This is a genomic window from Bacillus sp. V5-8f (assembly GCF_002863565.1).
Taxonomy (GTDB): Bacteria; Bacillota; Bacilli; order Bacillales; family DSM-1321; genus Peribacillus.
In genome coordinates, this window is record NZ_PGUW01000011.1 from 1 (window position 1) to 115,343 (window position 115,343).

General features: G+C 41.4%; 94 protein-coding genes, 3 rRNA genes, 4 pseudogenes and 6 riboswitches. Of the genes and pseudogenes, 75 read left to right on the forward strand and 26 right to left on the reverse strand.

Annotated features, from left to right (window positions below; translation table 11 throughout):
- The first annotated feature begins 90 nt into the window (after positions 1-90).
- The 3 genes from CUU64_RS13300 to rrf all read left to right on the forward strand — a co-directional run bounded on the left by CUU64_RS13300 (position 91) and on the right by rrf (position 5,128).
- A 16S ribosomal RNA gene (locus tag CUU64_RS13300) occupies positions 91-1,639 on the forward strand.
- A 186-nt stretch (positions 1,640-1,825) separates the two neighbouring features.
- A 23S ribosomal RNA gene (locus tag CUU64_RS13305) occupies positions 1,826-4,756 on the forward strand.
- 255 nt (positions 4,757-5,011) lie between these two features.
- A 5S ribosomal RNA gene (gene rrf, locus CUU64_RS13310) occupies positions 5,012-5,128 on the forward strand.
- The 16S, 23S and 5S rRNA genes sit together here, the layout of an rRNA operon.
- Before the next feature lie 254 nt (positions 5,129-5,382).
- On the opposite strand, the gene CUU64_RS13315 is transcribed toward rrf, so the two are convergent.
- Entirely contained in the window at positions 5,383-5,955 is a 573-nt protein-coding gene (locus CUU64_RS13315; RefSeq protein WP_101634112.1) for an MFS transporter, read from the reverse strand.
- A pseudogene (locus CUU64_RS13320) lies at positions 5,952-7,388 on the reverse strand (FAD-binding oxidoreductase). The gene CUU64_RS13315 and the pseudogene CUU64_RS13320 overlap by 4 nt, the downstream one beginning before the upstream one ends.
- Positions 7,389-7,611: 223 nt before the next feature.
- On the opposite strand from CUU64_RS13320, the gene CUU64_RS13325 reads away from it, so the two are divergent.
- The 13 genes from CUU64_RS13325 to purD all read left to right on the forward strand — a co-directional run bounded on the left by CUU64_RS13325 (position 7,612) and on the right by purD (position 21,028).
- Entirely contained in the window at positions 7,612-7,791 is a 180-nt protein-coding gene (locus CUU64_RS13325; protein ID WP_180954609.1) for an NETI motif-containing protein, read from the forward strand.
- 78 nt (positions 7,792-7,869) lie between these two features.
- A riboswitch (purine riboswitch) is annotated at positions 7,870-7,972 on the forward strand.
- A gap of 138 nt (positions 7,973-8,110) precedes the next feature.
- Positions 8,111-8,599, forward strand: coding sequence for a 5-(carboxyamino)imidazole ribonucleotide mutase (purE, locus tag CUU64_RS13330; RefSeq protein WP_101634113.1), 489 nt, complete (start codon positions 8,111-8,113; stop codon positions 8,597-8,599).
- Positions 8,583-9,743, forward strand: coding sequence for a 5-(carboxyamino)imidazole ribonucleotide synthase (gene purK / locus CUU64_RS13335; RefSeq protein WP_101634114.1), 1,161 nt, complete (start codon positions 8,583-8,585; stop codon positions 9,741-9,743). The genes purE and purK overlap by 17 nt, the downstream gene beginning before the upstream one ends.
- The gene (gene purB, locus CUU64_RS13340; protein WP_101634115.1) at positions 9,740-11,032 is read left to right on the forward strand and encodes an adenylosuccinate lyase; all 1,293 of its coding nucleotides are present in this window, start codon (positions 9,740-9,742) and stop codon (positions 11,030-11,032) included. Before purK ends, purB begins: the two co-directional genes overlap by 4 nt.
- Positions 11,033-11,253: 221 nt before the next feature.
- Entirely contained in the window at positions 11,254-11,973 is a 720-nt protein-coding gene (gene purC, locus CUU64_RS13345; RefSeq protein WP_101634116.1) for a phosphoribosylaminoimidazolesuccinocarboxamide synthase, read from the forward strand.
- Positions 11,966-12,220 (forward strand): phosphoribosylformylglycinamidine synthase subunit PurS, encoded by a 255-nt coding sequence (gene purS, locus CUU64_RS13350; RefSeq protein ID WP_101634117.1) that lies wholly within the window; start codon positions 11,966-11,968, stop codon positions 12,218-12,220. The genes purC and purS overlap by 8 nt, the downstream gene beginning before the upstream one ends.
- Positions 12,217-12,903: a phosphoribosylformylglycinamidine synthase subunit PurQ gene (gene purQ, locus CUU64_RS13355; protein WP_101634118.1), complete on the forward strand. Its 687-nt coding sequence runs from the start codon at positions 12,217-12,219 to the stop codon at positions 12,901-12,903. Before purS ends, purQ begins: the two co-directional genes overlap by 4 nt.
- Positions 12,887-15,109 carry a phosphoribosylformylglycinamidine synthase subunit PurL gene (purL, locus tag CUU64_RS13360; RefSeq protein WP_101634119.1) on the forward strand — a complete coding sequence of 741 codons (2,223 nt, stop codon included), beginning with the start codon at positions 12,887-12,889 and terminating at the stop codon, positions 15,107-15,109. The genes purQ and purL overlap by 17 nt, the downstream gene beginning before the upstream one ends.
- Positions 15,094-16,506, forward strand: a complete 1,413-nt coding sequence (gene purF / locus CUU64_RS13365) for an amidophosphoribosyltransferase (protein WP_101634120.1) — start codon at positions 15,094-15,096, stop codon at positions 16,504-16,506. Before purL ends, purF begins: the two co-directional genes overlap by 16 nt.
- Before the next feature lie 16 nt (positions 16,507-16,522).
- On the forward strand, positions 16,523-17,548 hold the full coding sequence (purM, locus tag CUU64_RS13370; RefSeq protein WP_101634121.1) for a phosphoribosylformylglycinamidine cyclo-ligase: 1,026 nt from the start codon (positions 16,523-16,525) through the stop codon (positions 17,546-17,548).
- A complete protein-coding gene (gene purN, locus CUU64_RS13375) occupies positions 17,548-18,135 on the forward strand; it encodes a phosphoribosylglycinamide formyltransferase (protein ID WP_101634122.1) in 588 nt (195 codons plus the stop codon). The genes purM and purN overlap by 1 nt, the downstream gene beginning before the upstream one ends.
- Before the next feature lie 3 nt (positions 18,136-18,138).
- On the forward strand, positions 18,139-19,674 hold the full coding sequence (gene purH / locus CUU64_RS13380) for a bifunctional phosphoribosylaminoimidazolecarboxamide formyltransferase/IMP cyclohydrolase (protein WP_101634123.1): 1,536 nt from the start codon (positions 18,139-18,141) through the stop codon (positions 19,672-19,674).
- A gap of 82 nt (positions 19,675-19,756) precedes the next feature.
- Positions 19,757-21,028, forward strand: coding sequence for a phosphoribosylamine--glycine ligase (purD, locus tag CUU64_RS13385; protein ID WP_101634124.1), 1,272 nt, complete (start codon positions 19,757-19,759; stop codon positions 21,026-21,028).
- 139 nt (positions 21,029-21,167) lie between these two features.
- Here the strand turns inward: purD and CUU64_RS13390 are convergent, their stop codons facing one another.
- Positions 21,168-21,482: a YgaP family membrane protein gene (locus CUU64_RS13390; protein ID WP_101634125.1), complete on the reverse strand. Its 315-nt coding sequence runs from the start codon at positions 21,480-21,482 to the stop codon at positions 21,168-21,170.
- 250 nt (positions 21,483-21,732) lie between these two features.
- On the opposite strand from CUU64_RS13390, the gene CUU64_RS13395 reads away from it, so the two are divergent.
- From CUU64_RS13395 to pruA, 8 genes are all read left to right on the forward strand, one after another.
- The gene (locus CUU64_RS13395; protein ID WP_101634126.1) at positions 21,733-23,475 is read left to right on the forward strand and encodes an adenine deaminase C-terminal domain-containing protein; all 1,743 of its coding nucleotides are present in this window, start codon (positions 21,733-21,735) and stop codon (positions 23,473-23,475) included.
- Between the two features lie 67 nt (positions 23,476-23,542).
- Complete coding sequence (locus CUU64_RS13400; RefSeq protein ID WP_101634127.1) at positions 23,543-24,586, forward strand: DUF3048 domain-containing protein; 1,044 nt, start codon at positions 23,543-23,545, stop codon at positions 24,584-24,586.
- A gap of 18 nt (positions 24,587-24,604) precedes the next feature.
- On the forward strand, positions 24,605-24,901 hold the full coding sequence (locus tag CUU64_RS13405) for a YerC/YecD family TrpR-related protein (RefSeq protein WP_101634128.1): 297 nt from the start codon (positions 24,605-24,607) through the stop codon (positions 24,899-24,901).
- Between the two features lie 166 nt (positions 24,902-25,067).
- Positions 25,068-25,751 (forward strand): heptaprenylglyceryl phosphate synthase, encoded by a 684-nt coding sequence (gene pcrB, locus CUU64_RS13410; RefSeq protein ID WP_101634129.1) that lies wholly within the window; start codon positions 25,068-25,070, stop codon positions 25,749-25,751.
- A gap of 243 nt (positions 25,752-25,994) precedes the next feature.
- On the forward strand, positions 25,995-28,217 hold the full coding sequence (gene pcrA, locus CUU64_RS13415) for a DNA helicase PcrA (RefSeq protein ID WP_101634130.1): 2,223 nt from the start codon (positions 25,995-25,997) through the stop codon (positions 28,215-28,217).
- 27 nt (positions 28,218-28,244) lie between these two features.
- Complete coding sequence (gene ligA / locus CUU64_RS13420) at positions 28,245-30,251, forward strand: NAD-dependent DNA ligase LigA (protein WP_101634131.1); 2,007 nt, start codon at positions 28,245-28,247, stop codon at positions 30,249-30,251.
- 12 nt (positions 30,252-30,263) lie between these two features.
- Entirely contained in the window at positions 30,264-31,430 is a 1,167-nt protein-coding gene (locus CUU64_RS13425) for a CamS family sex pheromone protein (RefSeq protein WP_101634132.1), read from the forward strand.
- A gap of 148 nt (positions 31,431-31,578) precedes the next feature.
- Positions 31,579-33,126: an L-glutamate gamma-semialdehyde dehydrogenase gene (gene pruA, locus CUU64_RS13430; protein WP_101634133.1), complete on the forward strand. Its 1,548-nt coding sequence runs from the start codon at positions 31,579-31,581 to the stop codon at positions 33,124-33,126.
- A gap of 341 nt (positions 33,127-33,467) precedes the next feature.
- On the opposite strand, the gene CUU64_RS13435 is transcribed toward pruA, so the two are convergent.
- Positions 33,468-33,974 carry a hypothetical protein gene (locus CUU64_RS13435; protein WP_101634134.1) on the reverse strand — a complete coding sequence of 169 codons (507 nt, stop codon included), beginning with the start codon at positions 33,972-33,974 and terminating at the stop codon, positions 33,468-33,470.
- A 444-nt stretch (positions 33,975-34,418) separates the two neighbouring features.
- Between CUU64_RS13435 and gatC the strand changes: the two genes are divergently transcribed.
- The 7 genes and pseudogenes from gatC to CUU64_RS13465 all read left to right on the forward strand — a co-directional run bounded on the left by gatC (position 34,419) and on the right by CUU64_RS13465 (position 40,450).
- A complete protein-coding gene (gene gatC / locus CUU64_RS13440; protein WP_101634135.1) occupies positions 34,419-34,709 on the forward strand; it encodes an Asp-tRNA(Asn)/Glu-tRNA(Gln) amidotransferase subunit GatC in 291 nt (96 codons plus the stop codon).
- Between the two features lie 12 nt (positions 34,710-34,721).
- Positions 34,722-36,179, forward strand: a complete 1,458-nt coding sequence (gene gatA, locus CUU64_RS13445; protein WP_101634136.1) for an Asp-tRNA(Asn)/Glu-tRNA(Gln) amidotransferase subunit GatA — start codon at positions 34,722-34,724, stop codon at positions 36,177-36,179.
- A gap of 12 nt (positions 36,180-36,191) precedes the next feature.
- Positions 36,192-37,622, forward strand: a complete 1,431-nt coding sequence (gatB, locus tag CUU64_RS13450; protein ID WP_101634137.1) for an Asp-tRNA(Asn)/Glu-tRNA(Gln) amidotransferase subunit GatB — start codon at positions 36,192-36,194, stop codon at positions 37,620-37,622.
- A 242-nt stretch (positions 37,623-37,864) separates the two neighbouring features.
- A riboswitch (cyclic di-GMP riboswitch) is annotated at positions 37,865-37,949 on the forward strand.
- Positions 37,950-38,133: 184 nt separating this feature from the next.
- The gene (locus CUU64_RS13455) at positions 38,134-39,006 is read left to right on the forward strand and encodes a methyl-accepting chemotaxis protein (RefSeq protein ID WP_180954601.1); all 873 of its coding nucleotides are present in this window, start codon (positions 38,134-38,136) and stop codon (positions 39,004-39,006) included.
- Positions 39,007-39,011: 5 nt separating this feature from the next.
- Positions 39,012-39,092 (forward strand): annotated as a pseudogene (locus tag CUU64_RS23145) (hypothetical protein); the annotation flags it as partial.
- 233 nt (positions 39,093-39,325) lie between these two features.
- Entirely contained in the window at positions 39,326-39,928 is a 603-nt protein-coding gene (locus CUU64_RS13460; RefSeq protein WP_101634139.1) for a hypothetical protein, read from the forward strand.
- A 120-nt stretch (positions 39,929-40,048) separates the two neighbouring features.
- The gene (locus tag CUU64_RS13465) at positions 40,049-40,450 is read left to right on the forward strand and encodes an RDD family protein (RefSeq protein ID WP_101634140.1); all 402 of its coding nucleotides are present in this window, start codon (positions 40,049-40,051) and stop codon (positions 40,448-40,450) included.
- Positions 40,451-40,598: 148 nt separating this feature from the next.
- Here the strand turns inward: CUU64_RS13465 and CUU64_RS13470 are convergent, their stop codons facing one another.
- The 3 genes from CUU64_RS13470 to CUU64_RS13480 all read right to left on the reverse strand — a co-directional run bounded on the left by CUU64_RS13470 (position 40,599) and on the right by CUU64_RS13480 (position 43,849).
- On the reverse strand, positions 40,599-41,462 hold the full coding sequence (locus CUU64_RS13470) for a carbohydrate ABC transporter permease (RefSeq protein WP_257985522.1): 864 nt from the start codon (positions 41,460-41,462) through the stop codon (positions 40,599-40,601).
- The gene (locus tag CUU64_RS13475) at positions 41,459-42,331 is read right to left on the reverse strand and encodes a carbohydrate ABC transporter permease (RefSeq protein ID WP_180954610.1); all 873 of its coding nucleotides are present in this window, start codon (positions 42,329-42,331) and stop codon (positions 41,459-41,461) included. Before CUU64_RS13475 ends, CUU64_RS13470 begins: the two co-directional genes overlap by 4 nt.
- A gap of 225 nt (positions 42,332-42,556) precedes the next feature.
- Entirely contained in the window at positions 42,557-43,849 is a 1,293-nt protein-coding gene (locus CUU64_RS13480) for an ABC transporter substrate-binding protein (protein ID WP_101634142.1), read from the reverse strand.
- A gap of 365 nt (positions 43,850-44,214) precedes the next feature.
- Here CUU64_RS13480 and CUU64_RS13485 point away from each other — a divergent pair, with 365 nt between their 5' ends.
- On the forward strand, positions 44,215-45,129 hold the full coding sequence (locus CUU64_RS13485; protein WP_101634143.1) for a diacylglycerol kinase: 915 nt from the start codon (positions 44,215-44,217) through the stop codon (positions 45,127-45,129).
- A gap of 452 nt (positions 45,130-45,581) precedes the next feature.
- Here the strand turns inward: CUU64_RS13485 and CUU64_RS13490 are convergent, their stop codons facing one another.
- Complete coding sequence (locus CUU64_RS13490) at positions 45,582-45,797, reverse strand: methionine aminopeptidase (protein ID WP_101634144.1); 216 nt, start codon at positions 45,795-45,797, stop codon at positions 45,582-45,584.
- A gap of 242 nt (positions 45,798-46,039) precedes the next feature.
- Here CUU64_RS13490 and rlmD point away from each other — a divergent pair, with 242 nt between their 5' ends.
- From rlmD to CUU64_RS22940, 15 genes are all read left to right on the forward strand, one after another.
- Positions 46,040-47,419 (forward strand): 23S rRNA (uracil(1939)-C(5))-methyltransferase RlmD, encoded by a 1,380-nt coding sequence (rlmD, locus tag CUU64_RS13495; protein WP_101634145.1) that lies wholly within the window; start codon positions 46,040-46,042, stop codon positions 47,417-47,419.
- A 408-nt stretch (positions 47,420-47,827) separates the two neighbouring features.
- Positions 47,828-48,841, forward strand: coding sequence for a tRNA dihydrouridine synthase (locus CUU64_RS13500; RefSeq protein ID WP_101634283.1), 1,014 nt, complete (start codon positions 47,828-47,830; stop codon positions 48,839-48,841).
- A 1,231-nt stretch (positions 48,842-50,072) separates the two neighbouring features.
- Positions 50,073-50,570 carry a YehS family protein gene (locus CUU64_RS13505; protein WP_101634146.1) on the forward strand — a complete coding sequence of 166 codons (498 nt, stop codon included), beginning with the start codon at positions 50,073-50,075 and terminating at the stop codon, positions 50,568-50,570.
- 29 nt (positions 50,571-50,599) lie between these two features.
- Positions 50,600-51,307, forward strand: coding sequence for a M48 family metallopeptidase (locus CUU64_RS13510; protein WP_101634147.1), 708 nt, complete (start codon positions 50,600-50,602; stop codon positions 51,305-51,307).
- Positions 51,308-51,639: 332 nt separating this feature from the next.
- Positions 51,640-52,599: an aldolase catalytic domain-containing protein gene (locus CUU64_RS13515; RefSeq protein WP_101634148.1), complete on the forward strand. Its 960-nt coding sequence runs from the start codon at positions 51,640-51,642 to the stop codon at positions 52,597-52,599.
- 735 nt (positions 52,600-53,334) lie between these two features.
- Positions 53,335-54,318, forward strand: a complete 984-nt coding sequence (locus tag CUU64_RS13520; RefSeq protein ID WP_101634149.1) for an NAD(P)H-quinone oxidoreductase — start codon at positions 53,335-53,337, stop codon at positions 54,316-54,318.
- 28 nt (positions 54,319-54,346) lie between these two features.
- Complete coding sequence (locus tag CUU64_RS13525; RefSeq protein ID WP_101634150.1) at positions 54,347-55,588, forward strand: ABC transporter substrate-binding protein; 1,242 nt, start codon at positions 54,347-54,349, stop codon at positions 55,586-55,588.
- A 29-nt stretch (positions 55,589-55,617) separates the two neighbouring features.
- Positions 55,618-56,475 carry a branched-chain amino acid ABC transporter permease gene (locus CUU64_RS13530; protein ID WP_101634151.1) on the forward strand — a complete coding sequence of 286 codons (858 nt, stop codon included), beginning with the start codon at positions 55,618-55,620 and terminating at the stop codon, positions 56,473-56,475.
- Positions 56,472-57,464 (forward strand): branched-chain amino acid ABC transporter permease, encoded by a 993-nt coding sequence (locus CUU64_RS13535; RefSeq protein ID WP_101634152.1) that lies wholly within the window; start codon positions 56,472-56,474, stop codon positions 57,462-57,464. Before CUU64_RS13530 ends, CUU64_RS13535 begins: the two co-directional genes overlap by 4 nt.
- Positions 57,403-58,137, forward strand: a complete 735-nt coding sequence (locus tag CUU64_RS13540) for an ABC transporter ATP-binding protein (RefSeq protein ID WP_101634153.1) — start codon at positions 57,403-57,405, stop codon at positions 58,135-58,137. The genes CUU64_RS13535 and CUU64_RS13540 overlap by 62 nt, the downstream gene beginning before the upstream one ends.
- Positions 58,121-58,822: an ABC transporter ATP-binding protein gene (locus CUU64_RS13545; RefSeq protein WP_101634154.1), complete on the forward strand. Its 702-nt coding sequence runs from the start codon at positions 58,121-58,123 to the stop codon at positions 58,820-58,822. The genes CUU64_RS13540 and CUU64_RS13545 overlap by 17 nt, the downstream gene beginning before the upstream one ends.
- A 189-nt stretch (positions 58,823-59,011) precedes the next feature.
- Positions 59,012-59,096, forward strand: a riboswitch (cyclic di-GMP riboswitch).
- A gap of 160 nt (positions 59,097-59,256) precedes the next feature.
- Entirely contained in the window at positions 59,257-61,233 is a 1,977-nt protein-coding gene (locus CUU64_RS13550) for a methyl-accepting chemotaxis protein (protein ID WP_101634155.1), read from the forward strand.
- A gap of 289 nt (positions 61,234-61,522) precedes the next feature.
- A complete protein-coding gene (locus tag CUU64_RS23150) occupies positions 61,523-61,654 on the forward strand; it encodes an SEC-C metal-binding domain-containing protein (protein WP_219621874.1) in 132 nt (43 codons plus the stop codon).
- A 516-nt stretch (positions 61,655-62,170) separates the two neighbouring features.
- A complete protein-coding gene (locus tag CUU64_RS13560; protein WP_101634156.1) occupies positions 62,171-64,837 on the forward strand; it encodes a putative bifunctional diguanylate cyclase/phosphodiesterase in 2,667 nt (888 codons plus the stop codon).
- Between the two features lie 173 nt (positions 64,838-65,010).
- Complete coding sequence (locus CUU64_RS22940; RefSeq protein WP_101634157.1) at positions 65,011-65,832, forward strand: methyl-accepting chemotaxis protein; 822 nt, start codon at positions 65,011-65,013, stop codon at positions 65,830-65,832.
- Between the two features lie 70 nt (positions 65,833-65,902).
- Here the strand turns inward: CUU64_RS22940 and ndk are convergent, their stop codons facing one another.
- From ndk to CUU64_RS13580, 3 genes are all read right to left on the reverse strand, one after another.
- Positions 65,903-66,367 carry a nucleoside-diphosphate kinase gene (gene ndk, locus CUU64_RS13570; RefSeq protein WP_101634158.1) on the reverse strand — a complete coding sequence of 155 codons (465 nt, stop codon included), beginning with the start codon at positions 66,365-66,367 and terminating at the stop codon, positions 65,903-65,905.
- Between the two features lie 508 nt (positions 66,368-66,875).
- On the reverse strand, positions 66,876-67,292 hold the full coding sequence (locus CUU64_RS13575) for a YndM family protein (protein ID WP_257985531.1): 417 nt from the start codon (positions 67,290-67,292) through the stop codon (positions 66,876-66,878).
- Between the two features lie 102 nt (positions 67,293-67,394).
- Positions 67,395-67,748: a KGG domain-containing protein gene (locus tag CUU64_RS13580; RefSeq protein WP_101634160.1), complete on the reverse strand. Its 354-nt coding sequence runs from the start codon at positions 67,746-67,748 to the stop codon at positions 67,395-67,397.
- Between the two features lie 465 nt (positions 67,749-68,213).
- On the opposite strand from CUU64_RS13580, the gene sstT reads away from it, so the two are divergent.
- The gene (sstT, locus tag CUU64_RS13585) at positions 68,214-69,452 is read left to right on the forward strand and encodes a serine/threonine transporter SstT (protein WP_101634161.1); all 1,239 of its coding nucleotides are present in this window, start codon (positions 68,214-68,216) and stop codon (positions 69,450-69,452) included.
- Positions 69,453-69,703: 251 nt separating this feature from the next.
- Here the strand turns inward: sstT and CUU64_RS13590 are convergent, their stop codons facing one another.
- Both CUU64_RS13590 and CUU64_RS22945 read right to left on the reverse strand, forming a co-directional pair.
- Positions 69,704-69,991 (reverse strand): CBS domain-containing protein, encoded by a 288-nt coding sequence (locus CUU64_RS13590; protein ID WP_308302378.1) that lies wholly within the window; start codon positions 69,989-69,991, stop codon positions 69,704-69,706.
- Positions 69,936-70,127, reverse strand: a complete 192-nt coding sequence (locus tag CUU64_RS22945; RefSeq protein ID WP_308302379.1) for a CBS domain-containing protein — start codon at positions 70,125-70,127, stop codon at positions 69,936-69,938. Before CUU64_RS22945 ends, CUU64_RS13590 begins: the two co-directional genes overlap by 56 nt.
- A 267-nt stretch (positions 70,128-70,394) precedes the next feature.
- On the opposite strand from CUU64_RS22945, the gene licT reads away from it, so the two are divergent.
- The 3 genes from licT to CUU64_RS13605 all read left to right on the forward strand — a co-directional run bounded on the left by licT (position 70,395) and on the right by CUU64_RS13605 (position 74,924).
- Positions 70,395-71,228, forward strand: coding sequence for a BglG family transcription antiterminator LicT (licT, locus tag CUU64_RS13595; RefSeq protein ID WP_101634162.1), 834 nt, complete (start codon positions 70,395-70,397; stop codon positions 71,226-71,228).
- A 325-nt stretch (positions 71,229-71,553) separates the two neighbouring features.
- A complete protein-coding gene (locus tag CUU64_RS13600; protein WP_101634284.1) occupies positions 71,554-73,422 on the forward strand; it encodes a beta-glucoside-specific PTS transporter subunit IIABC in 1,869 nt (622 codons plus the stop codon).
- A 59-nt stretch (positions 73,423-73,481) separates the two neighbouring features.
- Positions 73,482-74,924: a glycoside hydrolase family 1 protein gene (locus tag CUU64_RS13605; protein WP_101634163.1), complete on the forward strand. Its 1,443-nt coding sequence runs from the start codon at positions 73,482-73,484 to the stop codon at positions 74,922-74,924.
- A gap of 127 nt (positions 74,925-75,051) precedes the next feature.
- Here CUU64_RS13605 and CUU64_RS13610 read toward each other — a convergent pair whose 3' ends face one another.
- Positions 75,052-75,552: a hypothetical protein gene (locus CUU64_RS13610; protein WP_101634164.1), complete on the reverse strand. Its 501-nt coding sequence runs from the start codon at positions 75,550-75,552 to the stop codon at positions 75,052-75,054.
- A gap of 98 nt (positions 75,553-75,650) precedes the next feature.
- Between CUU64_RS13610 and CUU64_RS13615 the strand changes: the two genes are divergently transcribed.
- The 3 genes from CUU64_RS13615 to CUU64_RS13625 all read left to right on the forward strand — a co-directional run bounded on the left by CUU64_RS13615 (position 75,651) and on the right by CUU64_RS13625 (position 78,780).
- On the forward strand, positions 75,651-76,238 hold the full coding sequence (locus tag CUU64_RS13615) for a vWA domain-containing protein (protein WP_101634165.1): 588 nt from the start codon (positions 75,651-75,653) through the stop codon (positions 76,236-76,238).
- Between the two features lie 294 nt (positions 76,239-76,532).
- A complete protein-coding gene (locus CUU64_RS13620; RefSeq protein WP_101634166.1) occupies positions 76,533-76,958 on the forward strand; it encodes an ASCH domain-containing protein in 426 nt (141 codons plus the stop codon).
- A gap of 361 nt (positions 76,959-77,319) precedes the next feature.
- A complete protein-coding gene (locus tag CUU64_RS13625) occupies positions 77,320-78,780 on the forward strand; it encodes a protein adenylyltransferase SelO (protein ID WP_101634167.1) in 1,461 nt (486 codons plus the stop codon).
- A gap of 195 nt (positions 78,781-78,975) precedes the next feature.
- Here the strand turns inward: CUU64_RS13625 and CUU64_RS22365 are convergent, their stop codons facing one another.
- On the reverse strand, positions 78,976-80,289 hold the full coding sequence (locus tag CUU64_RS22365; RefSeq protein ID WP_219621875.1) for a RidA family protein: 1,314 nt from the start codon (positions 80,287-80,289) through the stop codon (positions 78,976-78,978).
- Between the two features lie 482 nt (positions 80,290-80,771).
- A riboswitch (cyclic di-GMP riboswitch) is annotated at positions 80,772-80,859 on the forward strand.
- Positions 80,860-81,181: 322 nt separating this feature from the next.
- Between CUU64_RS22365 and CUU64_RS23155 the strand changes: the two are divergent.
- From CUU64_RS23155 to CUU64_RS13645, 3 genes and pseudogenes are all read left to right on the forward strand, one after another.
- Positions 81,182-82,150, forward strand: a pseudogene (locus tag CUU64_RS23155) (cache domain-containing sensor histidine kinase); the annotation flags it as partial.
- Positions 82,145-83,092, forward strand: a complete 948-nt coding sequence (locus CUU64_RS23160) for a methyl-accepting chemotaxis protein (RefSeq protein WP_374702721.1) — start codon at positions 82,145-82,147, stop codon at positions 83,090-83,092. The pseudogene CUU64_RS23155 and the gene CUU64_RS23160, both read left to right, overlap by 6 nt.
- 649 nt (positions 83,093-83,741) lie before the next feature.
- Entirely contained in the window at positions 83,742-85,202 is a 1,461-nt protein-coding gene (locus CUU64_RS13645; RefSeq protein WP_101634169.1) for an aldehyde dehydrogenase family protein, read from the forward strand.
- 309 nt (positions 85,203-85,511) lie between these two features.
- Here the strand turns inward: CUU64_RS13645 and CUU64_RS13650 are convergent, their stop codons facing one another.
- From CUU64_RS13650 to CUU64_RS13670, 5 genes are read right to left on the reverse strand one after another with little or no spacing between them, the layout of a single operon-like run.
- A complete protein-coding gene (locus CUU64_RS13650; RefSeq protein ID WP_101634170.1) occupies positions 85,512-86,519 on the reverse strand; it encodes a ThiF family adenylyltransferase in 1,008 nt (335 codons plus the stop codon).
- A complete protein-coding gene (locus CUU64_RS13655) occupies positions 86,516-87,289 on the reverse strand; it encodes a thiazole synthase (RefSeq protein WP_180954602.1) in 774 nt (257 codons plus the stop codon). The genes CUU64_RS13650 and CUU64_RS13655 overlap by 4 nt, the downstream gene beginning before the upstream one ends.
- Positions 87,286-87,489: a sulfur carrier protein ThiS gene (thiS, locus tag CUU64_RS13660; RefSeq protein ID WP_101634172.1), complete on the reverse strand. Its 204-nt coding sequence runs from the start codon at positions 87,487-87,489 to the stop codon at positions 87,286-87,288. Before thiS ends, CUU64_RS13655 begins: the two co-directional genes overlap by 4 nt.
- 15 nt (positions 87,490-87,504) lie before the next feature.
- Entirely contained in the window at positions 87,505-88,614 is a 1,110-nt protein-coding gene (gene thiO, locus CUU64_RS13665; RefSeq protein WP_101634173.1) for a glycine oxidase ThiO, read from the reverse strand.
- Positions 88,598-89,218: a thiamine phosphate synthase gene (locus CUU64_RS13670; RefSeq protein WP_101634174.1), complete on the reverse strand. Its 621-nt coding sequence runs from the start codon at positions 89,216-89,218 to the stop codon at positions 88,598-88,600. Before CUU64_RS13670 ends, thiO begins: the two co-directional genes overlap by 17 nt.
- A gap of 113 nt (positions 89,219-89,331) precedes the next feature.
- Positions 89,332-89,441, reverse strand: a riboswitch (TPP riboswitch).
- A 150-nt stretch (positions 89,442-89,591) separates the two neighbouring features.
- On the opposite strand from CUU64_RS13670, the gene yccX reads away from it, so the two are divergent.
- The gene (gene yccX / locus CUU64_RS13675; protein WP_180954603.1) at positions 89,592-89,864 is read left to right on the forward strand and encodes an acylphosphatase; all 273 of its coding nucleotides are present in this window, start codon (positions 89,592-89,594) and stop codon (positions 89,862-89,864) included.
- A gap of 124 nt (positions 89,865-89,988) precedes the next feature.
- Here the strand turns inward: yccX and CUU64_RS13680 are convergent, their stop codons facing one another.
- From CUU64_RS13680 to CUU64_RS13690, 3 genes are all read right to left on the reverse strand, one after another.
- Positions 89,989-91,083 carry an acetyl-CoA C-acyltransferase gene (locus CUU64_RS13680; protein WP_101634175.1) on the reverse strand — a complete coding sequence of 365 codons (1,095 nt, stop codon included), beginning with the start codon at positions 91,081-91,083 and terminating at the stop codon, positions 89,989-89,991.
- Complete coding sequence (locus tag CUU64_RS13685) at positions 91,079-92,545, reverse strand: AMP-binding protein (protein WP_257985523.1); 1,467 nt, start codon at positions 92,543-92,545, stop codon at positions 91,079-91,081. Before CUU64_RS13685 ends, CUU64_RS13680 begins: the two co-directional genes overlap by 5 nt.
- A 188-nt stretch (positions 92,546-92,733) precedes the next feature.
- Complete coding sequence (locus CUU64_RS13690) at positions 92,734-93,297, reverse strand: biotin transporter BioY (RefSeq protein WP_101634177.1); 564 nt, start codon at positions 93,295-93,297, stop codon at positions 92,734-92,736.
- Positions 93,298-93,884: 587 nt separating this feature from the next.
- Between CUU64_RS13690 and CUU64_RS13700 the strand changes: the two genes are divergently transcribed.
- The 11 genes from CUU64_RS13700 to CUU64_RS13755 all read left to right on the forward strand — a co-directional run bounded on the left by CUU64_RS13700 (position 93,885) and on the right by CUU64_RS13755 (position 106,819).
- Positions 93,885-94,208, forward strand: a complete 324-nt coding sequence (locus CUU64_RS13700) for a thioredoxin family protein (protein ID WP_101634179.1) — start codon at positions 93,885-93,887, stop codon at positions 94,206-94,208.
- A gap of 134 nt (positions 94,209-94,342) precedes the next feature.
- The gene (locus CUU64_RS13705) at positions 94,343-95,008 is read left to right on the forward strand and encodes a haloacid dehalogenase type II (protein WP_101634180.1); all 666 of its coding nucleotides are present in this window, start codon (positions 94,343-94,345) and stop codon (positions 95,006-95,008) included.
- Positions 95,009-95,196: 188 nt separating this feature from the next.
- Positions 95,197-95,841, forward strand: coding sequence for a LytTR family DNA-binding domain-containing protein (locus CUU64_RS13710; protein WP_101634181.1), 645 nt, complete (start codon positions 95,197-95,199; stop codon positions 95,839-95,841).
- A gap of 135 nt (positions 95,842-95,976) precedes the next feature.
- On the forward strand, positions 95,977-97,497 hold the full coding sequence (gene scpC, locus CUU64_RS13715) for a succinyl-CoA:acetate CoA-transferase ScpC (protein ID WP_101634182.1): 1,521 nt from the start codon (positions 95,977-95,979) through the stop codon (positions 97,495-97,497).
- Positions 97,498-97,843: 346 nt separating this feature from the next.
- On the forward strand, positions 97,844-98,884 hold the full coding sequence (cobT, locus tag CUU64_RS13720; protein ID WP_101634287.1) for a nicotinate-nucleotide--dimethylbenzimidazole phosphoribosyltransferase: 1,041 nt from the start codon (positions 97,844-97,846) through the stop codon (positions 98,882-98,884).
- Positions 98,885-99,311: 427 nt separating this feature from the next.
- Positions 99,312-100,199 carry an SDR family NAD(P)-dependent oxidoreductase gene (locus CUU64_RS13730; RefSeq protein WP_101634183.1) on the forward strand — a complete coding sequence of 296 codons (888 nt, stop codon included), beginning with the start codon at positions 99,312-99,314 and terminating at the stop codon, positions 100,197-100,199.
- 286 nt (positions 100,200-100,485) lie between these two features.
- The gene (locus tag CUU64_RS13735) at positions 100,486-101,265 is read left to right on the forward strand and encodes an SDR family NAD(P)-dependent oxidoreductase (RefSeq protein ID WP_101634184.1); all 780 of its coding nucleotides are present in this window, start codon (positions 100,486-100,488) and stop codon (positions 101,263-101,265) included.
- A 1-nt stretch (position 101,266) separates the two neighbouring features.
- Entirely contained in the window at positions 101,267-102,253 is a 987-nt protein-coding gene (locus tag CUU64_RS13740; RefSeq protein ID WP_101634185.1) for an aldo/keto reductase, read from the forward strand.
- A gap of 644 nt (positions 102,254-102,897) precedes the next feature.
- Positions 102,898-103,833, forward strand: coding sequence for an acetamidase/formamidase family protein (locus CUU64_RS13745; protein WP_101634186.1), 936 nt, complete (start codon positions 102,898-102,900; stop codon positions 103,831-103,833).
- A 257-nt stretch (positions 103,834-104,090) separates the two neighbouring features.
- A complete protein-coding gene (locus CUU64_RS13750) occupies positions 104,091-104,858 on the forward strand; it encodes a WecB/TagA/CpsF family glycosyltransferase (RefSeq protein ID WP_101634187.1) in 768 nt (255 codons plus the stop codon).
- 500 nt (positions 104,859-105,358) lie between these two features.
- Positions 105,359-106,819, forward strand: coding sequence for a glycosyltransferase family 2 protein (locus tag CUU64_RS13755; RefSeq protein ID WP_257985524.1), 1,461 nt, complete (start codon positions 105,359-105,361; stop codon positions 106,817-106,819).
- Positions 106,820-106,877: 58 nt separating this feature from the next.
- Here the strand turns inward: CUU64_RS13755 and CUU64_RS13760 are convergent, their stop codons facing one another.
- On the reverse strand, positions 106,878-108,185 hold the full coding sequence (locus CUU64_RS13760; protein WP_101634188.1) for a cation:proton antiporter: 1,308 nt from the start codon (positions 108,183-108,185) through the stop codon (positions 106,878-106,880).
- 375 nt (positions 108,186-108,560) lie between these two features.
- Between CUU64_RS13760 and CUU64_RS13765 the strand changes: the two genes are divergently transcribed.
- From CUU64_RS13765 to crcB (CUU64_RS13780), 4 genes are all read left to right on the forward strand, one after another.
- A complete protein-coding gene (locus CUU64_RS13765) occupies positions 108,561-108,917 on the forward strand; it encodes a PepSY domain-containing protein (RefSeq protein WP_101634189.1) in 357 nt (118 codons plus the stop codon).
- A 33-nt stretch (positions 108,918-108,950) separates the two neighbouring features.
- Positions 108,951-109,334 (forward strand): DUF2680 domain-containing protein, encoded by a 384-nt coding sequence (locus CUU64_RS13770; RefSeq protein ID WP_101634190.1) that lies wholly within the window; start codon positions 108,951-108,953, stop codon positions 109,332-109,334.
- 111 nt (positions 109,335-109,445) lie between these two features.
- Positions 109,446-109,823 carry a fluoride efflux transporter CrcB gene (gene crcB, locus CUU64_RS13775; protein ID WP_101634191.1) on the forward strand — a complete coding sequence of 126 codons (378 nt, stop codon included), beginning with the start codon at positions 109,446-109,448 and terminating at the stop codon, positions 109,821-109,823.
- Entirely contained in the window at positions 109,824-110,198 is a 375-nt protein-coding gene (crcB, locus tag CUU64_RS13780) for a fluoride efflux transporter CrcB (RefSeq protein ID WP_101634192.1), read from the forward strand. It begins immediately after the preceding gene.
- A gap of 68 nt (positions 110,199-110,266) precedes the next feature.
- Here crcB (CUU64_RS13780) and CUU64_RS13785 read toward each other — a convergent pair whose 3' ends face one another.
- A complete protein-coding gene (locus CUU64_RS13785) occupies positions 110,267-110,671 on the reverse strand; it encodes a hypothetical protein (protein ID WP_101634193.1) in 405 nt (134 codons plus the stop codon).
- Between the two features lie 154 nt (positions 110,672-110,825).
- A riboswitch (cyclic di-GMP riboswitch) is annotated at positions 110,826-110,910 on the forward strand.
- A 282-nt stretch (positions 110,911-111,192) separates the two neighbouring features.
- Between CUU64_RS13785 and CUU64_RS23165 the strand changes: the two are divergent.
- A pseudogene (locus CUU64_RS23165) lies at positions 111,193-112,092 on the forward strand (cache domain-containing protein); the annotation flags it as partial.
- A 156-nt stretch (positions 112,093-112,248) separates the two neighbouring features.
- Entirely contained in the window at positions 112,249-113,034 is a 786-nt protein-coding gene (locus tag CUU64_RS23170) for a methyl-accepting chemotaxis protein (RefSeq protein ID WP_374702722.1), read from the forward strand.
- Positions 113,035-113,145: 111 nt separating this feature from the next.
- Here the strand turns inward: CUU64_RS23170 and CUU64_RS13795 are convergent, their stop codons facing one another.
- Positions 113,146-115,266, reverse strand: a complete 2,121-nt coding sequence (locus tag CUU64_RS13795) for a CDP-glycerol glycerophosphotransferase family protein (protein WP_101634195.1) — start codon at positions 115,264-115,266, stop codon at positions 113,146-113,148.
- Between the last annotated feature and the right edge of the window lie 77 nt (positions 115,267-115,343).

Below are 115,343 nucleotides of genomic sequence, written 5' to 3' on the forward strand. Positions count from 1 at the left end.
ATTGCTCTTTGAACACTGAACAAAACAAAGCGCCAACGTTTTTTTAATAGTGAGCAAACACTTTAAAAGCAAATGAGCTATGCAAACATTTCTTCGGAGAGTTTGATCCTGGCTCAGGACGAACGCTGGCGGCGTGCCTAATACATGCAAGTCGAGCGGATTTTCGGAAGCTTGCTTCCGAAAATTAGCGGCGGACGGGTGAGTAACACGTGGGCAACCTGCCTGTAAGACTGGGATAACTTCGGGAAACCGGAGCTAATACCGGATACATTCTTCCCTCGCATGAGGGAAGATGGAAAGACGGTTTTGCTGTCACTTACAGATGGGCCCGCGGCGCATTAGCTAGTTGGTGGGGTAATGGCCCACCAAGGCGACGATGCGTAGCCGACCTGAGAGGGTGATCGGCCACACTGGGACTGAGACACGGCCCAGACTCCTACGGGAGGCAGCAGTAGGGAATCTTCCGCAATGGACGAAAGTCTGACGGAGCAACGCCGCGTGAGCGAAGAAGGCCTTCGGGTCGTAAAGCTCTGTTGTCAGGGAAGAACAAGTACCATAGTAACTGATGGTACCTTGACGGTACCTGACCAGAAAGCCACGGCTAACTACGTGCCAGCAGCCGCGGTAATACGTAGGTGGCAAGCGTTGTCCGGAATTATTGGGCGTAAAGCGCGCGCAGGCGGTCCTTTAAGTCTGATGTGAAAGCCCACGGCTCAACCGTGGAGGGTCATTGGAAACTGGGGGACTTGAGTGCAGAAGAGGAGAGTGGAATTCCACGTGTAGCGGTGAAATGCGTAGAGATGTGGAGGAACACCAGTGGCGAAGGCGACTCTCTGGTCTGTAACTGACGCTGAGGCGCGAAAGCGTGGGGAGCGAACAGGATTAGATACCCTGGTAGTCCACGCCGTAAACGATGAGTGCTAAGTGTTAGAGGGTTTCCGCCCTTTAGTGCTGCAGCAAACGCATTAAGCACTCCGCCTGGGGAGTACGGCCGCAAGGCTGAAACTCAAAGGAATTGACGGGGGCCCGCACAAGCGGTGGAGCATGTGGTTTAATTCGAAGCAACGCGAAGAACCTTACCAGGTCTTGACATCCTCTGACAACTCTAGAGATAGAGCGTTCCCCTTCGGGGGACAGAGTGACAGGTGGTGCATGGTTGTCGTCAGCTCGTGTCGTGAGATGTTGGGTTAAGTCCCGCAACGAGCGCAACCCTTGATCTTAGTTGCCAGCATTCAGTTGGGCACTCTAAGGTGACTGCCGGTGACAAACCGGAGGAAGGTGGGGATGACGTCAAATCATCATGCCCCTTATGACCTGGGCTACACACGTGCTACAATGGATGGTACAAAGAGTTGCGAACCCGCGAGGGCAAGCTAATCTCATAAAGCCATTCTCAGTTCGGATTGCAGGCTGCAACTCGCCTGCATGAAGCCGGAATCGCTAGTAATCGCGGATCAGCATGCCGCGGTGAATACGTTCCCGGGCCTTGTACACACCGCCCGTCACACCACGAGAGTTTGTAACACCCGAAGTCGGTGAGGTAACCGCAAGGAGCCAGCCGCCTAAGGTGGGACAGATGATTGGGGTGAAGTCGTAACAAGGTAGCCGTATCGGAAGGTGCGGCTGGATCACCTCCTTTCTAAGGATATTACGAGAAGCGCTTTTGTTTTGTTCAGTTTTGAAAGAAGCAATTCTTTCAAACTTATACTGTAAATCATCACGCTGTGATGGTTATGGTACTTGTTCTTTGAAAACTGGATAACAGAAATAAGGCAAATTTTTGCGTCAATTTTCAAAACACCGAGTAAGATTTTTCTTAGTTTATGGTTAAGTTAGAAAGGGCGCACGGTGGATGCCTTGGCACTAGGAGCCGATGAAGGACGGGACTAACACCGATATGCTTCGGGGAGCTGTACGTAAGCTTTGATCCGAAGATTTCCGAATGGGGAAACCCACTGTTCGTAATGGAGCAGTACCTTTACCTGAATTCATAGGGTATTGGAGGCAGACCCGGGGAACTGAAACATCTAAGTACCCGGAGGAAGAGAAAGCAAACGCGATTTCCTGAGTAGCGGCGAGCGAAACGGAACATAGCCCAAACCAAGAGGCTTGCCTCTTGGGGTTGTAGGACACTCTACATGGAGTTACAAAGGAACGGGGTAGACGAAGAGATCTGGAAAGGTCCGTCGTAGAAGGTAATAACCCTGTAGTCGAAACTTCGTTCCCTCCTGAGTGGATCCTGAGTACGGCGGGACACGAGAAATCCCGTCGGAAGCAGGGAGGACCATCTCCCAAGGCTAAATACTCCCTAGTGACCGATAGTGAACCAGTACCGTGAGGGAAAGGTGAAAAGCACCCCGGAAGGGGAGTGAAACAGATCCTGAAACCGTGTGCCTACAAGTAGTCAGAGCCCGTTCATGGGTGATGGCGTGCCTTTTGTAGAATGAACCGGCGAGTTACGATTTCATGCAAGGTTAAGTTGATGAGACGGAGCCGCAGCGAAAGCGAGTCTGAACAGGGCGAATGAGTATGAGGTCGTAGACCCGAAACCAGGTGATCTACCCATGTCCAGGGTGAAGTTCAGGTAACACTGAATGGAGGCCCGAACCCACGCACGTTGAAAAGTGCGGGGATGAGGTGTGGGTAGCGGAGAAATTCCAATCGAACCTGGAGATAGCTGGTTCTCTCCGAAATAGCTTTAGGGCTAGCCTCATGATAAGAGTCTTGGAGGTAGAGCACTGATTGGACTAGGGGCCCCCATCGGGTTACCGAATTCAGTCAAACTCCGAATGCCAAAGACTTATTCATGGGAGTCAGACTGCGAGTGATAAGATCCGTAGTCAAAAGGGAAACAGCCCAGACCACCAGCTAAGGTCCCAAAGTATACGTTAAGTGGAAAAGGATGTGGAGTTGCTTAGACAACCAGGATGTTGGCTTAGAAGCAGCCACCATTTAAAGAGTGCGTAATAGCTCACTGGTCGAGTGACTCCGCGCCGAAAATGTACCGGGGCTAAACGTATCACCGAAGCTGTGGATTGACATCTTCGATGTCAGTGGTAGGAGAGCGTTCTAAGGGCATTGAAGCCAGACCGGAAGGACTGGTGGAGCGCTTAGAAGTGAGAATGCCGGTATGAGTAGCGAAAGAAGGGTGAGAATCCCTTCCACCGAATGCCTAAGGTTTCCTGAGGAAGGCTCGTCCGCTCAGGGTTAGTCGGGACCTAAGCCGAGGCCGAAAGGCGTAGGCGATGGACAACAGGTTGATATTCCTGTACCACCAGTAATCGTTTGAGCAATGGGGGGACGCAGGAGGATAGGGTAAGCGCGCTGTTGGATATGCGCGTCCAAGCAGTTAGGCTGGAAACGAGGCAAATCCCGTTTCCGTGAAGGCTGAGCTGTGATGGCGAGGGAAATATAGTACCGAAGTTCCTGATTCCACACTGCCAAGAAAAGCCTCTAGCGAGATGAATGGTGCCCGTACCGCAAACCGACACAGGTAGGCGAGGAGAGAATCCTAAGGTGTTCGAGAGAACTCTCGTTAAGGAACTCGGCAAAATGACCCCGTAACTTCGGGAGAAGGGGTGCTTTTTCGGGTGCAAGCCTGAGAAAGCCGCAGTGAATAGGCCCAGGCGACTGTTTAGCAAAAACACAGGTCTCTGCGAAGCCGCAAGGCGAAGTATAGGGGCTGACACCTGCCCGGTGCTGGAAGGTTAAGAGGAGAGGTTAGCGCAAGCGAAGCTTTGAATTGAAGCCCCAGTAAACGGCGGCCGTAACTATAACGGTCCTAAGGTAGCGAAATTCCTTGTCGGGTAAGTTCCGACCCGCACGAAAGGTGTAACGATCTGGGCACTGTCTCAACGAGAGACTCGGTGAAATTATAGTACCTGTGAAGATGCAGGTTACCCGCGACAGGACGGAAAGACCCCGTGGAGCTTTACTGTAGCCTGATATTGAATTTCGGTACAGCTTGTACAGGATAGGTAGGAGCCTTTGAAGCCGGAGCGCTAGCTTCGGTGGAGGCGTCGGTGGGATACTACCCTGGCTGTATTGAAATTCTAACCCGCGCCCCTGATCGGGGCGGGAGACAGTGTCAGGCGGACAGTTTGACTGGGGCGGTCGCCTCCTAAAGAGTAACGGAGGCGCCCAAAGGTTCCCTCAGAATGGTTGGAAATCATTCGTAGAGTGTAAAGGCACAAGGGAGCTTGACTGCGAGACCTACAAGTCGAGCAGGGACGAAAGTCGGGCTTAGTGATCCGGTGGTTCCGCATGGAAGGGCCATCGCTCAACGGATAAAAGCTACCCCGGGGATAACAGGCTTATCTCCCCCAAGAGTCCACATCGACGGGGAGGTTTGGCACCTCGATGTCGGCTCATCGCATCCTGGGGCTGTAGTCGGTCCCAAGGGTTGGGCTGTTCGCCCATTAAAGCGGTACGCGAGCTGGGTTCAGAACGTCGTGAGACAGTTCGGTCCCTATCCGTCGTGGGCGCAGGAAATTTGAGAGGAGCTGTCCTTAGTACGAGAGGACCGGGATGGACGCACCGCTGGTGTACCAGTTGTCTTGCCAAAGGCATCGCTGGGTAGCTATGTGCGGACGGGATAAGTGCTGAAAGCATCTAAGCATGAAGCCCCCCTCAAGATGAGATTTCCCATAGCGCAAGCTAGTAAGATCCCTGAAAGATGATCAGGTTGATAGGTCAGAGATGGAAGCGTGGTGACACGTGGAGTTGACTGATACTAATCGATCGAGGACTTAACCAATATTTCGGTTCGCAGGCTAAAGGCGTCACGTCCTGTGACAACGCCTGCATGACCCACATCCTGTGGGCCCGGCGACTGTTCAGCTTCGACAGACGTTGGAGAGCCGGCCATCAAAATCATGGTTTTCGATTTTTATGGACGGATCGAAACGGCCGAGAAGTTAGGAGCCGCAGCTAGACATCATTACATGTTTTGAAACATACACAATTGCTTATCTGTTATCCAGTTTTGAAGGAACAAGGTTCCTTTTATAAGTTTGGTGATGATGGCGAAGAGGCCACACCCGTTCCCATTCCGAACACGGAAGTTAAGCTCTTCAGCGCCGATGGTAGTTGGGGGCTCTCCCCCTGTGAGAGTAGGACGTCGCCAAGCAACACAGAAGACCAGCCGTGCAGGCTGGTCTTTTATATTTCCTGGCTTATTTAATTTTCTTGAACGAGGTACCTTGCTTGTAATCTAAACTGTTTAATTTGAGGTCTTGGTTTTTATATTAAAAAGATTCTAAATATAATGCATGTACTTCTTCTAAAACCAATGGAGACGCCTACAACCAATTTGGCGTTATTCAGGGAATTAAAAATTCTTGTCTTTAAGAACCCAATAAGCACGAATTATTTTACCAGTATTTAATTTCCAAAATTAATGTTTTCGCTGTCTGATGTTGACTTGATTCCTCTTTTTATAGAGACGATTCCGCTGGCCACATACAATAGAGAAGCAAGGTAAAAGATGCTGCCGATCGTGAGAAAATCAACCAAATAACCTGTAAGAATAATGGCAATGGCTGCTCCAATGGAAGTCCATACGTGATACTGCCCTATTTCTTTACCGGCGTTTTCTTTGGCCACATTCCTGGCAAGTGAAGCTTTTTCCGTATTTTTTTGGATGGCACCTAGAATTCCCATGATAATCTGCACAATATAAACCTGCCAGGCGTCCGTCATAAGGGGAAGAGCTAAAAGAATTATAGCCATTGACCAAGAGTAAAGGACAAATAGGAAGGTGTCGCCAACACGATCAGCGAACCTGCCTATCAAGGGGTAAAACAAGGCGGAAGACAAGGCAAATAGTCCGTATGCCCAGCCAAATTGGGAGTAGCTATTCCCTGCATTTTTCAGTAACAAAACATAAAAAGGAAAAGTCATGCTGCCTGCAAACGAAATGATACTCTGATAATAGATAAACTTCTGATAGGTCATCTCCCATACTCCTCATAAAATAAGTTAACGAACCGTTCATTGGGATCGTATTTATGTTTTTGCTGAAAGAATTCGCGAGAACCAGGATAAGCCTGTTCAAATTGGTTTTTTGTTGGAAAAGAATAATATGGTAAGTAATAACTTCCTCCATGCTTCAAAGTCAGATTCAACATTTCATTTATGACATTTTTGGTCCGCTTGATATCCTTGTCAGACGTACCCTGATTAATCAAAAACACCAGAGCAAACATATCCGTTTTTGAAAAGGACAAGGTAGCGTGATCGTTTTTTTTCATATACCTAACCGTAATATTTAATAAATTAAAATCTTCTTCATATTCAAGGATTCTTCGTAAGCCTTCAATATAACTTGGAAACTCATGAATAGGTACGAAATATTCTTGCAGAAGCTCCGTTTTTTCAGGATGAGCATATTCCATAAATTTGCTGTCTGACCTCATTACATTGTTTCTGGTTTCGTAGCTTCCGTCTATTGAGTGTATATATCTCTTTTGCTGTTCCCAGAAAAAATTTTTTCCCCAATCACTGTACCTTGATAATCCCATAAAAAATTTAGGCAAGGCTATGATTCTTTCTTCTTTTAATTCATTAAGCCTAGATTGCATCTTCTGGTCATTGGCTAATACATAATCCGTAACATACATTTCCCGCAAAAGTGTGTCTGGTGCAATGGAGATCCGGGCAAAGTGCATTTTAACCTGGTCGTTTGCATTCGCTTTTTCATTAAAGTAAGACAAGTACTCCTTATAATCCAAAGTGTCCGTCCTAATTTTATATAATTCATCATCCGTCAAATGAAGCGTGACGTCCAGTATGATTCCAAACAGGCCGTAGCCACCTATCACTAGAGGAAATAATTAGGCATTTTCCGTCCTGTTGACATTGATAATTTCTCCATTGGCGTTCAGGAGTCGAAAGGACTCTACTGTATCAATGAGTGCCCCATTGCGAATATCGCGGCCATGGACATTAACACTTAATGAACCACCGACCGTAAATATATTTTGAGATTGCATTACTTTGATAGCCAAACCATGAGGGTTTATTTTCCTTTGGATGTCATCCCAGGTAGCTCCGCTTTGGACCCTGATCGTTTTCCCTACTACGTCTAGCTCGAGTATTTTATTGTACTTTTTCATATCGACCATAATGGCATTAGGGTAATAAGTATGGCCACCCTGGCTATGCTGCATCCCGGCTATTGAGATTTTATCGCCTGTGGATTTTGCTTTCGTTACCAGATACTGAAGTTTTCCTTGTCCCCCAGCAGGGACGACATCCTTGATTTTGACCGGGAATAGGCGGCTTTTGTCAACAACCGTTGGATTTGTTGTCTGTGTTCTGTATAAACTTACGGAGCTTGCGAAAAGAATAAAATATACGAATAAAAGGATTGAGAACATTTTTTTCATAATGTAAGTCCTTTCATAGTTATCAAATAGAATTCGTTAATTGTGCAGATTCTACTAGTATAATCTTACAATTGTATTTTAAATTTTCAAACCTTTTCGGATAAATAGAGGAACATCTAAGACTATGCTTATAATAAAAATAGGATTGCCTGATAAACTGGAGCAATTTAAACAACCTTTTAAGGAAAGGGACGCGGTTATAGTGAGTAAGAAAAAAAAGGAAATGTTTGAAGTCACAGATGGAGAAAGCATAGATGAATGCCTTGACAGAATGAAAGAAGCAGGCTATCTTCCGATAAAAAGGATTGAAAAGCCCATTTTTGAGGAAAAGGTAAAGGATGGCAAAGTGGAATATGAGCCTGTACAAAGGAAAATAGTCTTTGAGGGCAAGTTAATAGAGTAAAACACGAACATTTATTTACTTTACCATGTCATTATTCGATATATGACTTGACAGTAGCAACTCTCCCTTGTAAGATGGGGGAGTGAAAAGAAATTCTCTCATATAATCCTCGGGGATACGGCCCGAAAGTTTCTACCCAATAACCGTAAATTATTGGACTATGAGAGAAAGTAGATACTTTATCTGGATATGTCTTTACTCGGATTATGATAGAAAAGACGATGGCTCCGGACAGACTACTTTCTCGAAATTAGAGAGCAGTCTGTCCGGTTTTTATTTTGAAATAGAAAAATAAATCAGTATGATGGAGGAGACCGAAATGAAACCGCAAGTTGGCGTCATAATGGGAAGTGTTTCCGATTGGGAAACGATGAAGTATGCTTGTGAAACGCTTGAGCAGCTTGAAATTCCTTATGAACAAAGGGTAGTATCAGCGCATAGGACACCTGATTTATTGTTTGAATATGCCGAAAGTGCGCGGGATAGAGGGATTAAGGTAATCATTGCCGGTGCAGGCGGGGCGGCCCACCTGCCTGGAATGACCGCTTCTAAAACAACACTCCCGGTAATCGGGGTACCGGTTCAAACAAAAGCGCTAAACGGAATGGATTCCTTATTATCCATCGTCCAAATGCCTGGCGGTGTTCCTGTGGCAACTGTTGCGATCGGCAAGGCTGGTTCAATCAATGCAGGCTTACTAGCCGCGCAAATTCTCGGATGTTCGGACAACTTGATTGCGGATAAGCTTGAGGCAATGCGAAATGAAACTAGAGAAAAGGTGTTAGCGAGCAGTGAGCAGCTTAAATAATCGAACAATCATACCTGGAGATACAATTGGAATTATAGGTGGAGGGCAGCTTGGAAGGATGATGGCGTTATCGGCAAAATCGCTTGGTTTCCGGGTCGCCGTGCTTGATCCAACACAAAATTGTCCATGCGGGCAGGTTTCAGATATCGAGATTAATGGGGCATATGATGATCTTGATGCTTTAAAGGAACTTGCGAGTGTCAGTGATGTGATTACCTTTGAATTTGAAAATATCAGTTCAGAGGCGCTGGAATGGCTGGAAGACCATGCGTATGTTCCGCAAGGCTCGGAATTGCTGAGGATCACCCAAGACAGGCTGCTGGAAAAGGCAGCAATTTCTATGACCGGGGCAACGGTTGCACCATATTTCGCCGTGAATAATCTGCATGACCTGTATAACGGGATTGAAAAGGTCGGATATCCCTGTGTATTAAAAACAGCACGTGGAGGCTACGACGGAAAAGGGCAGCAAGTGATACGTACAGAGAAAGATATTGAGCTTGCCAAAGATATCCTGATTAAAGGCAAATGTGTGCTGGAAGCCTGGATTCCCTTTGTGAAGGAAGTATCAGCTATAATCACCCGAAAGGCAAATGGGGAAAGCAGTTGTTTCCCTGTTGCTGAAAATGTCCATGTAAATAATATTTTAGATAAAAGCATTGTTCCGGGAAGGATAACGGAGAAAGCAGAGGCTGAGGCTGTAAAACAAGCGCAACTAATAGCTGAAGAGCTGGACCTGGTAGGTACACTTGCGGTGGAAATGTTCCTGACCGAAAAGGATGAAATTATTATTAATGAGCTTGCCCCAAGGCCGCACAATTCTGGGCATTATACAATCAATGCTTGTGAGACGTCCCAATTTGAACAGCATATCCGTGCGATATGCAACTGGCCTCTGGGGAATACCGAATTGTTAAAACCGGTGGTTATGGTAAACATTCTTGGTCAGCATTTAGAAGGCATCCTAACGAATCTGTCTAATTTTGCGGACTGGAAAATTCACCTTTATGGAAAAAAAGATGCTAAACGAGATCGGAAAATGGGTCATATTAATATTTTGCGCCCGACTATCGACATGGCATTAACTGAAATTAACGGCAGCGGTTTATGGAAGCCACAGGCCGAAACGGAGGATATTAAATGATTGAACGTTATACACGCCCGGAAATGGGAGCTATTTGGACAGAAGAAAATAGATTCAACGCCTGGCTTGAGGTCGAGATCCTCGCTTGTGAAGCATGGGCCGAGTTGGGTGCCATCCCAAAAGAAGACGTAAAGCTTCTCCGTGAGAATGCATCATTCAATATTGACCGGATCAAGGAAATAGAAGAAGAGACGCGCCATGATGTGGTTGCTTTCACTCGTGCGGTTTCTGAAACATTAGGTGAAGAGCGTAAATGGGTACATTATGGTTTGACTTCAACAGATGTAGTGGATACGGCTCTTTCCTATTTGTTAAAACAAGCGAATGACATTTTGGAGAAGGATCTTGAGAGATTTGTGGAAATCTTGAAAAATAAAGCGCAAGAGCATAAATATACCGTAATGATGGGTCGTACTCATGGTGTCCACGCAGAACCGACAACGTTTGGTTTAAAGCTAGCTCTCTGGTATGAAGAAATGAAACGGAACGTAGAACGTTTTGAAGAAGCCAGAAAGACGATCGAGTTCGGCAAGATATCAGGTGCTGTTGGTACGTATGCCAATATCGATCCATTCGTTGAGCAGTATGTCTGTGAGAAATTAGGAATAAAGGCTGCACCTATTTCAACACAAACTCTACAGCGAGACCGCCATGCCCACTATATGAGCACACTTGCATTAATCGCTACATCAATTGAAAAGTTTGCAACTGAAGTGCGTGGGCTCCAAAAGAGTGAAACACGTGAAGTAGAAGAATTTTTTGCAAAAGGCCAGAAGGGTTCCTCTGCGATGCCGCATAAAAGAAACCCGATTGGTTCGGAAAATATGACCGGAATCGCAAGGGTTATCCGCGGTTACATGATGACTGCGTATGAGAATGTAGCACTGTGGCATGAACGCGATATCTCTCACTCCTCCGCAGAAAGAATCATTCTGCCAGATGCTACGATCGCCCTGAATTATATGTTAAACCGTTTTGCAAATATCGTAAAAAACCTAACGGTATTCCCGGAGAATATGAAACGCAATATGGATCGCACACTTGGCTTGATTTATTCTCAACGCGTTTTACTAGCCTTGATAGAAAAAGGGCTTGTACGCGAGGAAGCGTATGATACCGTCCAGCCGAAAGCGATGGAGGCATGGGAGACCCAAGTACCTTTCAGGGAATTGCTTGAAAAGGACGAAAAAATCACAAGCCTGCTTTCAAAAGAAGAGCTGGATGATTGCTTCGATTACAATTACCATCTAAAAAATGTAGATTTGATTTTTGAGCGGTTAGGACTGTAACAAGAAAATTCTTTTAAGAACCTACCCGTACTGTGGAGAATGTCAAAGTTTACACAACCACAATAAGCTATTTTTCTACATCTTAGACGGTCTGGTGGGCTAATTGCTTTTAAATATTTCAGATTTTTATTGTTCTGCTGCCGATATGTAATCGGTAGCGGAATTCCTAGGTGCTTTAACGATACTAATGTCTTAATTTTCCGAATCCGGAGGGCTGATCGATGAAAAAGGGTGAAATGCTGTATGAAGGCAAGGCAAAACGAATTTTTGCAACAGATGACAATGGGTTGGTATGGGTCGAATATAAAGACTCTGCCACAGCCTTCAATGGCGAGAAGAAGGCAGAGATCTCAGGTAAGGGAATCTTAAATAATAAAATTACGAGTTTGTTATTTTCAAAGCTTCATAAGGAAAATATTGCTTCACACTTTGTCCAGCAGTTGTCGGATAGGGAGCAGCTCGTTAAAAAAGTAGACATTATTCCGCTTGAAGTGGTCGTGCGAAATACTGCTGCCGGCAGCCTTTCAAAAAGGCTTGGCATACCTGAAGGGACGCCTTTCAAGAAACCGCTGGTCGAATTTTATTATAAGGATGACGCATTGGGTGACCCTCTATTGACGGAAGACCATATAGAAACGTTAGCACTTGCCGAAAAAGATGAAGTGGAATTACTGAAAGAAAAGGCCTTGCAAATAAATAGCGTGTTAATTCCTTTTTTTAAGGAGCTGGGCATTCATTTAATCGATTTTAAATTAGAATTTGGAAAGACTGCGGAAAATGAAATTCTGCTGGCAGATGAAATTTCGCCGGATACATGCCGGCTTTGGGATATAGAGACCAATGAACGATTGGATAAAGATGTTTTCCGCCGCGACTTAGGAAACTTGACGGATGCATATGAAAAAATCTTAACGAAGCTGGGGGAAAATCTTCATGTATAAAGTCAAAGTATATATCACATTACGCGAGAGTGTTTTAGATCCACAGGGAACGGCTGTTCAGCAATCATTGCACAGTATGGCGTATAACGAAGTGAAGGACGTCCGGATTGGGAAATACCTGGAGCTTTCCCTGGAAAAAAGTGACCGCGATGTGAACCAGGTCGTTAAGGAAATGTGTGAAAAGCTGCTGGCAAATACCGTGATTGAGGACTATCGATATGAAGTCGAGGAGGTTATCGCTCAATGAAGTTTGCAGTGATCGTTTTCCCAGGCTCCAACTGCGACAGTGATATGTACCATGCGATTAAGGATGAACTCGGTGAGGAAGCAGAATTTGTCTGGCATACGGAAGGCAATCTTGATCAATATGATGGAATACTGCTTCCAGGGGGCTTTTCATATGGAGACTATCTTCGTTCTGGAGCGATTGCCCGTTTTTCAAAGGTCATGTCTGAAGTGGTAAAAGCGGCAGAAGCAGGAAAGCCTGTCCTTGGCGTATGCAACGGATTCCAAATTTTGCTCGAGGCAGGCCTGTTGCCTGGTGCGATGCGCAGAAACAAAGATTTGAAGTTTATCTGCCGTCCGCAAAAGCTCAAGGTGGAAAACAACCAAACACGTTTTACAAATGCATATGAAGAGGGAGAAGTCATTTCCGTACCAATTGCACATGGTGAAGGGAATTACTACTGCGATGAGCACACGCTTGAAGAATTAAAGCAAAATAACCAAATTATTTTTACTTACTACGGAGATAATCCAAACGGAAGCCTTAATGATATAGCTGGAATCACAAATAAAAGCGGCAATGTACTCGGAATGATGCCGCATCCTGAGCGGGCGGTCGATTCATTGCTTGGAAGCGCAGACGGGTTAAAACTATTTCAATCAATCGTAAAAAGCTGGAGGGAATCACATGTCGTTACTGCTTGAACCAACACCGGAATTAATCAAATCAGAACGCATCTATGCACAAATGGGATTATCCGATGAAGAATTTACGAAGGTTGAAGAAATTCTTGGAAGGCTTCCAAACTATACGGAAACAGGATTGTTTTCCGTTATGTGGTCTGAGCATTGTTCTTATAAAAACTCAAAGCCAGTGCTTAAAAAGTTTCCAGTAACCGGTGAAAGAGTATTGCAGGGGCCTGGCGAAGGGGCCGGAATTGTGGACATCGGTGATAACCAGGCCGTTGTTTTCAAGATTGAAAGCCATAACCATCCATCTGCCATCGAACCGTACCAAGGAGCTGCTACCGGAGTAGGCGGTATTATTCGCGATGTATTTTCAATGGGGGCCCGTCCTATAGCTCTATTAAACTCACTAAGGTTCGGCGAATTGGATAACGACCGTGTGAAATATTTGTTCAAAGAAGTAGTAGCCGGGATTGCAGGGTATGGAAACTGTATAGGGATTCCAACGGTCGGCGGCGAAATCCAATTCGATCCTTCCTACGCTGGAAATCCTCTTGTTAATGCGATGTGCGTTGGTTTAATTGATCACAAAGACATTAAAAAGGGACAAGCCCACGGAATCGGAAATACTGTCATGTACGTTGGTGCGAAGACGGGTCGTGACGGCATCCATGGAGCCACTTTTGCTTCCGAGGAGTTATCGGATGCGTCTGAGGAAAAGCGTCCGGCTGTTCAAGTTGGCGATCCTTTCATGGAAAAATTGCTGCTGGAAGCATGCCTTGAATTAATTCAAAACGATGCATTGGTCGGCATCCAGGATATGGGAGCTGCTGGATTAACAAGCTCTTCTGCGGAAATGGCAAGCAAGGCAGGTTCAGGAATTGAAATGAACCTGGATTTTATCCCGCAGCGTGAAACAGGCATGACGGCTTATGAAATGATGCTTTCAGAGTCTCAGGAACGTATGCTTATTGTTGTAAAAAAAGGCCGTGAACAAGAAATCGTGGACTTATTTTTCAAATATGGACTTGAAGCCGTTGCTGTCGGCAAGGTAACCGGTGATAAAAACCTGACCCTTTTCCATAAGGGAGAGGTAGTGGCGAAGGTTCCTGCAGACGCACTTGCGGAGGATGCGCCTGTATACCATAAGCCTTCCCGTGAACCACTTTATTATCAAGAATTCCAGCAAATTGAAAATAGCTCCTATAAATTGACAGACTATAAAGAAACATTAAAACAATTACTATCCCAGCCTACAATTTCTAGCAAGGAATGGGTGTACGACCAGTACGATTATATGGTTCAGACAAATACGGTTGTAATCCCGGGGTCGGATGCGGCTGTCGTCAGAATCAGGGATACCAATAAAGCTTTAGCCATGACAACGGACTGTAACTCTCGCTATTTATATCTGGATCCTGAAACGGGCGGAAAAATCGCTGTTGCAGAAGCAGCACGTAACATTGTCTGCTCTGGTGGTGAGCCGCTTGCAATTACAGACTGTCTGAATTTTGGAAACCCTGAAAAACCGGAAATTTTCTGGCAAATCGAGAAAGCAGCAGACGGAATGAGTGAAGCATGCCGAGAATTAAGCACGCCTGTAATCGGCGGAAATGTATCGCTTTATAATGAAACAAATGGTGTCGCAGTGTATCCTACGCCTGTCGTTGGAATGGTGGGGTTGATTGAGGATCTAAAACACGTAACCACACAGACTTTCAAAAATGCAGGCGATCTGATTTATGTAGTTGGCGAAACGCACATAGAATTCGCTGGCAGCGAGCTTCAAAAAATGATTGAAGGCAGAATATTTGGTAAAGCGCCTGCCATTGATTTAGAGGTAGAAAAGAGACGTCAGTCGGAAGTGTTGGCAGCAATCAAGGCTGGTTTGGTTGCATCTGCGCATGACCTTGCGGAGGGTGGCTTGGCTGTTGCTGTGTCGGAAGCTTTGTTTAGCAGTAACGGTCTTGGAGCCGACATTAAAGTAGCCGGAGATGAAGCAGCTGCACTATTCAGTGAAACACAATCCCGCTTTTTGATTTCCGTTAAACCGGAAAACCACTCAGCATTTGAAGCGATCATCTCTGATGCCACATTGATTGGTAAAGTGACAAACAGCCCTGTACTATCGGTTTTGACTGAAGAAAATCGTCAATTATTAGATGCGGATGTCAATGAATTATACAATGCTTGGAAAGGAGCCATCCCATGCTTGCTGAAATAAAAGGGCTTAATGAAGAGTGCGGAGTGTTTGGTGTTTGGGGGCATGCAGATGCAGCCCAGATTACGTATTATGGATTGCACAGCCTGCAGCACCGCGGCCAGGAAGGTGCCGGCATGGTTTTAAGCGATGGAAACAAACTGACAGGCGTAAAGGGAGAAGGGTTGGTCACAGAAGTATTTACAGCTAAGAAAATGGAGGGCTTATCCGGCGTATCTGCAATCGGGCATGTGCGATATGCCACAGCGGGAGGCGGCGGCTATGAAAATGTACAGCCGTTCCTCTTTAACTCTCAAAACGGAGGGCTTGCTCTTGCCCATAATGGGAACCTCGTAAATGCGAAGCAGCTGAAAGGCCAGCTTGAAGCTCAGGGCAGTATCTTTCAAACTACATCTGACACCGAGGTGCTTGCCCATCTTATTAAAAGAGGGGGCTTCTCTGACTTAAGGAATCGGGTAAAGAATGCGTTGAGCATGCTGAAGGGAGCTTATGCTTTCTTGATCATGACCGAAACCGAAATGATGGTTGCCGTTGATCCGCATGGCCTTCGCCCTCTTTCTTTAGGAAGGTTAGGAGAGGCTTATGTAGTGGCTTCAGAAACATGTGCACTTGATATAATTGGTGCGGAATTTATCAGGGATTTCGAGCCTGGTGAGTTAGTGATCTTTAATGACGAAGGAATTCATTCAGAACGGTTTGCGATGTCAAGCCAGCGTTCGATGTGTACGATGGAATATGTTTATTTTTCCCGCCCGGACAGCAATATTGACGGCATCAATGTTCATACCGCGAGAAAAAATCTAGGTAAGCAGCTGGCCATGGAAGCTTTAATCAAAGCAGACGTGGTTACAGGCGTTCCTGATTCAAGCATTTCAGTGGCAATCGGGTATGCGGAAGCATCCGGCATTCCCTACGAAATGGGTCTGATCAAAAATAGATATGTAGGCCGTACTTTTATACAGCCTTCACAGTCCCTTCGTGAGCAAGGAGTAAAAATGAAGCTGGCTCCAGTCAGAGGTGTAGTGGAAGGAAAACGAGTTGTAATGGTTGATGACTCCATTGTCCGCGGCACAACAAGCAAACGGATTGTCAGCATGCTGAAGGAAGCGGGAGCAAAAGAGGTACACGTATGCATCAGCTCTCCTCCGATTAAAAATCCTTGTTTCTATGGAATTGATACATCTTCAAAGGATGAATTGATTGCTTCCGAGAAATCAGTAGAGGAGATCAGGGAGCTAATTGGCGCTGATTCCCTTACTTTTTTGAGTGTTGAAGGGATGGTCGAGGGCATCGGCAGGCCGTTCGGCGGTGAAAGCCGCGGCCAATGCCTGGCTTGCTTTACAGGGAATTATCCGACAGAGATCTATGAACAGGCTGAATCAGATTTACAAAAATGCTGAACGTGGAGGAATCATAATGGCGAATGCATATAAACAAGCAGGGGTAGACATTGAGGCAGGCTATGAATCCGTTACCCGGATGAAAAAACACGTTCAGCGGACAATGCGTCCAGAGGTCCTTAGCGGGCTCGGCGGTTTTGGAGGAATGTTTGATTTATCGTCCCTCGGTTTAAAGGAGCCGGTATTGGTTTCAGGTACAGATGGTGTCGGAACAAAGCTTCTTTTAGCTATCATGCTTGATAAGCATGATACAATCGGAATTGACTGTGTGGCGATGTGTGTGAATGATATCGTAGTCCAGGGTGCCGCGCCAATTTATTTCTTGGATTATATCGCCTGCGGCAAGGCCCATCCTGAAAAAATAGAAAGCATTGTAAAAGGTGTAGCTACCGGTTGTGAGCAAGCCGGCGCTGCCTTAATTGGCGGTGAGACAGCTGAAATGCCTGGTATGTATGATTCCGATGAATATGATGTAGCTGGTTTTGCAGTGGGCGCGGTCGAAAAATCAAAGCTTGTCACGGGAAAAGACATTGTTCCGGGCGATATTGTGATTGGCCTCGCTTCAAGCGGAATTCACAGCAATGGCTATTCGCTCGTACGGAAGGTATTGCTCCAAGATTCAGGTATGTCCCTTGGTGAACAGGTTGAGGAGCTTGGTTGTACGCTAGGTGAAGAGTTGCTTAAGCCAACGAAGATTTACGTAAAGCCAATACTTTCAGCCTTGGAAAAATATAACCTAAAAGGAATGGCCCACATTACAGGAGGAGGTTTTATTGAAAACCTTCCGAGAATGATGCCTCAGAATACAGGAATAGAGATTGAACTGGACACATGGGATATCCCATCTATTTTTAGCTTGCTTGAGCAGAAGGGAAATCTTGTCCGTGAAGAGATGTTCAACATTTTCAATATGGGAATCGGTATGGCGATTGTTGTTAGCAAGGAAGACCAGGAAGAGGTACTAAACCACTTTTTAAGCTGTGGTGAAAAAGCAGCTGTGATCGGAAAAGTGACCGCAGAGGAAGGAGTGTCCTTCATCTAATGAAAAAAATCGCTGTTTTTGCTTCAGGAAATGGCAGTAATTTTCAAGCGATTGCGGATGCCGTCAGAGAAGGACGGCTGCATGCTGAAATCTGTCTTGTCGTGAGTGACAAGAAGGATGCCTATGTCCTTGAAAGGGCACAAACAGAACATATTGATACATTCAGCTTTTCACCGAAAGAGTTTAACGGGAAAGAAGATTTTGAAAAAGCCATATTACTCCATCTCCAAGAACGTGGAGTAGAGTTTATTGTTCTGGCTGGGTATATGCGTTTGATCGGGTCCACGCTTCTACGGGAATTTCCAAGCAGGATTGTCAATATCCATCCTTCCTTGCTCCCGGCATTCACAGGAAAGGATGCAATCGGCCAGGCATTTGAGGCAAAGGTGAATATGACTGGAGTTACGGTCCATTATGTAGATGAAGGGATGGACACCGGCCCGATTATTGCACAAGCATCCGTCCCGATTCATCAGTACGATACCAGAGAAGCGCTCCAGCAGCGGATACAGGCGTCAGAGCATATGTTGTATCCGACGGTCCTAGAAGAATTATTTAAAAAAGAGCACATACAAGTGGAGGGATAGAAAGTGTCTAAAAGAGCATTACTTAGTGTTTCCGATAAGACCGGTATTATCGAATTTGCAAAAGGATTGAAGGAAGCCGGTTTTGAAATCATATCTACCGGAGGCACAAAAAAAGCCTTAACAGAAAATGGCATTGAGGTGACCGGAATCAGCGAAGTAACCGGTTTTCCTGAAATCTTGGACGGACGCGTGAAGACTCTTCACCCTAATGTCCATGGGGCGCTTTTAGCCAGGCATGGAGATCCAGAACATCAAAGGCAGCTCCAAGAACACCAAATTACACCTATCCAGCTTGTCTGTGTAAACCTTTATCCGTTTCAGCAAACCATTGCGAAGCCTGAGGTTACACCTGAGGACGCCATTGAAAACATTGACATCGGCGGGCCGACTATGCTCCGTTCCTCCGCAAAAAACCATGAATACGTAACGGTTGTGGTTGATCCTTCTGATTATGATACAGTCCTGAAGGAATTGTTTGAACAAGGAGATGTCCAGCCTTCTACCAAAAGAAAGCTTGCGGCGAAGGTGTTCCGCCACACTGCTTCCTACGATGCTGTCATTTCCGAATATATGACTAAGCTTGCAGAAGAAGAAAATCCGGAAAGCTTGACAGTAACCTTTGAATTAAAACAAACGTTACGCTATGGGGAAAATCCTCACCAAAAAGCTTCATTCTATAAAAAGCCTCTTGGGTCATCATTCTCCATTGCCAATGCAGAACAGCTTCATGGTAAAGAACTTTCTTACAACAATATTAATGATGCCGACGCAGCGATTCAGATTGTAAAGGAATTCACGGAACCGGCAGCTGTTGCCGTTAAGCATATGAATCCGTGCGGAGTTGGGACAGGCCAGACGATCTCCGAAGCATTTAATAAAGCATATGAGGCAGATGAAACGTCTATCTTCGGAGGAATTGTTGCGTTGAACCGGGAAGTGGATAAAGAAACGGCAGAGAAACTGCACGGTATCTTCCTTGAGATTGTCATTGCTCCTGCGTTTACGAAAGAAGCATTTGAAATCCTTTCGGCTAAGAAAAACATTCGGTTATTGACAATCGATTTTGGCGGAAATCAAAAAACAGAGCGCAAATTAACCTCAATTGAGGGTGGTTTGCTTGTACAAGATATGGATACCTATGGATTTGATCAGGCAACTATTACTGTTCCTACTAAGCGTGAGCCTACAGAGAAGGAGTGGGAAGCGTTAAAGCTAGGCTGGAAGGTTGTCAAACATGTGAAATCAAACGCAATTGTAATAGCAAATGACAAAATGACACTTGGTGTAGGAGCAGGCCAGATGAACCGGGTCGGAGCTGCAAAAATTGCCCTGGAACAGGCTGGCGAGAAGGCTAAGGGAAGCGCCCTGGCTTCTGATGCGTTCTTCCCGATGGACGATACAGTCGAGGCTGCGGCAAAAGCAGGGATTACCACCATCATTCAGCCAGGCGGCTCTGTACGTGATGAGGACTCTATCAAAAAAGCAGATGAATACGGCATAGCTATGGTATTTACCGGTGTTCGCCACTTTAAGCATTAATATTTGGGAGACTTATATGTTGGGAAACCGGGTAAATAAAAGGAAATGTAAGAGTTCTTCTAAATCGGGATGAGGTGGAATCATGAATGTGTTAGTCGTTGGCCGGGGAGGCAGGGAGCATGCCATTGCCCGAAAGCTTGCAGAAAGCAATCGTGTTGAAAGAGTCTATGCAGCTCCCGGTAATCCGGGAATGGAGGATGTCGCTGAGATTGTAGACATCCAGGAAAGCAATCAAGAGGGACTGGTCGCATTTGCAAAAGAAAAGGATATCTCCCTTACCTTTATAGGGGCCGAGGTCCCGCTGTTAAATGGGTTGGCTGATGATTTTAAAAAGGCTGGGTTACGGGTTTTTGGACCAGAAAAGGCGGCGGCCGCTATTGAAGGCAGCAAATCCTTTGCAAAGGATTTAATGAAGAAATATGGGATTCCTACGGCAGCTTCCGAAACATTTACAGACTTCGAACAAGCGAAGGCATATGTGGAAGAACAGGGAGTGCCAATCGTCATTAAAGCCGATGGGCTAGCTGCGGGAAAAGGGGTAGTGGTAGCACAAACGATGGAAGATGCCTTAGAAGCCCTGCATGAAATGCTGATAGAGGCCAAATTTGGTGAAGCCTCGGCAAAAGTCGTTATAGAAGAGTTTTTGGATGGTGAAGAATTTTCTTTTATGGCTTTTGTTAACGGGGAAAAGGTATATCCAATGGTTATCGCTCAGGACCACAAGCGCGTTTTTGATGGGGATAAGGGTCCGAATACGGGGGGGATGGGCGCTTATTCTCCGGTTCCGCAAATCCCTGATGTCATTGTGGAAAAAGCGCTCGAAACAATCCTAAAACCGGCGGCAGCTGCACTTCTCGCTGAAGGCAGGCGTTTTACCGGAGTTTTATATGCAGGATTGATTGCCACACAGAACGGAACGAAGGTAATTGAGTTCAATGCCCGGTTTGGAGATCCGGAAACCCAGGTAGTACTGCCTCGTCTGAAAAGTGATTTTGTGGATGTCCTTGAGGCTGTACTGGAAGGCAAAGATTTTGAAATAAAGTGGGATGATCAACCCGTCCTAGGAGTGGTACTTGCAGCGGAAGGATATCCGGGAGAATATAAAAAGGGAACTCCGATTCACGGGTTGGAAGAACTTAGCCCTGAATTACATGTATATCATGCAGGCACCGTAAAGAACAGCGATGGCGAGTATGTCACAAACGGCGGCCGCGTTTTGTTATTGGCAGCACGAGGAACAGACCTACTAGCAGCGCAAGCGAATGTGTATAAAGAATTGAAGCACATTGGACAGGAAGGGTTGTTTTGGAGAAAAGATATTGGGCATAAAGCCATTCAATTTGATTTTTCGTGAAAATAACTGGGAAATGTATGAAGGCCGATGTCCAAATATGAGATACGTCCAGTGTAATATGAAACCGAATGTAACTATTCAATTCTAAAAATGGGAAACGCTTGGATCCAATAGATCCAAGCGTTTTTCCACCCTGTTATTATTCCTGCGGGCGCGCTCTAAATTGTTCGCGCTGGCGGGGTCTTTGACCACCGCGTTCATTCTCCTGGTTACTTCCACTCTGGCCGCCAACATAGTTCCCGTTCTGTTCCTGGCTTTTTTCATAAAGGGCTGTTAACGGACAATAACGGAGGATGCCCTCTCCAACTTTCATAGCACCCATAAGTGCTAGCAGAATGTAAGAATCCCTCCATGGCTTTTTCACAAGTTTAGCCGTTGACCATGACAATATTGTAAACCCGAAGGTAATCCTGATTAACGCATTTACTATTCCAATATTTTGTTTGGCTTTCATTTTTTTACTCCTTCATAAAGATTTAACAGAAAATTTAATAACTTTACTGTGTTAAAGTCAGGAAATATGATACTATAGAGAAAAACTAATCTACTTTCCAATTTTTTGGTTAAGTAAAGCGCTTACACTTTGTTCGATTAATGATTGGATGCTTTGTTCATAAGTCGGATCATTTGCTTCATGACTGCGTTTTTTGCTCAATGATTCGGACTTGATTTATGGGTAAACTTGTTGATTTGGAGGAATGTTCATGCTTGAACAACGATACAGATGGAAAAATAAGCATTTGCGTGAGCATATAGATGTTTTGGATGGCAAAAGGGCGCCATACATATTACTGAAAGATGCTGTGTATTTAAATCAGGTTCTAAGAAAATGGATGACAGCGAATATATGGATTTATGATGACCGGATTGTGTATGTTGGGGATAAGCTTCCTGAAAATCTTACGGATTGTGAAATAGTCGATTGTAAGGATCAGTTTTTGGTACCTGGTTACATTGAACCCCATTCGCATCCTTTCCAATTATATAATCCCCTTACGCTCTCCCGTTATGCATCTAATTTTGGGACTACCACATTGATCAATGATAATCTGGTGCTTTTTTTACAATTAGAAAAAAAGAAAGCGTTTTCTTTACTAGGGGAACTACGGAATATTCCAGCTACCATGTATTGGTGGTGCCGGTTTGATTCTCAGTCGGAAATTCAAAATGAGGAATTAATTTTTTCTCACGGTGAAGTGAAATCATGGCTTGAACATGATGCGGTCCTCCAGGGCGGAGAGCTAACAGGTTGGCCTAGACTATTGGCGGGGGATGACATGCTGCTTCACTGGATCCAGGAAGCAAAGCGGATGAGAAAACAAATTGAGGGGCATTTTCCAGGAGCCTCGGAAAAAACATTAGCAAAAATGACGCTATTCGGTGTTGATGCGGATCATGAAGCAATGACTGGTAAAGAGGTGATGAACCGCTTGATGCAGGGGTATACGGTGTCGCTGCGCCAATCTTCAATCCGGCCGGACCTGCCAAAGCTTCTCGATGAGATTCAGGAGCTAGGGATAGAGCATTTCGATAAGTTTCTTTTTACCACGGACGGCTCCCCTCCTGCTTTTTATGAAGAAGGCATGATCGACAGAATGATCAAAATGGCAATCGATAAGGGGATCCCTGTAATTGATGCTTATAATATGGCCACGATAAATGTAGCCCGGTATTACAACTTAGAATATCTTCATGGCAATATAGCAACAGGCAGGGTAGCCAATATTAACTTTTTGGAGGATGTAAAGAATCCGACACCTGTTTCTGTGCTGGCCAAAGGGAAATGGGTGAAGCGGGACGGTGTTGAAAGTACGGAATACGCGGAAATCAATTGGGACGCATATGGACTAGAGCCGTTGAAGCTTGATTTTGATATTGGACACGGGGATCTTGAGTTTTCCATGCCGTTTGGGATCGAAATGGTCAATGATGTCATTACGAAGCCATATTCCATTTCTTCCGATGTATCCTACGAAGAATTATCGTTTGACCATGATGAGTGTTTCTTTATGATGGTTGACGCAGCGGGAAAGTGGAGGGTCAACACAATCATAAAGGGCTTTGCGAATCAACTATGCGGCTTTGCAAGCTCCTATTCCAGTACAGGAGACATCATTCTTATCGGCAAGCGCAGAGAGGATATTATCGCAGCATTCAGAAGAATGAAGGAGATAGGCGGCGGCATTGTTATGACTGAATATGAAAATACTATATTTGAACTCCCGCTAACAATGAAAGGTATTATGACAAATGAGCCAATCAAGCAATTAATTGGGAAGGAAAAAGAGCTGAAGAGCCTTCTGCAGGAAAGAGGCTATCCTTTTTCGGATCCGGTATACAGTTTATTGTTCTTTTCATCTACCCATTTACCGTATATTCGTGTGACACCACAAGGAATGTATGATGTAATGAACAAAACTGTACTCTTTCCCACTATAATGCGTTAAAATATAAAAGAAAAACTAAAAAGAGAATTAAAAGGGGAAGCCTTTTTATAGGCTGAGAATGTAAATCATGAAACACAGCGTGATTACACTTATTTTAACAGCCAGTTTGCTGGCAGGAGGCTGCGGCAAAGAGGAATCAAAGCCGAATAATCCAGAGCCCGCCCAACCTACGCAAACTGCAAGGAAAGTAGTGGAGCAAGAAACGTTTTCTGATACATACCCATTTACAGGAATTGGCACAAATGACAGTCAGGGCAGGGCAATTGCCGTAATGGTGAATAATCATCCAAAAGCCCGTCCTCAATCTGGTCTGTCAAAAGCGGATATTGTTTATGAAATGCTTGCTGAATCTGAAGTCACAAGGTTTTTGGCTGTCTACCAGAGCGAAAAGCCGGAAAAAGTAGGTCCTGTCCGAAGTGCAAGGAAGTATTATATTGATTTGGCAAAAGGCCTCGGTGCCCTATATATTGCACATGGTTACAGTCCGGAAGCAAAGGTTATGCTGAGACAGGGATATGTAGACAATCTAAATGGCATTGCTTTTGATGGAACGCTATTTAAAAGGGAAACTTTCCGGAAAGCTCCCCATAACTCTTATATTTCTTTTGAAAACATTGAAAAGGGTGCGGCTAGTCAATCATACGATCTCGGCCTTCCACCGAAACCCATGATGTTTTTAACTGAAGAGCAGATGGAAGACTTGCAGGGAAGCCCGGCTTTCACCGCTAACATCCGGTATGGTTCAGATATTTTTAATGTGCAATACAAGTACGATCAAAAGTTGGCAAAATATCAACGCTTTTCAAATGGGGAACAAACTGTGGAATATGGGGACCAGACCCCGATATTGCTTGATAATATTTTTATCATTGAAGCACAGCACCGCGTGATTGACAATAGCGGAAGGCGCGAAATCGATATAAAAACGGGGGGAAAAGGCTATCTGCTTCAAAAAGGTAAACTAAATGAAGTAGAGTGGCAAAACAGAGATGGCGTTATCATCCCAGTGAAAAACGGTGTGGAGGTTGGATTAGCCCCGGGTAGAACCTGGGTAAATTTCGTGCCCTCCCAACCGGGGATTTCACAATCCGTTACAATCGAGACAAACTGAAAAAAGAGGAGAAATGCTATGCAAATTGATAAACTTCGAGGGAAAGAGCTTGACCAGCTTTTTCAGGCGATTTTGTCTTTACAAGATTTAGAGGAGTGCTACCGCTTTTTTGATGACTTGTGTACAGTGAATGAAATTCAATCACTGGCGCAGCGGCTGGAAGTTGCCCGCATGCTTCAAGAAGGGAAAACCTATCATAAAATCGAAACTGAAACTGGCGCCAGCACGGCAACCATTTCAAGGGTGAAAAGGTGCTTGAATTACGGGAACGATGCTTATACAATGGCTCTTGAAAGAATTAAAATAGATGAATAACAATGTGTATTTCCTGCTGTGGCTTTGATAGTCCCAGCTTTTTTGTTTTCCTGAAAAGATGTGAACAGAATAGGAGAGAGCCGATGACTGACTCTATTTTCTCTTTTTCTATTCGATTTCTGAAATGCTATAATGGTGTAATGGAAAGAGTGAATGGAGGATTATCATGTACGATTTTCATGAGTGGAGGCACGCTTTCAAGCTTGACCCCAATAAAGACATAACGGATTCAGCACTTGAAGCGGTTTGTGAGTCAGGAACAGATGCTATTATTATTGGCGGTTCGGACGGGATTACATTGGAAAATGTGCTCGACTTGATGGCACGAGTCCGCAGATACTCGGTTCCGTGTGTATTGGAAGTAACCTCGGTTGAAACAGTCTCACCGGGCTTTGATCTATATTTCATCCCGACGGTACTGAACAGCGCCGATCCGGATTGGATGATGAGGCTGCATCATCAGGCGGTAAAACAATACGGGGAAATCATGAATTGGGATGAAATTGTTGTAGAGGGTTATTGCATTTTGAATCCGGATTGCAAGGCTGCCAGACTTACTAAGGCAAATTTGGATTTGGATACAGATGATGTTATGGCATATGCAATGATGGCCGAAAAAATGTTCCACCTGCCGATTTTTTATATGGAATATAGCGGGACGTACGGTGATACCCGCATGGTAAAAACCGCAAAGAACAACTTATCCGAAACAGTACTCTTTTATGGCGGTGGTATCAAAACAGTGGAGCAGGCAAAAGAAATGGCTGAGATTGCTGATGTAATCGTGGTGGGAAATGCTGTATATGATGATTTGGCTATGGCTTTGAAAACCGTTTCAGCTGTAAAATAAAATTTTGGGATCCATTTAATCAATCGTTTGATTAAACAACAGAATTGATTATATTAGGAAGCTGTAAGAATTAATCAATCGTTTGATTAAACAACAGAATTGATTATATTAGGAAGCTGTAAGAATTAATCAATCATTTGATTAAATTAGAAATGATGCATATATAAAGTAGTAAAAAGTTACGTATTCCTATGAATAAATATAGTATAATAGAAACAAATGTTCGGAAAAGGCGGTGTTTTCATGCAGTATTTATCTGAGAAATTAGTAAACGGATTAAATGAGCAACAGCAAAAGGCAGTGAAAGCAACGGAAGGGCCGCTTTTAATCATGGCGGGGGCAGGAAGTGGAAAAACACGTGTGCTTACTCATCGCATTGCTTACTTAATGGTAGAAAAACAGATGGCACCCTGGAATATCCTTGCGATCACATTTACAAATAAAGCAGCGCGCGAAATGAAGGAAAGGATTCGAAGCCTACTTGGAGGAGCATCAGAAGAGATTTGGATTTCCACGTTCCATTCTATGTGCGTCCGGATATTGCGCCGGGATATCGACCGGATTGGTTATAGCCGCAATTTTTCGATACTTGATACAACCGACCAGCAATCGGTCATTAAGCAGATTCTAAAAGACAAAAATATGGACCCGAAAAAGTTTGATTACCGTGCTATTTTAGGTACCATATCAAGTGCGAAAAACGAGCTGATGACTGCGGAAGATTATGCGAAAACGGCTGGGGGCTTTTATGACCAGACTGTGGCCGAGGTTTATACGGAATATCAGAAACGGCTCCGGAAAAACCAAGCGCTTGATTTTGATGATCTGATCATGACAACGATCCAGTTGTTTCAAAGGGTCCCTGAAGTATTAGAGTACTATCAGCGCAAGTTCCAGTATATTCATGTGGATGAGTATCAGGATACCAACCGTGCCCAATATATGCTTGTGAAACAGCTCGCATCCCGGTTCAAGAACCTATGCGTTGTAGGCGATTCCGACCAGTCGATATACCGCTGGAGGGGCGCGGACATAGCCAATATCCTTTCTTTTGAGAAGGATTATCCAAACGCCACGGTCATCTTCCTTGAGCAAAACTACCGCTCCACAAAACGGATTCTGAAGGCAGCGAACGAAGTAATTGCCAACAACAGCAACCGGAAGCCGAAAAACCTTTGGACCGAGAACATGGAAGGCAACAAGATTAATTATTTGCGGGCAGACAATGAACAGGGAGAAGCCCAGTTTGTTGCAGGAAAGATAAATGAATTAACAAGGAGCGGCTCCCGCAAGTTCTCCGATGTTGCAATCCTGTATAGAACGAATGCCCAATCCCGTGTAATGGAAGAAGTACTCCTCAAGTCAAATATCCAATACAGCATCGTCGGAGGCATCAAGTTCTATGATAGGAAAGAAATTAAAGACATCCTTGCTTATCTTCGTTTGATCGCAAACCCTGATGATGACATTTCATTGCGGAGAGTCATTAACGTACCAAAACGGGGAGTTGGTTCAACATCACTTGATAAGATTGCTGATTACGCCTTAATGAACGATTTGTCCATGTTCCAGGCGCTGCAGGAAATCGAACAGGTTGGATTAAGCCCGAAGATTTTGAAAGCGGTCAGGGAATTTCGCGACTTAATCCATGGGTATACCCAGATGCAGGAATATCTATCGGTTACGGAGCTTGTTGAAGAAGTTCTCGGGAAATCAGGATACCGCCAGATGCTAGAAGCGGAAAAAACGCTTGAATCACAGAGCAGATTAGAAAATATTGATGAATTTCTATCTGTCACAAAGAGTTTTGAAGAGAAAAATGAAGATAAGTCGCTAGTCGCCTTCTTGACTGATCTTGCCTTGGTCGCGGATATCGACCAGCTTGACGAAACAGAAGAAGCGCAGGATACCGTCACATTGATGACACTTCATTCGGCAAAGGGACTCGAGTTCCCGATTGTCTTTTTGCTTGGCCTTGAAGAGGGGGTTTTCCCTCACAGCCGTTCACTAATGGATGAAGAGGAAATGGAAGAGGAACGACGCCTTGCGTATGTAGGGATCACTCGTGCGGAATCTGAACTTTACCTTACAAATGCCCAAATGCGTACGTTGTTCGGACGGACGAATATGAACCCGGTATCCCGTTTTATTACGGAAATCCCGGAAGACCTTCTTGAAGACCTCTTGCCTAAGAAAAAAACGCCTTCCTTTATGACACCATCAAGACCAGCCGGATCCGCCCAACGTTCTGCTTCATTTGGCCGTGCAGGTGCTGCTCCTGCTTCAACTGGAGGAGAAGAGATTGGCTGGCGCGTAGGTGACAAAGCCTCTCACAAAAAGTGGGGAATCGGAACAGTGGTCAGCGTAAAGGGTGAAGGTGAAGGAAAAGAATTGGATATTGCGTTTCCTAGCCCTACAGGTATCAAGCGGCTGCTCGCGAAATTTGCGCCGATTCAAAAGGTGTAGTACCAACTACAGGAAAGGATTAGACTTATGGACGTAAAAACGGCTGAAAAGCATGTAAAAGAATTGCAAAATCTCTTAAATCAATACAGCTATGAATATTACGTATTGGACAAGCCGTCCGTACCAGATGCTGAGTATGACAAGCTTCTGAGGGAGCTAATTGAATATGAGGAGCAATTTCCTGAGCTCCGATCCCCTGATTCTCCTACTCAAAGGGTAGGAGGCGCAGTCTTGGAAATGTTCGAAAAAGTAGAGCACCGTAGTCCGATGCTTAGTCTGGGGAATGCTTTCAATGAAGCAGATCTCCGTGATTTTGACAGGAGGGTGTGCCAGGCAGTTAGCGGTGATGTTTCCTATGTGTGTGAATTAAAAATTGACGGCCTTGCGGTAACACTAAGGTATGAAGATGGTTTCTTTGTTCAGGGGGCTACCCGCGGCGACGGAACAATCGGGGAAGACATCACGGAAAATTTAAAAACCATAAAGTCGATTCCATTAAGAATAAAAGAACCTATTTCCATCGAGGTACGCGGTGAAGCTTTTATGCCGAAAAGATCATTTGAAGCGCTGAATAGGGGAAAAGAGGAACGCGGTGAAGAGCCATTCGCCAATCCCCGGAATGCGGCAGCAGGTTCCTTGCGCCAGCTCGATCCGAAACTGGCGGCAAAAAGAAACCTGGATATTTTTCTGTACGCAATTGCGGATGTTGGGGAAACCGGGGTTATGTCCCACAATGAAGGACTGGACTTGTTGGACCGCATTGGGTTTAAAACAAACAAAGAACGAAAAAAATGCGCCAATATAGATGAAGTGATAGCATATGTGGAGGGGTGGGTAGAAAGGCGCCCAACTCTAGCGTATGATATTGACGGTATTGTTGTAAAGGTTGACTCCCTCGAGCAACAAAAGCAGCTGGGAACTACGGCAAAGAGTCCACGTTGGGCCATTGCATATAAGTTTCCTGCTGAAGAAGTCATTACTACATTGCGTGCAATTGAATTAAGCGTGGGCCGTACAGGTGTCGTGACTCCTACCGCCATTTTGGAACCGGTAAGGGTTGCGGGTACGACAGTCGGACGGGCTTCCCTCCACAATGAAGATTTAATCAGGGAAAAAGATATCAAAATAGGCGATCAGGTTGTCGTGAAAAAAGCAGGAGATATCATCCCGGAAGTGGTTAATGTGTTAGCCGAAAGACGGACAGGGGAAGAAGAGGAGTTCCATATGCCTACTCATTGTCCTGAATGCGGAAGCGATTTGGTCAGGCTGGAGGAAGAGGTGGCGCTCCGCTGCATTAATCCAAAATGCCCGGCGCAAATCCGTGAAGGGCTCATTCATTTTGTGTCCCGAAATGCAATGAACATTGAAGGCCTGGGCGAGAAAGTAATCAGCCAACTATTCAGTGAACACTTGATCAAGGATGTTGCCGATATTTATAAACTGACTTATGAGCAGTTAATTGGCCTCGAGCGCATGGGTGAAAAGTCAGTAAAAAACTTATTGCAGGCAATTGAAGCTTCTAAGTCCAACTCGTTGGAAAAACTGCTCTTTGGGCTAGGTATTCGCCATGTAGGTGCGAAGGCAGCCAAAACGCTGGCCCAAGAGTTCGAAACAATGGACAAATTAAGCAGTGCAACTTTTGAAGATCTTACAGCCATCAATGAAATTGGGGAAAAGATGGCGCACTCGGTAGTGACTTTTTTCGAAAGTGAAGAAGTAGGAGAATTGATCAGTGAGCTAAAGGCAGCGGGTGTAAATATGGGCTATAAAGGAGCAAGGCCCGTCAGTGAGCAAGATTCCGATTCATTTTTTGCTGGAAAAACAGTTGTTCTTACTGGTAAATTGGAGCAGTTGACACGCAATGAAGCCAAGGAAAAGCTTGAAGAATTAGGAGCTAATGTTACGGGCAGTGTATCCAAAAAAACAGACCTTGTCATTGCTGGAGAAGATGCAGGGTCAAAGCTCGCCAAAGCGCAAGATCTTGGCATCGAAGTATGGGATGAGGAGAGACTGGTCAGAGAATTAAAAAAATAAGAGGTGTAAGGCATGAAAAAAATCTCCTTGGTCGGACTAATGCTTGCGATGCTTCTTGGCGGGTGTGCCCCGCAATTTGAGAAGCAGCAAGAAGTGGTCCAGGAATCGGATAATTCAAAGGAGAAAGTCATCATTCCGAAGTATAATATATCGGATAAATATTACCGGACAATCCCGCAGTTTGAACCTTCGAAAGCACGTGGGCTCGTCGTTTCCAATTTAAACACGCGATATGATATTGAAGAGTTTGAAACCGGGCTTATGAGAATGGCCCAAACACAATTTGACCAGGACCATTATTTGTACCAGGAAGGCCAGTACTTAAACAAACGGACGGTTCAGCTGTGGCTCAACCGCAAATTCACACCGGAACAGCTAAAAGAAGAGGGCCTGTCACCGAAAGATAATATCGGCCTTAATCCGATGGATCCCGGAAAGGGCGATATCGATAAAAGGAATCAAGAGAACCCGATTTATTTAGCACACATTCTGGAACAAAATTACCTGATCAGAAATCAGAATGACAAACTGGAGCTTGGAGGAGTTGTCATCGGGCTTGCGCTAAACTCCGTCCACTACTATCAAAAAGAAGAATACGGCGCCACCTATAGTTCCAAAGTAAAGAACATGGAACAGGAGGGAAAGAAGATCGCCCAGGAAGTGCTAAAGAGATTGAGGAAAATGGACAAATTACATTCAGTGCCAATCACGATCGCACTTTTTGAGCAAAAAGAAAATTCTTCTGTCGTACCAGGGAATTTCATTTCCTATACGAATGTGGGCGAAGGAAGCAATGAGATTGGCAGATGGAAAGATATTAATGAAAAATATTATTTATTCCCTGCGGATGAGAAAACAAAAAATAAATTCCGCGCAGATGTAAATGCCTTTGAAAGCTTCAAACAGGATGTAGAGAAATATTTCCCTAACTTCAATGGTGTGATTGGGCGTGCTTTCTACGTGGATGATCAGCTGCAAGAGCTGGATATTAATATTCCGATACAATTCTATGGGAAATCAGAAGCGATAGGTTTTACCCAATATGTAACAGGTAAGGTGATGCAGCACTTCCAGGATTACATTTCGGTACAGGTATCGATTACTTCTGTGAATGGACAGGAAGCACTTATTGTTCGTAAATCTGGCGAAAAGGAACCATTTGTGCATATTTATAACTAATGACTGCCCGCTGGTAAAGCGGGTATTTTTATTTTTAAAATAATAACGATTTAATTTTTTGTAATATATTTATAAGTTTGAATACTCAGATTTTATCGGGTAAAATGGTAATGGGAGCACTCTATGTTATACATTGGAGGGGATTTACTTGGTACAGCCATACAAGCATGAACCATTTACTGATTTCTCTCGTGAGGCGAACAAAAACGATTATTTAAAGGGTCTTGAGACAGTTCAAGCTTATTTAGGCCAAGATTATGATTTAGTTATCGGTGGAGAGCGCATTTCAACTGAAGATAAGATCGTTTCTTATAATCCTGCCAATAAACATGAAGTCATTGGCCGCGTATCTAAAGCAGACCGCAAATTGGCAGAACAAGCAATGAAAGCAGCAGATCAAGCATTCCAGAAATGGAAAAAGGTAGAACCTGAAATAAGGGCAGATGTGCTATTCAAGGCAGCTGCAATCTTCCGGCGCCGTAAGCATGAATTCTCAGCCCTGTTAACAAAAGAAGCTGGGAAACCGTGGAATGAAGCAGATGCTGATACGGCGGAGGCGATTGACTTCCTGGAATTTTACGGGCGCCAAATGCTGAAATTAAAAGACGGAATCCCGGTCCAAAGCCGGGCAGATGAATATAACCGTTATGATTATATCCCACTTGGGGTAGGTATTATCATTTCTCCATGGAACTTCCCGTTTGCCATCATGGCAGGGACGGCTGTAGCGTCGATTGTAACGGGCAATGCAATCCTATTAAAACCGGCTTCCGCCACTCCTGTAGTTGCGGCCAAGTTTGTGGAAGTTATGGAGGAAGCGGGACTTCCAAAAGGTGTCCTTAATTATGTACCGGGAAGTGGAGCTGAAGTCGGAGATTATTTGGTTGATCATCCGAGAACTCGTTTTATATCTTTCACCGGTTCTCGCGATGTTGGTATACGGATTTTTGAACGCGCTTCTAAAGTAAATGAAGGGCAAATTTGGCTAAAGCGTGTGATTGCTGAAATGGGAGGAAAAGATACGATCGTTGTAGATAAAGAAGCCGATCTGGAACTCGCCGCCCAATCCATTGTGAAATCCGCTTTCGGATTCTCCGGTCAAAAATGTTCTGCATGTTCCCGTGCAGTTATCGTCGAAGAAGTATACGATCAGGTCCTAAGTCGTGCTGTGGAGCTGACGAAACAGCTTACCATTGGAAACCCAGAAGATCATTCGAACTTCATGGGTCCGGTCATCGACCAGAATGCATATAACAAAATAATCGAATACATTGAAATCGGCAAAAAGGAAGGCAGGCTAATGGCAGGCGGGGAAGGGGACGATTCTATGGGTTACTTCATAAAGCCGACCATCTTTGCAGACCTTGATCCGTATGCACGGCTGATGCAGGAAGAAATCTTCGGGCCGATCGTAGCCTTTTGTAGGGCAAAAGATTTTGACCATGCCCTTGAAATCGCAAACAACACAGAGTACGGTTTAACAGGCGCGGTTATTACCAATAATCGTATGAATATGGAGAAAGCCCGAACTGACTTCCATGTTGGAAACCTTTACTTTAACCGTGGCTGTACAGGTGCCATTGTCGGCTACCAGCCATTTGGCGGCTTCAATATGTCCGGTACAGATTCAAAAGCCGGAGGCCCGGATTATCTCGTGCTTCATATGCAAGGAAAGACTACTTCTGAAATGTACTAATATGTAAGACGGGCCTTCCCTTACTATGTCGGAAGGTTTTTTATATAAGAACGCGCGTCATTTTTTATTTCCCAGACAATATTTGCGGTTTTTCCCGATAATAACCGAGTGTCTAACAGAGTAATTCGACACAAGGCGAAAGATTTTTGAACAGGTAGTGGAGAATAAACCGATGGAAGAGTTATTTCATAATGAACAGGCAGCTATTAGATGAAATAGAAAACACAGAACATCAACAATCATGTTTACCTCGAACTATTGCAAAATAAACACCGCTTAACAAATACAAAAACACACTCCAGCCAGTAGATAGGGGGAGTGTGTTTTCTTTTGTAGGCATTTTATCGCCAATCTTTTCTCCAATTCTTTGTTACAGTATTTTCGTATGGATAACTTTTCTTTTGAACCTGCGTTAAGCTGCCTTTATTATAGTCAAATGCATAATCAGTAACATCCCATTTTCGTGCAGCATTATTATAAACAGCAGTTCGGAATTTGTTTTTACCTATATTCATTGGCCGAAGGGTATATCCAAAGGACTTGTAAAAATTAGACTCACTCATTTTTTTTAGTTTTCCGTTTTGAATATAGAATAAATCAACATTTTCCCAATTCGATGAACCAGTTTCTGCAACTGCGAATAAGTCTGGTTGACTTTTGTATTTAAAAGGAATGGTGTATATCATTCTCCTTGTTAAATTGTAAGTATAGTTTTTATATTGAAATCCAGTATAAATGACCATTGGTTTAGTCCCGGTTCTAAGCAAATTAAGGTGGTAATTCCCTTTATACAAAACATCTCCAGGGCTAACACCTGACCAAGCATCGGTCTGAGTTGCTTTTTTCATTGGTGCGAATCCCATTACACGGACTTGATAATTAGAACCGTTACGATCTTTTACATTGAATCCCCAGCTGCGTTCTGTAACTTGGACCGCTGCCTGGGTTTCCGAAGCACTAGTAAACAAAAGGAACAGGGCAATAAGACTGATGATGCTTTTAATAGTAATTTTACGAAAGCGATTCCTTTCTTTTGTTTTTCCGAAATTATACCAGTTGATTTTGGGTAAAACTACATGTTTTGGATAAACGTGAGGTGTTTATTCGAATCATGGAGTCCTAGTTGCTTCAACAGTCAAAAGTTTGTTATGATTTATATTATTGTTTTTTGACAATTTCCTGTATAATTGTAGTTGTGTTTGTTAAATTGAAATAGGTTGAATGACGGCTTACCGGTTCAGGAATTAAGCCGCTTTTTTAATAACTGCGCATATGCTTTGGAGGTGGAGAAAGTGTCACGTATTACTAAGGAGCAGGTTACGCATGCTGCCCATCTGGCACGGCTTGCAATAACTGAAGAAGAAACAGAATTGTTCACAAAACAGCTAGATCAAATCATTTCTTTTGCTGAGCAATTGAATGAACTTGATACAGAGAATGTCGAACCGACATCTCATGTCCTGGACATGAAGAATGTCATGAGAGAGGATATCCCGAACAAGGGGCTTCCGGTTGAAGAAGTGTTGAAAAACGCACCGGATAGCAAGGATGGACAAATCCGTGTTCCATCTATTTTGGATTAAGGAGGGGAAATCATGTCATTGTTTGAGCGTAAAGTTTCAGAGCTTCATGAGCTCTTACATAAAAAAGAAATATCCGTATCTGACCTCGTGAATGAATCGTACGAGCGGATTGGCCAGGTGGAAGACAAGGTAAAATCGTTTCTGACACTGAATGAAGAACAAGCTAGATTACAAGCAGAAGAGCTGGACGAAAAACTAGCAAAAGGTGAAGGGAAAGGCACCCTATTCGGAATGCCTATAGGCGTCAAGGATAACATTGTGACGAAAAACCTTCGTACAACCGCAGGCAGCAAGATTCTAGAAAATTTCGACCCAATTTATGATGCAACGGTTGTCCAAAAGCTTCAGCAGGCGGAGACTGTAACCGTCGGCAAGCTGAACATGGATGAATTTGCAATGGGTTCTTCCAATGAAAATTCTGCCTACCAGGCTACCCGTAACCCGTGGAATCTTGAGTATGTTCCAGGAGGTTCTTCAGGCGGTTCAGCTGCTTCTGTTGCAGCGGGCGAAGTTTTATTTTCCCTTGGTTCTGATACAGGAGGTTCGATTCGCCAGCCTGCAGCATATTGTGGTGTTGTCGGCCTTAAGCCTACTTACGGGCGCGTTTCCCGTTTTGGTTTGATTGCGTTTGCTTCATCACTTGATCAAATTGGACCAATCACGAATACAGTGGAAGATAATGCTTATCTGCTTGAAGCGATTTCAGGCATTGATCCTATGGATTCCACTTCGGCCAATGTGCAGGTGCCAAATTTTGTGAATTCCTTAACAGGGGATATCAAAGGTTTGAGAATTGCGGTGCCTAAAGAGTATCTTGGTGAAGGTGTAGGGGAAGAAGCGAGAAACTCTGTTCTTGAAGCATTAAAGGTCCTCGAAAAGCTTGGGGCAACATGGGAAGAAGTTTCATTGCCTCACTCTAAGTATGCCTTGGCTACTTATTATCTGCTTTCTTCGTCTGAAGCATCCGCAAACCTTTCCCGTTTTGACGGGGTTCGATATGGTTACCGTACCGACAATGCAGCGAATTTGATCGAGATGTACAAGCAGACCCGTGCAGAAGGCTTTGGAGATGAAGTAAAACGCCGGATCATGCTTGGTACCTTCTCATTAAGTTCAGGTTATTATGATGCTTATTATAAGAAAGCCCAAAAGGTCCGTACCCTTATCAAGAAAGACTTTGAAGACATCTTCCAAAAGTATGATGTCATTGTGGGCCCAACAACGCCGACTCCTGCTTTTAAGATTGGCGAAAAAACCAGTGACCCATTAACGATGTATGCAAACGATATTTTGACAATTCCGGTAAACCTTGCCGGTGTTCCGGGGATTTCAGTGCCATGCGGCTTCGCGAATGGACTTCCGCTTGGCTTGCAGATCATCGGAAAGCATTTTGACGAAAGCACAATTTACCGCACTGCCCATGCATTTGAGCAGGCGACTGACTTCCATAAACAAAGACCGCAGCTGTAAGGGGTGAAAATAATGAAATATGAAACGGTAATTGGACTTGAAGTTCACGTTGAGCTTAAAACAGATTCCAAAATATTCTCGGCCAGTCCGAACCATTTCGGGGCTGAACCGAACACAAATACGTCTGTAGTAGACCTTGGTTACCCAGGCGTGCTGCCTGTCTTAAACAAGAAAGTCGTGGACTATGCAATGAAAGCTGCAATGGCATTAAACTGTGAAGTTGCGACCGAAACGAAATTCGACCGAAAAAACTATTTTTACCCGGATAATCCAAAGGCTTACCAGATTTCTCAATTTGATAAACCAATCGGCGAGCATGGCTGGATTGAAATTGAGGTAAATGGAAATAAAAAGAAAATCGGGATAACGCGCATCCATATGGAAGAGGATGCCGGCAAGTTGACCCATACAGGGGACGGCTTCTCACTTTGTGATTACAATCGCCAGGGAACACCCCTGATTGAAATCGTATCTGAACCGGATATTTCTTCTCCAGATGAAGCGTATGCATACTTGGAGAAACTGAAGTCTATCATCCAGTACACGGGAGTTTCCGATTGTAAGATGGAAGAGGGCTCATTGAGATGTGACGCAAACATTTCGCTTCGTCCAGTGGGCCAAAAGGAATTCGGAACAAAGACAGAGCTAAAGAACCTAAACTCCTTTAACTTTGTCCGGAAAGGTTTGGAGTATGAAGAAAAGCGCCAGGAAGAGGTATTAAGCTCCGGAGGCGTAATTGAACAGGAAACACGCCGTTTTGAGGAGTCAACAGGCAAAACATTATTAATGCGTGTGAAAGAGGGTTCAGATGATTACCGTTATTTCCCTGAGCCTGATCTTTTAAACATTTATATTGATGAGGATTGGAAAGCGCGTATTCGTGAGGAAATTCCGGAGCTTCCGGATGCGAGGAAGCAGCGCTACGTTGAGGAGCTTGGCCTTCCTGCTTATGATGCCGCTGTTTTAACGGTAACGAAGGAAACGGCTGACTTCTTTGAATCGGTAGTTGCAAAAGAGGCCGATGTAAAACAGGCTTCCAACTGGATCATGGGTGAACTTTCCGGTTATTTAAATGCAGAAGGAAAAGAACTGCATGAGGTTGCGCTGACGCCTGAAGCATTGGCAGGGATGATCAAGCTGATTGAAAATGGCACGATTTCTTCCAAAATAGCCAAGCAAGTTTTTAAGGAACTGGTGGAAAACGGCGGGGATGCCGAAACCATCGTGAAAGAAAAAGGTCTGGTCCAAATTTCAGACGAAGGTGCGCTGAAGAAGATCGTCAGCGAAGCGCTAGACAACAACCCGCAATCCATTGAAGATTTTAAAGCTGGTAAACAGAAGGCAATCGGCTTCCTTGTGGGCCAGATCATGAAGGCTACAAAGGGACAAGCCAACCCGCAGCTTGTTAATAAAATTCTTCTTGAAGAGATACAAAAAAGGTAGGAAAACTCTCTTGTTGTAAGCTCTACAAGAGTGGGAAACAGGCGGTTAAACTGAATAAAATCATATTAGTGAACAAAAGGCTGGATCACATTAGTGGTCCAGCCTTTTGTTTATAAAAATACTACGGCTGTTTTAAAGTATGAATCATCAGAATCTATGAAGGTGCAATGGGTATTATGTCCTAATTTATGTCATGGAAAGATATTGAAATATTAGAACGAAAGAATTAACATTTTAGGTAACAAGTGAAAAGGCAAACTTATTGAAAGATAAGGACGCAAAGCTATGAGTCTAAGGATTTATTGCTATGACAGTCGGGCTGCCAAAAGGTACTTAAGAAATAGGGAATAAGTTTGTTATGAAAACTAAGTACGCCCAGCTTCTGGCGTTTTTTTTTTTGACGACGACCCGGGCAGAAAAGTCTATTTCTAACTCCTTATGTGCATTTTCCTGTATTTTTATGATATTTTGCTTACTAGCGTCAAACTATCAAAAGAACGGAGATTTTATAATGCAAAGTTTATTGAATGGCAAACATGATAGGAATCTACGTGAAGATTTACATCCTACTATTGCGGCTTTTATGATAGCTGCTCCACTTCTAAACGATTTGTTTCCCCAGGATCTAACCATAGGTGTCTCTGATACGGATAAATTGTTAGTGAGTGTAGGATCAAAAACAATTCCGCCTTTGAGCGATGGATATATCCTTCAAACAGGCGATGGAATGTATGAAGCTGTTCGTGATGGAGAAATGCAGAGTACAATTTTACCTAAGGAAGTCTTTGGTTTTCCTGTACAGGCTAATGCAATACCTTTATTTGATCAGGACGGAATTGCTATAGGAGCTGTAGGGGTTGCCAGTTCCCTGGAGCAATATAACAACTTATATGATATTGCATCGAAGTTATCCGTGGCAGTGGAACAGGTTACGGCAACTATACAGGAATTAGCTGGATCGGTGACTTCTTTTTCAGAAACGATGTATTTTATTTCCGAGCAATCCAATAGTGTGTTACAAAGTGTGCAGGAAATAGAAAAAGTAGCGAAAATGGTGAGGGAAGTCTCAGACCATAGCCAGATACTTGGCCTAAATGCATCAATAGAGGCTGCTAGGGCGGGTGATTATGGCAAAGGTTTCTCGGTTGTGGCACAGGAAATTCGTAAAATGGCTGGCAATTCCAAGGAACACACCGAAACAATCAGAAACACTGTTTCAAAAATTAATGGCCTTATCTCACAGCTGCATAAGTCCGTATCTAAGAGTAATGCAGAATCAGAAAGCCAGTCGGCTGCCCTTGAAGAACTAGCAGCCACCATGCAGGAAATTAATCATAATACGAACTCCCTGGCGGAGTATGCTGAACGGATTATTAAAAGTTAAGTATAGTAAATGCACATCCCAACTTGCCAATTGGCAGCAATAAAGCTAGTGGATTGGGACGGTTTGGAATCCCATGGATTGTTTAAGAATTTACGGTAACCAAGTGGGTTTCAATTCAGACCCATATAGGAAGTTTCCTTTTTAATTCCTCTTTGTTTTAGCGTTTAATCTAAACGGAGAAGTATAACTATCACTGAACATCAAAGGCTGTATCACTTTACTCGTGGTACAGCCTTTTGAAGTTGAACTAAATAGACCCCTAGGGTGTGTGTTATAATTTCTGAAAAAGGGAAATAAATCCGTAGGCAGGAGTGAGGCTGTGAAAATAAGGCTATTTCTATACTGTTTAATTGTGATTCTGGCAATCACCGGATGTGCACAGGATGAAACAAAGCCCAGTAGAAAAGAAAGCTCCGTCATAATTACGCCTTATAAGCTAGCTTCTAAGGAAGTAAAACTATTAAATTTAGTTTCTGCGAATGCTGGCAACATACTGATCTATGAGATTAACTCAAACAGCAACCGAATCTTTGAAGCAAAAGTGGAACATTACCAAAATGGAAAACTAAAACAGAGCTTGGTTTCCAATTCATTTGATTTATCAGCAGGAACATCTCGTATTTCTTTCGGAATCAAAGATCTAACTATGGAAAGCAAAACCTGGAGAGAGTTTTTTATAGCTGGTGATGGCTCCAGGGCGTCGGCAACTTTGGAAAAAGTACAGTCAAGCCAGGCCGCTTCATCCAAAGTATCCATTACGGAAGAAACGGAAGTACACAACAAATATAGAGTAGTTGGGGCATATATCGAAAATATCAATAAGCTGGAAACTAGAACTTCATCCCTGGAGGATAGTGCTTCTAGTAAAAGTCTGCTTCAGGATAATGAAAATGTTTATGTATTTTCATGCAGGATAAAATAATGAATCCTCTTCTACCGGGCAGAGAAATCTCATAATTCAGCAGAGTGATTTCGAGGAAAAATGGGACTGTAAGTATAATAAAATACAAATAATTATTTTTAGTGATTGGGAGGCGGAAATATGAGTAATCCAGTTGGATTTTGGAGACGATTGGCTGCCCTTATTTTGGATGCCATTATCATTGGTGTACCACTTTCCTTGATTAGTTATGTAATCACAGTGAATTGGGAGGAGAATGCCATTACAACCGGCGGGAATATTGTTTATTCATTAATCATTCCGGTTGTATGGTATGGATATACAGTGGGGAAGAGAATAATGGGTGTACGCATTGCTAAGGTAAGTGGAGAGAAACTAGGAATTGGATCCATGTTAATGCGTACGGTTGTTGCAGGACTTGTTTATGCGGTGACTTTAGGAATTGGGATTATTGCCAGTGCTTTTATGGTGGGGCTTCGGAAAGACAAAAGATCACTGCATGATCTGATTGCAGGTACTTATGTTACGTATGATAAGCCTTAAAGTTGAAGGAAATTAGAGAAACTTAATGCGAAAAAAAAGGGGACTTGAAATTACAGAGTTCCCCTTTTTAGTAAAGTGTGATTGTAATATTATGCAATTCTTCCGATTTAATAGAGATTTTTAATCTTCGGGTGTTGAAAACTCTAGTTTACCCCTTTGTACCAGATGAAATATTAGCTCCGTTCATAAAGAATTTCTGGAAAATAAAGAATACCAATATGGTTGGAAGCAGGATCGTCACGGACATGGCCATTAAATAATGCCATTGTACCTGGACGCTGCCTTTGAAAGTTTGCAATCCAAGCTGCAATGTATACAGATTTTCATCGTTCAGGTAGAGCAATGGTCCTAATAAGTCATTCCAAGCACCGTTGAAGGCGAAAATACCTACCGTAATAAGGGCGGGTTTCGTTAACGGCAGCATAATATGCCACCAAATCCTGAAATGGCTAGCTCCATCCATGATGGCTGCTTCACTGAATTCTTTCGGAATGGTCATCATGAATTGCCGAAGCAGGAATATGAAAAAGGCACTTCCCAAGAAAGACGGAACGATCAGGGGCAAATAAGTATTTACCCAGCCGAGCTTCGAGAAAAGCATATACTGCGGGACTAGTGTAACAAATCCCGGAATCAGCATCGTTGCGAGGATGATGACAAATAAAGTATCTCTTCCTTTGAATCGGATTTTGGCAAAGCCATAGGCAACGAAAGAATTCACTAATACGCTGCCGATTGTGACCACAACAGAAATAAATAGTGTGTTAAGGCCCCAGCGGGTAAACGGTCCAGTCTGCCAGGCCTCAATATAATTAGAAAACTGAAAGGTCTCGGGTATAAAAGCAGGAGGATGCTGAGCAATCTCCGCTGGTGTCTTCAAGGAAGTGGACACCATCCACCAGAGCGGCGTTAGGAGCATCAGGCTTCCGAGTATCAAGACAGCGAGTAAGATGGTATTCTTAACAGTTCGCCTGAATTTGATAGTTTGATAGAATTTTACATTGCTGTTCACTTGTTGTCCCCTCCATCGTAGTGGACCCATTTTTTGCTGAATTTAAGGTTAAATATAGTGAGAACCATGATGATTACGAATAAGAACCACGCCATTGATGAAGCATAGCCCATATCAAACGCTTCAAATGCCTTATTCCACATGTGGAGGTTAAAGAATAATAATGAGCCTCCTGGGCCGCCGTCACCATTTTGAGTCATGACATATGCTTCCTGGAATATCTGGAAGGAGGCAATGGTACTTGTAATGATGTCGAAGAAAATGATAGGTGTCAGCATAGGCAGGGTAATATGCCAGAACTTTTGGAAAGCGTTGGCGCCATCCAGGTCTGCAGCTTCATATAATTCATTGGATACACCCTGGAGCCTTGCCAAGTATAAGAGCATTCCGCCGCCGACACTCCAGAGCTTCATGATAATTAGAGCAGGCTTTGTCCACTGGGGATCAAACAGCCATGAAGGGCCCTGGATGCCGAACCAGGCAAGAATCGTGTTAATGAGGCCTGAAGTAGGGCTTAACAGCTGCATCCAAAGGAAATAAACGGCTACCCCAGATAGTACGGCCGGCAGATAGTAAATGGTACGGAATATTTTCATGCCGGGGATTTTCTGGTTTAAAAGTACCGCAATAAATACGGCTCCCGCTGTTGTTAACGGGACGGAAAATATGACAAAATAAAGGGTATTCCATAATGAAGTCCAGAATAAATCGTCCATTGTAAACATGCGTTTGTAGTTATCCAAACCAATGAAGTTCATTTGTGAGGTAATATTGTAATCTGTAAAACTAACATATAGGGAAAATAGCATAGGGCCGGCTGTTAAAAATATCAGGCCAAGAAGCCAGGGGGATATGAATAAATAACCCATCAGGTTTTCAGTGTTTCCTGCTCGCCTTTTTCTATTGCGTTCGGCTTTTGGAATGGAAACTACTGGCTCTCGTTCGATGCCCCTTTGTGGAGCATATGATTCGGGCATCGACATCGCATTGGATTGTTGCTCTTTTAATATAGTTTCACTCATCATAAAGCTCCTTTCGCTATAGAAAGAAGAGAAGCCAGATGACTTCCCTTTTTTCCAGGTAATTAGATAGCGTTATTTTTTTAGTTTCTTTACGTCCTTCTCCGCTTTAGCCAAAGCCTTTTCCGGAGTTGTTTTCCCCGTTATGGCAGCTTCTAGCTGCGGCTCTACACGTGTTGCATAGTCCGGATAATCAATTGGTGCCGGGTGGAAGCGTGTATCCTCAAGGTTTCGCAACGCTTGTTCATAAACTAGCTTCTCCTCACCAGTAAATTCTTTTGCAACACTTTCGGCGGCTTTTTTATTCGCTACGTTGTCATAATTCTTCTGTGCCCAGTATTTCTGTGCTTTTTCACTTGCTAAGTACTCGATGAATTTGGCTGCTTCTTTCGGATGTTTGGCCCCTTTAGGGATCTCCATTACAAAGCCGCCGCCTTCATTCCAATGTTTGCCGCCCTCTTTAAAGGCAGGGATGGGCGCAATGCCAATGTTCATATCTTTTCCGGAATCACGGATTTGTGTATAGAAGCTTGCAATGTCTGTCCAAATCGCTACTTTTTCAGAAATGAATGGGTTGGTCTGGCCGCTGCCAAACTCTGCTTCGAAAGCCTGTACATTCTTCGCGCCAAGACGATCGTGCCAATTGGCAACCCATTTTAGTGCTTCTACTTTATTCGGTGTGTTAATATACATTTTATTGCCTTCAAAGAAGCCTTTTCCGTCATCAGCATTTGCCATCCAGCTGCCGGCACCAAAGCTGCCCCATGTAGGATAGAAACCGATGCGCTCATACGTACTTCCTTTTTTAACGTCCAGTTTCTTCGCGTGCTCTTCTAGCTCTTTCCATGTCTTTGGCGGCTTTTCAGGATCCAGCCCGGCTTCCTTATAAGCATCTTTGTTATAGAATAAAACCCGAGTATCGGTAGTAAAAGGAACTCCATAGAACTTTCCTTTATATTGAACGGTATCCCAAAGGTTAGGATATAAGTCGTTTTTAATATCTTCGTTTATATACTGGGATAAGTCTTCCGATTGTCCATTCTTTGCACGGTGTGCCACTGTATTGATGTCATTCACAATCACATCGGCAGGATTGCCAGCTGCTACAGCTGCCGTATTCTTCGTCCAAATATCTCCCCATGGGACGAAAGTGTGTTTTACTTCAATCTTGTCCTGGGACTTATTAAAATCATCGACAATTTTTTCAATAACCGGCCTTCTTGTCTCTGAACCCCAGAATGTCTGGAAATCGACTACTACCTTTCCGTCTTTATTTGTTCCTTCAGCCTCGGTATTGTTTGAACAAGCTGATAAAACGAGGCTGCATAGTAGAAGAAGAATGATACCTAAATGAAATCCTTTTTTCATGCTGTCTTTTCCCCCATTTTTTGATATATAACTTGCGACCTCTCTTCTATACCCCGCCATCACATTGCAAAACCTGTAAAAAATTATCTAATTTTGACGAATGGTGCTGATTTAGGAACGGGTTTATAGGACTTCCTTAACAATTTCAACAGGCAATTGCCAAACATTCTTATATTTGATTTAGCGGCGGTGATAGAGGTAATATAGGAAGGAGCCAAAGTAGAACTACCTATGTATTTTACATAGAAACCCACTGAGGATCTGGACCTTGAGGATTTAGACCTGTTTCATTGCTTTTTGAAGCCTAAATCGGTAACATGAAAATTATGGAAATTATTTATTCTTACTAATAGGATGATGGGAAAATGAAAAGAGCAAGATTAATTTATAATCCGACATCGGGGCGGGAAGCGATAAAGAAGCATCTGCCTGAAGTGCTGGAAAAGCTGGAGATTGCCGGTTATGAAGCATCCTGCCATGCAACAACCGGGGAAGGTGATGCAACCCGGGCGGCACGGATCGCAATTGAACGGGGATACGATATTGTGATTGCCGCCGGTGGTGACGGGACCATTTATGAGGTTGTCAACGGTCTTGCGGATGCAGAGAAAAGGCCCAAGCTAGGCATTATCCCTGTTGGAACAACAAATGACTTTGCCAGGGCTATCCATGTACCGCGGTCTGTGGAAACGGCAATCGATATTATTGCAGCAGGCCATACAATGCCGATCGATATTGGAAAAATGAATGACAAATACTTTATAAACATTGCGGGCGGCGGACGCCTGACAGAATTAACATATGAAGTGCCAAGCAAGCTAAAAACAATGCTTGGGCAGCTTGCCTACTATTTAAAGGGAATGGAAATGCTGCCATCCATCAGGGCGACCGAAGTTTCCATCGAATATGACGGAAAGCTGTTTGAAGGGGAAATTATGCTATTTTTGGTTGCGAACACGAACTCTGTCGGGGGCTTTGAAAAATTGGCACCGGATGCTTCGCTGAATGACGGTATGTTCACCATGCTGATTCTGAAAAAAACAAACCTCGCCGATTTTATCCGGATTGCAGGTTTAGCAATCCGCGGCGAACATATAAATGACAGAAACGTCATTTATGAAAAAGCAAATAGAATTAAAGTAACGTCCAAGGAGAAAATGCAATTGAACCTAGATGGGGAATTTGGCGGTTTGGCCCCGGCGGAATTCGTGAACCAATACCGTCATTTTGACGTATTTGTCCCAGCAGGTGTTTTACCTGATGACCCAGCTAATCAATAAATATGCGGAAGATGTGGCGGACCAGCTCTTCTTTCAATTCAAAAACCTATCTCTAATTCCTGTAGAGATAGGTTTTACTCTTTTATACTATCTAGCCGAAAGTGATTTTATTAGATGGGAGCACATTTATTTTCCTGTCTGATTCCTATCGGTGCGTAAGGTGTGGTTATGATGTTTAATGATGGATTCCCCTGGAATGATCCCGTCTGTGGTGGTGTGGCCATCCTCAACTAAAGCTATGTCAAAGCCTAAGGATATTGCAGGCAGGGAAGTAGTGTCCACGCAGTATTCGGTTCTAGGTTTGCGCCATTTTCAAATAGAAGCGGGTATAATTCTGGTCCAAAACTAATGAATCTATATGGGTGGGTTACCAATTAAAAAAAGGACCAGGCTACCTTACAACTTGTATGGCGGCTCAGTCCTTTTATTTTACCAATGTAGGATTGTACATTTTATATTTCCGCATTCATTTCAGCCCAATCTGCAAATGTGCCCGTCCCGTTGCAGCCGGAACAGTCATAAACGTGAGAATAGTAATATTCATTTGGTGCATAGGCATTAAATCCTTTGCCGCGGCAATCAGGACACATCCCTTTTTCCTCCATATTGGAAACATGCTTGGCGTATCTGGCTGCGTTCCATGCTGAAATGGCACTGAATAATCCCATTCTACTCACCTCACCTATTTGTTAATATTTTGCATATAAATAGGATTTTTATACATCACATACAAGTGGTTTCCAGGATAAAACTTCTTCTTACTACTATTTATGAAAAAGGGCGGCATTTTGTGACTAAGCCCGGAAAGAATTTTTGCTATTTTGTTTCGATGGTGCGATATGTGATAAAATACTTTCAGTCTAAGTAGCGGAACGTCCTTCGGAGATTTTGATAGAAAAGGAAGTATAAGATGAAAAAAACAGCACCTGTTGCTAAAAATGAATGTATAGATGTTCTGTTTGAGGATTTGACCCATGACGGGGCTGGAGTGGCCAAGGTGGACGGATACCCCATCTTTGTTCCAAATGGCCTCCCTGGAGAAAAGGCTAAAATTAAAGTAATAAAAGCAGGTAAAGGGTACGGATTTGGCCGGCTGGTCCAGCTTTATGAGAGAAGTGAACACCGGATTGATATACCGGTAGAGGAAGCTCACAAATACGGAGGAACCCAGCTTCAGCACATCAGCTATGAAGGCCAGCTTCATTTTAAAGAAAAGCAAGTGCGTGAAGTACTTGCGCGTATTGGCAAGCTGGAGGATGTCAAATTCCATCCTATTATAGGTATGGAGGAACCTTGGCATTACCGGAATAAAGCTCAGGTGCCGGTAGGGGAGAAGGATGGCAAGCTGATAGCAGGCTTCTTTAAGCCACGCAGCCATGAAATCATTGATACAAATGAAAGCTTAATCCAACACCCTGCTGTCAATGAAGCTATTCAGACCGTTAAGGAAATCTGCAGCGAGTTAGGTATCCAGCCATATGATGAGGCAGCGCACAAAGGAGTGCTTCGCCATATCATGGCCCGCTACGGAAGAACAACCGGCGAGCTTATGGTTGTGCTTGTCACCCGAACAGCAGAGCTTCCACAGAAAAATAAAATCGTCGATGAAATTTTTTCCAGGCTGCCGCATATAAAATCCATTGTTCATAATATAAACTCAAAGCGGACGAATGTGATTGTAGGTGAAAAGACGAAAGTCCTGTGGGGAAATGAAGTGATTTATGATTATATTGGCGACATCAAATTTGCTATCTCCGCATTGTCTTTCTATCAGGTCAATCCGGATCAAACCAAGGTTTTGTATGATAAGGCATTGGAGTATGCTGGATTAACAGGTGAGGAATCAGTCATTGATGCTTATTGTGGGATTGGAACAATATCACTGTTTTTAGCTCAAAAAGCAAAACGGGTCTTTGGGGTCGAAGTCGTCCCAGAAGCCATCGAGGATGCCAGGAGGAATGCCGATTTGAACGGCATGGTGAATGCCGAATTTGCGGTGGGGGAGGCAGAGGCTGTAATTCCAGAGTGGTATAAGAAAGGGAATAAAGCTGACGTTCTGGTAGTGGATCCGCCACGGAAGGGTTGTGACGAGGCTTTGCTAAATACGATTATTGAAATGAAACCAAAAAAAGTTGTGTATGTATCATGTAATCCAGCCACACTGGCTCGAGATTTACGAATTCTTGAGGATGGCGGGTATAAAACTCTTGAAGTGCAGCCGGTAGATATGTTTCCGCAAACTACACATGTAGAAGTCGTGACGAATTTGGAATTGAAGATGTCTAATTAAAAAATGCTCTTGCTAGTTAAAATAGACAATTGCCAGTCTGACCCTGATTCGTTAAAAAATACTTTTGCGAATTCGGGGTCTTTTTCCTGTTAAACCCTTGTCAATCCAGTGTTCTTTCAATTTTTTTTTCAGTCTTTTTTAGCAAAACTTTATTTTAACTCGAACAGTGGAATACTGGTTAATGGGGTGGATTTTAGCAAGAGATATTTTGGTTGTACAGAGATTGTCAAGATAAAATAAACATTTCCGAGACAAACCCCGATTTCATGAAAATAAACATTTCCGATCAGTTTGATAAAAAGTTCTTAAGCATGGTATAAGTGTAAAAGAAGCAGGGGCATTTTGCTTTTTAATTTTGGGAGAAGGGTTTGGCCTCGTATCCCATAATGAGAGGATTTGAATTTGAATATGAAAGATAATTTTTGGCGTGATTTACCACGACCTTTTTTTATACTGGCACCAATGGAAGATGTGACGGATGTTGTTTTTCGCCATGTAGTGAGTGAAGCAGCCAGACCTGATGTGTTTTTTACAGAGTTTACAAACACGGAGAGTTATTGTCACCCAGAGGGGAACCAAAGTGTGCGCGGGCGTTTGACTTTTACAGAGGATGAGCAGCCAATTGTAGCCCATATATGGGGAGATAAGCCTGAATACTTTAGGCAAATGAGTATTGGTATGGCCGAACTTGGGTTTCGGGGTGTGGATATCAATATGGGCTGTCCTGTACCGAATGTAGCACAGCACGGGAAGGGGAGCGGCCTTATCCTTCGTCCGGATGTTGCGGCAGATTTAATACAAGCAGCAAAAGCAGGAGGATTGCCGGTAAGTGTAAAGACAAGGCTTGGCTACACGGAGATAGACGAATGGCACGATTGGCTGACACACATATTGGAACAAGACATTGCTAATCTTTCTATTCATCTGCGTACAAGAGAGGAAATGAGCAAAGTAGATGCTCATTGGGAACTAATCCCGGAGATTAAGAAGCTTCGTGACCAGGTAGCACCAGATACACTCTTGACGATCAATGGGGATATCCCTGACCGTCAAACTGGCTTAATGCTCGCTCATCAATACGGTATTGATGGGGTTATGATTGGGCGTGGTATTTTCAATAATCCATTTGCCTTTGAAAAGGAGCCGAAAGATCATAGCAGTAAGGAATTGCTTGATCTCTTAAGGCTGCATCTCGATCTTCATGATAAATATTCGCTGCGTTCGTTCAAGGCTCTGCATCGCTTTTTTAAGATCTATGTCAAAGGATTTCGAGGGGCAAGTGATTTAAGAAATCAATTAATGAGCACAGAGTCAACAGATGAAGTGCGTGTAATGCTCGATAACTTTGGGTCAATGAATCTTTATGGAATGGGGAACAGTAGAAGTGTCGCAATTCAAGGTAAAAGCGAAGTAGGCCGTTAAACTGGTGTGCCCGGCCCCCAAAGAGTTAGAGTTTATACAAAGCAGTTAATTGGCTGGTGTGATTTAAGACACCCTGGTAAAGGAACATTAATTACTACTGTGTATACTAATAACCGAATAATTGTTCAAACGCACGTTATTGCTTCTTTATTTTAGATGAATTATCAGCCTACAAGTAAAAAACACAGCAAAACTGGCGTCTTATATGAAATATTGCTAACGGACAGATGATACGGGTTCCTTTAGTTTTGTTGTAAAATCACCAACACCCCTTGTGTTGTCCATTACAGTCCACACACGTTGAGTGCGTCTCACAACTAATTTGAAAGGCAGGCAACTAGCCCTTATGGGGGTTGCCTTCTTATGTTTTTGAAACGGAATAACAAAGTTATTATGTTCTGGCCGGTTTCTTGGACCTTTCTCACCCTAATTATAAATATATCTTGTTATTACCAGCTGTATTATATTAATTTCGATTGGCGGTGACGGTCTTAGTCGCTACCGAAAAACTAAACCCCTTAAAATAAAAAGAGGACAACGAGAAAAACTGGCTAACTCAGAATAGGAGCGGGGCAGTTCTCTTCAACAAACACTGTGCTAAAATGGAATGAACCGGGAGGGTGGAAAACTACTCTTTAGTTTGTTAGAGGCGTCAGATTCGGAATTGTACATGAATCTTCGAGTAAAGGCGTTATACTAAAACCCAGAAGCATTAGGACCAAGCACATGAAAATACGATTTGTCACTATGATGAGACAATATATGTAAGTTAAGAATAGCAGGTTTGTATTCTTGTCTACGTTTAAATAAACATTTATGCTAACGGTGTAAACTCATCGGATGCATGTTTTTCATGCTTTTCAAGTCCGAAGTATTTCAGAACCAGCTTTCGAAAACGTAAAATAAAGAAGTTCTTCAATATCTGTACGCATAACATACTAAACTCAAGCAGATTTACATAGATGAACACCGCTACATCAAGCGTTATATTAATCGTCTACATATAGCAGTGGTTTTGTTGGGACTCCTTAGGTTTCTGTATGTATATAATATAAGCAGCAATACTTTAGCTTGTTTTGGCTGCTTTAATACTATAGGATGAGAAAAATAAAAGCATACTAAATCTGCGTATGACTATCCATTGATACTACAACACGGGAAAATGCAATGTTTTAATTATAAGCCCTGTTTCACCGATGAAAGGCACTAATTTATACATAGGAGGTTTATTGTGGATAATAACGATATATTAATTCGACTGAGATATGCTATGGAAATAAAAAATAAAGAAATGGCAGAAATATTTAAACTTGGAGGCGTGGATGTAACAGTACCAGAAGTAATAAAGATTCTCACAAAATCAGACGAGGATGAACCAGAAAGCATCGACCAAATAAAATGTAATAATAGTATGTTGGATTCATTTTTAAATGGTTTTATTATTTTTAAAAGAGGAAAACAAGAGCCTAAACCAGGACAGCCTGATACCCCAGAACCGTCTACTAAGAAAAGTGCGAATGTTAATAATCTCCTGTTAAAGAAAGTAAAAATAGCATTAGCATTAACTACTGATGATATGCTGGATATATTCGAACAAGCAGGACTCACGGTTTCAAAAGGAGAACTTGGCGCTTTACTAAGAAAAGAAGGGCATAAGAATTATAAAGAATGCGGAGATAAATACGCCAGGAATTTCTTAAAAGGGTTGGCTGTCAAATACAGAGGATAATGTATTAAAGAAGGCTTACAGGTGATCACATGATACATACCTACTCAGGTGAAACAATACGCTTTGAAATCAGGTACAAAAATCGAACATCTTTAGGAATTACGGTAGATAGTTATGGAAATATTGAGATCCAGGCTCCAAAAGGGACACCTGATGATAGAGTGGTGCAGGTAATAGAGGAAAAATGGGATCTTATTCAGCAAAAAATAAAAGAAATGAAAGATAGGATGCTTGGGCCACAGAAAAAGGTCTATGAGTATGGCGAGAGTTTTCTTTATTTAGGAAATACCTATCCAATAGAGATCTTTCAAGATATAAATATAACGCAAGAACATGTAATGTTTAAAGAAGAAAAGTTACATATATATGTAAAGCAGTATGACGCTGAAAAAATAAAACAAGCTTTAAAACGTTTTTATTACCAGCAGTGTAAAGCTTTAGTGGAAAAAAGCATATCCTCCTATCGAAGTCATTTCAAAACAAAACCACGTTCTGTTCATATCTCAGATAGCAAAACAGCCTGGGGAACCTGCGATTCAAAACGGCAGTTAACATTTAATTGGAGACTCGCAATGGCACCACGGGAGGTAATCGACTATGTAGTCGTTCACGAAATGTGCCATATGGTTCATCTTAATCACGACCGATCCTTCTGGCGCCTAGTTGGTAAAATAATGCCTAATTATAAGGAAAAAGAAAACTGGTTGACTTTATCAAGCTGGAAAATGACTGTTTAGCAGTTCCAAGCAAGCCAGGTACAAAACGCAACCAGAAAAAAATTAACAGTTGATCAGTGTGGGGAAGGGGAAGGAATAACTCACCAGCATTTTATATGTTGCCAAATAACTCTCTGGGCATGTGGAGTTTGTTTCTTCTAGACTGTTCCCCATAAAAAAAATCTTTTTCTCCCCTTACTAGTTTATCCTTAAAGAGTCCCACTTTACTTATATGCTCAGATTCTATATAGTAAAATCTATTTAAGTTTGACGTCTTTATATGTATCATGATATAAGCATAGATAAAACTATGTTTGAGTAAGTCAGCAGAATAACAAGGGGAGGTTACAAATATGGAACATCATAGCAAAATTTTAGACTGTACCATCCGTGATGGAGGTTTAGTAAACAATTGGGATTTCAGCGTCGAATTTGTTCAGGATTTGTATAATGGCCTAAGTGCGGCCGGCGTTGAATATATGGAGATTGGATACAAAAATTCTGCCAGGCTTCTGAACGTGTCTGAGCCCAATCCGTGGAGATTTCTGGATGATCATTTTTTGAAAGAAATTATTCCTGAGAAAAAGTTTACGAAGCTTTCTGCGTTGGTGGACATTGGAAGAGTAGATCCAGATGACATCCTTCCCCGTGAGCAAAGTGTCCTGGATATGATTCGGGTGGCATGCTATATCCGTGAAGTGGATAAAGGCTTGGAGCTTGTACAACTGTTCCATGATTTGGGTTATGAGACTTCACTCAACATTATGGCCTTATCCAGTGTTCCTGAACAGCAGCTTATTAAAGCTTTTGATATGGTGAAAAAAAGCCCTGTAGATGTTGTATATATCGTTGATTCATTTGGAAGCTTAGACCCAGCGGATATTGAACATCAAGTGAAGAAGTTTAAAGAGTTGATTCCTAATAAACAACTGGGGATCCATACGCATAACAATATGCAACTGGCATTCGCCAATACATTGGCTGCATATCAAAATGGGGTTACTTTCCTTGATTCATCTGTTTATGGCATGGGTCGTGCAGCGGGTAACTGTAACACAGAGCTTCTGGTTAGCTACATACAAAAACCGAGCTACGAGCTTAAGCCGGTTCTTGGAGTCATTGAAAAGCACATGCTAGAGATGCGCCAAAAGTGGGAGTGGGGCTATATTATCCCCTACATGATCTCTGGTGTCCTTAATGAACATCCGCGAGTGGCCATGGCATACCGAGACAGCGATGATCGGGATAATTTTGTAGATTTTTACGATAAGGTAACCACACCTGAAGCTCCTATCGCCCCAGCGTCAAAGTAGATTGGAAAAATAACTCAACTTTAGCTGGTGTATCAAAAGAAACTAGTATGTGAAATGAATATAGTTTACAGTATTTGATATTCGTTTTCGAAAAAGGTGAATTGTGAAACTCACCATACATCTGACAAGTACACATCCAGTTTGGATATGCGTAAGGTTGTTGTAATACATTCTTGTTATAATATTAGGTAAACAGCTGAGTGGCAAAGGTGCATTTTGACCACTCAGCTGTTTTTTTGTCTAGAAACATTCGAAATATTTTCTTAAAGTAACCGGAATAACTAAACGTAAATGTCATCAATCATTAGAATGCTACATGGCCCTTACTGATGCTGATTATTTCAAGTTATATGAAATTAAACTGTTTAATAACTTGTTCTAAGTTCTACTTTTAGCCCATAAATCTTAATTAGGAGGTGAACTATCATATATGATAAGTAGAAATTGGAATGAAAACGCTTAATTAAAGTAAAAAAACTTCTGTACCCTATGTTCAGTATTTCGATAAGGCTCCTAATTTATGATTCTCCTATTATCTGCTTCTACCTATTACTTACTTCCAGCAAAAGTTTTCAATTTTCTCTGAATTGTAGAATACCTATCTAGTTACGAGGGCATTATGCGTCGCCAAAATGCTAGTTACCTATCAAGCCATATGGCGGTGATAGCTTTGAAGTCCTCAATCTTCAAAAATTTGTACAGGTTTCAATTTTAAAAAATAAAAAAGGTGATCAAATGAAGGCAATCTTATATGAAGAATTCGGTGGTCCAGAAAAAATGTTTATTGGTGAATGTCCAGACCCGGTTCCTAAATCAAATGAACTTCTGGTTAGTGTTAAGGCCACAGCCCTAAATAGAGCGGATCTTCTCCAAATGCAGGGATTATACCCTCCTCCGCCGGGAACGACTGAGATTCTCGGGTTAGAAATGTCCGGAGTAATTGAGGAGCTAGGTTCAGAGGTCACTGATTGGAAGGTGGGAGACCGGATTTTTGCCCTGTTGCCAGGAGGAGGTTATGCCGAAAAAGTGACGATTTCGGCAGATTTGGCCATGCCGATTCCAGCAGGCATGAGTTTTGAACAAGCCGCTGCTATTGCGGAAGTTTTCCTGACAGCGTATTTGAATTTGTGTAAGTTAGGGGGCTTGAAGAAGGAACAGGTGGTGTTGATTCATGCCGGAGCTAGTGGTGTTGGTACGGCAGCGATTCAGCTCGTAAAACAGGCAGGTGCCAAATCCATTATCACTGTTCGGTCAAAAGAAAAAGTTGATTTCTGTATGTCACTCGGTGCTGATTTCGTCATTCAGGGAGAAGGAGACTTTGCCCCGAAGATACTGGAATGGACAGAGCAAAGAGGGGTCGATTTGATTCTTGACTGTATCGGTGCACCCTATTGGAGGGACAATCTCGCTTCTATCGCACTAGATGGGAAAATTATCGTGATTGGGGCCATGGGCGGTGGGGAAATCGATGCAGTACCACTGTGGGAATTGATTAAACGGAGAATCAGTGTTATCGGATCAAGCCTTCGTTCTCAGACACTGGAAGACAAGATTCAATTGAGCAAAGGTTTTGCAACAGAATGGCTGCCAAAATTTGAGACAGGGGAACTCAAGCCCGTTGTAGATCAAGTGTATGACTGGGGAGAAGTCACCCAGGCTCACAAATATCTTGCCAAAAACAAAAACACTGGCAAGGTAATCCTAAAGATTTCTCGTTAAGCAATGTAGATCAAAAGGGGGAAAAAGTATGTTCCTTAAAGCATGGAGATCTAAACTAACCTTCATCTTGGCCTTAACATTAATAACAAGTATTTTTCTGGCTGGCTGTAACGGGTCCTCGGAGTCTTCAGGTGAAAATGACAGCAATAAGCCTCTAAAGATGGGAGTCATCGGTGCTTTTCAGCTGGCGGCTGGAAAGGAAATTAAAGATGCGGCCAAAATGGCTATTGATGAAATTAATGCCGCTGGGGGTATAGATGGCCGTAAGATTGAGGCTGTTTATGGAGATACGAAAGCAAATCCTGAAGAAGGGCGTGCGGTTGTAGAACGTCTTTTATTTCAAGACAAAGTGGATGTGATTGTAGGGGAGCACAGAAGTGAAGTAGCACTTGCCGTTCAGCCCATCGTTATGGAAAACAAGAAGCTTTTTATGGTGACTGGTTCTGCTTCGCCTGTAGTGACAGACAATGTTGCCAAGGACTACGAAATGAACAAATATACATTCCGGCCTATGTTGAATTCCACGCAGTTGGGCGAAGGATTCATGAAGCAGTTTGATGAAATGGTCAAAAAAGAAGGTTTTAAGAAGCTAGCCTTAATTGCAGAAGTCGCGGTATGGGTTGATCCAATCGCTAAAGCTTTTGAAGAAAAATATAAAGATAATATTGTCCTGTTGGAGCGGCCGCCAACTGATACGGAAGATTTCTCGATTGAGTTGTCGAAATTGAAACAAAGCGGTGCTGAAGTTGCGATGACGTTATTCTCGGCCAACCAAGGTATCGCATTTGCAAGACAGTGGGCTGAGAGGCAAATTCCTGTTGAAATCACAGGTTACAATGTACAGGCGCAAAGCCCTGAATTCTGGCAACAAACCGAGGGAAAAGCTAATGGACTCCTGAGCTGGAAACATGGGGTGCGGGCTGAAATAACAGAAAAATCAATTCCATTCTGGGATAACTTCACAAAAATTTATAAAAGAGAGCCGGGTTCTTACACAGGAATTACTACCTATGATGGGGTCTATTTAGTTGCTGACGCTATCAAACAAGCCAAAACGCTTGATTCAGATAAGCTTGTCCAAACATTGGAAAATGGTACGTTCACAGGAGCTTCAGGGAAAATAAAGTTTAGTAAAGACCATGGATACACAATTGGAGAAGATTTTGTACCATTCACATATGTCCAGTGGCAGGATGGGAAGATGGTGAGTGTCTGGCCGGAAAGTCTGGCTACCGGGAAAGCGGTCAAACCAGCCTGGATCAACAAATAAAAAGGGGGACACAAGAGAAGGGGGATCACATGATTGCAGATATTATCGTGTTCGGTGCAATTTGGACTGCTATTTATTCGATGATTGCACTTGGATTTTCACTCATCTTTGGTGTGGCCAAGATATTAAATCTTGCCCATGGAGCACTTTTTATGTTTGCTTGCTACTCTTCTTACCTCCTTGCTACATCGGGTATTGGGATGTTTTGGGTAGCGATGGGATCAGTGTTGATCACGATTATTTTGGCTATTTTAAGCTATTGGATCCTGATCAAACCAATGCGTAATATGGAAACCCAGATATTGATTATCACATGGGCATTTGCAATGTTTATAGAACAGGTGATTGTGATTGGTTTTGGTCCGGAGCCTAGATTTGTGCCATCCATTTTCTCAGGAGGAATGAATGTAATCGGGGTACGTGTAACATATCAGCAAATGTTTGCGGTAGGTGTTACGATTGTCCTCTTGCTCCTCCTATGGTGGCTGTTAAGCAAGACGAATATGGGACGAATTATCCGGTCTGTTTCACAAGATCGTGAAATGGCATCAATGCTTGGGGTAAATGCTGAGCGAGTGTCCCTATTTGTTATTGGACTATCTTCAGCATTTGCTGCCATTGCAGGAATATTGGTCGCTCCATTCTTAACTGTTACGCCGGCAATGGGATGGTCTCCTATTCTGGTCGCATTTACGATTGTCGTTTTGGGAGGCCTTGGTAATGTCTGGGGTACGCTGCTGGGAGCGGTGATTGTAGCGTATGCAGAAATGATTACCTCTTACGCCATCACACCACAATTAAAGGATGCCGTAACGTTTTCTATTATGATTCTTGCATTGATATACCGGCCCAAGGGTTTGTTTTCGAAAGGGGTGAGTGAACGATGATAAAGAAAAATAAATATTCATTTGGATTAGTCATTGTCCTTACTCTTACCCTGGCCTTGCTGCCGTTTATAATCGATTCATTTTATGTCTTATCCATTCTCACCATGGCCAATCTTTATGCTGTGTTTGTAGTCAGCTGGGATATTGTTTCAGGCTATACCGGCAAGTTAAACCTAGGGCAAGCCTTATTCATAGGAATAGGTGCTTATTCAGTCGGCATTTTGCATGATTCGATGGGAATATTTCTGTCTTTGATGATCGGGGTCATTGCTGCTGTGGTTGCAAGCGTCATCATCGGTATTCCAAGCCTAAAGTTAAATGGACCCTTCTTTTCCTTAACCACCATGGTTTTACCGTTAATATTGCACCAACTGGCATATACATACAGGGATGTAAGCGGAGGCGAATTCGGGCTTAATGTAGCTGTTCCGTTAACACGCATGGAATTGTATTACGTAACGCTTGTGTTCATGCTGATTTCCGTTTTGGTGATCTTGTACATTTCGAGATCGAGAATCGGGAAAATCTTATTGGCAATAAAAGAAGACGAAGTGGCCTGTGCTGCAATTGGAAACAACGTTGAAAGGTATAAATTGTTTGCTTTTATCCTTAGCGGGATTATTTCCGGGCTGGGAGGAGGCTTGCTTTCCCTTTATTTGCGTCATGTCAGCCCCAACGTTTTCGATGTTTGGCAGTCGGCAACCATTCTGATTATGGGAGTAGTAGGCGGTATGGGAACCATTGTTGGTCCGTTAGTCTCAGCCTATGGGTTGACATTCTTATCGGAATGGCTTCGGGGGACCCAACAGTATCAAGATTTAATATACGCTGGTTTATTAATCGTTTTTCTCTTGCTATTGCCAAAAGGCATCGCTAGCCTGTGGTCTGTAATCAAGCAGAAAAAGGAAGCAAGGAGAGGGAAAGCTGATGAGTTTCTTTATGGTGGAGAAGTTAACGAAAATTTACGGAAAAGTAAAAGCGGTCAATGAGGTTTCCTTCTCTGTAGAACAAGGGCAATTTGTTGGAATTATCGGACCGAACGGAGCGGGTAAGACCACTCTGTTCCATTTGATTAGCGGGGTGCAGCGGCCTAGTTCGGGCTCCGTTTTTGTGAAAGGGAAGGATGTCACGGGAAAGGAGCCCCATCTCATTGTGAGGGAAGGATTGACTAGAACCTTCCAAGTGCCAAGGCCATTTCAGGAATTAACTGTGTATGACAATGTGGACATTGTAAGGCCATCAAAGGATAGCGGGGGAAATCGTTCAGAACGGATCGAAAGAATATTACAGGAGGTGGGATTATGGGGAAGCAAGCAGCAATTAGCAGGAAATCTGCCCCAGGGGGACTTAAGGCGTCTGGAAATGGCGCGTGCTCTTGCTACAAACCCGGACCTCCTCTTGCTAGATGAACCTTTTGCAGGATTAAACTCTGCCGAAATAGAAAGTTTATCGAAACTTCTTCTCCAAATGCATAAGGAAGGCATGACCATTATTATTATAGAACACAAATTAAAAGAATTGATGAAAATGGTTAAGAGGGTAATAGCGATAAATTTCGGTGAATTAATAGCGGATGATATCCCTCAAAATGTAGTCAAAAATGAAAGGGTGCTAAAGGCATATCTTGGTGATAGGAGTTGGAATTTTGCTTACAATCAATAATCTATCTGTAAGTTATGGCAAAGCACGGGTGATCAATCAGCTTGAGCTGCATATCCATCAGGGAGAAATGCTATCGGTTATTGGCCCCAATGGAGCTGGTAAAACAACTTTGCTTCGATGTATTAGTGGGTTAATCATGCCGAATGAGGGAGAAATAAAATTTGAAGGGAAGGCCATACACGGCTTGCCTGCCCATAAAATTGCACGTTTAGGTATTACTCATTGTCCGGAAGGCCGGCGCCTTTTTCCTGAAATGACGGTGCTGGAAAATCTGATGATGGGTGGATTAAATATCAAGAAACAACAAATTGGCGAACGATTGGAATATGTACATCAATTATTCCCGATTTTAAAAGCACGGGAATCCCAATATGCGGGAACGATGTCCGGAGGCCAGCAGCAAATGGTGGCAATCGGTAGAGCACTCATGACCTCTCCCAAGCTATTAATCCTTGATGAACCTTCGATTGGGCTTGCACCGCTTGTAGTTAGCGAAATATTTGAACAAATAAGGGTTATTAAAGAAAGTGGTGTTACGATTTTACTCGTAGAGCAAAATGTTGATGTTGCTCTAACGATTACAGATCGAATAGCTGTAATGGATAATGGGCGAATTTCTTTCATAGGCTCCCCCTCCAATTTACTTAACGATAATAGTCTAAGGGAGATTTACCTTGGGATTTAATATCAACATGCATGGGGATTGAGTAGGAGCAAAGAACTAAATTAAACAACTTCAAATATTATCCGATAAAGATTAGGTAAAAAGTAATATATTTATACAAAATCAGTGCGGCAGGTGATAAAACGTAAAGTCATTATAAAGTAATTGAATTCTTCAAGATGTGCTAAAAATTTAATACATTACTTTTTTCTTAAGAAATGGCAAACCTATCGAAAGGTAGGGACGCAAAGCCGCAGGCCTAAGACAGTATTGTTAGGGCAGCTGGGTTACCTAATAAGATGGCTTTATGTTCCATGAATCCACCTTTTTAGGGTGGATTTTTATTTTGTGGATTATGAAACGCAGAAAATGTTACTATAGGTCATTTTAGATAGTTTGTAAGATTTGGTGTTTGGTTTAAAGAAGCTATTTCAGAATATATGGAGAGTGGCGTCATGAGGTTAGTTGTTAAAAATACGTTAGTGATCAGTTTATTAATTACAATATCCATGATCAGTATTTCCGCATTTGGATATATGAAAGCAAAAGACTTTCTATATGAAAGATTTCAAGATCAAGCTTATAGCCAACTGGAATCGGTAAAAGCGAATATAGATATATGGATAAAAGGTAAACAAGAAACAATGGAATATATCGCTGAATCGGATGAATTAAAAACAAGCAATGTTAAAAAAGCAGATGCTTTGGGCATTGGAATAGCCAAAAGATTGGATAACCCAGATGCATTTGCCTTTATGAGTGCTGAAGGATTCTTATATTTGGGCGGGAATAAAATACCGGCTAGTCATTATGAACACTATAAAGGTGGTATGGAAAAACTAACAAAAGCCTATAATCCAGTTCCTTCGGCATCCCCAGGTTTAAACGGAGCACCAATCGTATTAGCCTCCTCTCCAGTATATGGTCATAATGGAGAGGTTGTCGGAGTTGCATCGAGCGGCAGCCAAATAGAAAGCCTAATCAATATCATCTCTAACATAAAATTAGGGAATAGCGGGTATGTTACCGTCTTTACGAGCGATGGCACGATTGTTGCAGGCCAAAATAAAGAGGATACTCTTAATAAGAAAATTTCAGATTATAAAAATAGTGATTTGGATCAATTAGTTGAGAAAAGTATCAATAGTAAAACAGGCGTAATCGAAACAAACTTTAATGGCGAAAACAGTCTAATTTTTTATAGTAAAGCAAAAGAAATGGATTGGGGCATTATGATTTCCGTTCCAACAAGCGAAGCTTTTGCTGATGCAAACTCCCTTTTAAATTATTTTATTATCATTACAGTCGCAGTTATTCTGCTAAGCGCAATTATTAGTTACGTCATCAATTTTAGATCCTTAAAACCGTTAAAAGAAGTTACGGATAAAATAGAAGAATTAGCAAACAACGAGGGTGATTTAACTCAAAGACTCAGCATCAATAGAAAAGATGAAGTCGGGAAATTAGCAGATAGCTTTAATTCTTTGCTTGATAGTTTGCAGGATTTAATCGGCGGGATTTTGCATAAAGGAGAGGTTGTTGCTGAACACACGTCTGTCCTATCACACCACGCTGATGAAATGGTGCAGCTATCCGGTGTCGTTACAAATAATGTTCAAATTGCAGCCGGAATCTCTACGGAACAAGAAATAGGAAACAAAAAGAATTTGGAATCAATGAATGGGATTACACAAAGTGTGTCAGAAATAAAAGATCATTCTTCATTGGTATCTGAGAAAACAAAGAATTCTTACCAAGTAGTGGAACAAGCGAATGAGGACGTTATTTCTTTGTTATCTCAAATGTCTGACATACAGGATTCGGTTCGTGGTTCATCCGAAATTGTAAAAAATTTAGGGAATCGTTCATCTGAAATTGGCAATATCGTTGAAATGATTACTAATATCGCAGCACAAACCAACTTACTGGCATTAAATGCTTCTATTGAAGCAGCAAGAGCTGGCGAACACGGAAAAGGATTTGCTGTTGTCGCTAATGAAGTGAAAAAGTTAGCAGAGGAATCTGCTCAATCAGCGCAACAAATTTCTAAACTTGTAAATGAGATACAAACAGAGACTGCTAATGCAGTTGTCGAGATGGAATCCGGAACAAGTAAGTTTGGAACTGGTATGGAAAGATTACAAGATGTCAATGGAAGCTTGCAACAGGTATACCATTCGTCAAACGAGTCGTCTAAGGAAGTAGATAAGATATTTATAGAAATAGAAAAACTGCTTTCTAAAGTAGAAGATGTGGAACAAGTCATCAAAGGTAACTCGGAGAAATCACTTGAATCAACAAGATACATCCGTGAAGTTGCAGCTTCTTCAGAAGAACAATTATCTTCTATCCAAGATATTACGGCTTCAATCGAACAAACTGCGAAGTTCGCTGAAGAAATGAGTGACTTATTGAAACGGTTTAAAATATAAGTGAATCACCTCCGTTTTTGTGTGTAAAAAGGGTAAACACTGCTAAATCTGAATATCTTCAACTACTAATTTAATTTTTAAAAAATCGTGAAGTCGGAAAAGAACCTTTGAAGAAGCGAAATGTAAAATAGTTACAAATATTAGGAGTTCACTAAGTTGGGCTCCTTTTGTTGTTCAAATCTTTATGAGGGAAGATCTCTTCCATGTCTTAATAAATGTGTGAGGTGCTGGTTCAGTAAGAGAATTCCTAAGTCTATGAAATTCTCAAGTAAGGAAACCCGTAATAGAATTGTCTGCGGCGCCAGCTCAGATTCTAAAATCAAATGTAATTGATTTTAACAGTAGAAAAACAATTGGCCGAAATGACCCTTTTCCTTGTGGAAGCGGTAAGAAATACAAAAAATGCTGCGGTCAAGCTTAAACCTCCATTGAATTATGATATAAAATCCAAAGTTGCTAAAAGGCTGATATTTGGCAATGTTGTTACTTTTAGCCTTAGAGTTCTCTCGGTATGATGTAACAATTAATTACAAAAATGGGTCAGAGCCCCTTTATTTTTAGAGAGAGTGGATTTTTGTGCGACGGGCAGCCTTATGGGGTGTTAAAATTTCCAAAGCCCTTCGTTCTTTTTCAAGACAGACACGCCACTGCGGTGAAACGACTGGGGGAGATAACGAAACAGAACTTCGCTATGGCCTAAGGATGAAATGACCTTATGGTCACGGTTCTAATAGTGATAAGACTTTTGAACTATTCCAATATATTCAAATTATTCACATTATGATATTATTAATGGTGCAAAGTTAATATCCTAATATAGGTGAGCGCGGAAATTTTGATTCTTTTGCGTTTCAAAATTGCCTTACGTTACTTTATATGAAATTGGTAATTTAGTAATAGAAGTTATGAAGTTACTTTTTTAGATAGGATGATAGAAATGGTTGGAATGAAAAGTCTATTCTTGCAATTTAATGGTAAAACATTTCTTTTTATCTCTATCTTGGGTCTAGTTCTTTTTTGTTCAAGTTTTAAATTAACTTTAGTTTATGGAATCACCTTCACTTTTACCAGTATTTTCATGTTTCTCATGCTTCGGCTATTCGGCCTTGCTCATTCCATTATAGCAGGAATGCTAGCTTTTCTTTTTGTACCCCACAATTTTACAAGTATATTTGGACATACGATTGTCCTATTAGAAATTATATTTGTTGAAGCGTTCTTCTATAGGGGCAGAAAGGCAAAGATGATCTTTGTTGATGCACTTTTTTGGTTGACTATTGGCTTGGCCTCCATATTTTACCTCAATCGCACTGCCTTATCCGAGAATGCTTTATATTTTGTCATGTCTAAAGATTTCTTCAATGGGCTTTTTAATGTCCTGATTGCAGATATGCTTTTAGCCTATTTTCCTTTTTACAAACTACTAGCTAAATTAAATAAAAATCACGTATCCATTCACCAATTTCTAACTCATGTAACGTTAATCTCAATTCTAATTCCTTTTTGCTTAAGTGTTCTGACAAATACAAGGAATTCACATGAATTTATTCATGATATAGAAAGGCAAGCTAAGAGTAATATCATTCAAATTGAACAAGAGCTGCTCCTATGGAATGCGGATGATCTTAGGAAGCTGTCTTTATACGGAAGCACTCAAATGGACAAATTAGATAAGGTTGTTCAGCAAAAAAAATCACGTGATTTTGATATTGTTATTTCGGGTTTTCACAACGATGTAATCGTTTCCACTTCAAACACGATTTCTGTAAAGGAAAAGTATGATTGGCAGCATACGTATGATATCAAAAAGGTTTCAAATAATGTTTATCGGGTGCTGCCAAAAGGACAAGATGACGGCTTGCCTATTATTAAATGGGAGGCAGGAAAATATGTTTATGTTAAACCTGTTGATCCTTTATCGCTTAATATAAACATTGAGTTTCCGATTGTTAAATACCAGGAGTACATATATCGTGATTTTTTGGATAAACTCGGTTATTCACTCGTATTTGCTTTAGGAACGGTACTTCTCATACTGGTTGTCAGTCGAATATTAATGAATAACTTAAAGCAATTGACGGTTGTAACGACAGGTTTGCCTCAGAAACTATTTCATCTAGAAACGGTAGAGTGGCCGCAAAGTAACGTAGCAGAATTGCGGTTGCTCACCCGAAATTTGATGAAGATGGCTGATAAGCTAAAAGAATTATTTCAAGAAAGCCATGAAATGAATGAACAGCTTAGGGACCGGACAAAAAAATTAAAAGAGTCAGAAGAACAGCTGCATCAATTAGCTTTTTATGATGTATTGACCGGATTGCCCAACCGCCTTCATTTCCAAACTTATGTGAAGCAGCTTATTACAAATAATGCGACGAAACATTTAGCGGTTATTTTTATTGATTTAAATCAGTTTAAGCGAATCAATGACACGTTAGGCCATGACGCCGGAGACACACTCCTTCAGTTGACGGCGAGTAAACTGCGTTCCTTACAGAATAGCGAAAGAGAGGTTTTTCGGCTTGGCGGGGATGAATTTGTTGTTGTCCATTGTGTGGAAGGCCAAGAAGAAGTCTCCGAAACACTAGAAAGAATCCTTAAAGAATTTTCAACATGCTTTTCGATTCAAGGACAAACGCTATATATTACCGCCAGTATAGGAATCAGCATGTATCCGGAGGATGGAACGGACTTGGATACTCTGGTAAAGTGCGCGGACTCAGCGATGTATCTTTCAAAGGAAAAAGGCGGAAATGTCCCGCAATTTTTTGATGAATCCATGAGAGACAGATTCCAAGAACGCCTATTGATTGAAAATGCATTACGCCAAGCGGTTGAGAAAGGTGATTTTGAGCTATTTTATCAACCGAAGACTAGAGCTGGGATGGTAACAAGCATGGAAGCGTTGATGCGTTGGCATGACCCGGTTTTGGGGTTTGTTTCTCCATCCACCTTCATTCCGATTGCAGAGGAAATTGGATTGATCCTGCAGATTGATGAGTGGGCACTCATGGAGGCTTGTAAACAAAACAAGGAATGGCATGATCAAGGCTTAGCACAAATTCCGGTGTCTGCAAATTTATCCGCCAAGCACTTTCAACAGGATTATTTGGTTTCAATGATAAAGAAGACTTTGGATGAATCGGGGATGGACCCCAAATTTTTAAAATTAGAGATCACGGAGAGTGTTTTTATTAAAGATGCCAAGCATGTGGCGGAAGTCATCTATAAGCTGAAAAGTTTAGATGTCCACATTTCGATCGATGACTTTGGAAAGGGATATTCGTCCTTATACCAACTATTGCATCTTCCAATTGACGAAATTAAGATTGACCGCCAATTTATTGAGGGAATTGATCAGGATGTAAAAAAAGCATTATTAGTTTCATCCGTTCTTGATATTGCCCATGGACTTGATTTAAATGTAGTAGCGGAAGGAGTAGAAACAGAGAAAGAAAGAGATCTACTGGTACAAATGGGATGCGATGAGCTTCAGGGTTATTTGTTTAGTCCTCCCATCAGTAAAATAAAGATGGCAGAATTCTTATGTGTGGACGAAAGTTTAGCAATGAGTAGTAGCACGAAGATTGAAACAGCACAATAATAACTTAGTTGTAATATAGTGGTAATATGAGGTAGAATAGTACTATGAAAACGGTGGTTAAATAGGACTGTATCGTACTGAGTATTTCATTTTACTAAATATATTTGTACATTGGACATTGCTTAGTATGATAGGGATAAGTTTTATAGAGTTTATAATTATGGGGGTTACGAATGGTTGGAAAGATTGCTTCATTAGAGAATTTAATTGCTGCTGTGCCATTGATAAAAGACTGTTTACCAGTGGATTCGTCAATTACAATCTCTAATTTGGAAAAGGTAGTTGGTGTTTTTCCCGGTGAGAGTGTAAACCTTGGCATAAATGTAGGGGATGTTCTACATCCGCAAACTCCAATCGCACAGGCCATGAAACAAAGAACATCTATTCATGTAAATGTTCCTGAGCATGTCTATGGATTTGAATTTACAGCAAGGGCCATGCCTATTTATGATATAGCAGGTACAATGATCGGTGGCATGGGGATTGCCATGCGAAGGCAAACCGAACTGAGGCTTATGGCTGACCAAATGATGCATTCACTAACTAAAGTTAATGAAGGCATGAGCGACGTTTCAACGGGAGCGGTTTCTTTAGCGGACTTTACACAGCAGCTTATAGCAGAATCACAGCATGTGACGGAAGATGTAAAAAAATCCGGCGAAGTATTACAAATCATTAAAAAAATTGCTGAGCAAACTAATTTATTAGGCTTAAATGCAGCTATTGAGGCCGCGCATGCCGGAGAAAAAGGCAAAGGATTCGGAATTGTAGCTAACGAAATTCGAAAACTATCGAATGAAACAGTTACATCTACCAACAAAATTCGCGAGACATTATTGCAATCTCAGGATGCTACCGCTGAAATTGTGCAATCTATCCAAAAAATGAACTCCATTGGGATGGATCAGGCATCTTCGATTCAAAATATATCGGCCGTTCTAGAAGAACTTCAAAAAATGTCAGAAAAATTAAATCAATTTGCCGAAAAATTGTAAATGATTGAACTGTACCCCAATTGATAAACAATTGGGGTGCTTTTGACATAAGGGGATTTATTTAATGCTTTTAAACCGATTGTCTACCCTCGAATGGAAGATCATCGTCCTTTGTAGTACGTTTTTTCAAAAAACCAAAGAAATTCTCGATTTCCCGTTCTGCACTTAAGAGAGAATCCGAACCATGGATTACATTCTCTTCTTTTATATTTGCAAAATCTCCGCGAATTGTACCTGGCATTGCTTCCGAGGGACTTGTCTTGCCAATCATGAGGCGAGAAACTTCAATTATATTTTCCCCTTCCCAGACCATTGCAAAAACAGGACCGGATATAATAAACTCCACTAATTCGCCAAAGAATGGCTTCTCCTGATGTTCCATATAATGATATTCAGCTTTAGCGCGGTCCACTGTCATAAGCTCTGCATTTAATAACGTAAAACCTTTTTGTTCAAAGCGTTTGATGATTTCTCCGATTAATCCTCGTTGCACTCCATCAGGCTTTACCATAATAAACGTGCGCTGTAATGCCATACGATCACCTCTTTGATAAAATAACTATAAATGTCTTTATCAGAAACATCCCCACTCATGGTGTACTTTACCTCTTCTTAGGAATTAGTTCTGTATCCTTATTCATTATGGATAAAAATCACAAATTTCAAACCAACTCATAACTAGAAAATTTTAAAACATCAGCATACAGGTGGTGAGGTAAGACCGTCACTTTTCAATCACTCATGAAAATTCAAACTGGGACTCCAAGATACATTACGCAGAAAAACAGGCTTAAGCAGGAATGAGAAAATAATAATACTTTAGTAGTTTTACCAGCATTCTACAACAGAGTACCAGTCTGTCATACAGAAGTTTTGTAACCTAGAAACACAAAAACAGAGCACAAAAAAGATTGCGCCCCTTCTTATTAAATCATTACTTATCGTATGTATGCCATCTAAGTTTGATTCGTTGCTATAACAATGCAGCCAAGATACCCCATTAGCAGCCATATTCCATGTCTAATGGGGTTACAAAAGATATATTAGTGAGTAGCGTTACGATGTTGTTTTTGATCAAATACGTAGTAATCAAGATATTTATGGAAGATCCACTCGCATACACTAATAATTACAGCACATATGAGAGAGACTGTTATCAGGCCGTCATCATGAGAAAACAGGATTTCACCCATAATCCAGATGATCAAAAAAGCCAATACGGCATCAAAAGCGGTGGTAATAACATTTCTTTTATCCGGGTCTGATTGATCCCCGATCATACGGAAAATGAATAGGTCACCAGGAAAATAGGTAAGGGCTGTTAAAGATAAGCTGATTAACAAAAGTTCATTAAGTTCTAAATGGAACGCTCCTGGAAGAATCATTCCTAAAGCAACTGCGATCATTACAAACTTGATGAGAATGGGTTTTGCATGTTTCGATCTCTTTTCCTCCCTTATATATGGTTATCCCTTATGCATTTTAGAATAAATACCGGAACATATAGAAAAGAGAGAGAAGATGGTTTCTTCTCTCTGCTATCTTTGTTCTGGATAGGATTTTTAATCATCTTCACGCTGTCTTGCTCTTGCTTCTCCGCCCTTGCGTCCAGCTTCTTCTCTGCTCATTTTTCCATCGCTGTCATCATCACGCTGTTCAGCTCGTGCGTTTCCGCCTTTTTCACCGATTTCTTGATAAAATTCTTTATCATGATTTTCAGAAGTCGCTTCGCCACCCTTCCGTCCAATCTCTTGATAGAATTCCTTGTCATGGTTTTCAGCCGTGGCTTCTCCGCCTTTGCGTCCGATTTCCTGATAAAATTCCCTGCCGTGATTTTCAGCTGTAGCTTCTCCGCCTTTGCGTCCTGCTTCTTCTACCGTCATTTTTCCATTCTTTTCTCTGTCGTTCTTAGCCATCATACATTCCTCCTTGTTCGTTTTATGAAGAAAGTGTGTCTGATACTTCAATTCCCCGATTACAGAATTCGAAACATTGTCAAGGGCATTTTTTATCGATTTTAGACGAAGTAAAAAAAGGGAGTCAGAACTTAAATTTTATTAAAATAGTATATCTTCTGTAAGGATTTCTGATGATTAGCTGTATATTCTTAAATATTATGAATATTTTAATAATTAAATAATTCTTATAATAGTATTGTAATATATCAATAAAAACCTTATAATACTATTTATCAGAAAGACAATTGTCTTTTCTGGATGGAACATGGTGGAATTCCCATTAATCGAGCCGTTGATGTCTAAAAAATTTTATACTCTATAGATGAATCTTTGATTCATTTGCAAACAATGTGTAAGAGAGATATAAATAGCTCCATATCTAGCAGCATAAGAAAGTCTATCTAATACAATGGGGGAACATCTATGACTAATATACTAAAAAAATGGAGTAGGTTGAGTCTCGTCAAGCAAATCCTTGTAGGTTTGATTATTGGGATCATCCTGGCCTTAACGATTCCCGAAGTTGCAAAACCTATTTCGATTTTAGGTTCTTTGTTTGTAGGTGCTTTGAAAGCAATTGCACCTGTGTTGGTACTCTTCTTGGTTATGTCGGCTATTGCCCAACATAAGCGTGGACATAAAACGAATATGAAATCCATCATCGTCCTATACCTTTTAGGGACCTTTTTAGCTGGATTAATCGCTGTTATTGCAAGCTTTATTTTTCCTGTAGGTTTAACACTTGCAAAAGGTGCTGAGGGTGTGACGCCTCCTGGCGGTGTGGTAGAGGTTCTCAAAACATTGCTGCTGAACGTGGTAGATAACCCGGTTAATGCCATTGTGAATGCAAATTATATCGGAATCTTGACCTGGGCGGTAATTCTTGGATTGGCTTTACGAAATGCTGCTGATACGACAAAAACATTGATTGGCAATTTTTCAGATGCTATTTCCAAAATGGTTTCATGGGTTATTAAATTTGCCCCATTAGGAATCATGGGTCTTGTATTTGAGTCTATTACAACGAATGGGATTGAGGCATTATTAAGCTACGGGAAATTACTTGCTGTGTTGATCGGCTGTATGGTCTTTGTGGCATTAGTTGTGAATCCAATCATTGTCTTTGCAGTTATTAAGCAAAACCCTTACCCGCTTGTTCTAAAATGCTTAAAGGAAAGCGGAGTTACAGCATTCTTTACACGAAGTTCAGCTTCCAATATTCCTGTTAATATGAAATTATGTGAAAATCTAGGTTTAAATAAAGACAGTTATTCAGTATCGATTCCATTAGGTGCTACGATTAATATGGCTGGAGCCGCTGTTACGATTTCTGTTTTAACACTTGCGGCGGTTCATACACTTGGCATACAAGTGGACCTTCCTACAGCGATTCTGCTTAGCTTAGTAGCAGCTATATGCGCTTGCGGTGCCTCAGGTGTAGCCGGTGGATCCTTATTACTGATTCCTCTGGCATGCAGCTTGTTCGGGATCCCAAATGAAATTGCTATGCAGGTAGTTGGAGTAGGATTTATCATAGGTGTCCTGCAGGACTCTTTTGAAACGGCTCTAAACTCATCTACAGATGTAATCTTTACAGCGGCAGCCGAATTTAAGGAATGGCGTAAAGAAGGTAAAATAATAGAGATTAAAAAAGCGGCTTAACCAATATCATTATCCGCGAATGAGATGCACCCCGTTGATATAATGGGGTGCATTTTTTATGTAGAGTAAAAATTAGAAAAAACATGTGATGGTGAAAATTCGGAAGGGGTTTTTTTGTAGGGCAGAAAAACACCTATATCACACTTAAATGAGAGGGTGAATTTAAAAGAAAAAAGCCACCTTGTCTTCCGGTTTAAAAACAAACAAAAGGGATGCCCAAGTGAATATGGGCATCCTGAGTAGGAACCTTATTACATTGATTCTGCTGGATTTGAAATCTCCTCAAGTGCTTCTCCTGCCTCATCGTCTAGTTTATCTGTGACAGCGAGGTCCCCAAGCGAGACGATCCCAATTAATTTTCCATCCTCTACGATTGGCAGACGGCGGATCTGGACATCAGCCATTAAATCTGCTGCTTCCTCTGCCGTCATATGGACGGTTCCCCGAACAGGGTCAGTTGTCATCACTTTTGATACAGAAGTATCACTTGGCAGCTGGCTCGCCAGCGCTTTTATGACTAAGTCGGCGGTCTGTTGCAAGGCCGGTTAGCTGGTCCCCCTCACAAATCGGAATCACTCCCACATCCAAGTCCTTCATTTTTTGTGCAACCTCGTAAATAGGGGTATCCGGTGGACATGATTCCACATCCCTTGTCATTACCTCTCCTATTTTCAATGTGATTCCTCCCTTTTAAAAATGTTGCTTTCGTTCTACTTTTTAAATTCCCGGGGAATTCAGGTTAAAAACTGTTAGTTTTTGCAAATTTACATAATCGGTTATCCCATTAACGGTGGTAGACTCTGTTAAAAAACCAATTTTTTTTACATTGACGTGTTCAAAATTTAGAGGTTAGAATCAATGATAGTATTATTCTGATACAAAAGACCTGTTAGTTGTGGTAGTGGGCTTAGGTTTGGGCAATATTCAGTGGAGGCTCTGTAAATGAAAATAGCAAAAGTGATTAACAACAATGTAATCAGTGTCCTTGACGAGCAAAAGAAAGAGTTAGTGGTAATGGGCAGAGGCATAGCTTTTCAAAAGAAGCCTGGCGATGCCGTGGACGAGGCACGAATTGAAAAGGTTTTTACCTTAGAGAATAAAGGTATATCGGACAAGCTACAAAAATTATTAAATGACATTCCCATGGAATATATGACTGTATCCGAAGAAATCATAAACCATGCGAAAGTAAAACTCGGAAGAAAGTTAAATGACAATATCTATATATCTTTAACTGATCATATTCACTTTGCGATTGAACGACAGCAAAAAGGCGTGAATATAACAAATGCATTGCTATGGGAAATTAAAAGAATATATAAGGATGAATATGCCGTTGGTAAAGAAGCGTTACAAATGATTCAACAAAAGCTGGGAATTAATCTTCCAGAGGATGAAGCTGGATTCCTTGCGATGCACATCGTCAATGCAGAACTAAACGAAGAAATTCCGAACGTTGTCAATATTACAAAATTAGTTCAGGACGTCTTAAACATTGTTAAATACCATTTTAGAGTAGAATTGGATGAGGAATCATTAAATTATTTCCGTTTTCTCACTCATCTAAAGTTTTTCGCACAACGGCTTTTAAACGGCACATCGATGGATAGAGCAGATGATTTTCTTTACGATTTGATTAAGGATAAGCATAAAGAGGTTTTTGAATGTACGCAAAAAATCAAAGCTTTTGTCGAAAGTGAATATAAACGTGAGTTAACGAAGGAAGAAATGGCCTATTTAGCTCTTCATATTGAACGGGTGGTAAACCGAAAATAATTATACTGGGTGTGAAAGTGGAACAATTTATTGAAAAGAAAGCGTTGACAAAAATTGAAAGCGTATGCTATTTTAAATGTACAAAATAATATTCTTTGATTTTATTAGGATTGTTACTGATAATGCAGGCAAAACCTAAATTGAACCGTCATTTTTTTGCCGGGTCAATTTGGGTTTTTTTATTTCCTGGCTTCAGTTGAATTCAAAGGTTTCGATTACAGGATTGTTACTGGTCACGCAGGCAAAACCTAAATTGGCTTCCGCTATCACCATGGGCGGTCAATTTAGGTTTTTTATTTTTACAAAAAAGGGGAGGAAAAAAGAGATGAAAAAATCAGAGTTAGCTAGAAGAATTCTGGATTTGGTTGGCGGAGAAAGCAATGTGCAAAGCCTTGTTCATTGTATGACAAGATTACGCTTTAATTTACGCGATGAAGAATTAGCTAAAGAACAAGAATTAAAAAAATTAACCGGAGTCATGGGTGTCGCCAAAAAAGGCGGTCAATTTCAGGTGATCATAGGGGACGATGTTTCAGATATGTACAAAGAGATCATGAAAATTGCCAATATTAACAAAAATGGAAACGATTCCATCGGCATCAAAAAAGAAAAACAAAATATCATAAGCTCGGTTTTTGATTTTATTGCAGGAAGCTTCACGCCGTTGATACCAGTTATCGCTGGTGCCGGTATGCTGAAAGCGTTTGTTGCTCTATTTGTATCACTCAACTGGATGTCTACGGACAGTGAAACATATCAAGTTTTAAATATAGTTGGAGATGCAGCGTTTTACTTCTTGCCAATTTTGCTTGCTTTTAGCGCGGCAAAGAAATTTAAAACAAATGAATACATAGCAGGAGCTCTTGCCGCATCTTTGGTATTTCCTTCTTTTGTTGAGATGGCTGCCAAAAACATTGAAACCATTCATTTTATAGGTTTGCCTATCAAGGTTGTCGGTTATTCCTATTCTGTTATCCCAATTCTTTTGGCTGTTTGGTTCTTATCCTATGTAGATCGATTTTCAAATCGAATCGTTCCGAATGCTGTAAGAACGATCTTTGCACCTATGATAACATTGCTAATTGTTGTTCCAGTTACACTGATTGTGATCGGTCCTTTAGGAAGTTATATTGGAAACGGACTTTCAGGTCTGATGAGTATCCTGCATGGAAAAACGGGATTAGTTACAGGAATTATCCTTGGTGGAACCTTTTCACTGATCATCATGACAGGAATGCATTACGCATTTGTACCGATCATGATCCAAAATATTTCCAAATTAGGCGGCGATTTCGTTTTGCCAATAATGGGTATGGCAAATTTAGGTCAAGCCGGTGCAGCCTTTGGAGTTTACCTTAAAGCAAAAAATAAGAATTTAAAATCTCTGGCTGCTTCCACATCGTTTACAGCACTTATGGGTATTACAGAACCTGCAATGTACGGTGTAAACATGAAATTGAAAAGGCCATTTATCGGAGCTGCAGTAGGGGGAGCAGTCGGAGGGGCGATTGTAGGTGCAGTTGGTGCGACAGCGAGCTCAGTGGTAACGCCTGCTTTAGCCTCAATTCCTATTTTCATCGGCGGCACATTTATTTATGTAATGGTTGGGTTTGCCGTAAGTTTTATTGTAGCTGCTGCAATTACTTATATTTTAGGGTTTGAAGAAGCTGAGATAGGAGAGCAGGATTCAACTTTTACTAATGAAGAAGCAGCTGCTGCAAAATCTGAAATGATGGTTGCCGCTGAAGAACTATACAGCCCATTGAAGGGTGAGTTAAAAGCATTAAGCGAAGTTAATGATCCAACGTTCTCTACTGGTATCATGGGCAAAGGAGTGGCTTTACAGCCACAAGAAGGAAAAGTCGTATCACCTGTCTCGGGTAAAGTTACAACAGTTTTTAAAACAAAACACGCCATTGGCATCACCAGCAATAATGGAGCAGAAATCCTCATCCATATTGGAATAGACACCGTTAAATTAGATGGCAAACATTTCACGGCACATGTAAACGATGGTGATATTGTTAATGTGGGAGATGCTTTAGTAACCTTTGACATGGAGGCAATCGAAGCAGAAGGTTTTGACCTTACGACTCCAGTAATTATAACAAACTCTCAGAGTTACCAATCCGTTTCACCAGTAAATGAAGGACTAGTTAATACTAACGAAAAGCTCTTGGCATTAGGAGTGTAACAGTAAGGGAGATTGCCAGTCTCCCTATATGAGAAATTTAAATAGAGGAGGAAAAATCAATGGATCAATATCAAAAGGCCTTTCCGGAAGGATTTTTATGGGGCGGAGCTACTGCTGCCAACCAATTAGAAGGCGGTTATAATGAAGGCGGAAAAGGGTTAAATACACCTGACGTTCTTCCAGGAGGTAAAGTGCGGCTTCAAGTACTAAAGGATCCTGGTTTTGATTTTGAACTAGATCATGAGAAATATATGTATCCAAATCATGAAGCAATTGATTTTTATCATCGTTATAAAGAAGATATTGCGTTATTTGCCGAAATGGGTTTTAAAGCTTATCGCATGAGCATTGCTTGGTCACGCATTTTTCCTCAAGGAGACGAATTAACACCAAACCAAGAAGGTCTCGCATTTTATGACCGTGTATTTGATGAATTACATAAATATGGAATTGAACCAGTTGTAACGATTTCTCACTACGAAATGCCCATTCACCTTGTAAAAGAATATGGTGGATGGAGAAGCCGGGAAGTCATTACATTCTTTGAACGTTACGTAACAACCCTTTTTACCCATTATAAAAACAAAGTAAAATACTGGATGACCTTTAATGAAATAAATAGCAGCTTGCATATGCCGATTTTAGGCCTTGGTTTTGCTATTCAACAGGAAAGCGACCGTTATCAACCAACTTTCCAGGCTTATCATCATCAATTTGTTGCGAGTGCCCTTGCGGTGAAAATAGGACACGAAATCATCCCGGATTCTCAAATTGGATGTATGATTGTATATCTTCCGACTTATTCTGTAGATAGTAATCCGGAAAATGTACTTTATGCGTTGCAAGAAGAACGTCTTTTTAATTACTTCTGTGCAGATGTACAAGTCCGCGGTGAATATCCGGCATTCACAAAACGTTATTTCAAAGAACATGGAATTGAACTTGAAATTCATGACGGTGACTTAGAATTATTAAAAGAAAACACGGTTGATTATATTTCGCTTAGTTACTATATGTCTCGTACCGAGAAAAAAGATAAATCTCCTGAAGAGGTAGGTCAAGGTAATATTCTTGGTGGAATTAAAAACCCATTCCTTAAAAGAAGTGACTGGGGATGGGAAATTGATCCAACCGGCCTAAGAATATCTTTAAACCAATTGTATGACAGGTACAGGGTTCCGCTTTTCGTTGTGGAAAATGGTTTGGGAGCAATCGACACCGTTGAGGAAGACGGTTCCATTAATGATGGGTATCGCATTGATTATATACGTGACCATATTATAGCAATGCGGGAATCAATTGAGGACGGTGTGGAGCTAATGGGCTACACAAGCTGGGGGTGCATTGATTTAGTAAGTGCATCAACAGGAGAATTCTCAAAGCGTTATGGTTTTATCTATGTTGATAAACATGACGATGGCAGTGGTACTTTGGATCGTAAAAAGAAAAAGTCCTTTTTCTGGTACCAAAATGTGATTCGGACAAATGGAGAACAATTATAAAGGAATGAATAGGTCGGTCATTCATTATTGAGTGGCCGGCCAATTCTTTATTTAGCTAATATTCCATGCTAACTCTCAGTATATAGGCAAATGTAATTACGGTAGTTTCGCAAACAGTATACATTCGTTATCGAATCAACGGTTTCAGACTGAAGGAATCCAAAGCGTAATTGATAACATCAATATCATAAATTTTTTTCTCCAAACAGAACTGAATGACCAAGTCTGCGGTCTCGCTGTTTGACAAGGAGTAACCGGCAGCACCTAAGAGTTCATCCGTGTCCGTTTTATCCAGCTCAAGTGCTAATGCAAGAGCGACAATGATATTTTTTCCGGGCCGGTAGTTTGGATTGGAGCGTATTTTTGAAAAAAGTCTACGGTCAATACCGGCTTTATTGTAGATTTCCGGGTCACTTGCCCCTTTTTGATCGATAAAGCTGAACAATGCTTGTTTGAGCGATGGTTTTCGATTATTTTTTATAAAATCTTCTATTTCCCTCTCGTGTATATCCTCAAGGATAAACTCACTCTCTAAATCATGAATTGGTTGAGATACAACGAATACAAGTTCATGTAAGTGATGTTCTACATATTCCCGCATTTCTGCAAGTATCCTATCATTAAGCAAATGATGTACCCCCCCAAATGTCGCTTAAGAAGCGACCAAAATATGGATAAATCCAACTATTATTATACCATGATCAGTAATTTGAGGGGATGATACGTGTGAACAGAAATTTGACTGAAATCATTTTTTTACTTGATAGAAGCGGTTCCATGGCAGGTCTTGAAAGTGATACCATCGGAGGCTTTAACTCCCTGCTTGAAAAGCAGTGCCAACTGGAAGGGGAAACACTTGTTACAGCCGTTCTTTTTGATGATATGTATGAAATATTATGGAATGGGGTTGACGCTAATAGCACTAGGCTCACAGGCAAGGAATATTATGTTAGAGGATGTACGGCACTGCTGGATGCGGTGGGGAAAACCATCTTGGATGTGGGGCACAGATTATCAGAAATGAGCGAGGAGCTAAGACCAGGCAAGATAATATTTGTTATTACGACCGATGGTATGGAAAATGCAAGCCGTGAATTTACCTATGAGAAGGTGAAAGAGCTCATCAAACACCAACAAGAGAAATATAATTGGGAATTTATTTTTATCGGGGCAAATATTGATGCCGCAGAAGAAGCAGAGAGCATGGGGATTAATGCAGGTAATGCATATAACTTTCAAGCTTCAAGCACCGGTGTGGAAGAAATGTATCTTATGGTCCAGGAAGAACTGTCAGAGAGAAGACGGAAAGAATAATAATTTCTGCCGTTAAGACAATGTAGATGATTTAGCTTTGTCTAACTGTAGCGGGGACTTACATATCATCCAGGTTGCATGAGGAAATCTCCGTTTTTATAAAAGAACTTCGTGAAATTGAAGGGGTTGTTTTAGTTCGGACCAAGATAAGTACAATGTAAAGAAACATAAAGTTCTGAGCTTTTTTATGGAATCATTTTCGCGGTATATAGCAAGTGCTGACCAGTTTTATAATTTTTTTCTACGAGGACACTATATACTTAAAAGTGATCTTTATGAGGTGGAGGCTACTTAATGAAGGTACTATCGATGATTCAGCCTTGGGCAAGCCTTTTCGTTTTAGAAGAAGCAAAATATGAAACGCGGACTTGGAGAACAAGTTATCGGGGAGCTCTGGCGATTCACACTAGTAAAAAAATAGATAAAGAAGTCTGTAGCTATCCGGTCATTCAGTCGTTGCTTGGCAGGCACAGGTATACTGTTGAAAATCTTCCTACTGGTAAGATCATTGCTGTATGCAACCTTGTAAATTGTTTAAGGGTAACGGAAGACAATGAAACATGGGCAGTATTGGAGGATGGGCGTGTAGTATCGGGTAATGACTATCTTTTAGGCGATTTCCCTGTCGGTGGTTACGTTTGGGAAGTTAAAGATATGCACATGTTAGATGAATTCATTCCAGCTAAAGGAAAGCTTGGATTGTGGGAGCATGAGCTATGAGAATTCCAGTGGCTGAATTCTCTCTAGGTTATTGGTTGAAATGGCTTTTAAAAAAACCTATAGATAATTTCCATCCGCGGTTACTCCTCAATTTATTAGGGCTTTGGCCGGCGTTACATTATATATAGGTATTTACGTAATTAATATCTTTCACACCTAATCATATTAATTTTCCTAAATATTTATTGAAATATTCAAAAGCTTGAAAGTACGTCAATCCATTTTAAAAAGGGTATAATAAATTGATAGAAGGACTCATTATAATGTCTAATAAGAGGATCCATATAACCTGTTTATAAAAAAATGAATAGCACTTGTTTTTGTTTTCAGAATAAGGACACAAGAAGGGAAAGGGGATACGATGACAAAAGAAATAGGATGGAAATTTGATAATAGTTATGCCCGCCTGCCCAAAACTTTTTATACAAACCAGTCTCCAGATCCTGTAGAGTTTCCGAAGCTAGCCATACTCAATCAGTCGCTTGCGGTATCATTAGGACTTAATGTTGAGGCTTTGCAAGGTGAAGATGGCATAGCGATTTTTGCAGGCAACAAGGTTCCTGAAGGCGCTTCCCCACTTGCCCAGGCTTACGCGGGCCATCAGTTCGGTCATTTTACTATGTTGGGTGATGGCCGTGCAGTATTACTGGGCGAACAGATTACCCCCCGGGGTGAACGGTTTGATATTCAGCTCAAGGGCCCCGGACGGACACCATATTCACGCGGGGGCGATGGCCGGGCGGCGCTTGGCCCAATGCTTCGTGAATACATCATAAGTGAAGCTATGCATGCCCTGGGCATTCCAACTACACGAAGCCTGGCCGTGGTGACTACCGGTGAGGCGGTCATCCGCGAAACCCACTTGCCAGGTGCCATCTTAACTCGTGTAGCTGCCAGCCATCTGCGTGTTGGCACTTTTCAGTACGCTGCTACATGGGGGTCACCCGGGGAACTTAAGGCCTTGGCAGATTATGCGATAAAGCGCCAGTATCCGGAAATTGAGGGTGATAAAAATCCTTATCTTTCACTACTCAAGGAAGTAATCAAGCGACAGGCAGCCCTGATATCAAAATGGCAGCTGGTTGGCTTTATCCATGGTGTGATGAATACCGATAACATGACGATAAGCGGAGAAACCATTGACTATGGTCCTTGCGCCTTTATGAATGAATATGACCCGGCTACGGTATTCAGTTCTATTGACACGGGAGGACGGTACGCTTACGGCAACCAGCCGGGTATTGGAGGATGGAATCTCGCCCGATTTGCGGAAAGCTTGTTGGAGCTTATTCATGAAGAACAGGAACAGGCCATAGAACTGGCCCAGGACGCGATTGCTGAATATCCAGATCTTTATAAACAAAATTGGCTTTCCGGAATGAGAGCAAAACTGGGATTGTTCAATGAGGAAACACAAGATGAAGCCCTTATTAAGGACCTTCTGGATGTAATGAAGAAGTATGGGGCGGACTTTACTAATACCTTCCGGGCTTTGACCATTGGGAAAACAGAAGGTACTGACCTGTTCGGCAGCTCGGAATTTGCAAAATGGCATGATGTGTGGGTGGAAAGATTAGGAAGGCAAGAGGAAACAAAAGAATCCTCACAGGAATTAATGCGGAACAGCAATCCTGCTGTAATCCCAAGGAATCACAGGGTAGAAGCGGCACTCGAAGCTGCAGTGGAGCGCGGAGACTTCACCGTAATCGAAAAGCTTCTTGAAGTTCTTTCACGCCCATACGCCCACAATCCAGAACAAGAAGAATACACCACACTTCCTGAGCCATCAACCATTCCTTACCGTACTTTTTGCGGAACATAATCCATAAATTTGGAATTGTGGGTCTATAGCCATGATCATTTCGTTTTTTATATAATTGTTCCTCAATCAAAAATAAACTGATTTGTGTAGTTGGTGAAGTATGTAGGAAAAGGCATCATTCCGGTGAAACTGGAATGATGCCTTTAAATTTTTTCGGGAATAATGATATTATAGATTTTCAAAACTATTTTACTTTTATTTTTTATCAGGAGAATGGAATGTTCCTTCTACTTCAACAATATCATCCTGATTTAAGCGATCCACTTCAACAATTGTGCGTGGTGGGTATGGTCCCTCACCCCAAAGCTCTTCTTGGATTTCATTCACTAATGGGCGGTATCTGAACATATCTGTAACATACACTACAAGGCGGGTAGCATCTTTAAGGCTTGCCCCTTCAGACTCAGCAATTAGCTTCATGTTTAGGAACGCCTGGCGAATCCGGTCTTTTTCATCTTTGACTAAAGCATCCGTTGCAGGATCGATTCCACGCATACCTGCAACATAAACGGTATCCCCGGCAAGAGTCCCTAAACTCCATGTTCCAGTTGGCTTAATGGCACCTTCAGGAGAAAGTGTCTTTACGCCTAGCTTGCCCTTCAATGGGACATAGAATGTTCCTTCTACTTCAACAATGTCATCCTGGTTCAAACGATCCACTTCAATAATTGTTCGTGGCGGATAAGGACCTTCACCCCAAAGCTCTTCTTGAATTTGGTTCACCAACGGGCGGTATCTGAACATATCTGTGACATACACTACTAAGCGGGTTGCATCATTGAGGGATGCCCCTTCTGATTCCGCAATTAGCTTCATGTTTAGGAATGCCTGGCGAATGCGTTCTTTTTCGTCTTTGACTAATGCATTAGTTACAGGATCGATTCCGCGCATACCTGCTACAAAAACAGAATCCCCGGCACGAGTTCCTAAACTCCATGTTCCAGTCGGCTTAATTGCGCCTTCAGGAGCAAGTGTTTTTACACCCGATTTCTTCTTCAGAGGAGCATAGAATGTCCCTTCTACTTCAACAATGTCATCCTGATTCAAGCGGTCCACCTCGACAATTGTACGCGGCGGATATGGCCCTTCACCCCATAGTTCTTCTTGGATTTCATTCACCAATGGACGGTATCTGAACATATCTGTGACATACACTACTAAGCGGGTTGCATCATTGAGGGATGCCCCTTCTGATTCCGCAATGAATTTCATGTTTAGGAACGCCTGGCGAATCCGGTCTTTTTCATTTTTTACCAATGTATTGGTTGCAGGGTCGATTCCGCGCATACCTGCTACATGAACATAATCGCCCGCTCGAGTTCCTAGACTCCAGGTACCGGTCGGCTTGATTGCCCCATCCGGGGACAAGGTTTTAACACCATTTGGAGATAAATCGGTTTTTGTTTTAGCAAAAATGTCTTGTCCGAAACTAGCAAAAAACAAAATAAGTATAGCAATAATAGACAAAATTTGTCTGTATGGCTTTCCTGCCAAGTAATCCTTAAACATTATTACCACTCCTAAAAAATTACTTTGTTATCAAATTTCACAATACATTAACCTGTTAATTGCTATCACTGAGATAAGATGATTTAAACAAAGCGTCAGTATTTATTCTATGTTCAACCAGTTACCATCTAAGTTTTAGCAATTAATGCATCACCGCCCACAATTATCCTGAAATAATAGGACTAAATATAAAGAACTAGTTTAATATTTGTCAACTATAAATCTTTCAAAGAGTCAATAAAAACTATTTTTATTAAAAAAACACTATGAGACAGTGTGGTTTGGAACAAGTATCTAAACTTTTATTAAAAAAAGACGATAGGTATTTGGTCGGGGTAATTATCAATAGAATGAAATTGGTTAGTGATAATTCTTGTTAAATTAGGCAAAATATACTATACTTCAGCTGTGGGAATTTGTCGAATAAACTCGAATTTTTTCTTAATGTCGAATCTTACTATGTATATTTAAGGTTTGTAAAACAATTGAATAGGCACACCCATTGAAAAATGGGGCCGCAAAACTACAGGGGCTACAACGTGAAACGTGTTATGCCAGCCAGTTGCCGAAATTATTGGAATCCTCCTATTTCGGGGATTTATTTTTTTGTCTAAAACATAGAAAGGAGATCATTGTGAAGTTCACGGTGTGTATACGTTAAATTTTATAAAAATCTATTATAAGAGTGTTTCATGTCGATTAAAGACGAAACCTGCTTTAAAGCATGCATGATTCGTGATACTTATTTTATATAGTAGTGAATGTAAAACTCGAAGAGAATGAGTTTCAAAATCAGCATTTGGAGGACAAATAAGAAATGAAAACCAGAAAGAAACCAAGAGGGAAACTGAAGATGAGGATGAACATCAAGACTCGTTTGATCATCGCTTTTATGGCGATTTTGATAGTTCCAACTACCACGATCGGATGGTTTTCCTATCAAAAAGCGGCGAACCAAATAACAACTGAAATTGAGAAAAACGCTGTGAAAGACGTAGAATCTGTAAACAATCAGATTAACGAACTTCTATCATCAAGCCTGGAGGACCTGGATTACTTAGCGAAAACGGTAAATGGGAAGATGGTTCAAGGGGAAACAAGTCCTGAGCTCAGAAAAATTCTTGATCCAGTCAAGGCAGTCCAGCCTGAATATGATCACGTTCAATTTGCAACGACAACCGGTGTATTATTAAATTCACCGCAGCAGCAATTTGACGCAGGATTTGATGTCAGGGAACGTCCTTGGTACATAAAAGCAATCGAAAACAAAGGAACTGCACTTGTTAACAGCCCGATCATATCACAGGATGAAAAGGTGATCATTGTTCCGTCGAAATCCACAAATGATGGTTCAGGAGTTGTCAGCGTAGTTTTAAGTTTAAGTAATCTTACCGAGCGAGTAAACAAAATCAAAGTCGGAGATAAGGGATTTGTGTCTATTATGGATCAGGAAGGTAAATACCTTACTCATCCGAAGCTTGATCCTGGGACTGAAAATAAAGACGCTACCGTTTCTAAGTTTTACGCTAAAGATTCCGGAATAATCGATTATGAAGCTAAGGAAGAAAGAATGGTTTTTGTCACAAATAAAATGACAGGGTGGAAAATTGTCGGCACCATCGAAATGTCAGAGGTTGCGAGTGCGACAAATGGTATTCTTTATACCACTATTGCTGTTATTGTAGTGTCTATTTTAATCGGCATCTTGCTTGTTCTGTGGAATGTGCGTTCTGTTACCTCACCTCTTAATCAATTAAAAGAAGGCATGAAAGAAATAGCATCGGGTAATTTAGCATATAGAGCAGATTCTAAGCGAGATGATGAGATTGGCCATATATTCAAGCATTTAAATGAAATGAGTGAAAGTCTAAAACATCTAATAGGTAAAATTTCCGCAAATTCGGAGTTAATATCATCATCGGCCGTTCAATTAACAGCGAGTTCTGAACAAACGAGCCAGGCAGCGGAACATATTTCATATACAATCCAAGAAGTTGCTTCGGGAACTGAAAGACAGAGTGAAAGTGTTGAACAAGCAATTAAAATCGTTAGTGAAATGGACCGGGGTGTTCAGCAAATAACCGCCAATGCTAAAAACGTATCGGTAAATGCAAGCAACACTTCCGAGAAAGCAAATATCGGAAACCAGGCGATCCAAAATTCCATACAACAAATGAATGCAATCCAAACAACTGTTAATAATCTTGGAGAAGAAATTAAAGGGTTGGGAGATCAATCCAAACAAATTGGAGATATCATTCAAACGATAACCAACATTGCAGGACAGACCAATCTGCTTGCTTTAAATGCTGCAATTGAGGCTGCAAGGGCAGGAGAGTCGGGCAAAGGGTTTGCCGTTGTAGCGGATGAGGTTCGCAAATTAGCAGAACAATCAGCGGCTGCTGCTGAACAAATCACACATTTGATATCAAAAAATAAGCAGCAAACCGATGTGGCTGTTAAAACAATGGAAGCTACTACACAAGAAGTACTTGCTGGTATTGAATTGGTAAATACAGCTGGCCAATCATTTAACGAAATCAGGAAAGCGACAGATGATGTTACAAAACAGACGGAAGAAGTGGCTGCGGCAATTCAACAAATTTCCGAAAGTGCAAAAATGATTGTAAGTTCCATTGATACAATTGCGGAAGTGGCGCAGAATGCGGCAGCAGGAACTCAAAATGTATCAGCATCGACACAGGAGCAATTAGCTTCTTTAGAAGAAGTATCTGCATCTGCTTCTTCATTATCGGGAATGGCAGAAGAATTACAAATGCTGGTTCGCAGTTTTAAAATATAATTCTATTTAAATCCGTAAGGGCTCCTTTAAGGTTAGGCTTGAGAACGGTTTTGTAAGCAGAATGAAGAGTATCATCGGTTAATTACATTATTTGTTGTGAAAATGGGTTCCTGAAAAATGGAATCCATTTTTTATTGTGGACTTATCCTACCTTCAAATCCTAAAATCGATCTTCATAAGTTAAGGGGAATAACTGATAAGTGGATAGATCTTTTATCAGTTATTTCTCACTTCATGATCTACTTCCAGAAAGTTTCAATTCTTAGAATTTATCATTCTCTTTAATATTTGAGTGGATTTCATCATAAGGTATTTTTAATAGCTTTTAAATAATTTCAGTAACTCATTAAATAGACCAAGGCAGGACCTAGTCTGGATTGAATCTTATATTATTTGAAATTCCCTCTTAGGGCTGGAAGAAAGAATCTACCTTATTTTAATAATTTTCAGCTGTGTCTTATAGTACATAGATTTCCATGGTTTATGCTGTTCACAAAATAGACAAAAAAGCTTGAAAACGTTTAATAATTGCCGATATAATCTTTGTGTAGGATAAGAAATTTACTATTTTTATATACTAAAGTAAGGAGATTTCTTATCTACAGCACAAGTATTTCTCTTTTAATATAAAAGTGGGGTGTTTTTGTCTATGTCAAGATTTGAAGATTTAAATAAAAGTTTTATAAATGGTGAGTGGGTGGAAGGGAATAGCTCACGCACTTTTGATATAACAGATCCTTATGATAACTCAGTAATTACTACTGTCAAATTAGCGACCGCTGAACAGCTTAAAGAAACTTTTGAAATTGCTGAAAAGGCTCAAAAAGAATGGGCTAGATCTACAGCCGAACAAAGAAGAGAAGTTCTTCGAAAAGTACTGGAATTCTATAAGCTAAATCACGAAGAAATCGTGAAAGTGATCGTACGTGAATCGGGTTCTACCATTTTAAAGGGAAATATCGAATTAGCCATTACATATGATGAACTGGAAGCAGCAATCCAATCAGCTGGAGAGCTGGATGAAGTGAGAACGATTCCTGCCCAGATTCCCGGAAAGGAAAATTATATCCACCGTCTCCCTTTAGGTGTTATTTCATCGATCACACCATTCAATTTCCCAACTAACTTAAGTATAAGAACAATCGCTCCAGCTATTGCTCTAGGAAACGCGGTTGTTCATAAGCCTGACATTCAGGTAGGTCTGACTGGTGGCCAAATTATTGCAAAAGCTTTTGAATATGCCGGTCTTCCTAAAGGCGTATTCAACTCCATTTTAACCGACCTGGAAGAAATAGGTGATGGGATGCTTGATAACCCTATTCCGCGGTTGATAAGTTTTACTGGTTCTACCGCGGTCGGCAGACACATTGGCAGGATTGCTGGTGAAAATCTGAAGAGAGTGGCTCTTGAACTTGGCGGTAATGGCCCACTGGTTGTCTTGAGTGATGCGGATGTTGATCAAGCTGTAGATGCTGCCGTTTTTGGTAAATTTGTACACAATGGGCAAATTTGTATGATTACAAACCGTATCATTGTACAAAAAGACAAATACAAAGATTTTGTGGAAAAGTTTGTTGCGAAGACAAAGACACTAAAAGTCGGAGATCCGAAAGATCCTTCTACTGTGATTGGCCCGATTATCAATGAACGGCAAGCTGAAAAAGTAATGGGGTTTGTTCAAAAAGCTAAAGAAGATGGGTTAAAACTGGCTCTTGAAGGTAAGCGTGAAGGAAATGTGATTTCTCCATTCGTATTCATTGATGTACCAAACGATTCTACACTTGCTCAAACAGAGATTTTTGGCCCGGTGGCTCAAATTATCCCTGCTGAAACTGACGAGCAAGCGATTGAATTTGCCAACGACACTGAATATGGCTTATCTTCGGCAATCTTTACTGCTGATCTTGAAAGGGGACATGAATTAGCCCTACAAATCGATGCTGGCATGACTCATATCAACGATCAGACAGTAAACGCGCAAGCTGACGTAGCATTCGGGGGCAACAAAGCCAGTGGTCTTGGACGATTTAGCCATCCTTGGATTGTTGAGGAATTCACAGTCACGAAGTGGGTTTCTGTTCAAAAACAACCACGGCAGTTTCCTTTCTAAGTAAACAAACCTTTGCAAGAAAACTTATTTCATATTGATATTATCCCCTCTAAGAAGATAAGTGTAGAAATCCACAGCTAGGATATTACACTTTTTATGGTGGGGATTATGCTATAGAACGTAATGGAGAAATCTACTAAAAAATAAGAGAATAGTTGAATTAAGGCTGAATTACAGGTTATGTAATTTCAGCCTTATGTTTTTCCCCTCTTTTTTGCGAACAGAGTATGTATTATTTTCAGTTTTTCGGACAGGTAGATTGGTGATTACCATATGATATCAGCTCTAATTCAAAAAGGGTATTATATATCAATAAATAATCCTGTTATAAATGCTTCTTGCTCTTGAAGGCTCATTGGTACCGTGGATAATTGCACGGCCATCTTTAAAAAGGACGATTCGGTATTCTTCAAGAGAGAATGATAGCAGGTATGGATTTAAAACGACATTCTTTACAGACTCTTTTAAGCGTTCAGATAAACTCTCAAGCTGAATAGGGCGGGGGATTCCCGGTCGAAGTTGAACGGCATCCCTCCCGCACAACACATCGGTTTTTGATTGATTTTCGAACATCAAATAAGGAAAAGTGGCATTTTCGCTACATGTTGGGCAATCACAATTTTTTAATCCCTGTATGTTTATTGCTGTCTTTTCATTTTTCCAAATATCAAGGGATTGCATGATTGGCAAAACCTCTTGTCCGGTAAGAAGCTTAAACACGTTTGTGACCTGAAGAGCTGCAATGATTTGGACAATCGGGCCAATCACACCGACTGTGTCACATGTCATGCCGTCGGCTGGCAAATGATTCAGTAAACAATGCAGGCAGGGGGTTTTTCCCGGAATAATGGGGAAAGTCAGCCCATAGCTAGCCACACATGCCCCGAAAATAAATGGTATTTTTTCCTTTACAGCCGCATCATTGACTACCAATCTAGTTTCAAAATTGTCGGTAGCATCAATAATAATGGTTTTATTTTTTATTAGTTCTTCGATATTCTGGCCATTGACATCGGCTATAATACTTTTTATATTTATTTCGCTATTTAGTTCCTCTAGGCGGGCTTTAGCGGCAATTGCTTTAGGCAGTTTTGAATTCGCATCGTTTTCGGTATATAACTGCTGGCGCTGTAAATTACTCCACTCTACGTAATCACGATCAACAATCGTAATATTTCCGACTCCTGCTCTTGCAAGCATCTCTGCACTTGCAGATCCGAGTGCCCCTGCGCCGATAATAACTGCATGGGCACGTTGCAATTTTAACTGTCCCTCTTTCCCTAAAAATAATTCCTGCTTTGTATATCGATGATTCAAGAAGTCACCATCCCCATAGGCGGGCTGCTTGCTTCTGCGTAATTTTTTTCAGAGATTCTTCCCGCTTCAAAACCAAGTTGTCCTGCTTCAACTGCCAGCCTCATGGCAAGGGCCATTTTTACGGGATCTTTGGCACCGGAAACCGCCGTATTAAGCAAAACACCGTCGGCTCCGAGCTCCATGGCATAGGCGGCATCACTTGGAGAACCGATGCCGGCATCAATAATAACAGGAACGGTTGCTTGTTCAATGATCAGCTGCAGATTTAAGGGATTTACGATTCCTTTTCCGGAACCTATCGGCGAGGCACCTGGCATAATTGCATGAACTCCCAGTCGCTCGAGCCGTTTTGCCAGGACAACATCATCTGACGTATAAGGCAATACTGTAAATCCTTCGGCCAACAACATTTCCGAAGCTTTCAAGGTCTCAATGGGATCAGGCAAAAGGGATTTATCGCAGCCAATGACCTCGACTTTTATCATGTCGCATAACCCTGAAGCTTTAGCAAGCTTGGCAATCCGCACCGCTTCTTCAGCTGTTTTGGCACCAGCGGTATTAGGAAGTAAGGTGTAGTTTGACAAATCCAATTGTTCCAGAAAATTCGGCTGGGATTTCTCAAAAATATTCATTCTTCGTACCGCAAAAGTCAGGATTTCAGTCCCTGATTCTTTAATCGCTTGTTTTTGAATTTCAAATGATGGATATTTGCCTGTACCGAGCAACAGCCTGGAGTTAAACGTTTGGCTGGCTATTTTAAGCATGGTCATCCTCCTCCTACAAAATGAACGATTTCAACGGTATCTCCATTGGCCAAAAGCCGTGAAGCATACTCCTCCTTGTTTGCAATTTCCTTGTTCAGTTCCACTACAAGAATTTTATTGTCTAACTCGTAAAATGAAAGCAAATCCTGAATTGAGCATACGCCCTCAGGCAAATTTACTTGTCTGCCATTTAATTGAATGGTCACTTGTTTATCACCTCCCTACACAGGTACCATGTTGCGGTCAATTCTGAATGCTTCTGCCCACTCTTTTTTAACTTCCTTTTTTAGAATATAATCCCGAATCATTTGCCCGGTGGCAGGAGCAAGTAAAATTCCATTCCGGAAATGGCCGGCTGCAAACAGTATTCCTTCCTGTTCGGGATGAGGCCCAATAAATGGCCTCTGATCAAATGTTTGCGGACGAAGGCCTGACCAGAAAGATTCGATTTTCATCTCGGTAACAGACGGCAGCATGGTCTTTGCCTTTTCAATCAGCGATTCAATCCCTGCAAGAGTGGCTTTTTCAGTCCAGTCGTTTTCAACCATGGTCGCCCCGATTACTAGCCTTCCATCATTTCTTGGGACAATATAGCTATGATCATGAAATAAAGTATGTTTCAGCATGATGCTTTCATGAGAAACGGATAGACATTCTCCTTTGACTGGAACAAGCTGATGGCGTAAACTAAGCTGGGTAAAAAAAGAACTGCTCCATACACCATTAGCCACTACGACATATTGCGATTCAAAATTTCCTGCAGTCGTTTTTGTTACATAAGTGCTGCCCTTTTGATGTATATCCAATACATGAGTATATTCCAGAATGGACGCACCCAGTGACTGGGCGCTTTTACTAAACCCCCTGCATACTGAAACAGGCAAAACATGTACATCGTCTTTAATATATGCGGCTCCTAAAATGTTTGAGGCTATAGCAGGTTCATATTTCCTGACATCTTGTTCGTCGTACCATTCAACAGTAGGCAGGGAAAGTGTGTATCTAAGCAGGTGTTTTTCAAACATTGTATAGACAAGCTTAAATATGCCGCCCTTTTTAAGCTGTATGTCAATTCCACTAAGTTCCCTTATCTCTTCCTGAAGCTTCAGATACTCCAATTGGCTGCTCCTTGCAAAAGGATAAAATATGTCATGCTCATCATCTATTTCTGAGTGGGCGCCAAGCATTCCAGCAGCGGCGCCGGTGGCTTTATTGCCTATTTGCCCGCTTTCCAATACTGCAACGTTTATCTGTTCCTTAGCTAAATAATAGGCAATCGAGCAGCCGATAATGCCTCCGCCGATTACAACAACATCAAACTTGTTTTTCATGGCTTTGTTCCTCCTTACATGCGTCCTTAAAAAGCAGTGCTGAAGATAACGGGTTGTATGCAGAAAATATTCCCGACATAACCGCAATTCCATCTGCATTGGTTTGTTGTATTGCTTTTACCCGTTCTGCCGTAATTCCCCCGATTGCATAAACCGGGATTTGAAGGTCTCTTTTCAAATCGCCGATTGTATGGGCCCCATTAGCAGGTATCCCCTTTTTACTGTTCGTCATAAAACAATGACCATATAAAACATAATCCGCCCCATCTTTTTCGGCTTGCCTGGCTTCCTCCAAGGAGTGAACGGAACGTCCAATACGGAGATGAGGGAAATGGTCCCTTACATATTTGATTGGAAGACCGTGGGAAGGGAGGTGAACATTGAAAATACTCATAAGTAGTGCTGCATCCAGGCGGTCGTTTATGACGATTTTTTCTTTCTTAACACCTCCAGCTTCTAAAAGCTGAATTAGTAAAAGCAATTGCTGGATATTTTTTGTTTTTTCCCGAATATGTACGTAATCGACAACATTTCTAATTGAAATAATGATGGAAGCTATATCCTGGACAGAATGCAAATCATCGGTTACTGCAATTAATTTCATTAGCCTTATCCTCCATCAGAGAATTGGAACAAAAACTTTTCCAAACAGAAAAACCACTCTCCGAAACAGGAAAGTGGTTTGTAGTTTTGTACAAGAAAAATACAAGCACAAAGAAACAATATGAGCCACTTTCCTACGCAGGTTCGAACCTGTTCAGGTTATAAGGGTTTAAAAGTCACTACTTTATTCTCAGCCCATAACATGGGATCCCCTAGTGAGATTGGTATTTTATTTGGTTATGAAATAAAAATAACATAAAATTCTGAACAATACAACGAATTGGTGATTTTTTTGATTAGATTGCAGAAGAAGGAAATTCGTTCTGAGTTAGAGAAGGGTATATACTATGGCACAAATGGATGGAGGGAACACATTGAAACATATACACATCGTGGTCAGCGGCCATGTACAGGGAGTAGGTTTCCGTTATTTTACCCAAGTAAAGGCCCTGGAACATCATATAACTGGGTGGGTAAAAAATAGGGAAGATGGAACGGTTGAAATCGTTGCTGCAGGAAATGAGAAGCAGTTATCCATGTTTATTTCCTGGCTGAAAAAAGGGAATCGCTTCTCGACAGTGGAAAATGTCAGTGTTACCCCGTTGTTTGAGGAAAAAACATATTCGAATTTTTCTATAAAGAAGTAATCTCCTGAATAAATGTAAGAAATGCATTTTTGGCTAGGGTGCCTCATACTTTATGATCGCTGATTAAACTAAAGGAGTGAAAGGCACCCTTATTCACCCAAAACTGATAAAAATCTTTTCATTTTTACATTAATGCCTGAAACAGCACGGCAACACCAATTCCTCCACCACTTCCGATTGCCGCGAGTACATATTTGCCCTGTGTTCTTCTTTGTACTTCGTAAAACAGCCGAGATACCAAGATGGCACCAGAAGCCCCATACGGATGGCCCATGGTTAAGGCTCCCCCGCGAATGTTCAATTTTTCATATGGAATGGAGAGTTCCTGTGCACATGCAACGATCTTTGAAGCAAATGCTTCATTGATTTCCATTAGACCAATTTCCTCGATTGTCAGCTGATTTCGTTTCAATAATTGCTGGATTGCCGGGACAGGGGCTATTCCCGGGTAATGGGGGTGTACGCCTGATACCTCGCTATCAATGAATCGTAAAACAGGCCGAAACCCAAGAAGGTTAGCGGTTTCTTCTTCCATCACCAATGCTGCGCTTGCACCGTCATGAATGCCGCAGCTGTTTGCAGCTGTGACCGTTCCGCCTTTTATAAAGATCGGTTTGGCCCGCTTTAAGACCGCCCGCATGTTCCGCTCCCTGGAAAATTCCTCATCCTTATTCCATTTATCAATGGTCAGTATTTCATCCTCAAACATGCGTTTATTATAGGCTTCCCAACTTCGTTCATAGCTTAATAGCGCAAACTCATCCTGTTTTTCTTTTGGAATCTGATATTTCTGAGCCACATAATCTGCAGCAACACCCATGTCAGGGTCACCTATTCGATCTGGAGAGAATCGGGCTCTCTTTTCATAGGGAGAGGTACTGGTGCTTTCGGTACCACCTGCAATGTAGCAGTTTCCTGCTCCCCCTTGAATCATATAACAAGCCATTCGAATCGCTTCGAGTCCTGCGCTGCATTGCCGGTCAAGTGTTAATCCGGGAACAGAAAGAGGGAGTCCTGCTTCCAAAGCAGACAACCTTGCTACATTTCCTCCAGGCCCTGTTACATTTCCAAGAATCACATCGTCAATCTTATCCTCTATTCCACCTGCCAAGTCACGGAGAAGAGGTGCGGCCAGTTCATGTGGCTGCAAGGCTTTAAGCATTCCATTCCTTTTTCCGACAGGTGTTCGTTTTGCTTTTACGATTACCGCGCGTTTAATGGCTTTTCACCTCTTGTTCCAGTGATTCCTTTAACTTCGCCCGGGCAATCTTCCCGCTTGTTGTATGTGGCATTTCATCGACAAAATACCATTTGCGGGGGATTTTATAGGATGATAATTTCGTCCTGCATAGATTTCTGAGATCCGTTTTTGTGGCGTTCCCTTTTATCACAGCAGCCGCGACTTGCCCCCAGTATCGGTCCTCCAGACCTATAACTGCGACTTCGTCTACATCAGGGTGAAGGGATATAACTTTTTCAATCTCTTCAGGAAAGATATTGATCCCGCCATATAAAATCATGTTTTTTTCGCGGCCCGAGATATATAGGAAGCCATCTTCATCCAGATAACCCATATCATCAACGGTAGCCCATCCATTTTCGTCCCGAATCGGTTGAATGCTTTGATAATCGTTATCGAGGTAGCCTGTGAATAGCATGTTGCTTCTCACATATATTTTTCCAACTTGATTTGGCTCAGCTGTACTCATGTCTGCACGGCGGATTTGCAGTTCCACATTGTGGCACGGTTTTCCCACAGATCCAGGCTTCTGATTGTTTTGGTCATCAGTTAAAACAGAAACAAAACTCAGCTCACTAGCCCCATAGAATTCGTACATAGACATGTTAGGAAACAACTTTCGGATCGCGAGCTTCGAATTCTCTTCCCACTTAGCACCGGATGAAATAAATTTCATCTCATTGGCGGTGGTGTGCCCATAGGTTCGGAGGGCTTCGATCATAGTCGGGACTAAATATACAATCGTAATCGGATATGTATGTATAAATGATAAAACTTGAAAAGGGGAGAATTTTTCAAGCACGTAGACGGTTCCGCCTAAATATAAAGTACTTATTGCTCCATATAAGAAATGAGAAAAAATAAACGGGCCTGGAATGAGAACATGATCAGTCTCATCAATATGGAAATCAAAACGGTTGCAATGGAAGCTTTCAACCCATGATTCATGGGAACGGATAAAAGCTTTCGGATTTCCGGTTGTTCCAGAGGTAAACCCCATATAAAAGGGTGTATTTCCTTCCAAGGTCCCTCTTTCAACAACAGCAGCCTGATTCATTTCTTCCTCACAATCATCCCATATCCTTACATCAGGATGGAGATGATTTAAATGACGATGCATGTCCCTTGTCGTAATCAGCACAGAAGGTTGAGAAAGGGACAAACGTTTCTCTATCTCCTCTTCCTTCCATTTCATATCAAACGGGATTGCGATCCAGCCAGCCATCGAGGCTCCTGCAAAGAGCTGCAGGAAAGGTACACTGTTGGGCATAAAGATTGCTAATCTCTTATTTACATCGCCTATAGAGTCAAGCCAATTTGCTGTTTTGCAAATCAATTCGTGCCATTCGTAATAGCTTAATAGTTGGTTATCCGTGTGAATGGCTACTTTTTCTGGATAAAGTTCAGCATGTTTAGCGTAGGTTTCAGTTATTGCAGCCAAGGGAATTCTCCTTTCTAGGCAAGAAGGAAAGGAATAATCTTTCCTTCCTGCATAATAAGAATACGACATAGACGACACATCCATGGCAACATCTTTGTGATCCAAAATCGTGTGGCCCTAAAAATGAGTCTGTCTTCGCGTTAAAGAAGCATATCTAATCTGCGAGGTTTCTAATAAAAAGAGACACATCAATGTGCCTCGAATGTTTTGGATAATTTACGGTAAAAGACAGGAGACTTTAGCAGCCTGTGTACGAGAATAGAAGCAATTATAGCTTTCAATGTATCTCCCGGAATATAAATAAGGCTTAATTTTATTGCCTGTAGAAGATCAATATTCATAACAAAAGCTTGAATGGGTATGCCAATTAAATAAATCAAGAAAATTCCGACAGTAAGATTTAAAAGTAAAATATTTCGCAATGATAATGTGCGGAAACGCGAAAGTAAATAACCGATGCAAAACGCAGTAAGCGGGTAGGCAAGCAAATAACCGGCACTTGGCCCTACAAAAACACCGATTCCGCCGCGGCCTCCGGATAGAAGAGGGGCACCGGCTGCCACAATTAACAAGAAAACAATTTGGCTTAAGGCTCCGAGTCTTGCTCCCAGAACTCCTCCGGCAAGCAGAACACCCAGTGTCTGAAGGGTAATCGGAACCGGAGTGAATGATAACATGATAGGCGGCACTAATCCTAAAGCGCCCATAACAGCTGCGAATAAAGCAACATACGTCATATCTGTGGTCTTCATAAATAATCTCTCCAATTTTAAGAATAATAGATAAATTATAACTTTAATTGTAAATGCTTGTAGGAAAATGTGTCAACTGCATAATTATTTATGTTTACATATTTAAGTGTATAGAAAAATCGCCTTTTCCGTTTTTTACTAAGTGGGATGGACAAATGCATTTGGAATATTGGAATTCAAAATTATAAAATGTGGTTAGTTAAAGTCATCTGCCATCAGCCTATGTAGAGATTTTAAAGGCGGAAAAAATGAATGATAAGCTTGTGGAATATTGTTATCGTCATATGTCCTTCATTCAACATCTTTATCAATATCTTTTGAGCGATTATGTTAATGAAGTTAATGAGCTGTTCAAACGTTTTATTGAAACAGAAGCTGAGTTACCGAATAATAGGAAAAAATATAGGAGTATATGCTCGATTATATTAATCAAATATCTATATACGAAGAGTATAATAAATGAATCATGCAAAAAGCACTTCGTAAAAACTTGTACAATGTTTAAAGAAAAATTTAAAATCTAATTAATCATATAGGGCAGACCTTTTGTTGTCTGCTCTTTTGTCTAAATCAAGGAGGATAACATAATGATCATGATCCAATCAGAACAACAGTTTAACGAAACAATCAAGAAGGAACATCCTGTCGTAGTTAAGTTTTTTGCAGGTTGGTGTCCGGATTGTAAAAGAATGGACGCCTTTTTGCCTTCCGTTTTAGAGGGTGATTTCTCAGACATTCCATTCTTCGAAATAGATAAGGATGCTTTTCCTGAAATTGCTGAATCTTATGATGTTATGGGAATCCCGAGTTTACTAGTGTTCAGAAACGGAGAAAAGCTAGGTCATTTGCATAGTGCAAACGCAAAAACTCCCGAACAGGTAACAGAGTTTCTTTCAAAATATTTTTCTTAAGCTATTCAAGAGCTTACTGCTTATCTAGTGGTAAGCTCCCCTTTTTGGTAATACTTCTAAAGGTACAGTAAAATTTCTTAAACCCATTCTTAAAACAGGTTTATGATGAAATCCCCAGAAGGGAGCTATAAAAGATGAGTTCTAGTATTAAAGCATTTATATTTGATGTGTATGGTACATTATTTGATGTCCATTCCGTAAAAGAAAAGTGTGATGAACTATACGGCGGCAAAGGTGAAGAAATCAGCTTGTTGTGGAGGGAAAAGCAGCTAGAATACGCATTTTTGCGTCAATTGATGGGTAGATATGATACGTTTGTAAACATAACAAAGGACTCATTAAAATACTCCCTGAAAAAATTAAAGCTTGAACATAGCATTCAAAATGAACAAGCACTAATTGAGGCATATAAAAACCTAGCTTATTATCCGGAAGTGGAGAATGTATTAACCCAACTAAGGCATAAAAAACTTTCCGTTTTTTCTAACGGGTCCCGGGATATGTTAGAACCGCTTCTTCATAATTCCGGTTTATCCAGTCTGTTTGATGAGGTAATTAGTGTAGACGATATGAAACAATATAAACCCACACCTGCCTCTTATGGTCATGCATTAAATATCCTGGGCCTTGAGAGGGAAGAAGTGTTATTTATGTCTTCCAATGGCTGGGATATTTCAGGAGCAAGAAACTTCGGCTTTAAAACTGCTTGGATTAATCGAAACAATCTCCCAGTGGAAGAACTGAATTTGGAACCTGATCGAATTTATTCGGATTTAAAGGGGATACTGGAATGGCGGTAATTTCTATAATCGATAAAAATCATTAGCCATTGCTACAAAAGTAATAGAATAATTTTCAGAGAAACAAACCCATTTTGAGCAATTTGGGCGTTATTTCAATCGTTACCATCCCAAATCATAGAAACTATATCGAAAAGAGGGTAAAATAAACCTACTTAATGTCGTTTACATCATGGAAGGTGTTGAAGATGGAAAGTATTACGGTAGTTTCCCTGTTGGACGTTATAGGGGAATTGTTTTCAGACGAAATATCAATTGCTGTATCAAATACGAAGGAATATATTTATTACCGACCGAGCAAACGGATTGATCTTAAAATCCGGCCAGGGGATCCGGTAAAAGAAGGGACGATCACTTATAAAGCATTAAGGTCCAATCAAAAAGTCTCTGAATTTATTAACCGTGACGTGTTTGGCATTCCTTATCACGGTATGGCCATGCCCTTTCTGCACGAAGGAATACTGCAGGGATGCGTAACGGCTATTTCGCCTGCTTTAACGGATGGAAAATCGGTTGTCACATTAAAGACCCAAGACGGATGGATTCCCATTCCTTTTACACAGGTTACTTACATAGAGTCAAAAGAGAAAAAGACTTTTGTTCACACCGAAGGCTTGACAGGGACTCATAAAAACTCGCTTCAGGAATTTGAGTTTATATTGCCAAAGGACTATTTTATCCGATGCCATCGATCTTTTATCGTGAATGTGAATCATATCAGCGAAATTTATCCTGATACGCATTCTACGTTTTTACTATCGATGAATAATGGTGACAGAGTTCCTGTAAGCCAGTCCTATTCCAGCTATTTTCGGAGACTGCTAGGATTTTAGGGTAAAAATATGCTGTTTAGGGAGTTGATTTCGCTGTTTTATCTGAATTTTCCGTAACCTATCCCTCGATTGAAATCTGATGTTCTATTCTGGGTAAAATGATTTCATATTCACTTTTGAGAGAGGGATGGCTAAATGGAGAACTTTAGTGAACGGATTAGAAATCCTCATCTGCGGAATCGTGTAGTAACAGCTGAAGAAGCTGCGTCCTGGATTGAAGATGGCATGACTTTGGGATTGAGTGGCTTTACACGTGCAGGTGATGTCAAAGCGGTGCCATTCGCTTTGGTGAAACGCGCCGAAAATGAATCATTTAAAGTAAACGTATTTACAGGAGCCTCTTTAGGTTCTGATGTTGATAAAATGTTTGCGGAAGCCGGCATCCTTGGCAAGAGACTTCCTTTTCAGGCAGATCCTACGATGCGGAAGGGAATCAACCAGGGGGACTTTTTATTCGTGGACCAGCATTTGTCCCATACTGCAGAATTAGTGCGTGGAAATGTTATGGACCCTGTCGATATTGCAATATTGGAAGCGGTTGCATTAAATGAAGATGGAATGGTTATCCCTACTACGTCGATCGGGAACTCGCTATCCTTTGCTCTGAACGCGAAATCCATCATTATTGAAATTAACATGGCCCAGACCACGGAATTAGAAGGTTTGCACGATTTGTATGAACCAGGAAAACAAGGAGAAAGGGATCCGATTCCCCTAAAGCAGGCGGATGATCGAATTGGCACGGCTGGAATACCAATTGATATTAATAAGATTAAAGGAATCGTGTTTACAAACCAGGCGGATTCTCCATCGACTATCGTAGCACCGGATGAGGAAACAGTGATCATGGCACAGCATTTGATTGAATTCCTGCGGAAGGAAATAGATGCTGGCCGCTTGACTGAACGGCTTGCGCCGCTTCAATCAGGAATCGGTTCCGTTGCAAATGCTGTTTTGCATGGGATGTTAGATTCCGAGTTTGAGGATTTAGAAGTATATTCGGAAGTATTGCAGGACGCAGTTTTTGATTTAATGGATGCAGGAAAGGTTCGTTTTGCTTCTTGTTGTTCTATTACTCTTTCGGAATCAAAGATGAATGACGTGTTCTCGAATTTTGGAAAATATCGTGATCGTTTAATTATGAGACCGCAGGAAATTTCCAACCATCCTGAAATCATCCGCCGCCTCGGATTGATTTCCATTAACACGGCATTGGAATTGGATATCTACGGCAATGTTAATTCAACCCATGTACTTGGTACGAAAATGATGAACGGAATCGGTGGATCTGGCGATTTTGCCCGGAATGCCCGTCTCGCCATTTTTGTGACAAAATCAATTGCAAAGGATGGAAAAATATCCAGCATTGTTCCTTTTGTTTCCCATGTGGACCATACAGAACATGATGTAGATGTGATTGTCACAGAGCAGGGATATGCAGACTTGCGGGGATTGGCACCAAGACAGCGCGTTGAATTGATCATCGAACGCTGTGCCCATCCGATGTATCGTAAACAGCTTTGGGAATATTATCAGGAAGCCCTCACAAGAGGCGGACAAACTCCTCATGTATTGGAAAAAGCTTTTTCCTGGCACACGAATTTTGCACAAAACGGAACCATGCTTGAATCTGCTGCTTTTGCAGAAACTATTTAATCTAAAAAAATAAAAGGAGGTTTTCCCAGGTGGAAACCTTTCTTTTTTATTTTAAGGATAGCTCCTAAACCTGCAGAAGTAGAATTTTTAGTTCTACAAAGGCTCTATTGTGCAGTCGGGAATCCCACAGTATTTTTTCGCTAAGTGCAACTCCTCCTCGTTAATGATTAATATCCATAAGAAGATTCACTTTCGATAGGGACTACAGTAGATTTAGGAATGATATTGTCATCGATGGTTGCGCTATTGCTCATATTAGGAGGTTCATAGAGTCACTAGCCAGAATTCAATTTATAAAACTGCATTCAATGGCAGATTGTAAGAAAGGGAGTTAAAAATGAAAACAATGACCGGACAAATTCCTGCTATTGATAAAGAGACAGGACGAAAGGTGAAAGAATATATTGATACGTTAACGAAGCCGGTGGGGAGTTTGGGTAGACTAGAGGAAATTGCGATAAAGTTGGCAGAAATCACATCCGATGAATTTCCTGTTGTCACACCTCCTGGGGTGATTGTATTTGCTGCAGACCATGGTGTCGTGGAAGAGGGCATCTCCGCTTATCCGCAAGAGGTAACGGCACAAATGGTGCATAACTTTGTCGGCGGTGGTGCTGCGATAAATGTGTTTAGCAGACAGATTGGCGCCTTGTTTGAAGTTGTGGATGTAGGAGTCGCACAGGATCTGCAGTTCGATGGTGTTGAGATGTGTAAAGTTCGATATGGAACAGCAAACTTTTGCAGGCAGGATGCCATGAGCAGAGAAGAAACGGAAAAAGCAATCCAAGTTGGATACGAACGAGCTGAAAACATGATTAAGAAAGGCATCAGATGCTTGATACTTGGGGAAATGGGGATAGGGAACACAACTGCAAGCAGTGCGATATTGGCTGTTTTAAGCGGTAAAAGCCTCGACGCATTAGTAGGGCCTGGAACAGGAATCGGCAGCAAAACTATTGCCCATAAACAAATGGTTATTCAGCGTGCACTAGAAACTCGAAAACCGGATCAAAACGATCCTATTGATATATTGTCTAAGATCGGCGGACTGGAAATTGCAGCGATAACAGGTGCGATGCTAGCAGGGGCGAAGCATCGAATCCCGGTTCTTGTTGATGGGTTCATTTGTACAGTTTCCGCACTTGCTGCAAAAGAAATTTGCAGTACAACAATTGACTATATGTTTATTTCACACCGTTCAACTGAACCGGGACATGAGATAGCAATCCGGATGCTGGGTAAGGAGCCGATTCTTGATCTGGGCCTTCGATTAGGGGAAGCTAGCGGGGGAGCTGTGGCTTTCCCAATAATACAATCAGCATCTTTAATGCTGAGGGAAATGGCTACTTTTACATCTGCAGGCGTTTCTGGTATAGAGAAAATGTAAAGGAAATGGTCTAATGCTAAGAACTAACTAGTATATGAGGCACCGGTGAGAGGGGTAAATTAAACTAGCTGTGAATGACGTGTTTGAAATGTCGCTGTCTTTTCTATCGACGGGTTAGTAAGGAAGGATGGCTCAATATACAGAGAACAAGGCAAAGCTTAATTTTCATTAGTCTGTCAGGAGAGGCTCTTGTTCTTAGTTGTAGAAGAAAAAACCAAAACTGGCCCGTGCCTTGAACAGTTTTTGGACTGAATTCCTTATGAAGCGAATAAATGATTTCCAATTCTTTTTATCGTTGAACGTGTGAATATCCAATCGCTTGTAGCATGTTAAGGATTATAGTAGTATACCGCACCTTTTGATGTGCTTCTGCATCATTGCAAAAACTAAATTCTATCATTTGATTCCAATTGAAGAATATGCCTAAATGAATATAGGACTGGAATATGGTTCCCACATAATGGAACTTACAATGTCCCCTATATATAGAAGATGGAAAGGGCTGATCAATCAAATGAAACTCGAACTGGAAAATAAGACGGCACTTGTTACAGGAGGAAGTAAGGGGATTGGGAAGGCTATTGCCTTGGCGTTTGCTAAAGAAGGTGCAAATGTTATTATATGTGGACGCGGTCAAGAGGCATTGGATGAAGCGAAGAAAGAAATAGAGGAAAACGGCGGAAAGGTTCTTGCTGTCCGGGCCGATTTATCGAAGCAGGAGGATGTAGATCATCTTATTTCTGAGGCGATACGTCAATACAATACTATTGATATTCTTGTAAACAATGCAGGGGTGGCAAGTGGATTTGATGATTTTGAAGCACTTGAGATTGAGGACTGGCAGCGTCTTTTTGATATCAATCTTTTTGGTACCGTACGTGTTACAAAGGCTGTTATTCCGTATATGAAAAAAGCCGAATTTGGACGGATCATTAATATCTCCTCTGAATCCGGAGTGCAGCCAGACCCATTCATGCCGCATTATAACGCTTCAAAGGCAGCGCTGATCAACTTTACCAAGAGCTTGTCAAAAGCATATGCCGATCAGGGGATTCTCGTTAATACCGTTTCTCCTGCCTTTATTATGACGCCGATGCTGGAGAAGCTGTTAAAAGATAATGCTGAAAAGCAAAACATCACGTATGAAGAAGCTACACAGCAGTTTCTAAAGGAAAACCGGCCACACGTGGAAGTGAAACGGCCGGGGACAGTGGAAGAGGTCGCATCAGCTGTTTTATTCCTGGCCTCTGGCAAGGCTGGCTTTATTAATGGAGTGAACCTTCGTGTAGACGGGGGCTCTGTAGCGAGTCAATAATATTGTTTTACTTAACAAATTTAGGCACCGTTGCATTTGTGTTACCGGTGTCTATTTTTTATCCCTGATATTCAATATCCATCTAAGGTTCCTTTGCTGTCTTAGTTAATAATATCGATCTTTCACATTGGATTAGAGTTGAAGTGCAATTTATCAATTTGAAATCTCATGATGAAACTGGAATACGCTAGTTGGGTAAACAGCAAACTATTCTAGTGAGTAAAAAAGGGGATTCCTTGATGATATTAGGGTATAAGATGTATGTCAGCTAGATGGAGGAATATACATGAATGGTACATTAACGAATCAGTTCATAATTGTTACAGGTGCTTCAAGCGGGTTAGGTCTAGCGATGGCAAAAGCGCTCCTTATGCAAGGTGCAACGGTTGCCTTGGCTTCACGCTCGGGTGCTAAGTTAACAAAGGCCGTTCAGCAGTTGAGGGAAATGGGATTTGACGCTGTCGAACTGGGGATGGATGTCCGATCCGAGCAATCCATTAAAGAAGCAGCAGAATGGGTTAAAAGGGAATGGGGAAGAATTGATGTTCTCGTGAATAATGCCGGGATTGGCATGAAAACGGTCAATCCGAATTTTTTGACCGAACCGCAGCCGTTTTTTCAAGTATCACCGGAAGGTTTTCGTGATTTGATGGATACGAATGTGACAGGATATTTTTTGGTATCACGCACTTTTGCGCCTCTAATGGTACAGCAAGGAAGCGGAAAAATCATAAATATCTCCATGAATTATGAAACAATGAAAAGAAAAGGCTTTGTCCCGTATGGTCCATCACGTGCCGCAACGGAGTCTCTCTCGTTTATCATGGCTGAGGATTTGAAGGAATATGGTGTAACCGTTAACATGCTGCTTCCTGGAGGAGCAACTGTAACAGGGATGATACCCGAAGAAGTAAGGGAGCAGCTGGAGGGAAAAGTCAATCTGCTTGACCCAGAAGTGATGGCAGAACCGGTTGTGTACCTCGCTTCAGCAGAATCCGATGGGCTTACCGGGGAACGAATTGTAGCAGTGGAATTCGAGAAATGGAAGACAGAAAGGGGAAGATAAAATGGAAAAAAGAAAGCTGGGTTCACAAGGGTTAGAGGTTTCTGCGCTTGGATTAGGATGCATGGGTATGTCTGATTTCTATGCAGGCCGCGATGATGATGAGTCGATTAAAACGATTCATTATGCACTCGAGCTTGGTGTCAATTTTCTTGATACAGCTGACATGTATGGTGTCGGAAAAAATGAAGAACTGGTTGGCAGGGCGATAAAGGACCGCCGTGACCGCGTTGTTGTTGCGACGAAATTTGGAAACGTCCGGGGCGAGGATGGTGCTTTTTTAGGCGTCAACGGGCGGCCTGAATATGTTAAGAAAGCCTGTGATGATAGTTTACGCCGCTTAGGCGTCGATTATATTGATTTGTATTACCAGCATCGAGTGGATCCGGATACACCGATTGAGGAAACGGTAGGTGCGATGGCAGAACTGGTATCTGCGGGAAAGGTTAAATATTTAGGGCTGTCTGAAGCTTCTGCTGAAACGATTAGAAAAGCTCATGGTATCCATCCGATTTCAGTGCTTCAAACGGAATATTCACTTTGGAGCCGGGAAGTGGAGGACGAAATTTTACCAGCTATCAGGGAATTAGGAATCGGTTTTGTACCGTATAGCCCTTTAGGAAGAGGTTTCTTAACCGGACAGATTCAGAAGTTTGAAGACCTAGCGGAAGATGACTACCGTAGATTTTCACCAAGATTTCAGGGCGAAAACTTTGAAAAGAATATCCAATTAGTCGATAAAATCAAGGAAATTGCAAATGAAAAAGGCTGTCAGCCATCACAACTGGCGTTAGCTTGGCTCCTTGCGCAGGGGGATGATATCGTTCCAATCCCAGGAACAAAAAGGAGAAAATACTTGGAAGAGAATGTCCGCGCTCTAGACCTAAAATTAACTGGGGAAGACCTTGCACGGATTAATGAAGCAGCACCCCAAGGGGCAGCAGCCGGCACGCGATACCCTGAGGCCGGAATGAAGGGTGTAAATTTATAACCGTTGGTACCGGGAATTTCTCAGGTTTGTTTACGAATAACTTTAACAATCAGAGCAGGACCTTTAATGGAACAAAATGTTTGATTTAGTAACCAAATAAAATTATTGCGGTTCATTTCAACGCAAAACTCTCGTCACCAAGTGGTTACAATCTCTGATGATTCGTTTGGTATTTGTAAATATTTCACAAATAAATGGAAACCGGCCTATTGGAATAATGCTTCCAAAAGGAAACAGCTGAAGTAATCATCTGTTTCCATTGGGAGCTTTTTCTATGGGGTGTGGCCAGCAAGCCGTTCTTAACTAGTTAGTGAACCTAGCCTGAATAAGTATAAATGTGCTTAACAGCTGTCAGGTACTGAGCCCCATGGCAAGGAAATTTTTACATAGAGTGCGATAAGATAGCAGTGCCATCAAGTGATTTCAACGATTTTAAAAGCATACCCTCTTACAAGGGACTAGGGTAATTCGAAAACGTTTTTGGGGAACAGGATGGCAGGTTTGAAAGTCTTAAAAGCACAATACTAAAAATGTTCTACAAAATTCGGAAGTACTGGAAGGTAAAATTATTTGAATTTTAACATTAGATATAATAGTGTGTTAATACAGTAATAAATAGATATTAAATAAGGGAGTTCAATTTTATGCCAAAAACTCATTACTTTCCAAATGATGTTGTACATTTTAGCTGGGATGCAAAGCGTAAACCTGTATTAACAATAAATAGCGGCGATACAGTTATTTTTGAAACACGAGAAGTAACTGATGGGCAATTTAATCTTGAATCATCAACTGATGCAATTGCTGAGCTTGACTGGGATCGTGTTTATCCATTGGCAGGACCCGTGTATGTCGAGGGAGCGGAACCCGGTGACACATTGGCAGTGGAAATCTTGGATTTAAAAGCAAAGGGCTGGGGCTGGACTGCGGTTCTGCCTGGGCTTGGATTATTAGCCGAGGAGTTTCCAGATGCGTATCTGCGTACATTTGATTTATCAGATGGGGAGTATATTCATTTTAGAGAAGATATTAAAGTGCCAATTGAGCCGTTTTTGGGTACGATGGGTGTCTGTCCAAAAGATGCGGAAGGTGTGTCGATTATGCCCCCTGGAACCTTTGGCGGCAATTTGGATACCCGCCAGCTAACGATTGGCACAACGTTGTATCTTCCTGTCCAAGAAGTCGGTGCTCTTTTTAGCTGTGGAGATGGCCATGCTGCTCAAGGTGATGGCGAGGTTTGTGTCTCTGCGTTAGAATGCCCGATGTATTCCAGTTTAAGATTCACTTTAATTAAAGGGAAAACAATCCCGGCTCCACAATTCCAAACAAGGGGACCATTGACACCAAAAGTGAATACAGCAGGCTTTTATGGGACAACAGGGGTTGGAGCTGACCTTCTTCAGGCATCCCAGGACGCTCTTCGCGCAATGGTAGATTATATTGCTGAAACTTATAGTATGAAAAAGGTTGATGCCTACTTGCTATCCAGCTTGTGTGTAGATCTTAAAATATCCGAAATAGTCGATGCTGGGCAGTATGTAGTCAGCGCAGTCCTGCCACTTGCAATTTTTAAATCGTAAGAACGAATCCGTCTAAAAACATACAAACTCTCCTCATCATGTAGGCAGGTGAGATATTTCAACAAATTCGGGGAGTGACTGGCAGAGCCTTTACGCTGCTGAATTGTAAAGACCATTGAATAATATATACATCATGGAGGTTTTCCCGTGGGAATGCCTCCTTTTTTATTTCTGCACCCTTTGAATACATATTTTGCTGATATTTTGAGAATACTATACGCCATACATGCAAAATTCGGTCAAAGGGTGGGTTTTTGGTGCTTAAAATTTTATCTGTCCCGTTTGCGGAAAATAATATGAATGAAGCGGTCAGTTGGACACATGAGAGAATGGAGAATTTTCTTCCTACGTTCATTGTAACGGCGAACCCGGAAATCGTTATGCAGGCTAAAAGAGATGCTGCTTTTCATCAATTAATCTCTTCTGCTGATATGATCACACCGGATGGAATTGGAATTGTCTATGCGTCCAAAATATTAGGAAATCCGTTGAAAGAGCGGGTTGCAGGCTACGATTTTCTGCATTCTTTACTGCAGCATCGGGAGAGTATTGGCGCGCCTACTAAATTGTTTTTACTTGGTAGCACGAGTGATGTTGTGGAAGCAGCTGGCGAGAAATTAGCGGAACAATATCAGCAAGTTCAGGTCATGGGAACCCATCATGGGTTTTTCGAAAAGGATTCCGAGGAGGAACGCTTTATTGTAAAACTTATTTCTCGTGAGAAACCTGACCTTCTATTAGTAGGTGTTGGCAGTCCGAAGCAAGAGGAATTTATCCATAGGTTTAGACATGAACTTGGTGCAACTGTCATGATTGGTGTCGGTGGCAGCCTCGATATTTTATCCGGCCGTATTAACAGGGCCCCGGCGACCTTCCGTAAATTAGGATTAGAATGGTTTTACCGTTTAGTATGTGAACCGAGGAGGATCAAAAGGCAATTGATGCTTCCTGTTTTTGCGTATCAAGTGCTTATAGAGAGACTGACACGAGGTAGTGCGGAGGTTGAAGTGAAGTCGATGAAATGAGTGATTTGCCTTTCTTAGACACTCTGCACAAGGATGTAATTAGGAAGCTGAATAGCTTAGCATACCCATCCGATTCCTAAAAGTTGTACAATTTTGAAATTACATATCGGGTTGTTTCTATAAGTTAGTTGAACTGACTGAGGAACAGCCCCTTTATCGTTATACAATCAAATAAAAGGAATGCCTTTATGTCCCGATGTTTGAATAAAATAACAGATATATGTCGATAAATAGTAGCAACCAAATAGTAAGTTAAGTTTGAATTTTGATCACTAATTTTGGCTCATTCATGTGTTAAAGTTGGAAGGTTTCTCCCGATTCATAGGCGACAAGTGCGGGTGAATTCTCCTGTCCAAGGTAGGAACATTCTTATAGTGATTTAACAGTTCAAAAATTAAAGAAGGTTGGGAAGTCTGTTGGTTCATGTATCATGGATTTTTAAAACAATAAAGTTTAATAAAAATCGAAAATTTCACTATAACGCAGACGGATATTATGTTGTGGATAATAAACTCGAAAACAGAACAGTTCAAACCAAAATAACCGTGGTGACACCAGTTTATAATGCGGAAAAGTATTTAAAGAAAACGATTGATTCTGTTATTAACCAAACAATAGGATTTGACAATATAGAGTATCTCTTGGTTGATGATTGTTCGACTGACTTATCAAGGGATATTTTAATAGAGTACTCTTCCAAATATGAAAACATTATAGCTGTCTTCTTGGATCGAAACACCGGAACACCCGGCCATCCACGCAACCTTGGGATTCAATTATCTACCTCAAAATATATAAGCTTTCTGGATGCCGATGATTGGCTGGAACCGAATGGTTTGGAAATCCTGTATACGATTTTAGAGGAAACAGGTGATGACTATGTTGTTGGGAAAACAATACAGCTCAAATCGGAGGGTTCGAAAATTGTAGGGGAGCATGAATCCTGTAAAGAACGCAGAAATGTTTCCCCCTATTCGATTCCTCATATATTTCAACACCTAGGGCCACGTGCAAGAATGGTGAGAGCGAGTGTTATTAAAGATAATGGAATATTGTTTCCGGAAATGAAGTTTGCAGAGGATAAACAATTTTTCATGGATGTTTTAATTCATTGCAAAACAATCTCCACAACGCAAGCGCCTATTTATTATTTAAACCGGTTTGATGATAATAATGCTTCCCTAACAAAACAAACGAATATCATGCAAAAAACAGATAGTAATATAGAAGTGATCCATCATATTATTAATAAAAATTTAGAACCAGAGAAAGAAAAAATGATCCTGAATCGATTATATGAGTTCGATTCCATTACGCGTCTGTTTAACACAGGGCATTTTCAAAAAACGAAATTGAAGGCGCTTTATTATAATAAATTTAACGAGATACTGAAAACAACGACAAGTTTACGGTACGAAATATCGGATAATTTTTTTAATCCAGTCAATAAAGTGGCGTACGAGCTCTTTAAAGAAGGGAAGACTAAGCAGCTTGAAAAGCTGTTTGAGTGGGACAAAAAAGAAAAAGTGAAAAATGTCTTAATTAAAGACAATCTCCCTTATTATGTAGCCCCGTTCCTAGAAGAGAAATACCGGAACATCCGGGTATCCATGCTCGCGATTTTTAAAGCCGACCACTTTTATGATAATAAATATGTTCTTGATTTCATGGTGTATGGGGATTATGTCGATCGGATAACCGATGTTATTATCAGGGACCGGGAAAATGTAACTCTCGAGTATTCGATTCCCGTTCATGTACACAAAGGCAATGGACGGCTGGAAGTGGACATCAACCTATTGAATCAACTTCCATCAGCGGGGTATGCTATGTTCCTTCGCTATAACGACTACCAAAAAATTAATATTAGAAAAATCAATGAAAATCAAATCCAATATCAAAACCGTGATTTTATCTTTTATACAACCATTCATTCGAACGTAGGCCTAAAAGTAAAGTAGGTTTTCTAGGGGTCGGTCCCCACTGCATTAAAGCTTTAAACCAGTGGGGGACTGACCCCTATGTTTTTTCATTTTTCTCTGGAAGTTTCGTTATGATCGATTCGTCTCCGGGCATTAATGTCCACCCTTTTGTCATCACAAACCGAAGCCATGTTCCTGGGATCCAGGAAGTGATTAAGGCCAACAACACGAGAACTGCAAAGAATTCCTGATTAATAATGCCTGAAGTAAAGGCAACAGAAGAAAGTACAATCCCAGGACCGCCACGATCATTTATGGCTAACCCTAAATTTAAACTAGTTAACCGATCTTGCTTAAGAAAACGGGAAGTTAAGTATACAGCCACTGTTTGCGTCAGGGTTGCAAACAATAAATACCCAATAAAGAAGATGGGATTGAAATTTTTGACTAGATCAAGTTGTAATCCTACAATAGCAAAATAAAGCGGAATGAACCAGGAAAAGGAAATATTTGAAATACCTCGTTCAATACTGGCCGAGACGTCAGTGGGCAGTGAAAGCTTGGTGATGATGCCTGCAAGTAAAGCACCAAATATGATTTCTACATGTAATCTCCCCGCAATAGCTGCCAGCATAAACATGATAAACAAGAAATATCCCAGGTTTGAGGCCCTAAATAACAAATTCTGTTTAATGAACGTGAGATGGTTTAATAATATATATCCAATTGTTAACGTTCCTATAATAAATCCTAAGGTCATTCCGATGCTTTTTAATGCTGTTTCAGCTGTAAATAGACTTGCGTTGCTAACAAGAGCTGTTGCGAAACCTAGCGCAATCCATAATATAATGTCATGGATCCCAGCACATGCAATCACAATCTTGGAAAACCGTGTGTCCATAATTCCTAAGTCATGGAATATTTTGGATATTACTGGAATTGATGTTACTGCTATAGAAATTGCAATCACAATTTTGAATGCCAGAGGATTATTAGCGCTTCCAAGATAAGGAGTAATAGTAAACATGTCAGCAGCGAGCCACCCAATAATAAATGCGGGGATGGTGGCACCCACAACTAATGCGGATATTAGCTTAACATCCTCTTTATTAAAATTGGTCTGAAACTTAAGTCCTGAATTGAACATTAGCATGAGCAAACCAAATTGATAGATTAGCCCAAATAGCTTATCTTCTGTTTGAAACCCCAAAAACATCCAATTGAATGCTTCCGGGAAGAAATGCCCCAATAATGTTGGACCAAGAACTAGGCCTGCCGCTACTTCCCCTATTACTCGAGGGATAAATAACCGTTCGGCTATAAATCCTAAAAAGTGGGCGGATGCCAATAGGCAACCCATTGCAAACAAAAAATGACTGATTTCTGCACTGGTTAAGCTAAACATAAAAAACCCCCTCCGAAGTAGAACATTATGAAATTCACATACAAACTAAATTAGAAAATGGTACCTAACCAGTTTGTTATTTTAGGGATTTAAATATAAAGGGCACGATAATCCTGAGTTTTTTTAATATAGACCTAACCTAGGGAATAAAGGAGTACTGGAATACTCTTTTGAAAACATTATATGCAGGCAAAGTAAACAGGATTGGGTATATCCCTCATATTCAAAACTAATTGCGTATCAATCGGAAAACAGGCCGTTCAATGCAGGGACTGATAAAATCCGCTAACGGTTTTGACATTATGGGGGTATAATGAATAATTTCATTTGGAGAGTACATATTAAAAGCGAAATCAATCATAAAGGAGTAAACAAATGGTGAAAAAGATTCTTTGCGTAGTGAGTAGCTTAATTGGTTTTGTTGTTGTATCTCATTTAGGGTTCCAGCCCGGGCTTGTCTATGCTACTGAAGGCATTAGCATAGAAAAAGCCAAAGATATCGCCCTTCAAAATGTAAAAGGAAAAATCGTAAATGTAGAGACAGAAGTCGATGACGGAGTTACAAAATACGAGGTTATCGTGCAATCAAGTAAAGGAATGTATGAAGTGGAAATTGATAAAGAAACTGGTAAAGTGCTAGAGGTGGAAAGGGAAGGTACAAATGTAGAAGGAGATGATGATGATCGTCATGATGATGATCGACATGATGACGATGATCGTTACGATGACTAAAAATATTTGTACATGCGCATGAGAGGATAAGACATGATAAAAATTCGTATATGTATTCTTCTATTATGCAGCTTGCTGCTTTTCACGAATGTTTGTACTGCACAAGAAATAGAAACAAACCGGGAACCTGCTGATGGATTAAACGATCCAGAAATGAACTGTACAAAAAACATTAAATTTACATCAGCTCAGCTTAAAAGACTGGATTATATTTACTATAGAATCTATAAGGACTATATTGATTTAATCGAGACTTATGCGTGGGCAGGTGCTTTATCTCAAGATCAAAAACAATTAAGGTATAAAATGCTGAGTAATTATATAGATACTTTCCATGCAAGAAAGTATAGATGGTGCTCGGAACATGAACCGGATGAATGGGAAGAAGAGTGGTATAACAGCGATAATGAGGATTAATGTATCCCATAATAGTTTTTTTATTAGATGGACAACCATACGTTCATCTAATTCTTTTTTGGACTTTCATGACATACAATGAAATAAAAAAACTGAGATGATGGGATGCAAATGGGCTATTTGGCTGTAGGGATTGGCGGTATTGTTGGAGCTATATTGCGATTTTTGGTTTCTGACTTATTGACAAATCATTTTTATAATTTTTTCCCTTTCGGTACTTTATTTGTTAACCTGACTGGTTGTTTTATACTTGGGTATTTCCTTGGGTTTGCGAGGGTATTTCCTATGCCGAACTGGTTAGTTTTAGGATTTGGCACGGGAGTGATCGGATCCTATACGACTTTTTCAACATTTAGTAATGAGGTTATTTTTTATTTTATTGAAAATAAAATCATAGCTGGAATAGCATACATATTGGCGAGTGCTATTGGGGGAATTAAGTTAGTCGGAGTAGGGTTTGCTCTCGCTATTGCAAAGGATGGGAAATAAATGTTCTACCAATTATTGTTAGTTGGCGCAGGCGGATTCTTTGGAGCGATTACGCGTTATGCTGTTACTGTTTTCTTTTCCAGGCTCAATCTGTTTTTCTTTCCTTTAGGTACATTCCTAATAAACGTAAGCGGATCTTTTTTATTAGGTTTTCTGTTAGGATGTTCCTACTTATCACCTAGTCAGGTTCTATTTTGGGCCACTGGCTTTTTAGGGGCGTTTACGACATTTTCAACATTCAATTACGAATTATTGATGTTAAAGATGAATAAACGTCTTACTGTTCATGTACTATATTTTTTGAGTAGCTATATAGTTGGCTGCTTATTTGCTGCTCTCGGTTATTCGCTTGGTATCCAGTTCCAAATTCTATAGAGAAGCCAAAGATATTTTCAGCTATGCTTAAGCTACCTGTATTAGTTAAATTAGCACTACTGTTTTTATTAGTGCTTTATGATTCTAACCTTACCCTTGGAGAAATTATAATAACTAAATATTTCAATTCTATACCCGTGACCGTCAGGAAGGTTTGAAAACGTATGGGTAAAACCATTTATATTCCCTTCATTTCGAATTTGACTGTAAATGGTCTTTTGCCCCCACCATTTCATTTTAATAATTGAGTACATAACGATATCATTTTTATCCATAACTTCCTGATAGCCTACAAGAGTCACACAGTTGTTGTGAACAGAGAACTTTGAACTATAAAAAACAGGTACATCTATACCAAGACCCCAGTTCAAGTATTCTTTTTTCCTTATATTCGTTAGTGTCCTGTTCACTACTAAACTTAATAACATGCATACGAAAAAGATAATGGCAGATAATACATGTTGGCCCAGCATTCAATCGCCTCGTTTACATCATTTATTATAGTATTTGCAGGATTTCATAAATAAGAAACGGCGAATATCTTAGTAAGGCAATTATTATGTTGAAATTATTCAACTTTTCTAGTAACTTATGACTATATATAGTTATATATACTTACGTTTTATTTTCCGATAACAGCAAACCTATTGAAAAATAGGGACGCAAAGCCTAGGGTCTAAAGCAGGGATGCCATGATTGCCTGGTTGCCGAAGAAAGTTGTGACGGTGAATGAAAGTCCGCTTTTTCAATGAAGCGGGCTTTTTATACGCGTTTATAAGGTGGTTTGTATAAGAATGAATTAGATTAAGCTGACGTTTATGTTTCTACTTTTTTTAAAAAACATACATATAACAGACATCAGGAGGACCAAATGCTTAAAAGATTAACACTACGAAACAAACTGATTCTCTCGTTTATATTTATCTTGCTTGTGCCAAGTCTAATTATAGGGTTTTCGTCCTATAACAGTGCGAAAAATAATATAGAGCAGCAAATGATTTCAAACGCCAATGGAAACATTGAATTATTGAACAGCTTGATTGATGCAACCATCCTGCCAAAGATGGAACAGTCGAACTTTTTGGCATCGACTCTACATGCAGGAATGCTGAAAGACCGGGAATATAAAGAGCTGCAAAACCAGCTTCAGAATTTCACATCATCCAGCAAGGAAGTATTGTCAGTTTATGTCGGGACAACTGACGGCAAGACCATCATCGAACCGGTGGTGGATTTGCCAAAAGATTTTGATCCAAGAGAGAGAGAGTGGTACAAACAGGCCATGGAACGTAAGGGGCAGGCTATTGTAACGGCTCCCTATACGGACGCCTCCACAGGCAAGCATGTCATCACCATGGCTTCCGTCTTGGAAGACGGCAGTGGCGTTGTAGGGATTGATGTAGATATCGACAGCATCAACAAAACGATTTCCACTGCGAAAATCGGGGAAAAAGGGTTTCCTTTTGTGGCGGATGCAGATGGCAACATGGCGTTCCATCCCACGGATAACAGCCGAAAACCATTAGTCAAACAAGTGGCAGGCCCGATGTTTGGAAAGAGCCAAGGAAAATTCTCCTACGAAATAAATGGCGTGTCTAAACAGCTTGTTTTCTTGACGAATGAAACGACCGGATGGAAAGTTGCAGGAACTATGGATAAGTTGGAATACACGCAAGCTTCCTCGTCCATCTTCAATATTACTATCCTAGTGATTGGGATTATGGTGGTCATTGGCGGTTTGTTTGTATACCTTGTGATCCGTTCCATTGTCCGTCCGATTCAAAATATGGTCTCGGTAACAGAAAAGGTCAGCAGCGGGGATTTGACAGAGCGTGTGGCAATCAAGACCAATGATGAACTTGGCAAACTCGGCGCAAGCTTTAATAAGATGATTGATTCTGTACGGATGCTTGTTTCAAAGATTAACCAATCTTCAGACCATTTGGCCGCATCAACTCAGCAGCTAGCCGCGAGCTCAGAGCAGACCGCCCAGACTACCAGGGAAGTGACAACTGCTATCACACAAGTGGCAATTGGCTCAAAGGCGCAGATGGCAAGTTCCATAGAAGCAGGAAAGTCCATGGAAACAATAACAGAAGGCATCGGGCGTATTGCGTTTAATTCTAGTACTGTATCGGAATCTTCAGTCGCTGCCCATAAAAATGCGGAACAGGGAGATCAAGTGCTTGAGGAAATGGTAGCACAAATGAAAAACATTAGTGACTCCGTTAAACAAGGCGTTGGCATCGTGAGGCTTCTCGGGCATCATTCCGAACAAATCGGGAAATTTATCGAAGTGATTACCCAAATTTCTGATCAGACAAACCTTCTTGCTTTAAATGCAGCGATTGAAGCCGCACGTGCAGGCGAACATGGACGCGGCTTCGCGGTGGTGGCCGATGAAGTACGGAAGCTTGCCGAGGATTCCAAACGGTCTGCCGATCAGATTGCACAGCTGGTGGCGACCATCCAGAGTGATACATTGAAGGCCGTTTCCTTAATGGAAAAAGGCGAGGAAGAAGCGAATAGCGGCCTGATGGTGGTAGATACAGCTAGCAAAGCGTTCCAGCACATCCTGCAGTCTGTGCAGGAAGTATCCAGCCAGATTCAGGAGGTAGCGGCTACCTCTCAAGAAATGTCGGCAAGCTCGGAAGAAATTGCGGCCACTGTGGAGCAAGTTTCGCACATTGCAAGTGAAACCGCCGAAAGCACAAGCCAGGTTGCAGGCAATGCCGAACTGCAGTTAACAGCCATTCAGGAAATTTCACAATCCATTCATGAACTGGGCACACTGGCAGCGGATCTTCAAGAAACCGTAAATCAATTTAAAATATAGTGTTTTCCTGTAATAATCTTTATTAATGCAGATAACTAAGCCATTTAAAAAGGGAAAAGTCCATAAAGGGATTTTTCCCTTTTTATACTAATAAGTGAACAGAAGTGGATCCTAGGCTTGTTTGAGAGGGAAAATTTTTTCAACGATTTGACGGGTTGAATCTCCACATTCTAAATAACAAAATTTATTATAAAACTCATCGTACTCTGTGGGTCTTTTAAACCCTTCCGCTTCTAGCTTTTTTACAGTTTGAATGACTTCTTCAGTCGTCTTTACTAAAGGGCCAGGGGCTTCCTGTTCAAAGTTAAAATAAAAGCCACGAAGATTGTCCCGGTATTGATCAATATCATATACATAGAATATCATAGGCCGTTTCAAGTTGCCGTAATCAAAGAATACTGACGAATAATCAGTGATTAAGATATCTGACATTACATACAATTCACGGATGTCTTCGTGATTCGAGAAATCATAGGCAAAGCCCTGGAAAGGCGTTAAATCAAGATATTCTGAAATCAAATAGTGCAACCGGCAGAGCAGTATATAATCGTTTTCCAATTTCTCCTTCATTACATGAAGATCCAGATTTATATCAAAGCGGTATTTTCCGACTGTATAAAATTGATTGTCCCGCCATGTTGGAGCATATAAAATTACTTTTTTGTCCAAAGGGATTCCATAATTTTGTTTCAACTTATCAATGGTTTGCTGATCATTGTGGTTACAAATGAAATCATTTCTCGGGTAGCCGGTTTCCACCACTTCTTTATCAAATTGAAAAGCCCTTCGAAAGATTTCGGATGAATAGGCATTTGGAGAAATTAAATAGTCCCAATTTTTTGCTTCTTTAATGAAGTTTTTCTTATAATTTTCAGCTGTTGTTCCGGGCATATGCACTTCTTCCATATCCGCAGCCAGCCGTTTTAGAGGGGTGCCATGCCATGTTTGAAGGTAAATGGTGTTTTTTGGTTTGGGCAGCCATAAGGGCATTCTGCTGTTTGTCACCCAGAAACGGGCACGCGGCATGATCAATAGCCACTTCAAAGAAAAACGGCGGATGCACTTTAGATTCTTGTCCTTGAAATTATGAAGATGCTTTTTGTCGACGCTCCAGTAACATTTATAAGGATAACGATGATCTTGTAGATACTCATAAATCGCACGTGGGTTATCGCTAAACTGTTTGCCAAGGAAACTTTCAAAAACAACTATTTTTTGCTTTTTAGGCAACATTCCGATCGAATAAAAAACTCTTTTATAAAGTTTTTTTATAACTGGGTGTCTTTTGATATAGAGAAATTTCCCTTTTACTGTTGTTTTTATTTCATTTTTAAAATTATATCTTGAAAGCTTAATATGTAATTGTTTTGCTTTTTTGGTTCTGCTTATGGTTACCCGTTTTTTGTCGCCATTGACCTTCTTGACCAGGGATTGTTTCTTGAAAGTAGGAGATTTAAGCACTATGGGGGATGTCTCGGCAGTTACTTTCTTATAGCCCACGGTATAGGACATTTCAATCCGTGCTTTAAATGTGATTGCTTCACTTTTATATGACAGGAAGGCTTTTATTGGGATCACGGCTTCAAAAGCGATTGGAAGGACATTATTATCCCTTTTATATCCTCTTGTTACATACCCCTTATCCACGATTAATAAAGGTACTTTAATGAGATGTTTCTCATCATTTTCCATAAATACCAAGGTTGCTTTTGTATCAACAGTCTCCCCTGATAATAAAGGATGAACGGTATAACCTTTTATGCCTATCGTGCCTTTATTGATAAAATTTATATGTTCTACCTTGGCAAAAGGTTGGGCTAATTGTGACTTGAATGAAAGGTTTCCATGATTTGTAGTGAAGGGTGCCAACATTTTACCTTTTTTTAGGAAGAACAATAGCTCCAAATCCATAAGTTCGCTGTGTATCCGTATTCTTTCAGTTGAATGGTCGGTTCCATACGCCACATAAACATCCCAGTCTTTTCCGTTCATCAATAGTTCCTCTAAATCTACTTCTGTTAAAGCTGCCTTAAGATTATGTTTTTTGTTATCAACGAAGGTTAAGGGATACTGTTTCTTTTTTGTTGTATATCGTTCAACAAATAGCAGAGTCAGTTCGTTCTGAAATACAAAGTGCAGTTTGGGAAACTTGATCTGGAGGTATAAGCAAGAATTCTCCAAATATATAGAATCCAAATGACAATTTTTAATAAAACGGGTTCTTCTTCTCAAAATATTTGTCCCCTAACGTAGAAAAATCCTACCTTTTATTATTTACCGGTAGGATAAATATATACATTTTCACTTAC

What these genes read in the sequence shown, in the direction of transcription:
- CUU64_RS13390 (WP_101634125.1), bottom strand. Translation starts at nt 21,482, where the DNA reads ATGAAAGCCAAACAAAATATTGGAATAGTAAATGCGTTAATCAGGATT.
- purF (WP_101634120.1), top strand. Translation starts at nt 15,094, where the DNA reads ATGCTTGCTGAAATAAAAGGGCTTAATGAAGAGTGCGGAGTGTTTGGT.
- CUU64_RS13705 (WP_101634180.1), top strand. Translation starts at nt 94,343, where the DNA reads ATGAGTTCTAGTATTAAAGCATTTATATTTGATGTGTATGGTACATTA.
- CUU64_RS13560 (WP_101634156.1), top strand. Translation starts at nt 62,171, where the DNA reads ATGGTTGGAATGAAAAGTCTATTCTTGCAATTTAATGGTAAAACATTT.
- purQ (WP_101634118.1), top strand. Translation starts at nt 12,217, where the DNA reads ATGAAGTTTGCAGTGATCGTTTTCCCAGGCTCCAACTGCGACAGTGAT.
- CUU64_RS13710 (WP_101634181.1), top strand. Translation starts at nt 95,197, where the DNA reads ATGGAAAGTATTACGGTAGTTTCCCTGTTGGACGTTATAGGGGAATTG.
- purE (WP_101634113.1), top strand. Translation starts at nt 8,111, where the DNA reads ATGAAACCGCAAGTTGGCGTCATAATGGGAAGTGTTTCCGATTGGGAA.
- gatB (WP_101634137.1), top strand. Translation starts at nt 36,192, where the DNA reads ATGAAATATGAAACGGTAATTGGACTTGAAGTTCACGTTGAGCTTAAA.
- CUU64_RS13315 (WP_101634112.1), bottom strand. Translation starts at nt 5,955, where the DNA reads ATGACCTATCAGAAGTTTATCTATTATCAGAGTATCATTTCGTTTGCA.
- pcrB (WP_101634129.1), top strand. Translation starts at nt 25,068, where the DNA reads ATGTACGATTTTCATGAGTGGAGGCACGCTTTCAAGCTTGACCCCAAT.
- CUU64_RS13735 (WP_101634184.1), top strand. Translation starts at nt 100,486, where the DNA reads ATGAATGGTACATTAACGAATCAGTTCATAATTGTTACAGGTGCTTCA.
- CUU64_RS13425 (WP_101634132.1), top strand. Translation starts at nt 30,264, where the DNA reads ATGAAAAAAATCTCCTTGGTCGGACTAATGCTTGCGATGCTTCTTGGC.
- CUU64_RS13435 (WP_101634134.1), bottom strand. Translation starts at nt 33,974, where the DNA reads ATGAAAAAAGCAACTCAGACCGATGCTTGGTCAGGTGTTAGCCCTGGA.
- CUU64_RS13400 (WP_101634127.1), top strand. Translation starts at nt 23,543, where the DNA reads ATGAAACACAGCGTGATTACACTTATTTTAACAGCCAGTTTGCTGGCA.
- CUU64_RS13670 (WP_101634174.1), bottom strand. Translation starts at nt 89,218, where the DNA reads ATGAAATTAATTGCAGTAACCGATGATTTGCATTCTGTCCAGGATATA.
- CUU64_RS13540 (WP_101634153.1), top strand. Translation starts at nt 57,403, where the DNA reads ATGAGTTTCTTTATGGTGGAGAAGTTAACGAAAATTTACGGAAAAGTA.
- ligA (WP_101634131.1), top strand. Translation starts at nt 28,245, where the DNA reads ATGGACGTAAAAACGGCTGAAAAGCATGTAAAAGAATTGCAAAATCTC.
- CUU64_RS13490 (WP_101634144.1), bottom strand. Translation starts at nt 45,797, where the DNA reads ATGGGATTATTCAGTGCCATTTCAGCATGGAACGCAGCCAGATACGCC.
- crcB (WP_101634191.1), top strand. Translation starts at nt 109,446, where the DNA reads ATGGGCTATTTGGCTGTAGGGATTGGCGGTATTGTTGGAGCTATATTG.
- licT (WP_101634162.1), top strand. Translation starts at nt 70,395, where the DNA reads ATGAAAATAGCAAAAGTGATTAACAACAATGTAATCAGTGTCCTTGAC.
- purN (WP_101634122.1), top strand. Translation starts at nt 17,548, where the DNA reads ATGAAAAAAATCGCTGTTTTTGCTTCAGGAAATGGCAGTAATTTTCAA.
- CUU64_RS13655 (WP_180954602.1), bottom strand. Translation starts at nt 87,289, where the DNA reads ATGACCATGCTTAAAATAGCCAGCCAAACGTTTAACTCCAGGCTGTTG.
- CUU64_RS22940 (WP_101634157.1), top strand. Translation starts at nt 65,011, where the DNA reads ATGGTTGGAAAGATTGCTTCATTAGAGAATTTAATTGCTGCTGTGCCA.
- CUU64_RS13625 (WP_101634167.1), top strand. Translation starts at nt 77,320, where the DNA reads ATGACAAAAGAAATAGGATGGAAATTTGATAATAGTTATGCCCGCCTG.
- CUU64_RS13745 (WP_101634186.1), top strand. Translation starts at nt 102,898, where the DNA reads ATGCCAAAAACTCATTACTTTCCAAATGATGTTGTACATTTTAGCTGG.
- crcB (WP_101634192.1), top strand. Translation starts at nt 109,824, where the DNA reads ATGTTCTACCAATTATTGTTAGTTGGCGCAGGCGGATTCTTTGGAGCG.
- CUU64_RS13465 (WP_101634140.1), top strand. Translation starts at nt 40,049, where the DNA reads ATGAGTAATCCAGTTGGATTTTGGAGACGATTGGCTGCCCTTATTTTG.
- CUU64_RS13600 (WP_101634284.1), top strand. Translation starts at nt 71,554, where the DNA reads ATGAAAAAATCAGAGTTAGCTAGAAGAATTCTGGATTTGGTTGGCGGA.
- CUU64_RS13550 (WP_101634155.1), top strand. Translation starts at nt 59,257, where the DNA reads ATGAGGTTAGTTGTTAAAAATACGTTAGTGATCAGTTTATTAATTACA.
- CUU64_RS13405 (WP_101634128.1), top strand. Translation starts at nt 24,605, where the DNA reads ATGCAAATTGATAAACTTCGAGGGAAAGAGCTTGACCAGCTTTTTCAG.
- CUU64_RS13530 (WP_101634151.1), top strand. Translation starts at nt 55,618, where the DNA reads ATGATTGCAGATATTATCGTGTTCGGTGCAATTTGGACTGCTATTTAT.
- CUU64_RS13500 (WP_101634283.1), top strand. Translation starts at nt 47,828, where the DNA reads ATGAAAGATAATTTTTGGCGTGATTTACCACGACCTTTTTTTATACTG.
- ndk (WP_101634158.1), bottom strand. Translation starts at nt 66,367, where the DNA reads ATGGCATTACAGCGCACGTTTATTATGGTAAAGCCTGATGGAGTGCAA.
- CUU64_RS13520 (WP_101634149.1), top strand. Translation starts at nt 53,335, where the DNA reads ATGAAGGCAATCTTATATGAAGAATTCGGTGGTCCAGAAAAAATGTTT.
- thiO (WP_101634173.1), bottom strand. Translation starts at nt 88,614, where the DNA reads ATGAAAAACAAGTTTGATGTTGTTGTAATCGGCGGAGGCATTATCGGC.
- CUU64_RS13700 (WP_101634179.1), top strand. Translation starts at nt 93,885, where the DNA reads ATGATCATGATCCAATCAGAACAACAGTTTAACGAAACAATCAAGAAG.
- CUU64_RS13740 (WP_101634185.1), top strand. Translation starts at nt 101,267, where the DNA reads ATGGAAAAAAGAAAGCTGGGTTCACAAGGGTTAGAGGTTTCTGCGCTT.
- CUU64_RS13645 (WP_101634169.1), top strand. Translation starts at nt 83,742, where the DNA reads ATGTCAAGATTTGAAGATTTAAATAAAAGTTTTATAAATGGTGAGTGG.
- gatA (WP_101634136.1), top strand. Translation starts at nt 34,722, where the DNA reads ATGTCATTGTTTGAGCGTAAAGTTTCAGAGCTTCATGAGCTCTTACAT.
- purC (WP_101634116.1), top strand. Translation starts at nt 11,254, where the DNA reads ATGAAAAAGGGTGAAATGCTGTATGAAGGCAAGGCAAAACGAATTTTT.
- CUU64_RS13580 (WP_101634160.1), bottom strand. Translation starts at nt 67,748, where the DNA reads ATGGCTAAGAACGACAGAGAAAAGAATGGAAAAATGACGGTAGAAGAA.
- CUU64_RS13475 (WP_180954610.1), bottom strand. Translation starts at nt 42,331, where the DNA reads ATGGGTTATTTATTCATATCCCCCTGGCTTCTTGGCCTGATATTTTTA.
- CUU64_RS13395 (WP_101634126.1), top strand. Translation starts at nt 21,733, where the DNA reads ATGCTTGAACAACGATACAGATGGAAAAATAAGCATTTGCGTGAGCAT.
- scpC (WP_101634182.1), top strand. Translation starts at nt 95,977, where the DNA reads ATGGAGAACTTTAGTGAACGGATTAGAAATCCTCATCTGCGGAATCGT.
- CUU64_RS13515 (WP_101634148.1), top strand. Translation starts at nt 51,640, where the DNA reads ATGGAACATCATAGCAAAATTTTAGACTGTACCATCCGTGATGGAGGT.
- CUU64_RS13760 (WP_101634188.1), bottom strand. Translation starts at nt 108,185, where the DNA reads ATGTTTAGCTTAACCAGTGCAGAAATCAGTCATTTTTTGTTTGCAATG.
- CUU64_RS13535 (WP_101634152.1), top strand. Translation starts at nt 56,472, where the DNA reads ATGATAAAGAAAAATAAATATTCATTTGGATTAGTCATTGTCCTTACT.
- CUU64_RS23160 (WP_374702721.1), top strand. Translation starts at nt 82,145, where the DNA reads ATGAGTGAAAGTCTAAAACATCTAATAGGTAAAATTTCCGCAAATTCG.
- CUU64_RS13325 (WP_180954609.1), top strand. Translation starts at nt 7,612, where the DNA reads ATGTTTGAAGTCACAGATGGAGAAAGCATAGATGAATGCCTTGACAGA.
- purD (WP_101634124.1), top strand. Translation starts at nt 19,757, where the DNA reads ATGAATGTGTTAGTCGTTGGCCGGGGAGGCAGGGAGCATGCCATTGCC.
- CUU64_RS13620 (WP_101634166.1), top strand. Translation starts at nt 76,533, where the DNA reads ATGAAGGTACTATCGATGATTCAGCCTTGGGCAAGCCTTTTCGTTTTA.
- purL (WP_101634119.1), top strand. Translation starts at nt 12,887, where the DNA reads ATGTCGTTACTGCTTGAACCAACACCGGAATTAATCAAATCAGAACGC.
- CUU64_RS13525 (WP_101634150.1), top strand. Translation starts at nt 54,347, where the DNA reads ATGTTCCTTAAAGCATGGAGATCTAAACTAACCTTCATCTTGGCCTTA.
- CUU64_RS13605 (WP_101634163.1), top strand. Translation starts at nt 73,482, where the DNA reads ATGGATCAATATCAAAAGGCCTTTCCGGAAGGATTTTTATGGGGCGGA.
- CUU64_RS13510 (WP_101634147.1), top strand. Translation starts at nt 50,600, where the DNA reads ATGATACATACCTACTCAGGTGAAACAATACGCTTTGAAATCAGGTAC.
- pcrA (WP_101634130.1), top strand. Translation starts at nt 25,995, where the DNA reads ATGCAGTATTTATCTGAGAAATTAGTAAACGGATTAAATGAGCAACAG.
- CUU64_RS13455 (WP_180954601.1), top strand. Translation starts at nt 38,134, where the DNA reads ATGCAAAGTTTATTGAATGGCAAACATGATAGGAATCTACGTGAAGAT.
- CUU64_RS22365 (WP_219621875.1), bottom strand. Translation starts at nt 80,289, where the DNA reads ATGTTTAAGGATTACTTGGCAGGAAAGCCATACAGACAAATTTTGTCT.
- CUU64_RS13765 (WP_101634189.1), top strand. Translation starts at nt 108,561, where the DNA reads ATGGTGAAAAAGATTCTTTGCGTAGTGAGTAGCTTAATTGGTTTTGTT.
- CUU64_RS13785 (WP_101634193.1), bottom strand. Translation starts at nt 110,671, where the DNA reads ATGCTGGGCCAACATGTATTATCTGCCATTATCTTTTTCGTATGCATG.
- purB (WP_101634115.1), top strand. Translation starts at nt 9,740, where the DNA reads ATGATTGAACGTTATACACGCCCGGAAATGGGAGCTATTTGGACAGAA.
- CUU64_RS13690 (WP_101634177.1), bottom strand. Translation starts at nt 93,297, where the DNA reads ATGAAGACCACAGATATGACGTATGTTGCTTTATTCGCAGCTGTTATG.
- CUU64_RS13480 (WP_101634142.1), bottom strand. Translation starts at nt 43,849, where the DNA reads ATGAAAAAAGGATTTCATTTAGGTATCATTCTTCTTCTACTATGCAGC.
- CUU64_RS13730 (WP_101634183.1), top strand. Translation starts at nt 99,312, where the DNA reads ATGAATATAGGACTGGAATATGGTTCCCACATAATGGAACTTACAATG.
- sstT (WP_101634161.1), top strand. Translation starts at nt 68,214, where the DNA reads ATGACTAATATACTAAAAAAATGGAGTAGGTTGAGTCTCGTCAAGCAA.
- cobT (WP_101634287.1), top strand. Translation starts at nt 97,844, where the DNA reads ATGACCGGACAAATTCCTGCTATTGATAAAGAGACAGGACGAAAGGTG.
- CUU64_RS13770 (WP_101634190.1), top strand. Translation starts at nt 108,951, where the DNA reads ATGATAAAAATTCGTATATGTATTCTTCTATTATGCAGCTTGCTGCTT.
- purS (WP_101634117.1), top strand. Translation starts at nt 11,966, where the DNA reads ATGTATAAAGTCAAAGTATATATCACATTACGCGAGAGTGTTTTAGAT.
- CUU64_RS23170 (WP_374702722.1), top strand. Translation starts at nt 112,249, where the DNA reads ATGGCAAGTTCCATAGAAGCAGGAAAGTCCATGGAAACAATAACAGAA.
- CUU64_RS13485 (WP_101634143.1), top strand. Translation starts at nt 44,215, where the DNA reads ATGAAAAGAGCAAGATTAATTTATAATCCGACATCGGGGCGGGAAGCG.
- purM (WP_101634121.1), top strand. Translation starts at nt 16,523, where the DNA reads ATGGCGAATGCATATAAACAAGCAGGGGTAGACATTGAGGCAGGCTAT.
- rlmD (WP_101634145.1), top strand. Translation starts at nt 46,040, where the DNA reads ATGAAAAAAACAGCACCTGTTGCTAAAAATGAATGTATAGATGTTCTG.